Origin of the sequence: Hafnia alvei, from assembly GCF_964063325.1 — a bacterium.
Taxonomy (GTDB): domain Bacteria; phylum Pseudomonadota; class Gammaproteobacteria; order Enterobacterales; family Enterobacteriaceae; genus Hafnia; species Hafnia alvei_B.
The window spans coordinates 2,990,433-3,105,775 of record NZ_OZ061315.1 but is presented as its reverse complement, the minus strand read 5'-3'; the positions used below and the strand labels follow the sequence as shown (position 1 = coordinate 3,105,775).

At 50.1% G+C, this 115,343-nt stretch carries 82 protein-coding genes, 2 pseudogenes, 2 CRISPR repeat arrays and 1 riboswitch (2 of these 87 cut by a window edge); of the genes and pseudogenes, 60 read left to right on the top strand and 24 right to left on the bottom strand.

The window, feature by feature from the left end:
* From nuoH to AB3Y96_RS14670, 17 genes are all read left to right on the top strand, one after another.
* Nucleotides 1–618 carry the 3' portion of an NADH-quinone oxidoreductase subunit NuoH gene (gene nuoH / locus AB3Y96_RS14750; RefSeq protein ID WP_025797899.1) on the top strand. 360 nt of this gene lie to the left of the window's left edge, so only the last 618 of its 978 coding nucleotides appear in the window; its start codon lies off the left edge, out of view; it ends in the stop codon at nt 616–618.
* A 15-nt stretch (nt 619–633) separates the two neighbouring features.
* Nucleotides 634–1,176 (top strand): NADH-quinone oxidoreductase subunit NuoI, encoded by a 543-nt coding sequence (gene nuoI, locus AB3Y96_RS14745; protein ID WP_004092603.1) that lies wholly within the window; start codon nt 634–636, stop codon nt 1,174–1,176.
* Nucleotides 1,177–1,326: 150 nt separating this feature from the next.
* A complete protein-coding gene (gene nuoJ / locus AB3Y96_RS14740) occupies nt 1,327–1,905 on the top strand; it encodes an NADH-quinone oxidoreductase subunit J (protein WP_040046432.1) in 579 nt (192 codons plus the stop codon).
* Nucleotides 1,902–2,204: an NADH-quinone oxidoreductase subunit NuoK gene (gene nuoK / locus AB3Y96_RS14735; RefSeq protein ID WP_004092601.1), complete on the top strand. Its 303-nt coding sequence runs from the start codon at nt 1,902–1,904 to the stop codon at nt 2,202–2,204. Before nuoJ ends, nuoK begins: the two co-directional genes overlap by 4 nt.
* Entirely contained in the window at nt 2,201–4,048 is a 1,848-nt protein-coding gene (nuoL, locus tag AB3Y96_RS14730) for an NADH-quinone oxidoreductase subunit L (protein WP_072309856.1), read from the top strand. Before nuoK ends, nuoL begins: the two co-directional genes overlap by 4 nt.
* A gap of 197 nt (nt 4,049–4,245) precedes the next feature.
* A complete protein-coding gene (gene nuoM, locus AB3Y96_RS14725) occupies nt 4,246–5,769 on the top strand; it encodes an NADH-quinone oxidoreductase subunit M (protein ID WP_025797907.1) in 1,524 nt (507 codons plus the stop codon).
* Nucleotides 5,770–5,775: 6 nt separating this feature from the next.
* Entirely contained in the window at nt 5,776–7,248 is a 1,473-nt protein-coding gene (gene nuoN / locus AB3Y96_RS14720; protein WP_025797909.1) for an NADH-quinone oxidoreductase subunit NuoN, read from the top strand.
* A gap of 510 nt (nt 7,249–7,758) precedes the next feature.
* The gene (locus AB3Y96_RS14715) at nt 7,759–9,078 is read left to right on the top strand and encodes an OprD family outer membrane porin (protein ID WP_367299560.1); all 1,320 of its coding nucleotides are present in this window, start codon (nt 7,759–7,761) and stop codon (nt 9,076–9,078) included.
* A 26-nt stretch (nt 9,079–9,104) separates the two neighbouring features.
* Complete coding sequence (surE, locus tag AB3Y96_RS14710; protein ID WP_367299559.1) at nt 9,105–9,998, top strand: 5'/3'-nucleotidase SurE; 894 nt, start codon at nt 9,105–9,107, stop codon at nt 9,996–9,998.
* 178 nt (nt 9,999–10,176) lie between these two features.
* A complete protein-coding gene (gene licT, locus AB3Y96_RS14705; protein ID WP_367299558.1) occupies nt 10,177–11,025 on the top strand; it encodes a BglG family transcription antiterminator LicT in 849 nt (282 codons plus the stop codon).
* A gap of 159 nt (nt 11,026–11,184) precedes the next feature.
* Nucleotides 11,185–13,059 (top strand): PTS beta-glucoside transporter subunit IIABC, encoded by a 1,875-nt coding sequence (bglF, locus tag AB3Y96_RS14700; RefSeq protein WP_367299557.1) that lies wholly within the window; start codon nt 11,185–11,187, stop codon nt 13,057–13,059.
* A 3-nt stretch (nt 13,060–13,062) separates the two neighbouring features.
* Nucleotides 13,063–14,457, top strand: a complete 1,395-nt coding sequence (locus AB3Y96_RS14695) for a glycoside hydrolase family 1 protein (protein WP_367299556.1) — start codon at nt 13,063–13,065, stop codon at nt 14,455–14,457.
* A 277-nt stretch (nt 14,458–14,734) separates the two neighbouring features.
* On the top strand, nt 14,735–15,628 hold the full coding sequence (gene surE, locus AB3Y96_RS14690) for a 5'/3'-nucleotidase SurE (protein ID WP_367299555.1): 894 nt from the start codon (nt 14,735–14,737) through the stop codon (nt 15,626–15,628).
* Nucleotides 15,629–15,776: 148 nt separating this feature from the next.
* The gene (locus AB3Y96_RS14685) at nt 15,777–16,196 is read left to right on the top strand and encodes a MarR family winged helix-turn-helix transcriptional regulator (RefSeq protein ID WP_072309858.1); all 420 of its coding nucleotides are present in this window, start codon (nt 15,777–15,779) and stop codon (nt 16,194–16,196) included.
* Nucleotides 16,197–16,237: 41 nt separating this feature from the next.
* The gene (locus AB3Y96_RS14680; RefSeq protein ID WP_367299554.1) at nt 16,238–17,587 is read left to right on the top strand and encodes an MATE family efflux transporter; all 1,350 of its coding nucleotides are present in this window, start codon (nt 16,238–16,240) and stop codon (nt 17,585–17,587) included.
* Between the two features lie 157 nt (nt 17,588–17,744).
* On the top strand, nt 17,745–19,352 hold the full coding sequence (locus AB3Y96_RS14675; RefSeq protein ID WP_367299553.1) for an ABC transporter substrate-binding protein: 1,608 nt from the start codon (nt 17,745–17,747) through the stop codon (nt 19,350–19,352).
* A gap of 133 nt (nt 19,353–19,485) precedes the next feature.
* The gene (locus AB3Y96_RS14670; protein WP_367299552.1) at nt 19,486–20,340 is read left to right on the top strand and encodes a hypothetical protein; all 855 of its coding nucleotides are present in this window, start codon (nt 19,486–19,488) and stop codon (nt 20,338–20,340) included.
* Between the two features lie 52 nt (nt 20,341–20,392).
* Here the strand turns inward: AB3Y96_RS14670 and AB3Y96_RS14665 are convergent, their stop codons facing one another.
* From AB3Y96_RS14665 to AB3Y96_RS14655, 3 genes are all read right to left on the bottom strand, one after another.
* Nucleotides 20,393–20,551 (bottom strand): hypothetical protein, encoded by a 159-nt coding sequence (locus AB3Y96_RS14665; RefSeq protein WP_367299551.1) that lies wholly within the window; start codon nt 20,549–20,551, stop codon nt 20,393–20,395.
* Nucleotides 20,552–20,780: 229 nt separating this feature from the next.
* Nucleotides 20,781–23,099 (bottom strand): beta-glucosidase BglX, encoded by a 2,319-nt coding sequence (bglX, locus tag AB3Y96_RS14660; RefSeq protein WP_367299550.1) that lies wholly within the window; start codon nt 23,097–23,099, stop codon nt 20,781–20,783.
* Nucleotides 23,100–23,239: 140 nt separating this feature from the next.
* Nucleotides 23,240–24,310 (bottom strand): LacI family DNA-binding transcriptional regulator, encoded by a 1,071-nt coding sequence (locus AB3Y96_RS14655; protein WP_367299549.1) that lies wholly within the window; start codon nt 24,308–24,310, stop codon nt 23,240–23,242.
* Nucleotides 24,311–24,642: 332 nt separating this feature from the next.
* Here AB3Y96_RS14655 and AB3Y96_RS14650 point away from each other — a divergent pair, with 332 nt between their 5' ends.
* The 8 genes and pseudogenes from AB3Y96_RS14650 (at nt 24,643) to hybE (ending at nt 34,905) form a co-directional block, all read left to right on the top strand.
* Nucleotides 24,643–25,950 carry an MFS transporter gene (locus AB3Y96_RS14650; protein ID WP_072309862.1) on the top strand — a complete coding sequence of 436 codons (1,308 nt, stop codon included), beginning with the start codon at nt 24,643–24,645 and terminating at the stop codon, nt 25,948–25,950.
* 28 nt (nt 25,951–25,978) lie between these two features.
* The gene (locus tag AB3Y96_RS14645; protein WP_367299548.1) at nt 25,979–28,342 is read left to right on the top strand and encodes a TIM-barrel domain-containing protein; all 2,364 of its coding nucleotides are present in this window, start codon (nt 25,979–25,981) and stop codon (nt 28,340–28,342) included.
* Between the two features lie 558 nt (nt 28,343–28,900).
* Nucleotides 28,901–30,055, top strand: coding sequence for a hydrogenase 2 small subunit (gene hybO / locus AB3Y96_RS14640; protein ID WP_040044698.1), 1,155 nt, complete (start codon nt 28,901–28,903; stop codon nt 30,053–30,055).
* Nucleotides 30,056–30,057: 2 nt separating this feature from the next.
* Nucleotides 30,058–31,041, top strand: coding sequence for a hydrogenase 2 operon protein HybA (hybA, locus tag AB3Y96_RS14635; RefSeq protein ID WP_367299547.1), 984 nt, complete (start codon nt 30,058–30,060; stop codon nt 31,039–31,041).
* A pseudogene (gene hybB, locus AB3Y96_RS14630) lies at nt 31,034–32,276 on the top strand (Ni/Fe-hydrogenase cytochrome b subunit). The gene hybA and the pseudogene hybB overlap by 8 nt, the downstream one beginning before the upstream one ends.
* The gene (gene hybC / locus AB3Y96_RS14625; RefSeq protein ID WP_072309866.1) at nt 32,218–33,921 is read left to right on the top strand and encodes a hydrogenase 2 large subunit; all 1,704 of its coding nucleotides are present in this window, start codon (nt 32,218–32,220) and stop codon (nt 33,919–33,921) included. The pseudogene hybB and the gene hybC overlap by 59 nt, the downstream one beginning before the upstream one ends.
* Nucleotides 33,921–34,415, top strand: coding sequence for a HyaD/HybD family hydrogenase maturation endopeptidase (locus AB3Y96_RS14620; protein WP_367299546.1), 495 nt, complete (start codon nt 33,921–33,923; stop codon nt 34,413–34,415). Before hybC ends, AB3Y96_RS14620 begins: the two co-directional genes overlap by 1 nt.
* Nucleotides 34,405–34,905: a hydrogenase-2 assembly chaperone gene (hybE, locus tag AB3Y96_RS14615; protein WP_072309868.1), complete on the top strand. Its 501-nt coding sequence runs from the start codon at nt 34,405–34,407 to the stop codon at nt 34,903–34,905. The genes AB3Y96_RS14620 and hybE overlap by 11 nt, the downstream gene beginning before the upstream one ends.
* 296 nt (nt 34,906–35,201) lie before the next feature.
* Here hybE and AB3Y96_RS14610 read toward each other — a convergent pair whose 3' ends face one another.
* Complete coding sequence (locus AB3Y96_RS14610; protein ID WP_367299545.1) at nt 35,202–36,668, bottom strand: C69 family dipeptidase; 1,467 nt, start codon at nt 36,666–36,668, stop codon at nt 35,202–35,204.
* A gap of 314 nt (nt 36,669–36,982) precedes the next feature.
* Here AB3Y96_RS14610 and AB3Y96_RS14605 point away from each other — a divergent pair, with 314 nt between their 5' ends.
* The 17 genes from AB3Y96_RS14605 to AB3Y96_RS14525 all read left to right on the top strand — a co-directional run bounded on the left by AB3Y96_RS14605 (nt 36,983) and on the right by AB3Y96_RS14525 (nt 56,610).
* Nucleotides 36,983–37,495, top strand: coding sequence for a DUF1097 domain-containing protein (locus AB3Y96_RS14605; RefSeq protein WP_367299544.1), 513 nt, complete (start codon nt 36,983–36,985; stop codon nt 37,493–37,495).
* A gap of 147 nt (nt 37,496–37,642) precedes the next feature.
* Nucleotides 37,643–38,968, top strand: coding sequence for an isochorismate synthase MenF (gene menF, locus AB3Y96_RS14600; protein WP_367299543.1), 1,326 nt, complete (start codon nt 37,643–37,645; stop codon nt 38,966–38,968).
* Between the two features lie 363 nt (nt 38,969–39,331).
* Nucleotides 39,332–39,778 (top strand): PTS sugar transporter subunit IIA, encoded by a 447-nt coding sequence (locus AB3Y96_RS14595; RefSeq protein ID WP_072309872.1) that lies wholly within the window; start codon nt 39,332–39,334, stop codon nt 39,776–39,778.
* 91 nt (nt 39,779–39,869) lie between these two features.
* Nucleotides 39,870–41,300: a PTS mannitol transporter subunit IICB gene (locus AB3Y96_RS14590; protein WP_367299542.1), complete on the top strand. Its 1,431-nt coding sequence runs from the start codon at nt 39,870–39,872 to the stop codon at nt 41,298–41,300.
* Between the two features lie 32 nt (nt 41,301–41,332).
* Nucleotides 41,333–42,598: a zinc-binding dehydrogenase gene (locus AB3Y96_RS14585; protein WP_367299541.1), complete on the top strand. Its 1,266-nt coding sequence runs from the start codon at nt 41,333–41,335 to the stop codon at nt 42,596–42,598.
* Nucleotides 42,599–42,609: 11 nt separating this feature from the next.
* Nucleotides 42,610–43,581, top strand: a complete 972-nt coding sequence (gene glpX / locus AB3Y96_RS14580) for a class II fructose-bisphosphatase (RefSeq protein ID WP_367299540.1) — start codon at nt 42,610–42,612, stop codon at nt 43,579–43,581.
* A 47-nt stretch (nt 43,582–43,628) separates the two neighbouring features.
* Nucleotides 43,629–44,135 (top strand): MltR family transcriptional regulator, encoded by a 507-nt coding sequence (locus AB3Y96_RS14575; protein ID WP_168780201.1) that lies wholly within the window; start codon nt 43,629–43,631, stop codon nt 44,133–44,135.
* A gap of 3 nt (nt 44,136–44,138) precedes the next feature.
* The gene (locus tag AB3Y96_RS14570) at nt 44,139–44,861 is read left to right on the top strand and encodes a nucleoside/nucleotide kinase family protein (protein WP_072309877.1); all 723 of its coding nucleotides are present in this window, start codon (nt 44,139–44,141) and stop codon (nt 44,859–44,861) included.
* A gap of 290 nt (nt 44,862–45,151) precedes the next feature.
* Nucleotides 45,152–46,831: a 2-succinyl-5-enolpyruvyl-6-hydroxy-3-cyclohexene-1-carboxylic-acid synthase gene (gene menD, locus AB3Y96_RS14565; protein ID WP_367299539.1), complete on the top strand. Its 1,680-nt coding sequence runs from the start codon at nt 45,152–45,154 to the stop codon at nt 46,829–46,831.
* Between the two features lie 35 nt (nt 46,832–46,866).
* Nucleotides 46,867–47,619 (top strand): 2-succinyl-6-hydroxy-2,4-cyclohexadiene-1-carboxylate synthase, encoded by a 753-nt coding sequence (menH, locus tag AB3Y96_RS14560; RefSeq protein ID WP_367300327.1) that lies wholly within the window; start codon nt 46,867–46,869, stop codon nt 47,617–47,619.
* Nucleotides 47,620–47,632: 13 nt separating this feature from the next.
* A complete protein-coding gene (gene menB / locus AB3Y96_RS14555) occupies nt 47,633–48,490 on the top strand; it encodes a 1,4-dihydroxy-2-naphthoyl-CoA synthase (RefSeq protein WP_025797973.1) in 858 nt (285 codons plus the stop codon).
* Nucleotides 48,490–49,461, top strand: coding sequence for an o-succinylbenzoate synthase (gene menC / locus AB3Y96_RS14550; RefSeq protein WP_367299538.1), 972 nt, complete (start codon nt 48,490–48,492; stop codon nt 49,459–49,461). The genes menB and menC overlap by 1 nt, the downstream gene beginning before the upstream one ends.
* 1 nt (nt 49,462) lies before the next feature.
* On the top strand, nt 49,463–50,845 hold the full coding sequence (menE, locus tag AB3Y96_RS14545; protein ID WP_367299537.1) for an o-succinylbenzoate--CoA ligase: 1,383 nt from the start codon (nt 49,463–49,465) through the stop codon (nt 50,843–50,845).
* 646 nt (nt 50,846–51,491) lie between these two features.
* Nucleotides 51,492–52,037, top strand: a complete 546-nt coding sequence (locus AB3Y96_RS14540) for a fimbrial protein (RefSeq protein WP_072309881.1) — start codon at nt 51,492–51,494, stop codon at nt 52,035–52,037.
* A gap of 109 nt (nt 52,038–52,146) precedes the next feature.
* Nucleotides 52,147–54,696 (top strand): fimbria/pilus outer membrane usher protein, encoded by a 2,550-nt coding sequence (locus AB3Y96_RS14535; RefSeq protein WP_367299536.1) that lies wholly within the window; start codon nt 52,147–52,149, stop codon nt 54,694–54,696.
* A gap of 12 nt (nt 54,697–54,708) precedes the next feature.
* Complete coding sequence (locus AB3Y96_RS14530; protein WP_367299535.1) at nt 54,709–55,431, top strand: molecular chaperone; 723 nt, start codon at nt 54,709–54,711, stop codon at nt 55,429–55,431.
* A 12-nt stretch (nt 55,432–55,443) separates the two neighbouring features.
* Nucleotides 55,444–56,610 (top strand): fimbrial protein, encoded by a 1,167-nt coding sequence (locus AB3Y96_RS14525; protein ID WP_367299534.1) that lies wholly within the window; start codon nt 55,444–55,446, stop codon nt 56,608–56,610.
* Nucleotides 56,611–56,691: 81 nt separating this feature from the next.
* On the opposite strand, the gene AB3Y96_RS14520 is transcribed toward AB3Y96_RS14525, so the two are convergent.
* Nucleotides 56,692–58,125: a catalase gene (locus tag AB3Y96_RS14520; protein ID WP_367299533.1), complete on the bottom strand. Its 1,434-nt coding sequence runs from the start codon at nt 58,123–58,125 to the stop codon at nt 56,692–56,694.
* 389 nt (nt 58,126–58,514) lie between these two features.
* Between AB3Y96_RS14520 and AB3Y96_RS14515 the strand changes: the two genes are divergently transcribed.
* On the top strand, nt 58,515–59,060 hold the full coding sequence (locus tag AB3Y96_RS14515) for a YfaZ family outer membrane protein (protein WP_367299532.1): 546 nt from the start codon (nt 58,515–58,517) through the stop codon (nt 59,058–59,060).
* 219 nt (nt 59,061–59,279) lie between these two features.
* On the opposite strand, the gene trpS is transcribed toward AB3Y96_RS14515, so the two are convergent.
* Together trpS and tyrP are read right to left on the bottom strand one after the other, a co-directional pair.
* Nucleotides 59,280–60,305 (bottom strand): tryptophan--tRNA ligase, encoded by a 1,026-nt coding sequence (gene trpS / locus AB3Y96_RS14510; RefSeq protein WP_367299531.1) that lies wholly within the window; start codon nt 60,303–60,305, stop codon nt 59,280–59,282.
* A gap of 180 nt (nt 60,306–60,485) precedes the next feature.
* Nucleotides 60,486–61,697, bottom strand: a complete 1,212-nt coding sequence (gene tyrP, locus AB3Y96_RS14505) for a tyrosine transporter TyrP (RefSeq protein ID WP_072309908.1) — start codon at nt 61,695–61,697, stop codon at nt 60,486–60,488.
* Between the two features lie 210 nt (nt 61,698–61,907).
* Here tyrP and AB3Y96_RS14500 point away from each other — a divergent pair, with 210 nt between their 5' ends.
* Nucleotides 61,908–63,101, top strand: a complete 1,194-nt coding sequence (locus AB3Y96_RS14500) for a nicotinamide mononucleotide deamidase-related protein YfaY (RefSeq protein WP_367299530.1) — start codon at nt 61,908–61,910, stop codon at nt 63,099–63,101.
* Nucleotides 63,102–63,181: 80 nt separating this feature from the next.
* On the opposite strand, the gene yvcK is transcribed toward AB3Y96_RS14500, so the two are convergent.
* Nucleotides 63,182–64,090 (bottom strand): uridine diphosphate-N-acetylglucosamine-binding protein YvcK, encoded by a 909-nt coding sequence (yvcK, locus tag AB3Y96_RS14495; protein ID WP_072309888.1) that lies wholly within the window; start codon nt 64,088–64,090, stop codon nt 63,182–63,184.
* 250 nt (nt 64,091–64,340) lie between these two features.
* Nucleotides 64,341–64,494, top strand: a riboswitch (molybdenum cofactor riboswitch).
* Between yvcK and moaA the strand changes: the two genes are divergently transcribed.
* The 13 genes and pseudogenes from moaA to AB3Y96_RS14430 all read left to right on the top strand — a co-directional run bounded on the left by moaA (nt 64,485) and on the right by AB3Y96_RS14430 (nt 78,579).
* Nucleotides 64,485–65,471, top strand: a complete 987-nt coding sequence (moaA, locus tag AB3Y96_RS14490; RefSeq protein WP_367299529.1) for a GTP 3',8-cyclase MoaA — start codon at nt 64,485–64,487, stop codon at nt 65,469–65,471. It overlaps the preceding riboswitch by 10 nt.
* A gap of 36 nt (nt 65,472–65,507) precedes the next feature.
* Nucleotides 65,508–65,990: a cyclic pyranopterin monophosphate synthase MoaC gene (gene moaC / locus AB3Y96_RS14485; protein ID WP_072309890.1), complete on the top strand. Its 483-nt coding sequence runs from the start codon at nt 65,508–65,510 to the stop codon at nt 65,988–65,990.
* Nucleotides 65,987–66,229, top strand: a complete 243-nt coding sequence (gene moaD, locus AB3Y96_RS14480) for a molybdopterin synthase sulfur carrier subunit (protein ID WP_072309891.1) — start codon at nt 65,987–65,989, stop codon at nt 66,227–66,229. Before moaC ends, moaD begins: the two co-directional genes overlap by 4 nt.
* Entirely contained in the window at nt 66,229–66,684 is a 456-nt protein-coding gene (moaE, locus tag AB3Y96_RS14475; RefSeq protein ID WP_139130976.1) for a molybdopterin synthase catalytic subunit MoaE, read from the top strand. The genes moaD and moaE overlap by 1 nt, the downstream gene beginning before the upstream one ends.
* 139 nt (nt 66,685–66,823) lie before the next feature.
* Nucleotides 66,824–67,151: a CRISPR direct-repeat array (repeat unit 28 nt; unit sequence GTTCACTGCCGTACAGGCAGCTTAGAAA).
* 802 nt (nt 67,152–67,953) lie between these two features.
* Nucleotides 67,954–68,937 (top strand): type I-F CRISPR-associated endonuclease Cas1f, encoded by a 984-nt coding sequence (gene cas1f / locus AB3Y96_RS14470; RefSeq protein ID WP_367299528.1) that lies wholly within the window; start codon nt 67,954–67,956, stop codon nt 68,935–68,937.
* A complete protein-coding gene (cas3f, locus tag AB3Y96_RS14465) occupies nt 68,934–72,176 on the top strand; it encodes a type I-F CRISPR-associated helicase Cas3f (protein ID WP_367299527.1) in 3,243 nt (1,080 codons plus the stop codon). Before cas1f ends, cas3f begins: the two co-directional genes overlap by 4 nt.
* A gap of 24 nt (nt 72,177–72,200) precedes the next feature.
* Nucleotides 72,201–73,517: pseudogene (gene csy1, locus AB3Y96_RS14460) on the top strand (type I-F CRISPR-associated protein Csy1).
* Nucleotides 73,510–74,442: a type I-F CRISPR-associated protein Csy2 gene (gene csy2, locus AB3Y96_RS14455; RefSeq protein ID WP_367299526.1), complete on the top strand. Its 933-nt coding sequence runs from the start codon at nt 73,510–73,512 to the stop codon at nt 74,440–74,442. Before csy1 ends, csy2 begins: the two are co-directional and overlap by 8 nt.
* 11 nt (nt 74,443–74,453) lie before the next feature.
* Complete coding sequence (gene csy3, locus AB3Y96_RS14450; protein ID WP_367299525.1) at nt 74,454–75,452, top strand: type I-F CRISPR-associated protein Csy3; 999 nt, start codon at nt 74,454–74,456, stop codon at nt 75,450–75,452.
* A gap of 9 nt (nt 75,453–75,461) precedes the next feature.
* On the top strand, nt 75,462–76,016 hold the full coding sequence (cas6f, locus tag AB3Y96_RS14445; RefSeq protein ID WP_367299524.1) for a type I-F CRISPR-associated endoribonuclease Cas6/Csy4: 555 nt from the start codon (nt 75,462–75,464) through the stop codon (nt 76,014–76,016).
* Between the two features lie 208 nt (nt 76,017–76,224).
* Nucleotides 76,225–76,552: direct repeats of the CRISPR family, unit length 28 nt; unit sequence GTTCACTGCCGTACAGGCAGCTTAGAAA.
* Between the two features lie 90 nt (nt 76,553–76,642).
* Nucleotides 76,643–76,900 (top strand): hypothetical protein, encoded by a 258-nt coding sequence (locus AB3Y96_RS14440; protein WP_367299523.1) that lies wholly within the window; start codon nt 76,643–76,645, stop codon nt 76,898–76,900.
* 128 nt (nt 76,901–77,028) lie between these two features.
* A complete protein-coding gene (locus tag AB3Y96_RS14435; RefSeq protein WP_367299522.1) occupies nt 77,029–77,607 on the top strand; it encodes a flavodoxin family protein in 579 nt (192 codons plus the stop codon).
* A gap of 261 nt (nt 77,608–77,868) precedes the next feature.
* Complete coding sequence (locus tag AB3Y96_RS14430; RefSeq protein ID WP_025798019.1) at nt 77,869–78,579, top strand: Bax inhibitor-1/YccA family protein; 711 nt, start codon at nt 77,869–77,871, stop codon at nt 78,577–78,579.
* A gap of 86 nt (nt 78,580–78,665) precedes the next feature.
* Here AB3Y96_RS14430 and AB3Y96_RS14425 read toward each other — a convergent pair whose 3' ends face one another.
* The 9 genes from AB3Y96_RS14425 to ubiG form a co-directional block, all read right to left on the bottom strand.
* A complete protein-coding gene (locus AB3Y96_RS14425) occupies nt 78,666–79,382 on the bottom strand; it encodes an ABC transporter ATP-binding protein (protein WP_367299521.1) in 717 nt (238 codons plus the stop codon).
* Complete coding sequence (locus AB3Y96_RS14420) at nt 79,369–80,220, bottom strand: ABC transporter ATP-binding protein (RefSeq protein WP_367299520.1); 852 nt, start codon at nt 80,218–80,220, stop codon at nt 79,369–79,371. Before AB3Y96_RS14420 ends, AB3Y96_RS14425 begins: the two co-directional genes overlap by 14 nt.
* The gene (locus AB3Y96_RS14415) at nt 80,213–81,037 is read right to left on the bottom strand and encodes an ABC transporter permease (protein ID WP_072309899.1); all 825 of its coding nucleotides are present in this window, start codon (nt 81,035–81,037) and stop codon (nt 80,213–80,215) included. Before AB3Y96_RS14415 ends, AB3Y96_RS14420 begins: the two co-directional genes overlap by 8 nt.
* Nucleotides 81,037–82,080 (bottom strand): ABC transporter permease, encoded by a 1,044-nt coding sequence (locus AB3Y96_RS14410; RefSeq protein ID WP_367299519.1) that lies wholly within the window; start codon nt 82,078–82,080, stop codon nt 81,037–81,039. The genes AB3Y96_RS14415 and AB3Y96_RS14410 overlap by 1 nt, the downstream gene beginning before the upstream one ends.
* A gap of 36 nt (nt 82,081–82,116) precedes the next feature.
* On the bottom strand, nt 82,117–83,715 hold the full coding sequence (locus tag AB3Y96_RS14405; RefSeq protein WP_367299518.1) for an ABC transporter substrate-binding protein: 1,599 nt from the start codon (nt 83,713–83,715) through the stop codon (nt 82,117–82,119).
* 339 nt (nt 83,716–84,054) lie between these two features.
* On the bottom strand, nt 84,055–84,300 hold the full coding sequence (gene yfaE / locus AB3Y96_RS14400) for a class I ribonucleotide reductase maintenance protein YfaE (RefSeq protein WP_367300326.1): 246 nt from the start codon (nt 84,298–84,300) through the stop codon (nt 84,055–84,057).
* A 100-nt stretch (nt 84,301–84,400) separates the two neighbouring features.
* The gene (nrdB, locus tag AB3Y96_RS14395; RefSeq protein WP_367299517.1) at nt 84,401–85,531 is read right to left on the bottom strand and encodes a class Ia ribonucleoside-diphosphate reductase subunit beta; all 1,131 of its coding nucleotides are present in this window, start codon (nt 85,529–85,531) and stop codon (nt 84,401–84,403) included.
* Between the two features lie 67 nt (nt 85,532–85,598).
* A complete protein-coding gene (gene nrdA, locus AB3Y96_RS14390; protein WP_367299516.1) occupies nt 85,599–87,884 on the bottom strand; it encodes a class 1a ribonucleoside-diphosphate reductase subunit alpha in 2,286 nt (761 codons plus the stop codon).
* Nucleotides 87,885–89,008: 1,124 nt separating this feature from the next.
* Nucleotides 89,009–89,719, bottom strand: a complete 711-nt coding sequence (ubiG, locus tag AB3Y96_RS14385) for a bifunctional 2-polyprenyl-6-hydroxyphenol methylase/3-demethylubiquinol 3-O-methyltransferase UbiG (RefSeq protein WP_072309101.1) — start codon at nt 89,717–89,719, stop codon at nt 89,009–89,011.
* Between the two features lie 288 nt (nt 89,720–90,007).
* Here ubiG and gyrA point away from each other — a divergent pair, with 288 nt between their 5' ends.
* The gene (gene gyrA, locus AB3Y96_RS14380) at nt 90,008–92,668 is read left to right on the top strand and encodes a DNA topoisomerase (ATP-hydrolyzing) subunit A (RefSeq protein WP_168780200.1); all 2,661 of its coding nucleotides are present in this window, start codon (nt 90,008–90,010) and stop codon (nt 92,666–92,668) included.
* 133 nt (nt 92,669–92,801) lie between these two features.
* Nucleotides 92,802–95,666 (top strand): two-component system sensor histidine kinase RcsC, encoded by a 2,865-nt coding sequence (gene rcsC / locus AB3Y96_RS14375; RefSeq protein ID WP_367299515.1) that lies wholly within the window; start codon nt 92,802–92,804, stop codon nt 95,664–95,666.
* Nucleotides 95,667–96,171: 505 nt separating this feature from the next.
* Here the strand turns inward: rcsC and rcsB are convergent.
* From rcsB to cecR, 7 genes are all read right to left on the bottom strand, one after another.
* The gene (gene rcsB, locus AB3Y96_RS14370) at nt 96,172–96,822 is read right to left on the bottom strand and encodes a response regulator transcription factor RcsB (RefSeq protein WP_025798039.1); all 651 of its coding nucleotides are present in this window, start codon (nt 96,820–96,822) and stop codon (nt 96,172–96,174) included.
* The gene (rcsD, locus tag AB3Y96_RS14365; protein WP_367299514.1) at nt 96,815–99,520 is read right to left on the bottom strand and encodes a phosphotransferase RcsD; all 2,706 of its coding nucleotides are present in this window, start codon (nt 99,518–99,520) and stop codon (nt 96,815–96,817) included. Before rcsD ends, rcsB begins: the two co-directional genes overlap by 8 nt.
* A gap of 123 nt (nt 99,521–99,643) precedes the next feature.
* Nucleotides 99,644–100,768 (bottom strand): ABC transporter permease, encoded by a 1,125-nt coding sequence (locus AB3Y96_RS14360; RefSeq protein ID WP_072309105.1) that lies wholly within the window; start codon nt 100,766–100,768, stop codon nt 99,644–99,646.
* Between the two features lie 9 nt (nt 100,769–100,777).
* Nucleotides 100,778–101,923 carry an ABC transporter permease gene (locus AB3Y96_RS14355; RefSeq protein WP_072309106.1) on the bottom strand — a complete coding sequence of 382 codons (1,146 nt, stop codon included), beginning with the start codon at nt 101,921–101,923 and terminating at the stop codon, nt 100,778–100,780.
* Nucleotides 101,920–103,659: an ATP-binding cassette domain-containing protein gene (locus AB3Y96_RS14350; RefSeq protein ID WP_139130948.1), complete on the bottom strand. Its 1,740-nt coding sequence runs from the start codon at nt 103,657–103,659 to the stop codon at nt 101,920–101,922. Before AB3Y96_RS14350 ends, AB3Y96_RS14355 begins: the two co-directional genes overlap by 4 nt.
* Nucleotides 103,660–103,667: 8 nt before the next feature.
* Complete coding sequence (gene hlyD, locus AB3Y96_RS14345) at nt 103,668–104,666, bottom strand: secretion protein HlyD (RefSeq protein ID WP_367299513.1); 999 nt, start codon at nt 104,664–104,666, stop codon at nt 103,668–103,670.
* Nucleotides 104,659–105,390, bottom strand: coding sequence for a transcriptional regulator CecR (gene cecR, locus AB3Y96_RS14340; protein ID WP_072309109.1), 732 nt, complete (start codon nt 105,388–105,390; stop codon nt 104,659–104,661). Before cecR ends, hlyD begins: the two co-directional genes overlap by 8 nt.
* Nucleotides 105,391–105,886: 496 nt before the next feature.
* Between cecR and AB3Y96_RS14335 the strand changes: the two genes are divergently transcribed.
* Nucleotides 105,887–115,343 carry the 5' portion of an Ig-like domain-containing protein gene (locus tag AB3Y96_RS14335; RefSeq protein ID WP_367299512.1) on the top strand. It continues 3,371 nt past the right edge of the window, so the window shows 9,457 of its 12,828 coding nt (coding positions 1–9,457); its start codon is at nt 105,887–105,889; the stop codon falls past the right edge of the window.

Here is a 115,343-nt window from a genome sequence, read left to right as displayed (position 1 = left end):
ATGATGGCAGGTCTTGCGGTTTACGCCGTGCTGTTTGCCGGTTGGTCGAGCAACAACAAATACTCCTTGCTGGGTGCGATGCGTGCTTCTGCGCAGACGCTGAGCTATGAAGTGTTCCTCGGCCTTTCGGTGATGGGCGTGGTTGCGCAGGCTGACTCCTTCAACATGCAGGCTATCGTTGAATCACAGTCTCACCTGTGGAACGTCATCCCGCAGTTCTTTGGATTCCTGACCTTTATTATTGCCGGTGTTGCGGTATGTCACCGTCATCCATTTGACCAACCGGAAGCCGAGCAAGAACTGGCCGACGGTTACCACATTGAATATTCCGGGATGAAATTCGGTCTGTTCTTCGTGGGGGAATATATCGGGATCGTCACCGTATCAGCGCTGATTGTAACGCTGTTCTTCGGAGGCTGGCAGGGACCATTCCTGCCGCCGGTTATCTGGTTTGCAATCAAGACTGCCTTCTTCATGGTGATGTTTATTCTGGTGCGTGCGTCACTGCCGCGTCCTCGCTATGACCAGGTGATGTCATTCGGCTGGAAAATTTGCCTGCCGTTGACGCTGTTGAACCTGTTGGCGACCGCCGCCGTGATTTTGTATAACGCTCAATAAGGGGTGAATGTAACCATGACATTGAAAGAGTTAGTGGTTGGTTTCGGCACCCAAGTGCGCAGCCTGTGGATGATTGGCTTGCATGCGTTTGCTAAGCGCGAAACCCAAATGTATCCGGAAGAGCCGGTATATCTGCCGCCTCGTTACCGTGGTCGTATCGTGTTAACCCGCGATCCCGACGGTGAAGAGCGCTGCGTTGCCTGTAACCTGTGTGCCGTTGCCTGTCCGGTTGGCTGTATTTCTTTGCAGAAAGCAGAAACCAAAGATGGTCGCTGGTATCCAGAGTTTTTCCGCATCAACTTCTCTCGCTGCATCTTCTGTGGTCTGTGTGAAGAAGCGTGTCCAACGACCGCTATTCAGCTAACGCCAGATTTTGAACTGGGTGAGTTTAAGCGTCAGGATTTGGTATACGAAAAAGAAGATCTTCTGATCTCGGGCCCGGGTAAATATCCGGAATATAACTTCTATCGTATGGCCGGTATGGCTATCGACGGCAAAGCGAAAGGCGAAGCCGAAAACGAAGCGAAGCCGATTGATGTTAAAGGTCTGCTGCCGTAGAACCTGTTTACTATCGTCATGAGCGAAACTCAGACGAGGAAAAAACAGGCGAGAAAGCGCAGTTTACCGACGTAAATGAGCATTTTGAGCCTGTTTTTGACAAAGTATCAGTGAGCGTAATAGATATAAATAGGTTCTAAGGAGCCAAGCATGGAATTTGCATTCTACATTGCAGCGCTGGTGGCCGTGGTGGCAACGATCCGAGTGATCTCGCATGCCAATCCGGTTCACGCCTTGCTGTATTTGATCGTGTCGTTACTGGCGATTGCGGCGGTGTTCTTCTCTCTTGGCGCTTACTTTGCGGGTGCTTTGGAGATCATCGTTTATGCCGGTGCGATTATGGTTCTGTTCGTCTTCGTGGTCATGATGCTTAACCTCGGTAATTCGGTGGTGGAGCAAGAGCGCGCATGGTTGAAACCAACGCTGTGGATTGGGCCGAGCATTTTGTCTCTGATCCTGTTGGCGGTGCTGGTGTACGCCATTATGAGCGTGAACGATCAGGGGATCAGCGGCGACATGATTGACGCGAAAGCGGTCGGTATCGCGCTGTTTGGCCCGTATGTTCTGGCCGTTGAGTTGGTGTCTATGCTGTTGCTGGCTGGTCTAGTGGTGGCGTTCCATGTGGGACGCGAGCACAAGCAGGGCGAAGTCTTCAGCAAAGCGCCAGAAGCGGATGCCAATAAAGCCAAGGCTATGGCGGTAAAAAATAAGGCGGAGGAGCGAGCATGATCCCGTTACAACACGGTTTAATTCTGGCGGCCATCCTGTTTGTACTGGGACTGACCGGCCTGTTAATCCGGCGCAATCTGCTGTTTATGCTGATTAGCTTGGAAATCATGATCAACGCGGCTGCTTTGGCATTCGTGGTGGCGGGGAGCTATTGGGGACAAGCAGATGGTCAGGTGATGTACATTCTGGCGATAAGCTTGGCCGCGGCGGAAGCGAGTATTGGCTTGGCGCTGTTGCTGCAATTGCATCGTCGTCGCAACACCCTGAATATCGATACTGTCAGTGAGATGCGCGGATGAACCTACTCTACTTAACAATATTGCTACCGTTAATCGGGTTCTTGCTGTTGGCATTTTCCCGTGGTCGCTGGTCAGAAAATACGTCGGCCATCATCGGTGTCGGTTCTATCGGGCTGGCTGCGCTGGTTACCGCCTATGTGGGTTTTGATTTCTTAAGTCAAAAAGCCGACGGCGTGCAGGTGTTCAACCAACATCTGTGGAACTGGATGGCCGTGGGTGACTTCGGTATTCCTGTCACCTTAACGCTGGACGGTCTATCGCTGACCATGCTGTCTGTGGTCACCGGCGTGGGCTTCTTCATTCATATGTTCGCCTCTTGGTATATGCGCGGTGAAGAGGGCTACTCGCGTTTCTTCGCTTATACCAACCTGTTTATCGCCAGCATGGTGGTATTGGTTCTGGCGGATAACCTGCTGCTGATGTATCTGGGCTGGGAAGGGGTAGGGCTGTGCAGTTATCTGCTGATTGGCTTCTACTACACTAATCCGGCTAACGGTGCGGCGGCAATGAAGGCGTTCATCGTGACTCGCGTGGGTGACGTGTTCTTGGCGATTGGCCTGTTCATTCTTTACAACGAACTGGGCACGCTGAACATCCGTGAACTGATGATTCTAGCTCCGCAAAAACTGGAAGTAGGCTCGGCCGCGATTACGTGGGCGACGCTGATGCTGCTGGGCGGTGCCGTAGGTAAATCAGCACAGCTGCCGTTGCAAACATGGTTAGCGGATGCGATGGCGGGTCCAACGCCGGTTTCTGCTTTGATCCATGCCGCGACCATGGTTACCGCGGGTGTCTACCTGATTGCACGTACGCACGGCCTGTTCCTGATGGCGCCAGAAGTACTGCATTTGGTGGGTATTGTTGGTGCGGTCACGTTGGTGCTGGCTGGTTTCGCCGCGCTGGTACAAACCGACATCAAACGCGTGCTGGCTTACTCAACCATGAGTCAAATCGGCTACATGTTCTTGGCGCTGGGCGTTCAAGCATGGGATGCGGCAATCTTCCATCTGATGACGCATGCGTTCTTTAAAGCGCTGCTGTTCCTCTCTTCTGGTTCGGTGATTTTGGCCTGCCACCACGAGCAGAACATCTTCAAAATGGGTGGGTTGCGTAAATCGCTGCCGCTGGTTTACATCTGCTTCTTGGTCGGTGGGGCTGCGCTATCTGCGTTGCCAATCGTCACCGCGGGCTTCTACAGTAAAGATGAAATCCTGTGGGGTGCGTTGGCTTCCGGCCACGTCAACCTGATGACTGCGGGCTTGGTGGGTGCGTTCCTGACGTCGCTGTATACCTTCCGTATGATTTTCATTGTGTTTCATGGCGAAGCACACACCAAAGCACATGCGGGCAAAGGCATTGCGCATAGCCTGCCGCTGATTGTGTTGCTGGTGCTTTCTACCTTCATCGGTGCGTTGATTACGCCACCGTTGGCGGGTGTGTTACCAGAAAGCCACGGCGGTGAAGCGGGTAAAATGACGTTAGAAATTATCTCCGGCGTCGTGGCTATCGTTGGCATCCTGCTGGCTGCTGTCTTGTACCTTGGGAAACGTCAGTTTGTGAATAGCGTGGCGCAGAGCGCGCCGGGTCGCTTCTTCTCAACGTGGTGGTTCCATGCATGGGGCTTTGACTGGCTGTACAACATGATCTTTGTTAAGCCGTTTAAAGCGATTGCTTACCTGTTACAGCGCGATCCGCTAAACAGCCTGATGAACCTGTTCGCCGTCTTTGCGCGTTGGGGTAATCGTGGTCTTGCGGTGAGTGAAAACGGTCAGTTGCGCTGGTATATGGCATCTATGGGTGTGGGCGCAGTAGTCGTATTGGCTCTGTTGTTATTGGTTAAGTGATATACCCTTCATCTTTCAAGTTGTAGGTGTGTTGGCTGTGTTCGCTCACCCTAGTTACTTACTTTAGTAAGCTCCTAGGGACTCGTTCACTTGCCGCCTTCCTGCCTCTTGAAATCTATAGGGTATAGCTTATGGAGAACTGTTTAGGGTTCTCCATTGCATGAAACCTCATTCAATTTTAAGGGACACAAAGCGCCATGTTATTACCTTGGCTAATTCTTATCCCGTTCATCGGTGGCTTTTTAAGCTGGCAGAGCGAGCGCTTCGGCACCAAAGCTCCACGCTGGATAGCACTGATAGCAATGGGTCTGACGTTAGTGTTGTCTGTGCAACTGTGGTTGCAGGGCGGCTATTCTCTGACACAGGCGACGGGTCTTCCGCAGTGGCAGTCAGAGTTCTCCGTGCCGTGGATCCCACGTTTCGGGATTGAATTCCACCTAGCACTGGATGGTTTATCACTGCTGATGGTGGTGTTGACCGGCTTGCTGGGCGTTCTGGCGATCCTCTGTTCTTGGAACGAGATCCAGAAGTATCAGGGCTTCTTCCACCTGAATCTGTTATGGATTCTGGGGGGCGTAATCGGTGTGTTCTTAGCCATCGACCTGTTCCTGTTCTTCTTCTTCTGGGAAATGATGCTGGTGCCGATGTACTTCTTGATCGCTCTTTGGGGTCATAAAGCATCAGACGGCAAAACCCGTATCAGCGCTGCAACCAAGTTCTTCATCTACACCCAGTCCAGCGGCTTGATTATGCTGATTGCGATTCTGGGTCTGGTGTTTGTTCACTTCAACGCTACCGGCGTGTGGACATTTAACTATGAAGAATTGCTGAACACGCCAATGAGCCACAACGTTCAGTATCTGCTGATGTTGGGCTTCTTTATTGCATTCGCCGTGAAGATGCCGGTGGTTCCATTGCATGGCTGGTTACCTGATGCACACAGTCAGGCACCGACCGCAGGTTCCGTTGACTTAGCCGGGATTTTGCTGAAAACCGCAGCCTATGGTCTGCTGCGTTTCAGCCTGCCGCTGTTCCCTGAAGCATCCCATGAGTTTGCGCCTATCGCGATGTGGTTAGGCGTTATCGGTATCTTCTACGGTGCATGGATGGCGTTTGCTCAGACTGATATTAAGCGTCTGATTGCTTATACCTCCGTTTCCCACATGGGCTTCGTGTTGATCGCGATTTACTCCGGTAGCCAACTGGCCTATCAGGGCGCGGTTATTCAGATGATTGCACACGGTCTGTCTGCTGCCGGTATGTTCATCATCTGCGGTCAGCTTTACGAGCGTCTGCATACGCGTGATATGCGTCAGATGGGCGGTTTGTGGGGCCGGATTAAATACCTGCCTGCGCTGTCGCTGTTCTTTGCCGTTGCCACCTTAGGTATGCCGGGTACCGGTAACTTCGTTGGTGAGTTCATGATCCTGTTCGGCAGCTTCCAAGTGGTGCCGGTTATCACGATTATCTCTACCTTCGGTCTGGTATTTGCCTCTGTTTATTCGTTAATCATGATGCAGCGCGCTTATTACGGTGCACCAAAATCTGACAAGCCGCTGCCGGGCATGAGCACGCGTGAGCTGTCGATTATTCTGCTGCTGGTGGTTCTGCTGGTTGCGCTGGGAGTTTATCCTCAGCCGATTCTGGATACGTCCAGTGCCGCAATGACGAACGTGCAACACTGGTTTAGCTCTGCTTCAACTTTAACAACAAGGCCGTAATTCGCCATGACAATAACTCCTCAACATCTGATCGCACTGTTACCGCTGTTGATCGTCGGATTGACGGTGGTGGTTGTGATGCTGTGCATTGCGTGGCGACGCAACCACTTCGTCAACGCAACGGTGACAGTGATCGGTTTGAACCTGGCGCTGCTTTCGCTCTATTTTGTGGGGCAGCTTCTTTCTGCAACGGATGGCTCGTTAAACGTAACGCCGCTGTTTCGCGTTGATAGTTTCTCCATGCTGTATATCGGCTTGGTGTTGCTGTCGAGTCTTGCGACCAGCACGTTTGCCTATCCATGGCTGCAAGGCTATCCAGATAACCGCGATGAGTTCTATCTGCTGGTTCTGATCGCAACGCTGGGCGGTATCGTACTGGCTTGCGCTAACCATCTGGCTGCGTTGTTCATCGGTATCGAACTGATTTCACTGCCGCTGTTTGGCCTGATTGGCTATGCCTATCGTCAGAAACGTTCGCTGGAAGCCGCTATCAAGTACACCATTCTGTCAGCGGCGGCGTCATCGTTCCTGCTGTTCGGTATGGCGCTGCTGTATGCTGAGTCTGGCGACCTGTCGTTTGCCGGCCTCGGCAAAAGCATGAGCGATAGCATGCTGCATGAACCACTGCTGTTAGCGGGTTTGGGCATGATGCTGGTTGGCTTTGGCTTCAAGCTTTCACTGGTTCCGTTCCAGCTGTGGACGCCAGACGTGTACCAAGGCGCTCCTGCACCGGTTTCAACCTTCTTGGCCACCGCCAGCAAGATTGCCATCTTTGCGGTGCTGATGCGTCTGTTTATGTATGCGCCGGTCACCAACAGCGAAACGGTACGTTTGGTTCTGGGCATCATCGCATTCTGCTCCATCCTGTTTGGTAACCTGATGGCGATCACGCAGAGCAACATCAAGCGTCTGCTGGGTTACTCTTCGGTGTCTCATTTAGGTTATCTGCTGGTGGCACTGATTGCGGTGCAGAGTCAGCAGATTTCTGCTGAAGCCGTTGGCGTGTATCTGGCTGGCTATCTGTTTGCAAGCCTTGCCTCCTTCGGTGTGGTTAGCCTGATGTCTAGCCCATACAGCGGTCCTGACGCAGAATCCCTGTTCTCCTATCGTGGTCTGTTCTGGCATAAGCCAATTCTGTCTGCGGTGATGACGGTGTCTATGCTGTCTCTGGCAGGCATCCCAATGACGCTGGGCTTCATCGGTAAATTCTATATCGTTACCGTGGGTGTTCAGGCTCATCTGTGGTGGTTGACCGGTGCGGTTGTGGTGGGTAGTGCGATTGGTTTGTACTACTACCTGCGCGTTGCCGTGAGTATGTACCTACATGCACCTGAAACGCTGGTGCGTGATACGCCAAATAACTGGGCACTGACTGCCGGTGGCGTTGTGGTGCTGATTTCAGGGATCTTAGTGGTTCTGCTGGGTATCTTCCCTCAGCCGCTGATTTCTCTGGTGCAGATGGCACAGCCGATTCTTTAATTGAATCGATAAGGTCATAGTCATTTAAAGCCCTATTAGTTAACGCTAATAGGGCTTTTTGCATATACGGTATTAAAGAATAGTTTCACTGAATTAGTAGAGTGATAATTTGTTGATTAGTGCTAAATGAGCGGATGATAAATTAGAAAATACATTAAAAGGTTTGTTAGCCGTATCACAAAATAGTCTTATTTACTGCTGAAAGGGTTTAGTTTCGAAAAGTACCGTGGTAACGTGTTTTTCAGCTAGAAAAATGTTTAGGGTTGTTACTGAGTAGCAGGCAAAACCTAAGCTTCTGAATGTATGGCATTAGCCAGCAAACGGAAGCTTAGGTTTTTTTTTGCCTCTATTTTGTTGGTTTTAATAAAGGATATTAAACAGGGCTTATCACATTCTCATTATTTAGCATTAATTCATCAGGTTCTATTTTGAGCTGCTTATTCTGCTCTCGGGGATCTTTTGTCTAAAAATCAGTGCCGAATTTATTCAAGGAAAGGCAGGAAATATAAGATGAGACACAGCAATATAAAAATAACGTTACTTTTAATAACCACTGGGATTTTTACTCATGCCAATGCGATGGATATTTCAAGCGGCGGATTGTTTGAGGATAGCCATTTAGATCTCACGTTGAGAAATATATGGATGTTAAACACCACAGACCAGCGTGCAGATTTCGATGTTGGCGACCAAAACGCTTGGGCGCAGGCGATACATTTAGATTACAGCAGTGGCTGGTATCAAGACACCGTGGGATTTGATGCTTCGTGGTATGGCGTGAGCAAACTGTACGCCAATAAGGATTTCTACGGCCGTGATTTGCTGCGTGATAACAATGGGCATGCTGAAGGTTTTAATAAGGTCGGCCAGCTTTTTGCTAAGGCGAAGTTTGGCGAACAAAAACGTTTTATGAATGTGTATGGCGGCTGGCGAAAATTGAATAAATTCGGGACCATTACCACTAATACCAGCCGTGCAGTCCCCAGTACTTGGGAAGGCCTCAGCACTGAGATTGGCTTTGATCAGGTGCAAATAAAAGCGGCGTTAGTGAATCGTTTTTCAGAGCGTGATGAGCCGGAAAAACGTCATTTTTACACGCTGAAAAGCGATAAGAAAATCGACTATATCGCATCGGGTGATATTAGCTGGAAGCCAGAAAAGGGCAAAGGTTTCACCTATTTGGCCGGTGATAGTAAAGATTATTTGCTGCGACAAGGCATTGAAGGAAGTTGGTTTTGGCCGCTCTCCGAAGACTCCCGCTTTCTGACGCGCGGCGTGGTGTATTACAACCGTGGCCTGAGTGAATGGGAAGGAACTAAAGCCTTTGAACATGATGCCGAGCACTATTTTGGCCTTATTGGTTATCAAAAAGCGGCTGCGGAATTCGGCGTTGGCTGGTCAAAAACAAAGGCACATTTAAAAGATGGACTGGGTTATTTCTATTGGCATATGGGGAAAAACACCCGTGGCACGTTCAATAGCCCAGCCGACGGCGAGGGGAATGACTACGTTAACGATGGCGAGCAGATGCTTTATGTCTATAGCCAGTATCAGGTTTCACCCGAACTGTTGGTGGGGTTATATGGAAACTATGGTTATGGTATTGAGTATAAAGGGGTTTCGTTAAAAGAGTGGGAGTATGGCGGGTTCTTCTCATGGTCCCCACAGCGTATCGCTGGCCTCAATATTTTTGCGGGCTTTGGCCCTGCCTACACATGGAAACTCGATAGCAAAAGTAACCCATCAATAACCGATGATGGTGATAGTTTCCACCGTGCGAAAGGTGTAGGGGCTGCGGTTCGCGTTGAGTACAAATTTGGTTTGTTTTAATGGTTTCACTGATTAGGAATAACACGATGAAAAAACAACTGATTACCGCTGCTTTATTAGCTTCTACCGCGCTGGTAGCACAGGCTGCCGATCGCCCTATGCGCATTTTGATCGTTAACGACGATGGCTGTGAATCCTATGGCACCACGTCGTTACAAACGAAGCTAGCCGCAAAAGGTTATGACGTATGGCTGGTTGCGCCAGCGACCAATCAAAGCGGCATCGGTTCTGCGATTACGTTTAAACCGAACAAGATTTTCGATGTAAAAAAAATAAGCGATAAACAGTACTGCTTCCCTGGAACGCCTGCTGATTCGCTTGATTTTGCTGTGCTGGGGGTTATGCAAGACACGCCGCCCGATCTTGTTATCTCTGGGGTGAACGATGGTCCAAATACTGGCGTTGCTCAGTTGAATTCCGGCACGGTATCTGCCGCAGCGCGCGCCGTTCGCTATGGTTATCCTGCCATAGCCGCCAGTATCGGCTATGTATTGACTGAAAAAGAAATGAAAGCGGGTTGGCCGAGCACCAAGCTTTATTGGCCGCAGGCGGTAGATTATGTGGTTCAAGTTGTCGATGAACTAGGGAAAAGTTGGCAGCCTGGACAGTCTCTATTGCCGAAAGGTTCAGGCTTAAGCATCAACTATCCGCCTTTAGCAAAAGATAAAATAGCCGGTGTGAAATACGTCATTAATGAGCAGCATCCCAAAGCACAACATCACTACCAGCTGTTACCGGATGGTAAAGCACAGCAAATTATGAACAAAGACGTATTAACGCCCTCGCAGGCGGATACCGATACCGGCTGGCTTAACAAGGGCTATATCACCTATACCGTCATTGACGGTGACTGGAATGCGCCGCAGTTAGAGTCTGAATATCAGCAATTGCTAAATAAACCTGAACTGCAACATCCTTAGCTAAAACGTCAGTTTGCGGGCGATCGCTATCACGTTTTAGCCATATGCCCGTTGAGGCAAAGTTTAAAACTGATAGAGTCATCAATGGATTGTTACTGCGTAAGCAGGCAAAACCTGATCAACTGACATTTGTCAGCGGTCAGGTTTTTTTGTTTCTGGAGTCTAAAAAGGTTAGTCCGTGAAAATCGCCAAAATACTGAATAACAATGTGGTGGTCGTGGTTGATGAACATCAGCGTGAGCAGGTGGTGATGGGACGCGGCTTGGCATTTCAGAAACGTTCCGGTGATGCGGTGGACGAGGCTAAAATTGAGAAAGTGTTTGCGCTGCAAAGTGATGAACTCATCACGCGCTTGAGCGAGCTTTTGAGCCATATTCCACTCGAGGTGATGACCACCTGCGATCTGATTATTAACGCGGCAAAAGCGCGGCTCGGTAAACTACAAGATAGCCTGTATATCTCTCTGACCGATCATTGCCATTTTGCGATTGAGCGGCAGCAGAAGGGGTTGGCCATTCGCAACGTTTTACTGTGGGAGACGCGGCGTCTGTATCCGAAAGAATATGCCATCGGACAGGAGGCCATTGAGCTGATTGATCGCCGCTTAGGGGTGCGATTATTGGATGATGAAGCAGGATTTATTGCCCTGCATCTGGTTAATGCCCAGCTCAATAGCGAAATGCCTGAGGTCATGCATATTACGCAGGTGATGCAAGAAATCCTGCATATTGTGAAATACCAACTTTCGCTGGAATACGACGAAGAAACCTTAAGCTATCAGCGCTTTGTCACGCACCTTAAGTTTTTTGCTCAGCGCATGCTAGGAAGAAAGGTGGTGCCTGATGACGATATAACGCTGCACTCGGCGGTAAAGGATAACTACCCGCTGGCATGGCGTTGTGCTGAAAAAATTGGTCGGCATTTAAAGGCACAGTATCAACGCGATCTGAGTAATGAAGAGATTATGTTCTTGTCTATTCATATAGAAAGAGTTCGCAAAGAGTGTCCAAGCGCGACAACGCGTTAAAAATCTCATCGTGCCAGATGTTGGCATGAACTAAAGGATTGTTACTGCTTCGGCGGGCAAAACCTGATCGCTTCTCCTGATTTATTTAGGCGAAGGGTCAGGTTTTTTTATATCAGATTTCTGCAGCTGTAGACGGTGGCAGGCGTAGAGGGAGAGGGAATGAATCATCAAACATTAGCGGCAGATATTGTGGCGGGTGTTGGCGGTAAAGAGAATATCGCCAGCCTAGTGCATTGCGCCACGCGGCTACGCTTTAAATTGAAAGATAGCGGTAAAGCACAGGCTGAAAAACTAAAAGAGCATTCTGGCATCATTATGGTGGTGGAAAGCGGTGGGCAGTTTCAGGTGGTGATCGGTAACCACGTGGGGGATGTGTATCACGCAGTAAGAAAAACCGCGGAGCTCAGTGACGATGCGCCAAGCGCTGACGGTGGTGAAAAGTCGGGGCTACTTGGTCGCTTTATTGATGTTGTATCCGGCATTTTTACCCCCTTTTTAGGCGTGATGGCTGCTTCCGGTATTTTAAAGGGATTATTGGCGCTAGCCGCGGCCTGTGGCTGGCTATCCGTCATGGGAGGAACCTACCAAATCTGGTTTGCTGCCAGTGATGCTCTGTTCTATTTCTTCCCGCTGGTTCTGGGATATACCGCTGGGAAAAAATTTGGTGGCAGTCCGTTTTTAACCATGGCCATTGGTGGCGCATTAACGCATCCGCTGATGATGCAGGGGTTTAATGCTTCACTCGCCGGTAGTTCTGACGCTTATTTCCTCGGCATTCCTATTACCTTTATCAACTACAGTTCGTCGGTTATTCCCATCATTTTTGCTGCGTGGGTCAGCTGCCAATTAGAAAAACGCCTGAATGCCCACATGCCTTCCGCGGTGAAAAACTTTCTCACGCCGTTGTTGTGTTTGGCGATCACGGTTCCATTAACGTTCTTGCTGATTGGCCCCGTAGCAACGTGGCTAAGTCAAATGCTGGCCATGGGGTATCAAGCGATTTATGTGTTCGCACCTTGGCTCGCGGGCGCAGTGATGGGGGGGATTTGGCAGGTCTGCGTGATTTTTGGACTGCACTGGGGACTCATCCCCTTGATGATTAACAACTTTAGCGTGCTTGGGCATGACACCTTGTCACCGTTGTTGCTACCCGCAGTCTTAGGCCAAGTCGGTGCGGCGTTAGGTGTTTTCCTGCGCACTCGGGACGCCAAGCTGAAAGTGATGGCCGGTTCTGCTGCCACTGCGGGGATTTTTGGCATCACTGAGCCTGCGGTATATGGCGTAACGCTTCCGCGTCGACGTCCGTTTATTTTTGGCTGTGTGGCCGGAGCCATTGGCGGCGCGATAGTTGGCTATAGCCAAACGGCCTCCTACTCCTTTGGCTTAGTGAGCGTCTTTACTTTTGCTCAAATTATTCCTCCCGCAGGCGTGGATCTGAGCGTATGGGGCGCCATTACAGGGTCATTACTGGCGTTGATTATCGCCGCGGTGGGCACCGTTTTTTTCGGCCTACCTAAAGAGCAGGCGAAGCCGGAAGTAAAGTCTGGCGCTAAGCGCTGGACTGTCGATGAAAATACCGTGCTGTCGCCGATGACTGGCACGGTACTGGCGCTAGAAAACGTGAGTGATAGTACTTTTGCCAGTGGTTTGCTCGGGCGCGGCGCGGCGATTGTGCCTGAGCTTGGGCGCGTGGTAGCGCCTTTTGCGGGGGAAATAGCGTCCCTATTCCAAACTAAACATGCCATTGGCATCCTCAGCGAGCAGGGGATTGAGCTGCTGATCCACATTGGCATTGATACCGTGAAGCTGGACGGGCTGCATTTTACCGCACATGTAAAAGCAGGTGACAAAGTTCAGGCCGGTGATTTGCTTATCGAGTTCGATCGGCAGGCAATCATTGCCGCCGGTTACGATTTAACGACGCCGATAATTATCAGTAATAGCGACGAATTTCTGGATGTGCAGTGCATGGCGCACACATTAACCCAAGAAGGCGAACCACTGCTGGTGGTGAGCCGTGAACATAAGGAATAACCGATGAAACTTTTTCCGCAGGATTTTCTTTGGGGAGGCGCGGTAGCCGCTAATCAGGTTGAGGGCGCGTATCGTGAGGGAGGCAAAGGCTTATCAACCTCAGACGTTCAGCCACAGGGTATTTTTGGTGATGTGATGGAGCGTCGTGAGGGTGACTTTGGTATCAAAGACGTCGCAATTGATTTTTATCACCAATACCCACAAGACATCGCGCTATTTGCAGAAATGGGATTCAAATGTTTACGAACTTCTATTGCTTGGACGCGTATTTTCCCACATGGCGATGAGGATCAGCCTAATGAAGCGGGTTTAGCCTTTTATGACAGTTTGTTTGACGAAATGGCTAAATACGGTATTCAACCGGTAGTGACACTTTCTCATTATGAAATGCCGTGGGAATTAGTTAAAAAGCATGGCGGCTGGGGAAACAGGAAAACAATTGGCTTTTTTGAGCATTATGCGCGTACCGTATTCCAGCGCTATCAGCACAAGGTTAAATATTGGCTCACGTTTAATGAGATCAATATGTCGCTGCATGCGCCTTTAACCGGCGTTGGGTTACCCGCCGGCAGCAGCAAAGCAGAAATATATCAGGCTATCCATCATCAATTAGTGGCCAGTGCTAAAGCGGTGAAAGCCTGTCATGAGATTATCCCCGATGCCAAGATAGGTAATATGTTACTGGGCGGTTTAATGTATCCACTATCGTGCCAGCCGCAGGACGTATGGGAAACGCTCCAGCAAAACCGGACTTGGTTATTCTTTGGCGACGTACAATGCCGTGGGGAATATCCCGGCTATATGCTGCGTTATTTCCGTGAAAATAATATTACGCTTGAAATCACCCCTGAGGATCGTCTGGCGTTAAAAACGACTATCGATTTTATTTCTTTCAGCTATTACATGACGGGATGTGTCACTGCGGATGAAGAATTAAATCGTAAATCCCGCGGTAATATTTTGGATATGGTGCCGAATCCACATTTACCAAGTTCAGAGTGGGGCTGGCAAATAGATCCGACTGGCCTGCGGATTTTGTTGAATATGCTGTGGGATAGATATCAAAAACCCCTGTTTATTGTTGAGAATGGACTGGGCGCGAAAGATAAAATTTCCGCAGATGGCGCGATTCATGATGATTACCGAATTAGCTATCTTAACGATCATCTGGTTCAGGTCGCGGAAGCTATCGACGATGGCGTTGAGGTGATGGGGTATACCAGTTGGGGCCCGATTGATATTGTCAGCGCGTCGAAGGCCGAAATGTCAAAACGCTACGGATTTATTTACGTCGATCGAGACGATCACGGTGAAGGAACGCTTACCCGCAGGCGCAAAGATAGCTTCTATTGGTATTCTGAGGTGATTGCCAGCAAAGGGGAAAGTCTGAAAAGATAAAGTGCTCGCGATAGCCTAATGTTAACGCACCGAGACGCTTCCATTCACACCTTTGTTGGCATGACCGACAAAGGTGTGTTGTATAAAAATACTATTTTAAAATTTAATATTATTAGTAATGATTTAATAATGAGAAAAAATAATTAAAGATAAATGAAAAAATTAAATATAGTTATTAAACCTCGTTAGAAAAAAACTCGGTGATATACAGAATACCCCCTCAGCTATCTCATTAACGTAAGAGGGGATATTTTCCAATCAATTTAAGGATATCACCATGAAAACCACAGAACTTACCGCATTAGCATTGTCCTCTACGTTATCTGCAGCTCAGGTAGCTGCTCGTCCAATGCGCATTTTGTTGGTCAACGACGATGGCTACCAGTCTGCGGGGATAACCTCGTTGCAAAGCAAACTAGCGGCTAAAGGTTACGATGTGTGGATGACGGCACCTGCTACCGATCAAAGTGGTAAGGGATCGGCGATGACGATCAACCCAAACCAAACTTTTGATGTAAAAAAAGTCGGCGATAAACAATATGGTTTCCCTGGGACACCGTCAGATTCGCTTGATTTTGGGTTGCTGGGTGTACTGAAGGACACCCCTCCCGATCTGGTGATTTCCGGCGTTAACTACGGGCAAAATAACGGTGGGAATTTGCAGAATTCAGGCACGGTTTCCGCAGCGGCGCTTGCAATTCGCTATGGTTACCCAACAATTGCCGCCAGTATTGGTATGCTTATGAGTGAAGATGAAGCCAAAGCAGGATTCCCAAGTACTAAGCTTTATTGGCCTGATGCCGTTGATTACGTTGTTAATATGGTAGACGCGTTGAACGAAAACTGGACGTCGGGTGAAACCGTATTGCCTTATGGCACCGGTGTAAACGTAAACTATCCAGCCTTGCCAAAGAATAAAATTCTGGGAAGAAAATTTGTGCTTAACGACCTGCATGCTAAGCCGATGTTTAGCTATGAAATGCAGCAAGATGGCTCGGCTAAACAGGTTATTAACCTCGATGCGTTAACGCCAACAGCAGGTAAAACGGACGTTAATCTGCTGAATGAAGGCTATATCACGTATACCGTGATTGACTCTAATTGGAATGCGCCACAGTTTGATATGATCTATGCATATGCTTTCGATGCCCCTGAGTTAAAACATCCTTAATGCATGATAAACAGATATTAACGGCCTGAGATTTCAGGCCGTTTTTCGTTGAAGAGCACAAACGACAACAGCCGCTCTTATTGCCGCATGAAATTTAGTATGTTAGCCTAACTAAATTAGTTTCACTCCTTCCGAACTGAGCTCTCGAATGATTAACGATCTAAAAAAACTTCAGTGGCACCTCTGGTTTTGCTGGCGCGAAGTTTCGCGTCAAAGCGGAAGTATGGAGCTAACGAACAGTGAGTTTGACTACCTCTATGTGTTACTTGAGCACTCGCAGGGGATGCGGCTCACGGAACTGGCTGAATGTATGAAAGTCAGCAAAGCCTCTGCCAGCGCGATGGTGAGCAAATTGGAAAAACGCGGCTATATTCAACGTATTTCCTGTCCTGAGGATGGTCGTGCAACGTTGTTACAGGCCACCGAGAAGGGAGCTGCGCTAGAAAAGGAAGAGATGGATATTTATGCACAAACCACTCAGCAAATGGCGGCCTCGTTGACGCCAGAAGAACAACAGCAGTTTGAGCGTTTGCTCCACAAAGCCTGCGGCAGTTTAAAAACCGGCTGAATAGCGATGAGAAATAGATAGAAAGAGATCTGGGAAAAGTTATGTTGCAGCAAAGTATTACCCGTACATTCTGGCACTACAGTATTCCGGCCATTGCCGCACTGCTGATCAGCGGCTTGTATCAAATTGTTGATGGTGCCTTTATCGGTCATGCGATGGGCGCTGAAGGTCTTTCTGCCATTAATATGGCCTGGCCGCTGTCGGGCGTTTTGCTTGCGGTGGGGATGATGATCGGCATGGGCAGCGGCGCGCGCTGTTCATTGGCGCAGGGCGAAGAAAAAATTGATAAGGCGCGGCGCATTTTAATGCAGGTATTCTGGCTGTTGATCGCTATGGGTATCAGCGTGGGGCTGTGCATCGTTTATTTCGCCCCGATGTTTATGCGTTTGCAAGACGCATCCGGCGTTATTGAAAACTATGGTATTGATTACTTAACTATTATTGGTATTTCGGGGCCGATTGTCCTCGGCAGTATCGCTATGCCGCTGTTGGTGCGCAACTTAGGCGCGCCAAGATTAGCGACTATTGCCATGCTGACAGGAGCGCTGCTGAATGTGCTGATGGATTATGTGTTCATCATTCGCTTGGGCTGGGGATTAAAAGGCGCGGCGATAGGAACGATAATCAGTGAAAGCGTGGCGGTGATTATTTGCACCGGATTTGTTTTCAGCCGCTACAACAAATTACGGCCACGGCGCGAGCACATTGCTTTTAACCTGCGCCTTAGTGTGGAATCTCTAACCACCGGTTTTTCCAGCATGCTGATGTACCTTTATCTCAGCGTGGTGGTGATGATGCATAACCTGCTTTTCATGAAGCACGGTGGGCCAATAGAAGTGGCCGCCTATGGGATTGCCAGTTACCTGATTGGTTTCTATTACCTGCTCGCCGAAGGTGTGTGCGGGGGAATGCAGCCGCTGGTGAGTTACTATTACGGCGCACGCCAGCCGGATAAGGTTCGTCAGGTCTTAAAATTAGGTTTGATGACTGCAGTCGGCGGCGGCATTGCGTTAGCGGTCGCGATACTGATTCTCCCATCGCTGTTTACCAGCATCTTTATTTCCGGTGACAGCGCGCTGCACGTGGCAACCATTCACGGCCTGCGTCTGCATCTGTTTGTGATGTACTTAGATGGCTTTATCGTGCTCGCCGCAACGTTCTTCCAAGCATTAGGCCATGCCCGCTACGCAACGTTTATCACGCTGAGCAACATGCTGATCTTGTTTCCATTCCTCGGGTTTTTCCCATGGATATTCGGTCTGGACGGCGTGTGGTTGGCGATGCCTTTATCGAACATCTGCTTATCGATAGTGGTGGTGTTAATGCTTAAACGACAGCTGCGCCGTCTTGGGATCCGTTTGACGCCTAAAAAAGAATCCCTAGCTAACTGAATGAGTAAGTGAAATCCAGCCAAGAAATATGGCTGGATTTTTTTATCCACAGCGTTGAGACACAAGGCCAAAAAAGCATTTTCCGCGAGTTCCCACACAGCAATCAGCAATAGGCGAGCGTAAGGTATACGAACTCATGTGCTGAAAAGGGAATATCATGAAAAAATTGTCGCCATTATGGCTGGTCAGCCTGATAAGCGTGGCACCGTTACATGCTGCTCAAATCCCCGCAGGGACGTCGCTCGATCCCCAACAAATTTTCCGTTACAACAACCATGCTGAACCCGCCACGCTCGACCCACAAAAAATTGAAGAAAATACCGCCGCGCAGATAGCTCTCGACCTGTTTGAAGGGCTGGTGTGGTTGGATGGTGATGGCAAGGTGCAACCCGCGCAGGCCGAAAGCTGGAAAGTGAGCGCAGACGGCAGGCAGATCGACTTTACGTTGCGAAAAAATCTCCGTTGGTCAGATGGTTCGGCATTGACCGCCGATGATTTTGTCTTTGCGTGGCAGCGTGCGGTTGATCCCGCTACTGCGAGCCCATTTGCTAATTATTTTGCCGCTGGGCACGTGGTTAATGCGGCTCAAATTGTGAGTGGGAAAATGAAACCGCAGACGCTGGGCGTTCAAGCGCTGGATGCGCGCACCCTACGCGTACAGCTAGAACAACCGACGCCGTGGTTTATTTCGATGTTAGCGTGGCCCACAACGTTTCCGGTTCCACGTGCGGTGGTGGCGCAATGGGGAGAGCGTTGGACTCAGCCTGAACACATCGTGTCTAACGGCGCCTTTGTATTGGCTAAACGTATAGTGAATGAAAAAATTGTCGCCAAACAAAATCCTCAATATTGGAATCGTTCAGAAACGGTATTAAAGCAGGTTGAGTATTTAGTGGTCGACAACGCGGTTTCTGGTTATAACCGCTATCGTGCCGGTGATTTAGATTTAACCTGGGTACCCGCCGATCAGATTAAAGATATTCAGCAAAAGATGCCGGATGAATTACATATTATTCCGCGTTTAAACACCGAATATTATAATTTTAATATTACGCGACCGCCATTTGATGACGTTCGCGTGCGGCGTGCTTTATATCTCACGGTGGATCGCGATCTGATCGCTCATAAAGTATTAGGACTGCGTGAGCCTGCCAGCACGCTAACCCCGCCTCAGGTCGCTGATTTTAAATCTCCGGTACTTGATGAATTAAATGCACCATTAGCTCAGCGCGTTGTTTTAGCCAAAGGGTTGCTGCATCAGGCGGGCTACGACGAACAGCATCCGTTAAAATTTGAGCTGTTTTACAACAAATATGACCTGCACGAAAAAACTGCGATAGCACTTTCGTCACAATGGAAGAAGTGGCTAGGAGCGCAGGTAACGCTACGCAATATGGAATGGAAGACCTATTTAGACGCGCGTCGGGCAGGGGATTTTATGTTGTCACGGCAGTCTTGGGATGCAACCTACAATGAGCCTTCCACATTTTTAAATACGCTACAGTCAGTGAGTGTGGAAAACGTTGGGCATTGGAAAGATGCTGAATATGACCGGCTATTGAAGCAGGCAGAGAGCGTGTCCGATCCCGTGATGCGCAATGTTTTATATTCACAGGCTGAAGTGCGAATCAATCAACAAGCGCCGATTATTCCAATTTACTATCAGCCGCTGATTAAACTATTGAAGCCTTACGTCGGTGGTTTTCCTGCGCATAACCCACAGGATTATGTATATAGCAAAGAGCTTTATATTACCTCACACTAATGTTATCAGTGCTTAATTAAATATATCACTATCTAAAGAGCAAAATTTTTTGGTAGTGATATATCATTGTCTATTCATGATAATAATTTTCCTGAATGCAATAATGCAAAGCATAGATTCATAAGGATGTGAGATGAGTAGTGATAACAAGGATATGCAAATAAGTATAACAACAGCCGACTCAATGAGAATTAAAAAGAGTGATTTTACACAACAGGTACCCCAATATATCAGTCGAGCAACCAAATGTGGTTGGTGGGCAAGCATGTGTTATTTTGCTATTACAACTATATTTGTGATTATTGGTATAATGTCAAAAGGATTTACCTGGCGTTTTTTACCGCATGAAACCATTGTTGTTTTATTAACCTATGGTGGGTATAAACGTAGCAGGGCGTGCGTTATACTTATATTGATTTATTTTTTATTAAATCAAGCTATCATGCTACAAACACTTCCTTTTTATAATCGCTATTCTATTAATATTTTATTAATAGTCTTGGTTTGTTTATTTTCTTACGGCGTTGCAGGTACGATAGCGTTTCATCAATGGAAAAAAAGGAAAAATACGACAGTTAAACAACTGAAGATTACTACTGCGCTCTGTGTATTATTATCATTTTCATTATATTGCGGTACGTTTATTACATGTGAGTTCTTGGCTAAGAAGGCTGCTCAGAATACACTGATTGAATTTGATAAGTATATTGCAAAAAATAAAAGTGAAAATAGATACCCTGTAAAAATAAACAGTGATGTTACATTAAGAAATGTGTACCGTGATGATAGTACCATTACTTATGAATACGTTATGAATATCAACAAAGAGAGTTTCACCCGAGTCAAACTTTACAGTTATGGCTTATCTGCATTTAAGCGAGTCTGCTCCTTACCTATATTTTCTGCAACTGATATCAAAGCCGAGTATTTATTTATTCTAGATACGGAACAGATTAGCATGGTCTATGATAAAGGGGACTGTCGCTAGGCATACTGATATGCATGCTTATTTATGTAGTCTGGTCACTGAAAATAAGAAATTACTCAGTGACTGTATAAATAACGTCACAGATAAAGTACGTAACGGTAAAAATGCTCAGAATGGCCCATATGTTAGCCTCTCCCAGCATACTGGCTAATAGCGCCAGCGATAGGCTAAAACCAAACATAATAATCCACGTGATAATTTTGTTAGGCATGACATTCCACCTTTGTTTACGATGTACTCATTGAATACCAGTATGAACCGCAGATGAAATAATGCCAGTTTATAAAGGTTAACTTACATCGGGTAATGTCAGTAAATTTCAATAAATATATTTTATTGCGGTATTAATATCAGGCTATATAAAAGAAATTCATTTGCGGAGAGGAGAGTTAAGCCTCCCCCTGAAAGAAGGAGGCTTAAAGAGGAATTAACCAGAATGTTTAAAGTAACTCAAACTCACCTTTATTCACACGCTGTGAATCGAGGCCGATGAACACGTTAAATTTGCCCGGCTCTGACACATATTTCATCGATGCATTCCAAAACTTCAGCTGTTCGGCATCAATTTTGAAGCTGATGGTTTTCTGTTCGCCAGATTTTAGCGTTACTTTTTCAAAGCCTTTTAGCTCTTTAACAGGGCGACTCATCGACGCTGTTTTATCTTGTAGATAGAGCTGAACCACGGTGGCACCGTCACGTTTGCCGGTGTTTTTTACCGTTACGCTGGCGGTTAAGCTGCCGTCACGCTTCATCACCGGGCTCGACATTTTCACATCGGACACGCTGAAAGTGGTGTAGCTCAGACCATAGCCAAACGGATAAAGCGGGCCGTTGGCGGCATCATAATAATGAGAGGTATATTTCTCTGGTTTCTCAGGATTATACGGGCGGCCCGTATTTAAGTGGCTGTAGTAAATCGGGATCTGACCAACCGAGCGTGGGAAGGACATGGGCAGTTTGCCTGATGGGTTGTAGTCACCAAACAGCACGTCAGCGATGGCGTTACCGCCTTCGGTGCCTGAGAACCAACTTTCTAAAATGGCATCGGCCTGCTGATCTTCTTTCTCAAGCGCCAGTGGGCGGCCATTCATCAGCACCAGTACCAAAGGTTTGCCCGTTTGCTTCAGTGCGGCGATCAGATCGCGTTGGCTTGGCGGAATGGTGATATCGCTGCGGCTCGATGCTTCGTGCGCCATACCTTGAGCTTCACCCACGACGGCGACGATAACATCTGATTTTTTAGCCGTAGCTACCGCCTCATCAATCATAGCCTGCGGCGATCGGGTATCAACGCTCACCGCTTTTTCATACAGATTCAGAAAATCAGTGATCCCCGGATCGTTCGATACGTTGGCACCTTTGGCATATAAAACCTGTGCGTTGCTGCCCACCGCATTGCGCAGACCTTGTAAAACGGTTATCGACTGATCAATCACTCCCGCTGCAGACCAACTGCCCATCACATCACGCTTGCTGTCGGCCAGAGGGCCAATCAGTGCAATAGTGCCTGATTTTTTCAACGGTAGGGTATCCAGACGGTTTTTCAGCAGCACCATGCTTTCACGTGCCACGCTGCGTGCTTCTGGACGATGCAAGCGGCTTTCCGCGTTGGTATCGACCGGATCTGAACCGACAGGCCCTAAGTGGCTGTAAGCATCGTTAAATAGACCCATATCATATTTCACGTTCAGAACATGACGCGCGGCGTCGTCGACTTCTTTTTCGCTCACGCGTCCGCTTTTGACCAAGCCGGGTAAGTACTTGCTGTAGTACTCATCGCTCATGCTCATGTCGATGCCGGATTTCACCGCCACGCGCACGGCATCCTCAGGATCGCTAGCAACGCCGTGCTTAATCAGTTCTTTGATCGCGCCGTGATCGCTGATGGTGATGCCTTTAAAATTCCATTCATCGCGCAGCACGTCTTTTAATAGCCAACTGTTGGACGTTGCCGGTGTGCCGTTAATCGAATTGAGTGACACCATAACGCCGCCGCTGCCTGCGTCTAGCGCGGCTTTGTACGGTGGCATGTAGTCTTGGAACAAACGCTGCGGGCTCATGTCCACGCTGTTGTAATCGCGTCCGCCTTCCACTGCGCCATACGCGGCGAAGTGTTTCACGCTGGTCATGACCGAATGACGATCTGCTGGGTTGTTACCCTGCATGGCTTCAACCATTAAACGGCCCATTTCAGAGGTCAGATAGGTGTCTTCACCGAAGCCCTCTGATGTGCGCCCCCAGCGCGGATCGCGGGTGATATCGACCATCGGTGCCCACGTCATGTTTAGCCCATCTTCGCTGGCTTCATAGGCTGAAATACGGCCAACGGTGGTGACTGCATCGCGATCCCAACTCGATGCTAAACCGAGGCTGATAGGGAAAACGGTACGCTGGCCGTGAACTACGTCATAGGCGAAGAACAGAGGGATTTTCAGGCGGCTGAGCTGCATGGCCTGATCCTGCATTTTACGAATATCTTGGCGAGTTACGGTGTTAAAAATAGCCCCGACCTGACCCTGTTTGATCATCTCGCGAATGGCTTCTTTAGGATTGTCTGGCCCCACGCTGATAAGACGCATTTGGCCTATTTTTTCATCCAGCGTCATTTTGCTTAGCAGATCGGTTACGAAAGCATCACGCGCCTGTGTGGATTGCGGTTTCACCATTGGGTGAACGGGTTGGGTTGTCTCTGCGTGAACAGGAGACAGAGTAGTTGCAATCAGTCCTGCGACCAGACTGAGCGAGCAAAGCCATTTCATCGCGGAATTTTCTCTCGTATTGGCTGCTAAGCAGCGGATGGAAGTGAGCACAGTTTGCCACAGGCTTTATTAGCATACCCTTCATATTTAAGGGGATGCCTAAAATAATAGTGAATAAACTCAAGGCAGAACGGGGCGCTTTAACCATAAACCCCGTCTTTTTGCACCAATGCCTGATTTTGGCTGGTTCGGATGCGTCGGACCGAGTCTCGTGCCACCAGCGTTCCGTTCAACAATAAGTTGCCAATCGGTGTGTTTGGCTGCATGAGTCGCCGTTGGAGCATGCGCACCGCTTCCTCGCCTAATTCGTCTCTAGGTACGTGAACCGAAGTGAGCGGGATATCGTGGATAGCAGCCAGATTGAATCCGTCCATGCTCATCACCGAAATATCCTGAGGTACGCGCAATCCTGCTTTTAATAGGGCATTGACGGCGCCGACCGCCATATAGTCTCCTCCGGCGAGGATGGCGGTTGGACGATGTTCGGCAGGACAATGCTCAAGAAACTGAGCAACGGCGAGTTCTGCATCTGCGGCACCAAAACTTGGCGCGGTGAGTAGGGCATCGTCGCTATTAAACGGAAGATTATGTGCTTGATAGGCTTCACGAATACCGGCTAAGCGCAGCTCCATGGTATAGCGGCGCAGGCAAAGCAAATGCAAAACATGTCGATGGCCTTGCTCAAAGAGGTAGTTTGCAGAAAACTCGCCGATGGTTTGATGGTCGGGCGCAATACCGGGCAGACGCATTTTGCGATCGCGACAGTTGATAAGAATACACGGTTTGCCTAAGTCTGCGGCGAGAGAGTGAATATAGGGATCGTCAATGCCAATCAGCATGGCGGCTTCGGTAGCGGGCTCGTTCATTTTTTGCAGGAAGAGGGCGACATCACTGTCATTCTCCTCCAAACAACAATAGCGCAGTCGGACCTCGTGAGGTTCCAACGCTTGAGCAATTCCTTGGATCACCTTGTAGTAAAAGATGTCAGACCGCACGTCAAATGCACGCTGGGGCGCAAACACCACCAGTCCGTTAAGCAGCATTCTCCCCGTCGAGATCTCATCTAAGACCCCCTGCTGGCGCGCCGAGGCTAAAACACGCCGTTTAGCCGCTTCACTGGTATTCGATTTCCCTGATAGAACGCGCGAGACCGTGCTGATAGAAAGCCCCGTTTGGGCGGCGATTTCGCGGATTTTTAGCTTTCCGTTCATTTTGTGATCTCGTTCAAATTCGAAAATGACAAAATTTTCATAAGCCAATAATCGCCACACAACGGGAGTTTTTGACCGAAAACAGTGAATTCCAAGAGTCGCATGAAAATCTTTGCAAAAAAGTGCGTATCCCCACGTTTTTAACTTCTTTACTCTCAATTGGTCGACCAATTACAAGCGTTATCTTGGTCACAAAAATGGATAATTAAATTAAAAATCAAATATATAGTCATAAATAGCGATATTCTTATTGGTAAGACACATTTCAAAAAGCTCTATACCAACGATGTGTTCGGCCGACGGCATATTGCTACTGCGACCAGGGGATCACCATGAGTCTTGATATGAATCAACCGGCTGTGGCTGTAAAGGAAAAACGCAAGATTAAGAATCTACGCTGGTGGATGTTAGCGCTGTTCCTGCTGGGGGTGACGGTCAACTACATCACGCGTAACTCGCTAGGGATTTTGGCACCAGAGCTGAAAACCAGCCTAGGGATGACCACCGAACAGTATTCGTGGATTGTGGGTGCCTTTCAGATTGCCTATACCGTGTTTCAACCGCTGTGCGGCTGGCTTATCGACGTGATCGGCCTGAAGATTGGATTTCTGATTTGCGCGGGGATTTGGGCGTTAATGTGTATGCTCCATGCGGGAGCCGGCAGTTGGATGCAGCTCGCGATTCTGCGCTTCTTTATGGGCGGCGCGGAAGCCGCGGCAACGCCAGCCAATGCCAAAACTATCGGTGAATGGTTCCCGAAAAAAGAGCGCCCAATTGCGGCGGGCTGGGCTGGCGTCGGGTTCTCGATTGGCGCAATGCTGGCGCCGCCGATTATCGTGGTTGCCCATGTTTCATTTGGCTGGCAGGGCGCATTTATGTTCTCTGGCGTTCTGGCCATGCTGTGGGTGGTGCTGTGGTGGCTGTTCTACCACAATCCAGAACAACACCCGAATTTAAGCAAATCTGAGCTGGAATATATCAAGCAGGATAATGAACCTGCGTCGGTTAAGTTACCGTTCCTCAAAGCATTAGCCACGGTATCTAAAAATAAACGCTTCTATGGTATCGCCATTCCAGCCTTTATGGCTGAACCGGCATGGGCCGTGCTGAGTTTTTGGGTTCCGCTCTATTTAGCTAACGAACGTGGCATGGATCTTAAACAGATTGCGATGTTTGCTTGGCTACCGTTCTTGGCAGCAGATTTAGGCAGCGTAGCCAGCGGATACCTCACGCGGATTTACGCCAAAGTCTTTGGCACCTCTCGCGTCAACTCTATCGTAGCCAGCTCGGTAACCGGTGCGTTCCTGATGATCTCACTGGCGCTGGTGGCTATCACCAAAGACCCCTACATCACCATTGCGTTGATTTCCGTTGGCGGCTTTGGTCATCAGGTCATTTCCTGCATGTTGAGCGCCTTGGTGGTTGAATCATTCGATAAAGGCCAAATGGCCACCGTGAACGGGATGCGTGGTTCCTTTGCGTGGATCGCCAGTTTCTTGTTCTCACTGCTGATTGGCGTGACCGCCGACAAAATCGGCTACAACCCGCTCTTTATCGCCATGGGCTTCTTTGACCTGATTGGCGCCGTATTCCTGATTGCTTTTATTGCCGAACGTCGTCAGAAGCCACGTCAGGCCTGATCCTTTAAATTTTTGGAAGAATAACACAATGAAAACGTTGAAAAACTGGATCCTAAATCGCCAAGCAGCCGATCACGTTGAGTTAAAAGTCGATGGTCAGCATTTATTCCGCATCTACATTTTAGAATCAGGGCTGTTCCGCGTGCTGATAAAGCAGCGCGGTGAACTGGCGCTGAACCGTACGTGGAGTATTGCCCCGCAAACGGATGTGCCTTGGGAGGGGCGTGACCGTGAAAGCACCGAGGGTTTCACACTGCCAGCTTTTGAGCTGGTACAGCGTGATAATGAACTGTCTATTTGCACTGACAAAATGCGGGTGACGGTACACCAACCGCTGTGGCTAGAGTGGGAATATTGTAGCGATGCCGGTGAATGGCTGCCGTTGGCGGCAGACCGCCCAACCAGCGCTTATCTTCTCAATGCGCACGGTGACGGCGTGGCCCATTATCAGCGTCGTTTCCCAACCGAAAGCTACTACGGCTTGGGCGAAAAAGCAGGCGATCTTAACCGTACCGGTGGGCGCTATGAAATGCGCAATTTGGATGCGATGGGCTACAACGCAGCGTCAACCGATCCGCTGTATAAGCACATTCCATTTACGATTACGCGTAAAGCAGACGTTAGCTTCGGCCTGTTTTATGACAACCTCACCAGCACCATGCTGGACCTAGGCAATGAGCTGGATAACTACCATTTAGCCTACCGCCGCTATCAGGCGGAAGCCGGTGACTTAGACTATTACATGTTTGTTGGGCCCAAGGTTCTGGACGTCACCAAAGCCTTTGTGCGACTGACCGGTAAAACATTTTTCGGACCAAAGTGGAGCCTTGGCTATAGCGGCTCCACCATGCACTACACCGATGCGCCGGATGCGCAAAATCAGCTGATGAAGTTTATCGAGCTGTGCCGTGAGCACGATATTCCGTGCGACTCATTCCAGCTGTCATCGGGTTATACCTCAATTAACAACAAGCGCTATGTGTTTAACTGGAACTACGACAAAGTGCCTCAGCCAAAGGTGATGTCGCAGGCTTTCCTCGACGCAGGGATCAAACTGGCAGCGAATATCAAACCATGTTTGTTGCAGGATCACCCTAAGTATCAGGAAGTGGCGCAGCAGGGATTATTCATCCGTGATTCAGAAGCGGACTGCGCTGAGCGCTCGGTGTTCTGGGATGACGAAGGTTCCCACCTTGATTTCACTAATCCAGCCACGGTGAAGTGGTGGCAAGACAACGTAACCCAGCAACTGTTAGAAATGGGTATTGGCTCGACGTGGAACGATAATAACGAATATGAAGTCTGGGACGGCGAGGCGCGCTGTCATGGGTTTGGTCAGGAAATCGCGATTAAACAGATCCGACCGGTAATGCCGTTGTTGATGATGCGAGCTTCTTTAGAGGCGCAGCAGCGTTTTGCCCCTAAGCAGCGTCCTTATTTGATCTCACGCTCCGGCTGCGCAGGCATGCAGCGCTATGTCCAAACGTGGAGCGGCGACAACCGAACTAGCTGGCAGACTTTGCGTTACAACACGCGTATGGGCGTGGGGATGAGTCTGTCTGGCTTATATAATGTGGGTCATGATGTCGGTGGATTCTCCGGCGACAAACCAGATGCCGAGCTGCTTGTGCGCTGGGTTCAAAACGGCGTGATGCACCCACGCTTTACTATTCACTCGTGGAACGACGATCACACGGTGAATGAACCATGGATGTATCCGGCGGTGACACCGGCTATTCGTGATGCCATCGTGCTGCGCTATCGTCTACTGCCGTATTTTTATACTTTGCTGTGGCAGGCGAGTGAAAACGATGAGCCGATGCTGCGTCCGACCTTCCTCGATCATGAAAATGATGCGGCGACCTTCGCAGAAACCGACGATTTTATGTTGGGTAAGGATTTGCTGGTGGCGAGCGTGGTGGAGCAAGGGCAGCGCCAGCGTGACATCTATCTGCCTGCCAACGAAAGCGGTTGGTATAATTTCTACACCGGGCAGTGGTTTAGCGGCGGTCAGACAATCGCCGTGGAGGCTCCTCTAGAGCGCTTGCCGCTGATGGTGCGCGCTGGGGCGATGCTACCGTTGTCAGGACGTACCGCATTCGTAGATTCTGCTGCGGATGATTCTCGTGAATTGATGCTGTTCCCACCGATGGGTAAAGGTAGCGATCGCGGCATGTTGTTTGATGACGATGGTGAAACCTATGCTTGGCGAGAAGGGCAGGCCCTGTGGCTGAATTGGGAGATCGCGACTGATAACCAACGTATCGACGTAACGTTTACCCACAAAGGTGATTTCCAGCCGGCGTGGAAGGAAATCGTTATCCGTCTACCACAAAGCGAACAGCGTAAGCTGTATGTGAACGGCGTGCAGTGCACAAGCTTTAGCCTTTAAGTCAGCTTAAACCCTACCCCACCTTAGCTCATACCCCACCCTAACCCTCCCTTTCACAGGGGAGGGAACCGTTCGATGATGTTTGTAAGATCCTCGATCTGCTCCACCCCCCGCGAAGGGGGAGGCTGGGAGGGGGTCTTGCTAACTCGTTGCTAAAGTGAAGCTGGCAGGGTAAATGCTAATTCCGCGCTGCTGCTTAAATAATTATTTAACTAAATAATAGAACCAAATAAATAGAACTAAATGAATTTAATTTATTTAATTCTGACTTAATGGCATTAATACAAACCACTCTCATTTAGCTATTTCTCTAAATTAAGAAAACTCGTACGAAAGTAATCTCGAAACCTATATTTTCAATTCCTGAAAATAATAATATTGTGGAATATTTGTGCTATTTAATTTCCGCTGAATCGGTTTTATTCACATTATTCGTATTGACCTTCCACTAATCCTTCTCAACTTGATAAAGATCAACCACAACCAGTAGGGTTAATCCTTAGCATTTCACTACCTAAGCATTCCGCCAGACGAATGCGCATCTAAGGAATACTACGAATGGCTGAGGATAACTTTCTATCCGCTCACGGTGTGAACCGTCGTGACTTCATGAAGTTGTGTGCGGGTATGGCCGCTACACTAGGGCTAAGTTCCAATGCGGCAGCAGAAATGGCTGCGGCAATCACAAATCCACAGAGACCACCCGTTATCTGGATTGGCGCTCAAGAATGTACCGGCTGTACTGAGTCTCTGTTGCGTGCCACGCACCCAACAATTGAGAACCTGATCCTCAATACTATTTCACTCGAATATCATGAGGTGCTGTCAGCGGCCTTCGGACATCAAGCCGAAGAGAATAAACATAACGCGATGAAGCGTTATAAAGGCAAATATGTTCTGGTTGTTGATGGCTCCATTCCGTTAAAAGACGGTGGCGTTTATTGCATGGTCGCCGGTGAGCCTATTGTCGATCATATTCGTCGCGCCGCGGCCGATGCGGCAGCGGTTATCGCTATTGGTTCCTGCGCTGCATGGGGCGGTGTCCCTGCCACCGGAGGCAACCCAACCGGCGCGGTCAGCCTTGAAGAAGCCATCGGCAAACCGGTCATCAACATCCCTGGTTGCCCGCCAAACCCGCATAACTTCCTGACCACCGTGGTGTATTACATCACCTACGGCAAGCTGCCTGAGCTAGACAGCAAGCATCGTCCGCTGTTTGCCTATGAACGTTTAATTCACGAAAACTGCGAACGTCGTCCTCATTTTGATGCGGGTCGTTTTGCCAAAGAATTTGGCGATTACGGTCATCGTCAAGGTTGGTGTTTGTATCATCTAGGCTGTAAAGGCCCTGAGACTTACGGCAACTGCTCAACGTTAGAATTCTGTGATATTGGCGGCGGTATCTGGCCTGTGGGCATTGGTCATCCGTGCTACGGCTGTAACGAGCAGGGCGTCGGCTTCACGAAAGGAATTTTCCAACTGGCGAACGTTGAAAATCCAACGCCGCGTGTGGACAAACCCGGCGTGGCTAACCGCGAAGGTGGGCATATTTCACCAACGGCGACCGGTCTGATTGGCGGTGCTTTGGGGATCCTGATTGGGGTCAGCTTGATGACGGTACGTGAGCTTGGTCGCCAGCAAAAGCGCCATGAGTCGGAGCGCCAAAACGCTGAGAAAAGCCACGCTGAGCACCATGATTCACGGGGGGAATAACCGTGAACAGAAGAAACTTTATTAAGTTTGCCTCTGCGGGGGCGCTGGCAGCGGGCACGGTAACATCAAGTACCGCGCAGGCGGCGGTGGAAAACAAACCGCCGATCCCCGGTGCGGTCGGCATGCTGTATGACTCAACGCTGTGCGTAGGTTGCCAAGCCTGCGTGGCCGAGTGTCAGAAGCTGAATAAAAACCAGATCAATCCTAACGGGCCACAAACGTGGTCTAACAACGATAAATTAACGCCTTACACCAACAACATCATTCAGGTGTGGCAAGACGGTAGCGGCGTTAATAAAGATCAGGTCGAAAACGGCTACGCCTATATCAAGAAACAGTGCATGCACTGCGTAGACCCTAACTGTGTGTCGGTGTGTCCGGTACAGGCGCTGAAGAAAGATCCCAAAACTGGCATTGTGCATTACGACCCAGACGTCTGTACGGGCTGTCGTTACTGCATGGTGGGATGTCCATTCGACATTCCTAAATATGATTATCACAACCCGTTTGGTGAGATTCATAAGTGCCAGCTCTGCGACCAGAAAGGGCTTGAGCGCATTACTAAAGGCCAACTGCCGGGCTGCGTCGAGGTTTGCCCAACCGGTGCGGTAATCTTTGGTACGCGTGACGATCTGTTGGCTGAGGCCAAAAAGCGTCTAGCGGCAAAACCGGGGGCTGAATATGCCTATCCGCGTCAAACCCTGAACGGTGGTGATAACTATCTGCATCCGCTCGCCAAGTATCAGCCGTATGTCTACGGCGAAAAAGAGGGCGGAGGAACGCAGGTATTAGTGCTGGCGGGGGTGCCGTATGAAAACTTAGGCATGCCAAAACTGGCTGAACTCTCAACCGGCGCACGCTCTGAGCACATTCAGCACACTGTTTACAAAGGCATGATCTTGCCGCTGGTGGTTCTGACGGGGCTATCTGTGTTGATTCGTCGTAACACCAAAAACCACCATGATGGAGATGATGATCATGAGTGAACATAAAGCCAGTCCGTTAGGTGGTCGCCTCGTTAGTTGGCCTGTGATGGTGATGGCACCCTTTGTGGTGCTATGCGGCATTTTTATCCTCAAACGTTTGATCTTCGGGATTGGTTCGGTTGCCGACCTGAACGGAGGTTATCCGTGGGGGCTGTGGATCTCATTCGACCTGCTGATTGGTACAGGTTTTGCCTGTGGCGGTTGGGCGCTAGCGTGGGCGGTGTATGTTTTCAACCGAGGTGAATATCACCCGCTGGTTCGTCCGGCGCTGTTGGCGAGCCTGTTCGGTTATTCGTTAGGGGGATTATCAATCACCATTGACGTGGGCCGTTACTGGAACCTGCCTTATTTCTATCTGCCAGGACACTTCAATACCTCGTCGGTGCTGTTTGAAACCGCGGTCTGTATGACGGTGTATATCGGCGTGATGGCGCTGGAGTTTGCGCCCGTCGTGCTGGAGAAATTTGGTTGGAAAGTGCCGATGAAGTGGCTGAATAAAATCATGTTCTTCATTCTGGCGCTCGGCGCTCTGCTGCCAACCATGCACCAATCTTCAATGGGATCGCTGATGATTGCTGCGGGGAATAAAATCCATCCGCTGTGGCAAAGCTACGAGCTACTGCCGGTGTTCTCGTTGCTCACGGCATTCATTATGGGCTTCTCCATCGTGGTGTTCGAAGGTTCACTGGTACAGGCCGGGTTAGCCGGTAAAGGCCCGAATGAAAAGCCGCTGTTCTACCGGCTGACGCAGGTTATCGATATTTTCCTAATCCTGTTTGTCGCGCTGCGCTTTGCGGAAATTGTACTGCGTGATAAGTCAGAGTACCTCTCACAGTGGAACCGTTACTCCATTTCATTCTGGTGCGAAATTGGACTGATGCTCTTCCCGCTGCTGGTATTCCATTGGGATAGATTCCGCCGTGATTCGCGCATGCTGTTCCTTGGCGCGCTAAGCATGCTGCTGGGCGCCGCGCTGTGGCGTATGAACTACTCTCTGCTGGCGTTCAATCCGGGCAATGGTTATCACTATTTCCCAACGTCAGAAGAAATTCTGATTTCAGTCGGCTTTGTGGCGATTGAAGTCTGTGCCTATTTGTTGCTAATCCGGATTTTACCGGTGTTGCCATCGCTTGAACGCGTACATAAAGATTATCAGGCCCGAGGGAAAGCTAAAGTATGAGCCAACGTATTACTATCGACCCGATCACCCGTATCGAGGGCCACCTGCGCATTGACTGCGAAATTGAAAACGGCAAAGTCACCAAGGCTTGGTCATCCGGCACCATGTGGCGCGGGATGGAAGAGATTGTCAAAGGTAACGACCCGCGCGATGCGTGGATGATCGTCCAGCGCATTTGTGGCGTTTGTACCACTATCCACGCCATTGCGTCGGTGCGTGCGGTGGAAAATGCGATCGGTGCTGAAGTGCCGGTGAATGCGCAGCATATCCGTAACTTGATCGTGGCCGCCCACAGCATCCACGACCATATCGTGCATTTTTACCAGCTATCGGCGCTGGACTGGGTGGATATCACCTCCGCGCTGAACGCCGATCCCAAAAAATGCGAAGCCATGCTGAAAGGTGTTTCAACGTGGTCGCTGAATAGCTCGGAAGAGTTTGCCAAGGTACAGCAGAAAATCCGCGATCTGGTCGCCAGCGGTCAACTGGGTATTTTCGCCAACGGCTATTGGGGCCACAAGGCGATGAAACTATCGCCGGAAGTGAATCTGATTGCGGTTGCCCACTATCTGCAAGCGCTTGAATGTCAGCGCGATGCCAACCGCGTGGTGGCGATTTTGGGCGGAAAATCCCCACATATCCAAAATTTGGCCGTGGGTGGCGTGGCTAACCCGATCAATCTGGATGCGCCAAGCGTGCTGAATCTGGAACGTTTGATGTATGTGAAGATGTTTATTGAACGTCTGGGCGAGTTCATTGAGCAGGTTTACAAAGTGGACGCGGCAATTATTGCGGCAAACTATCCAGAATGGCTGTCGTTGGGCGAAGGCGCGAAGCACTATTTAAGCGTGCCAGAGCTGCCAACCGATGCCAAAGGCGGCAGCTTCCTGCTGCCAGGTGGCTATATTGAAAATGGTGACATGGCTAACTATCGCCCCATCACCAGCCATCAGGACGAATGGTTGATCGACGGTATTGCCGAAAGCTGCAAACACTCTTGGTATAAAGACGATGCGATCTTAAAACCTTGGGAAGGCAAAACCGAACCGAACTACACCGGCTGGCAGGATGAGGGTAAATACTCATGGGTGAAATCCCCAACCTTCTACGGCAAAGTGGTGGAAGTTGGCCCACTGGCCGATCTGCTAGTCAAACTGGCGGCTAAGCATCCTGATACCGTAAAACACTTCAACGAAGTGAACGGTCTGTATAAAACGCTGAATGGCAAAGCATTACAAACCGAGCAGTTGCATTCCACCATGGGACGCATCATTGGCCGTGCGGTTCGCTGTTGCGTACTGAAAGATACCCTGCTGCAACAATGGCAGGCGCTGATCGACAATATCGGCACAGGCGATCACGTAGCCTTTATCAAGCCTGAAATTTTGGCAGATAAAGAGTATCGCGGCGTCGGCTTTGAAGAAGCACCGCGCGGTATGCTTTCGCATTGGATCGTGATTAAAGGCGGCAAGATCGAAAACTATCAGGCGGTGGTGCCTTCCACATGGAACTCTGGCCCGCGTAACACCAACGACGAGCCGGGTCCGTATGAGCAAGCGCTCATCGGCACGCCTATCGAGGATATCGAAAAGCCGTTGGAAGTGGTGCGCACCGTGCACTCTTTTGACCCATGCATGTCTTGCGCGGTGCACGTGGTGGATACGCGCGGTGGTGAAGTCACCAAGGTTAAGGTGTTGTGATGAATACGCTGATCTTAGGTATTGGTAACCTATTGCTCAGCGATGAGGCGGTTGGCGTACGCATCGTTGAGCGCCTAGAACGCGATTACCGTTTTCCTGAAGGCGTTGAGCTGATGGATGGCGGAACCGCGGGCATGGAGCTCATGGAGTACATGGCCAGCCGCGATCATCTGATTGTGGCTGATGCGGTACTCAGCGATAGCGCGCCCGGCAGCGTCATCACGCTATGTGACGATGAAGTTCCGGCGTTTTTTAGCCGGAAAATTTCACCGCACCAGCTAGGGCTGTGCGACGTGCTGTCTGCGTTACATCTCACCGATGAGTTTCCACAGCGTTTAACGCTGGTGGGCGTGGTGCCAGAGTCTCTGGAGCCGCATATTGGTCTGACGCCGGCGATTGAGGCGGCGATCCCTGTAGCCATGGATCGCATTGTTCAACTTCTGCGTAACGATGGATGCCAAATAGAGCATAAAGGAGCGGTGCATGCCTTCTGAACATGATTTGACCGCTATCGGCGCTGATGAATTTTGGGGCTTTGAGCAAAATCCAACCGATCTTTTGATAGAGCAATATCAACAGATTGCGCAGGACGAGATGGCGACGTTGCCGTTCTATCGTGCCGAAATGCCGATCGTAGTTGAGATGCAGCAGTATGAAGGGCAGTGGCTCGGCACGGTATTAACGCCGTGGATGCTGAGCGTGGTGATTTTGCCGGGGCCGGATCAGGTCTGGTCTTTGCGCAAACTCGGTGAGCGGATTGCGCTTTCTCTGCCGCGCGGCGACATGACGTTTATGGTTGGCGAATTGCCTAAAACCGGTCAGCTGCTGTCTTGCTCATTGATGTCGCCGATTGAATCGCATATCAGCGCAGATGAAGGCAAGGCTTTGGTGACGGATACGTTGAAGATGCTGCTGTCGTTGCCGGTGCAGGATAGCAGTGCGAGTGTAAACCTGTCTCGACGTGCATTGTTTGGTAAGTCATAAGTCTAAATCATAAGCTCAACGCTTTTAGTCGGAATTAAAAGCCATAAAGGCGCGATAAAAGTCGTCGTGTTATTACATTGCTGAATCTGAATTTATCGGGTTCAGCATTTTTTTTACCACTACTTATCGCCAGTCGAACGCCGGGGATAAAAATGTTATCCACGTACGCCTTACCCCCAAGAGATGATGGAAATTATTAAAGAGGGCTATTCGTTTAGGCGGTGAATGAAAGCGAAAGCATGGCCGGAAACCATCGATAAGCCTCCGGCCATGACTATTCGTTGCTCACGCGGCTGTTATGCGCCTTCGAAGTGATACTTCATATCGGTATCGTGGGTCATTTGCGTCATGACATGGCGGGTAAGCTGTTCTGTCAGGCTAAGCGCATCCTGCATCACTTTATCTTCAAACGTTTGCAGAACCTTTTGCGCCTGCTGTGGCTGAGACTGATAGAGTTTCAGATACTCTTTTTCCATCGCCGTTTGCTGAACCGCGGTATTTTTCTCAAATTGGGCATAGGCCTTTTCCACTTCAGGCGCATAGGCGTTGTAGTTTTGCATCACGAGCGTTTGCAGCTGGCGATATTTCCAGCTCACCGAATCATCGCTGAATTTGTCGGTGCCTTTGTCATAGCCAGCAAGATAATGTTCCATCCCTTGGTAGTAAGGAACATACACGCTGAGCGACGGCATTCCGATGGCAACATAGGCCACTTCACCAATCGCTTTAGGAAGTTTTGGACGCACCTGAAGCACGTGAGACTCTTGGGTTCGAAATACGGAAATAGGGCGATAAGCCTCTTTGGGATTGTTGTTGGCATACGGATCGTGTGCGGTTCCCTGATAGTGGTTACGCAGCGCGGCTTGAACATCGGCAACGGAAATTTTATGCGCGGGTTTCAAAAATACCGGGAACGCGGTGCCATCGGTGATGGTGGTTTTCAGCTCTGGATTGAACATGTGCTGCACTGTCCAAACACGCGGATAGTTGTAGGTGATATCGTTTTCAACGTCTTGTGAATAGGCCTTATGGAAGTCAAACTCGCCGTCTTTGAGATTGTATAAATCGTGCTGTTCGGCAAAGCTTATCAGCGTTTTCGACCCCAGATAGTTGGCTTTATCTTCAGGGTTATAGCTTCTTAAGCGCCCCTGATTAGCTGAAACAAAGTATTGGTCGCGCGGCAATTTGGCGGCCATCCACTGGTGACCGCTGCCGGTTTCTAAATACCAAACTTCATGTTCGTCGACAAAAGCTACGCCAAACCCTTCGCCTGCGCCTTTTTCTTCAATGATTTTGCCCAGCAGTTCTGCTCCTTCACGAGCGCTATGGATCCTCGGCAGGATCACGTTTTCGATAGCGTCTTCGGTAATGCCGGTTTTCTCAACGTAGGGATCAAACTTAAGCACCTGCTGACCGTTATAGATGGTTTCCGTGGCGGTCATCCCAACGCCCGCCTCGTTAAAACCGACTTCGCCCATAGATAAATCGTTGGTATCAAAATCTGATATTGCGCTATAGCGCAGCGAGGTTTCCGGCAATGGATAGGTAAAGTCGTTGGCGTGGGACTTGAATTCCCCTTTTTGGTGTTCAACCCGAGGATGAATCAGGAAGTGTTTCGGGTTATTGGCGGAATAGTCTTCATTGCGCGCGACGATAAAAGAGCCGTCGCTTGAGGCTTCATTGCCGACCAAAATGGTGGTACATGCCATCGCGGGCGGAACGAGCAGGGCTGGAATGACGGCGGAGAGAATGCGTTTTTTCATTGGAATAGCCTTTCGTCATGCGTGAGAGAAATTTTTTAGGCTTTTAACCTATGCCTCTGATTTTGATATGACAATGAAAGGGCGTGATTATATCGGATGATAGCTGTCTGCTTTTATGGCCATATTGGCCGGTAAAGTGTCCATTATCGTGAGGTTCCACGCCGTAAGGTGGCGAAAAAAACAGCTTTATTTGTGATTAAAATCACAATAAAATGTAATCATACAAACACGTCACTTTGTATTTGTGATGCTAGTCAACGAATATCCTGTTCCCATCGTTAAACTACTTTTTTTGAATACGTGAGATTTCCATCATGAATGTTTTGGTTGCTATTGCCATCACCACCGGCATCCTTTCTGGCATTTGGGGCTGGGTTGCCGTGAGCCTTGGCCTGCTAAGCTGGGCGGGTTTTCTCGGTTGTACTGCCTATTTCGCCTGTCCGCAGGGCGGCTTGAAAGGTTTTGGCATCAGCCTGTGCACGCTGCTCAGCGGTGTATTCTGGGCCGAAGTGATCATTTATGGTGGGGCTCTACGACCAGAGTGGACGATCCTAGGCTACGTACTGACCGGGATCGTGGCTTTTCTGATGTGTATTCAGGCGCAGCAACGCTGGCTAGCGTTCGTACCCGGTACCTTTATCGGCGCGTGCGCAACCTTCGCTGCAAACGGCGATTGGAAGATGGTGGTTCCTTCGCTGTTAGTCGGCTTAGTCTTTGGCTACGCGATGAAAAACAGCGGATTGTGGCTGGCGGCACGTAAGCAACGTCAGGCAGATCGGCAAAAAGTGGAAACACAGACAGAGCCGGCAAGCCCAGAAGTTCATTAATCCGCGCTTTTTTCCCTTCAAATGTTAACAGCTGGCGGGTTTTTCACCATTTACTCGCTGGCTGCGCCGATAACTCTTCTGGTTGCTTTCCTTCTTATTAATCCACCGTATAATTCCACACTTCTTCTTAAGCCGCCCGAGGTTGTCGTGGTTCATCTTTCCGTCCTGGTAGAACGCATCATTCCTTTGTTACGCCAAGCCGCTGCCGAGCAATCGGGGCTGGTACGTATTGCGCTGCCTTGCAGTTTGAAAGATGGAACACAAATGTTGGAGTGGTTGGCGTCGCAGCCGCTGTTTCCACAATTTTACTGGCGACACCGCGATGGCGCAGAAGAAGCCGCGGTGTGTGGTGCGGTGCGCACGTTTACCGACGCCGAGCAGGCGCAGAAATTTGTTCAAGAAAATGGCTGTCCTGAGCTCCGCATTTGGGGGCTAAACGCGTTCGGTCAGGTGGAGTGGGATGGTTACGGCACGATTAACAGCCTGCTGTTTTTGCCGCGCATTGCGCTGATGCGTCATGCCGGTAAGGCTGAGCTGGTGGTGTACCTGTACGGTGAATCATCGCTGGATCAAGATCTGGAACTCGCGCTGCGTGATTTAGCGGCGCTGTGCGCTATTCAGCCATTGCCAACCTTACACACTGACGTTCTCGCCGCGCATCATCAGCCCGATCATGATGCTTGGTGTGATTTACTCAATAATGCGCTGGCTGAAATTGAGCGCAAAGCATTTGAAAAAGTGGTGCTGGCACGTCGTACCACGTTAAAACTTTCGCTACCGCTGCGTGCCGCACAATTTTTAGCGGCAAGCCGCGCCGTGAACCACCGTTGCTATCATTTCATGCTGGCGTTAGCGCCAGAGCGGGCGTTTTTAGGTTCATCGCCGGAAAGATTATATCGTCGCCAAAGCCTATCGCTGGAAACAGAAGCTTTGGCCGGCACCGTTGCCAGCGGCAATAGTGATGCGCAAGCGCAAGAAAATGCGCAGTGGCTGATGTCAGATCGAAAAAACCAGCATGAAAACTTATTGGTGGTGGATGATATTTGTCAGCGTTTGCAGGGCGGGGCGCAAGCTCTCGATGTGATGCCTGCTGAAGTCATCCGTTTGCGTAAGGTCCAGCATTTGCGTCGGCCAATCCATGCCACGCTGATGCAGTCTAACGATGCTGATTGCCTACGCCGTTTGCAGCCGACCGCAGCGGTGGCAGGATTACCGCGTGAACCCGCGCGCCAATTTATCATGCAGGATGAGCCTTTTGACCGTGGCTGGTATGCGGGCTCGGCAGGCTATTTGGCACAGGATCAGGCTGAGTTTGCCGTGGCATTGCGATCGGCGTTAATTGAACATGATTATATTCATCTTTATGCCGGAGCGGGCATCGTGGCGGGTTCAGATCCCGAGCAAGAGTGGTTAGAGATTGAAAACAAAGCAGCGGGTTTGAGAACGCTGCTGGAAAGCGATATTTCGCTGTAATTAAGCAACAAATTATATTGAAGGCTAAAGATTGACGTCAATTTTTGGCCTTTTTTATTTTTATGATGATATCTTTCCCATGTTATTTCTTATGCAATAGTATAAGTGTGAAACTCATCACTAAATTAAACATTGTTACTCGATTTTATAATTGGAACTTGGTTCACAAAAGGTATATTGATTTGTTATTTTATAATCTAACTGTAATTTTCTTACCATAGTATTTGAGAGTGTCATAACAAAATACCGGCAAATTATCTATTTACTGAGAGCTAGATCTAATTTTTCATTCTCTTTTTCCCATTTTATATTTAGCGTAATTTCTTCCCATCAGATATTTGTGATTAATATTGAGGGGGAAGTATGTCTGGTCTTATTTCTTTTTTTCCTGAGAATGCGTTTCACGTTGTTGATTCTGTTGATGATTGGCGTCATGCCATTGATATCGTTACCGCTCCCTTAACGGCAAGCCATAGGATTGAAGCTAGATACTGCACGGCGATTAAAACGGCCACTCAAGAATTAGGTCCCTATTATGTATTAGGCGCCGGCGTGGCAATGCCTCATGCAAGACCAGAAGAGGGCGTTATTGATACGGCACTTTCGATGGTTTTAGTGAGAGGTGGCGTAGATTTTGGCACAGGGACAGAAAAGGTCACTATATTAATTTGTTTGGCCGCTAAAGATGCAGACTCGCATATATATGCTATCCAGGCATTATGCGAAATATTAAGCGATGGTGAGGTTATCAATGAAATAAACAATGCGTGCGATGCATTGGCATTACAGGAAATAATAAAAAGATATTAATTTTTCATCATAATTAAAGTTGAAATATAATTGATGTGTAAAAATATTTTTTAAATCGTAGTATATAAATAACCTAGCTAAGGAATGTCTAATGACTGAAAGATCTCTGCGCGCCAGAGTGCAATACTTTGGTGGGTTTTTAACTGCAATGGTAATCCCCAATATTGGTGCTTTTATTGCCTGGGGATTTATTACTGCGCTATTTATTCCAACAGGATGGGTGCCCAATGTGCATTTTGGTGCAATGGTTGACCCGATGATCACCTATTTATTGCCATTACTTATTGGCTATACCGGTGGGCAATTGATCGGTGGCAAACGTGGTGGCGTTATGGGTGCCATCGGTACCATGGGGGTTATTATTGGCGCGAGTATCCCAATGTTTATTGGCGCAATGGTATTAGGCCCGTTGGGTGGCTGGATTATTCGTGAATTTGATAAACGCATTGAAGGAAGGATCCCCGCTGGATTTGAGATGGTAGTGAATAACTTCTCACTGGGGATCTTGGGGATGATCCTCGCACTGCTGGCGTATGAGATTATTGGCCCAGCGGTAATGTACGCCAACAACGTGGTTAAGTCTGGGATTGAAGCCTTGGTATCAACCGGTTTTTTACCTTTACTGTCGGTAATTAATGAGCCAGCTAAGGTACTCTTCCTTAATAATGCTATCGACCAGGGCGTGTATTATCCGCTTGGTATGCAAGATACCGCGAAAACCGGTAAATCTATTTATTTTATGGTGGCATCTAATCCCGGTCCCGGTTTAGGCATGTTGTTGGCGTTTGCACTATTTGGCAAAGGGATGAGTAAACGTTCTGCGCCTGGCGCTATGATTATTCATTTTCTCGGCGGAATTCATGAACTCTATTTTCCCTATGTCTTAATGAAACCATTGATGATTTTGGCCATGATTGGTGGAGGAATGTGTGGGATTTTTGTTTTTGATTTAATGAATGCGGGTTTGGTTGCGGGGCCTAGTCCGGGGTCAATCTTTGCGTATCTTGCTTTGACTCCACGCGGTGGGTTTATGGCTACCTGTGCCGGGGTATTAGCTGGAACCGTCGCTTCATTTTTAATTGCTTCACTGATCTTAAAACTAGAGCGCAAGGTTGAAGAAGATGAAGACTTCACCGTTTCGCAGCAGGTATTGCAACAAATGAAGCAAGAGGGTAAAGCAGGCGAGCATGTATCAGCGCCAGCTGCCGATAATACTATTCATTTTATTGCATTTGCTTGCGATGCGGGAATGGGCTCAAGTGCCATGGGGGCAACGACCTTCCGTAAGCGAATTGAAAAAGCAGGACTGGATATTATTGTTAAACATTTCTCGATAGAAAATGTTCCGCCAGATGCTGATTTGGTGGTGGTACATAGCAGCCTTGAAGATCGTGCAAAAATGATCGTGAAACAGCCACTGTTGGTGATTAAAAACTATTTAGGTGACGTTAAGCTTGATCGGTTACTGGATGATTTGACTCATTCGAAACGCGATATTTCGCCTTTATTACAACCAGAATAAAAACGACTAAAGCACACCGCTGGAGATTAATTATGGATACCAAGGCTGCCGCTATTTATGGCAAAAATGATGTCAGAATTCGGGAATTTACCCTTCCTAAAATAAGCCCAGACGAACTGTTAGTTAAAGTTATTTCGGATAGCGTTTGTTTATCAACGTATAAAGCCGCATTGTTAGGGAGTGAGCATAAACGCGTACCTAATGATATAGAACAACATCCAGCCATTACGGGGCATGAATGTGCAGGGATTATTGTTGAGGTAGGCGATAATTTAAATGGAAAATATCAAATTGGGGATAAATTTGTTTTGCAACCAGCTATGGGGCTGCCGAGTGGATATTCCGCTGGCTATAGCTACGAATACTTCGGCGGCAATGCAACCTATATGATTATTCCAAAAGTTGCCATCGATCTCGGGTGCGTTCTGCCTTATTCCGGTGATTATTTTGCCGTGGCATCGCTGGCTGAACCGATGTGCTGCATTATTGGTGCATTTCACGCTAATTTTCATACCACACCCTATGTTTATGAGCACCGGATGGGGATCGTCGCCGGTGGAAATTTAGCGCTGCTCGCTTGTGCGGGGCCAATGGGGTTGGGCGCTATCGATTATGCGATCCACGGGCCTGTAAAACCGGGGCGTATCGTCGTGACCGATATTGATGAGGCGCGATTGGCGAGAGCAAAAGCATTGTTACCGCCTTCCTTGGCACTGCAACAGGGAATCGAACTTATTTACCTTAACGTGGCGGATTGTCTTGATCCTCAGGCAAGGCTGATGGATATCAGCTCAGGTCGTGGCTATGACGATGTATTTGTTTTTGCCGCCGTTGAGCCGGTGGTGGAAATGGCGGGTCGTGTGCTGGCTGAAGATGGTTGCTTGAACTTTTTTGCAGGGCCAACCAATTCGGCTTTTACTGTGCCTCTGAATTTTTATGATGTGCATTACAACGGCACTCACGTGGTTGGCACATCGGGTGGCTCTACCGACGATATGGTTGAGGCCTTAGCCCTCTCATCATCAGGAGTGCTGGATCCTTCTTATATGGTCACCCATATCGGTGGTTTAGATGCGGTTCCTAAGACCGTGTTGGAATTGCCGCATATACCGGGTGGTAAGAAACTGATCTATAACCATATTTCATTGCCTTTAACCGCCATTGATGATTTTAACAAGCGGGGAGAAACCGAGCCGCTGTTTGCGGAATTGGCGAAACGTGTACAGCCAACTCATGGCGTATGGAACGCTCAGGCTGAAGCTTATTTGCTCGCATACTTCAACGCTGAAGCGATGTGAGGGAGGTTGTCATGGAACAATTGGCTTACGGTGTTTTACGCGCCACGGAGCAGGCCGCACTGGCTGCATGGCCCTTAATCGGCTGCGGAGATAAAAACCAAATTGATGGCGAAGCGGTATCGGCAATGCGTCAGAGTTTGAATCAGATGCCCATGCGGGGACGCATTGTGATTGGTGAGGGGGAAATCGATCGCGCGCCGATGCTATACATTGGCGAGGCGCTGGGCCTAGGGACGGGGCGGGAGATTGATATCGCGGTAGATCCCATCGAAGGGACACGTATGGTCTCGGTAGGGCAGCATAACGCACTTTCTGTTTTGGCGTTCGCGCCCTATGGTTGCTTATTACATGCGCCGGATATGTATATGCGTAAGCTGGCAGTCTGTCCTGACGCTAAGGGGGTTATCGACCTTAACCACACACTGGAAGAGAATTTACGTGCTGTCGCTGAAAAGTTGGCTAAGCCACTATCGCAATTGCAAGTGGTGATATTGGATAAACCAAGGCACCGTGACGATATCCAACGGCTCAATCGACTAGGCGTGAAGGTTAGCGTATTACCCGATGGCGACGTGGCAGGCAGCATTATGCTATGCCAACCGGATTCTGGGTTGGATGTGATGTACACCGTTGGTGGTGCGCCAGAAGGCGTGCTTTCCGCCTGTGCGGTGAAGGTGATGGGAGGCGATATGCAAGCGATGCTGATTGACAGTGTTGAAGCGAAAGGTGGGAGTGCCAATAATCAAGAGATTGCGCAGCAAGAACGGCAACGTTGTGCACAAATGGGCGTTGAGGTTGACCGCGTTTACACCCTAAATCAAATGGTCCATACTGACGAAATTCTTTTTTCGGCCACCGGCGTCACTAAAGGGGATTTAACCGAAGGCGTGCGAAAAATAGAGGGGAAATTACAAACGCAAACTCTCTTTTTAAACGGTATGGATAAAACGCAGCGCTTAATAAATACACTTTATGAAAGGTAAGTTGTTAGCCACATCGCCAACGGTTATTTGGGGTCGCAATGATATCGATGGATGAAGATAAAATTATTGAGCTGCTTGAGTCGGAGAAAGAGCTTAGTGGATTTATGGCTCAGGCAAATCAGATCCTTTATTCTACATTACGTTATTTTTTACCTTACGTATTTGTCAGCGATCCTGATATCCAAGAGTATGCTGTTAAGCCGTTATTGGCCAAAGCAGGTCCGTTGGACGATATCTATGTTGCATTACGGTTGATCTATGCTTTGGGACAGATGCGCAGAGAAGTTTATGCAGATATATTTAGTTTTATTCAGTTTAATGAATATATTTACTCGCGTGCGAAAACGATGCCTTTCGATCATGAAATGGTTTATGAGTTTATTAATAATCTTCGCACCATCAGTGAGACGGATTTTTCAGTTCGTGCTGTTAATGAAATGCGCTTTGCAGACTTCGCTATATATAGCCGTACGCGTTGCATTTCTCTGATTAAAACTAGCCTGTCATTAGCCGTAATGACCATCGTTAAAGAATTAGATCCTGCGAGAGCCTGAAGCATGAAACTTAATTTAAGCGTTAATGGGTTAACTTATCCGGCCTATTTTTCAGACGATGAAATTGAACATCTCCATTTGCCTTGGCTTCAATACTTAACACAGCAACAAAAATTGTTAGAAAGGCGAATTATCGTTTTTCTGGCGGCTCCGCCGGGAGTGGGGAAATCAACGCTGTGTGGATTATGGCAATGGCTAAGCGAACAGTATCCTGAGCTTTCAGCGCTACAAGGGCTCGCTATGGATGGTTTTCACCATTATAACCGTGATTTGCAGATCGCAGGATTGAGTCACAAAAAAGGGGCTCCCGAAACCTTTGATTTAGCCTTGTTGCAACGCTATTTAGGTCAGCTACAAAACCCTAATGCACTCTGGCCGATTTACGATCGCCAGCTACATGAACCGGTGATGGATATGGTCGAAGTGAAAGCGCCGATTGTGGTAGTTGAGGGGAATTGGCTCCTGCTTAATGAGGAGGGCTGGAGGGATTTGTCTCGTTACGCTGATGTATCGCTGTTTATTTCAGCCTCACCGCAGTTACTTAAATCTCGCTTAGTCGGGCGTAAAGTTGCTGGTGGGCAATCCAGCGAAAATGCGGAAGCATTTTATGCCATGACGGATGGGCCTAACGTACAGCGGGTGCTCAATGAGAGCTTAACGGCCGACATGCGCTGGCAGATGGCAACCGATGGGAGCTATCACACTTCTATTCCCTCTATTGTCTAATCTGTAGCGTCTCATCTCAATCCAAAAGCCAGACGGATCCTCTGGCTTCATATACTCCCCTTAGCTGATTGTGGTCTTGGGCTCGCTGGTGTAACATGTTGCACGCGTAATCCCTTTTGATTTTCTTTCAAAAACATGAAGTTACTCTACGTTATGGTTTTGTAAGACATAGTTTTGTAAGACCTTCAAATTGCGAACAAATTAACGGCTTTACCATTCTCGAGCTCAGATGGGTTTCGGTAGGTGGACTAAGCTGAGAAAACCCTTTTTAACCAGACTGCTGAGCCGCCATGTCGACAAGTGTATTTAACCGCCACTGGGCCGCGTTGTTACTGGAGGCGTTAACCCGCCACGGTGTTCGCCATATCTGTATTGCTCCCGGCTCCCGTTCTACGCCACTGACGCTTGCGGCGGCGGCTAATTCCCAGCTTATTTGTCATACGCATTTTGATGAGCGTGGCTTGGGCCATTTAGCGCTTGGGCTGGCGAAAGCTTCCGGCGAACCGGTTGCCGTTATCGTCACATCGGGCACGGCGGTTGCGAATCTGTACCCTGCTCTGATTGAGGCGGGCCTGACCGGCGAACGTCTGGTTATGCTGACCGCCGATCGTCCGCCAGAGCTTATCGACTGCGGCGCCAATCAGGCCATTCGTCAAAACGGCATTTTTGCATCTCATCCTAAACAAACTCTGAACCTGCCAAGGCCGACGCCTGATATTCCCGCTCGCTGGCTGGCTTCGGCCATTGATAGCGCGATGGCGCAGCTGAGCCATGGTGCATTGCATGTGAACTGTCCTTTTGCTGAACCGCTGTATGGTGATGACGATGGTTCCGCCGATGCGTGGTCGAAAACGCTGGGCGAATGGTGGCAAGATCCTCGTCCGTGGCTGCGTGAGACAGATCTGCATGCGCGCACTGCGGTAAAACAGCCCGACTGGTTTTACTGGCGGCAAAAACGCGGTGTGATCTTAGCGGGCAGAATGAGCGCCGAAGAGGGCGATCAAGTTTCTCAATGGGCTGAACTGCTCGGCTGGCCGCTGATTGGCGATGTTTTATCGCAGAGCGGTCAACCTTTGCCGTGTGCGGATTTATGGCTGGCCAACCCAAAAGCTCAGGCATTATTGGAGCAGGCGCAGGTGGTTATCCAGTTCGGCAGTAGCCTGACGGGCAAGCGTCTGTTGCAGTGGCAGGCAAGCAGCCAACCGCAAGAATATTGGCTGATTGATCCGTTAGAAGGGCGATTGGATCCTGCGAATCACTATGGTCGCCGCGTGATCGCGTCTATCGCGGATTGGTTGGCGCTGCACCCCGCGCAGCCACGTGCTCCGTGGGCACCGGAGCTGGAACTGTTGGCAGATACTGCCCAGCAGTGCGTGACTGAATATCTGGATGAGCATTTTGGCGAGGCGCAGGTGGCGCAGCGCATCCCTGAATTATTGCCTGAGAATGGTCAGCTGTTCGTCGGTAATAGCCTGATTGTTCGACTGATTGATGCGTTTGCCCAACTTCCTGCTGGGTATCCGGTTTATAGCAACCGTGGCGCAAGCGGCATCGATGGGTTGATTTCTACTGCGGCGGGCGTACAGCGCGCCACGGCGAAACCGACGCTGGCGATCGTTGGCGATCTCTCCGCGCTTTACGATCTCAATGCCTTAGCGCTTTTGCGCCACTGTTCTGCGCCGACGGTATTTATCGTGGTAAATAACAATGGCGGACAGATTTTCTCTATGCTGCCAACGCCAGAAGCTGAGCGTGAACGCTTTTATCTGATGCCGCAGGACGTGGAGTTCCAGCATGCCGCCGCGATGTTCAAACTGGCCTATGCCCAGCCACAAAGTTGGGATGATCTGGTTGATGCGGTGCAGCAAGGCTGGCGTCGTACGGGGGCCACGCTCATTGAGCTGCAGGTTTCTCCTAGTGAAGGCGCGGAAACGCTGGGCGATCTGCTTGCTCAGGTAAAAGCGCTGTGATTTTGGCCGCGACATACCTCCTTTGCGGTTCAAACATTGCGGCTCAAACGCAGGCGGGATCTTCTCTGACTTTAGTCTGGTTGCATGGTTTTCTGGGCGAAGGCAGCGAGTGGCGAGATTTTGCCTCTCAGCTGCCCGAGTTTTCACATCTGCTGGTTGATCTCCCCGGCCACGGTCGTTCGGCGCAGCTCTGCGCAGACGGTTTTACCGCCGTCGATGCCGCTTTGCGTGACACCTTGGCGCATTATGATATTTCATCCTATGCGCTTATTGGCTATTCATTGGGCGGGCGGGTGGCGATGTACCACGCAGCCCAGCATCCCAAAGGATTAAAAGCCTTGCTGGTGGAAGGCGGTAATCCGGGGCTGAAAACGCAAGCTGAGCGGGTGGCCAGAATTGAAAACGACGCACGCTGGGCCGAGCGTTTTCGGCAACAGCCGATGTCGGATGTTCTTCAGGCATGGTATCAGCAGCCAGTATTTGCCGAGCTGAGTGAACATGAGCGTCACCGTTTGATTACATTACGCGCGGCGCAGAACGGCGAGCCTTTGGCTACAATGCTTGAGTCAACGTCGTTGGGCAAACAGCCGCGACTTACCGCGCAGCTAAAAACGCTGGCGGTTCCGTTTATCTATTTATGCGGCGAGCGTGACGCTAAGTTTCAGCAGCTTGCCGCCGAATCTGATTTGCCGGTACGTGTTATTACAGACGCCGGACATAACGCACATCGCGCCAATCCTGACGAGTTTGTTGCTCAGGTGCGCGACTTTTTTACCCCACTTCTTTAACAGGAATCTGACTATGCTGTATCCAAGCGAACAAGAGCTGTATGCACCGATTGAGTGGCAGGACTGCTCTGCTGATTTTGAAGATATTCTCTACCATAAATCGGCAGACGGTATCGCTAAAATCACCATCAACCGCCCGCAGGTGCGCAACGCTTTCCGCCCTCAGACGGTTAAAGAGATGATTCAGGCCATGTCTGATGCGCGCTATGACGACCATATCGGCACCATCATTCTAACCGGCGCAGGCGATAAAGCGTTTTGCTCCGGCGGTGACCAAAAGGTTCGCGGCGACTACGGCGGCTATAAAGATGCCAGCGGCACTCATCACCTGAACGTGCTGGATTTCCAGCGTCAGATCCGTACCTGTCCTAAACCCGTTGTGGCGGCGGTAGCGGGTTACTCCATCGGTGGCGGTCACGTGCTGCACATGATGTGCGATTTGACCATTGCAGCAGAAAATGCGGTCTTTGGTCAGACCGGGCCTAAAGTCGGTTCCTTCGACGGTGGCTGGGGTGCTTCTTATATGGCGCGTATCGTCGGCCAGAAAAAAGCACGCGAAATCTGGTTCCTGTGCCGTCAGTACAACGCACAAGAAGCGTTGGATATGGGCTTGGTTAACACCGTGGTGCCTTTAGCCGATCTGGAAAAAGAAACCGTGCGCTGGTGTCGTGAAATGCTGCGCAATAGCCCAATGGCGCTGCGCTGCCTGAAAGCTGCCTTGAACGCAGACTGCGACGGTCAAGCCGGTCTACAAGAGTTGGCAGGTAACGCAACCATGCTGTTCTACATGACCGATGAAGGTCAGGAAGGGCGCAACGCGTTTAACGAAAAACGTGAACCCGATTTCTCTAAATTCAAGCGTAATCCGTAATGCGACAGGTCACACTTTACCGTTACAGCCTGCCTATGGATGCAGGCGTCATTCTGCGCAACCAGCGGCTAAAAACTCGTGACGGGTTGATAGTGTGCCTGCGCGAGGGTGAACAGGAAGGTTGGGGCGAAATCGCCCCTTTGCCTGAGTTTAGTGATGAGACGCTCGAACAGGCACAGGAAGCTGCGCTGGCTGATTTGCAGCAGTGGGCCGCAGGTCAGCAGCTAACTGACAATGCGCTACCTTCAGTGGCGTTTGGTTTGAGCTGCGCGTTGGCTGAGCTTTCAGGCTTGCTGCCAACGGAAGCTAACTATCGCAAAGCGCCTCTGTGCTCCGGCGACCCTGACGAACTGTTTGCGGTGCTGCAAGCTATTCCCGGCGAGAAAGTGGCCAAGGTGAAAGTCGGTTTGTACGAAGCGGTACGCGACGGCATGGTGGTTAACGTGCTGCTCGAAGCGCTGCCCGATCTGAAACTGCGTTTGGATGCCAACCGCAGCTGGACACGGGCTAAAGCCGATGGATTTGCCAAATATGTGAATCCTGAATGGCGCAACCGTATCGCGTTTCTGGAAGAACCGTGCAAAACCCGCGATGAGTCGCGTGATTTTGCGCGCCAAACCGGCATTGCGATTGCGTGGGATGAAAGCGTGCGTGAGCCCGATTTTCGCGTTGAAGCCGAAGAGGGCGTGGCGGCCATTGTGATTAAACCGACCTTAACCGGCAGTTTGCAGCGCTGTCAGCAGCTAATTTCACAGGCGCATCAAGTGGGGCTAGACGCGGTGATTAGCTCCAGCATCGAGTCTAGCCTTGGTCTAACTCAACTGGCGCACGTGGCGGCATGGTTGACGCCGAATACGGTACCCGGTTTGGATACGTTAGATTTGATGCAGGCGCAGCTTATCCGCCCTTGGCCGGAAAACAGCTTGCCGTTGCAGGACGTTTCTTCATTAGATGTGGTATGGCGTTCTTAGCATGACAGCAAAGATTTATCCTGCGTTTACCGACTGGCCTTGGCAGCACTGGGCCAGTCACACCCCCGAACATACGGCGTTGCTTCTAGAAAGCACGCCGGTGAGTTGGCGGGTTTTGAGTCAAAAGATCGGTCAGTTAGCGTCGAGCTTTATGCACCAAGGCGTCACTGCTGATGCCATCGTCGCCGTTCGCGGCAAGAATAGCGCTGAGCTGCTGCTGGCTTATTTAGCCGTTTTGCAATGTGGTGCACGGGTTCTGCCGCTTAATCCGCAGTTGCCCGACGCTCTGCTGAGCGAACTGTTGCCCCAGCTCAATGTTGATTATGGCTATAGCCCAGACGGTGAGTTCCGCTGGCCAAACGGTATTGCGGTGCTGAGCGCGTCGGATGCTGATCCTGTTGAATTACCGTCGTGGCAAGCGCAGCGCTTAGCAACGCTGACGCTAACCTCAGGGTCAACGGGAATGCCGAAAGCCGCCGCACATAGTTTTCAGGCGCATCTGTCTAGCGCGGCGGGTGTCTTGTCATTGATGCCCTTAGAGCAAGACGATAGCTGGCTGCTTTCATTGCCATTATTCCACGTGTCTGGGCAAGGCATCGTGTGGCGCTGGTTGCTTGCCGGCGCGAGCTTGGCGGTGCGCAATATGCATCCGCTGGATGAGGCTCTACGTGGCTGTACTCATGCTTCATTAGTGCCGACTCAGCTGTGGCGCTTGCTGAATCAGCCTGAAACGACGTTGACGCTGAAAGACGTTTTGCTCGGTGGTGCGATGATCCCGGTTGATTTAACCCAGCAGGCGGAAGCTCGTGGTATCCGCTGCTGGTGTGGTTATGGTTTGACCGAGATGGCGTCAACCGTGTGTGCTAAACGCGCCGATGCTTTGCCTGGCGTGGGGTTGCCGCTTACGGGGCGTGAACTGATGCTGGCTGACGGCGAGATCCTACTGCGGGGCGATAACATGGCATCGGGTTACTGGCGCGATGGGCATTTATTCCCCTTAGCCGACGCGGACGGTTGGTTTCATACCCGCGATCGCGGCGAGATGCAAAATGGTGAGTTGAGAATTATTGGCCGACTCGACAACCTGTTTTTCAGCGGTGGCGAGGGCATTCAGCCAGAAGATGTCGAACGTGTTCTGCTGACTCACCCCGATATTCAGCAGGCGTTTGTGCTGCCGGTGGACGATTGTGAGTTTGGTCAGCGGCCAGTTGCGGTTATTGAAACCCGAGAAGCGCTGGATTTGTCCTCGCTGGCTCAGTGGATTCAAGGAAAGCTAGCCCGTTTCCAACAGCCTATTCGTTACTACCTTCTCCCCGAAGCCCTAAAACAGGGGGGGATTAAAATCTCGCGTAAGCAAATAGCAATGTGGCTATCTAACCTATAGCAAAAACTCTGAGTAAATTTTGCTCAGAGTTTGTTATGAATGAGTGTTCTGTGTTGATTTTTTTATAGTATTAATTTATGAGTCCCTTCCTTTTATTCCTGCTAACAAATGAATTAAAATTCCATGTATTTCAAAATCATAATAAATGAATATAATCGATGCATGTTTGGAATGCATTAAGCAATCATTAATGCATTGCTAAATAACGGAGTTTTATCATTATGGATATTTAGGTGAATGTATGCAACGTAATTTTTACTTATGTTACATACGGCTGTATCGGTTTTTTTCTTTATACTTATTCTATGTCGCCATATTTAAATTAATCTGCTCGTTTTAGCGTTATGCAATTGGCCAAAAAATGATTTTTTCTTTGCTGCTTTAATCGTTTAGGTATGCCTTATTGATGCATTTAAAACGCTAGAGGCTAGTTTCTTAACAGAAATGTGTTAATTGGATAGATTGTTAATTTGAATTTTATTTTCAATATTTATTGTGACTAACAAATGAATTAAATTTTTATGTATTCCAAAATTGTAATTCATACATATAATTTATTGGTGGTTAGCACTCATGCATTTTGGCTTTACGCATGTGTGAACTAAAAAATGGATTGTTTTATCTTTATGGATAGCAAGGTGAATTTATGAAATATAAGCTTTTAGTTTTATCAATGTTAGCAGCAAGTTCATTCTCTGCGCTTGCCTCTGATGGCGATATTACCTTCGTGGGAACAGTATCTGCTTCGGCATGTACGTTAAAGGGTTTCAATGGAGATACGGTAACATCTGATGCCGCAATGACACTCCCCACGGTAACACCATCTTCGTTTAATTCTGCATTTGGCTATGCAGGGATGATGGATTTTACGATTGACCTTAAAGACTGTGATAAGACCACGTTAAGCAATGCGGAGGTAACGTTCAGCGGTTCACCCGATGCGGTTGATAATAATATTCTGAAAAATGGAAGCAGCTCAAACCCAGCAACAGGCGTTGGTGTAGCCTTGCTGGAGAATGATGGTACTACGCTGGTTGATATTAACGGTGGCAAACCTTCTAAGCCACAGGCTTTATCAACAGGTAATACAACATTGCGTTTCAAAGTTGCCTACAAGGCTAATACCTCTACTCCGGAAGTCAGTGCGGGTAGTGTAACGGCAAAAACTTTCATTGATATTATGTATAACTAAAAGGTTCTGTCTGCTCGTTTTATCCCGATCATAAATAATTTAAATGAGATGTCGTTATTTGAATTATTTTGGAGCCTTTTGTTAATGAGTTTAAAGCGGAACAATAGTGATGAGGATTCATTTTTTATTCATAATGAGATTTATCATTATTGTCTCTGCTTTTTTTTCATTGCATGCAATTGCCAGCGAAGAAAAAAATTCGATTTCAACGGATAGTGCTGAATTTGACGCTGATTTTTTACGCAAAAATACGCAAGAAATACCGCAGCAGTTTTATCATCCTGATCAAATTGAACCAGGAACGAATACCGTCGATATTGTTTTGAATGGGCACTCCGTGTTTAAAACAAAAGTCGAATTTATTTCCATGTCAAAAAATAAAAGCGCTGAGCCGTGTTTAACATTTGCGCTATTACATCAAATAAGACTCGATCATGAATTGCCTGAACAAGGAAAAAGTGCGAGTGAAACATGTTATGACCTTGTCGCTAAGTGGCCTGATGCAAAAGTAAAATACGACGCTGCTATGCAGCAACTTATTATCACGGCGCCACAGGCTGCAATGAATGTGGCAACCCAAAGTGAAATGATTGACCCTTCTTTGTGGGACAAGGGAGTCAATGCGCTACGTTTAGGTTATTCCAGCTACGTTTATCATACCGAAAATCACAATAGTAACAGCTCTGACAATGACAGCAGCGATACGGCATATCTAAGCCTGAATTCTGGTGTGAATCTGGGTGACTGGCGTTTTTATAGCTTTGATACTTTTAATAAATCTGAATTGGGTTGGGAGCAAAACCACGATCGCGCCTATGCAGAACGCGATATTGCCTCACTGGTTTCTCGCTTCACCGTCGGCGATGTTTATGCCAGCACATCAAGCGATGTGTTAGGTATTTTACCCGTGCGAGGCATGACGCTTGAGACCAATAATCAGATGCTGCCTGCCGATACTTTCAGCTACTCACCGGTTATCCGTGGTGTTGCACGAACCAATGCGCGAGTCGTGATCCGCCAGCGTGGAAATATTATTTATAGCCAAACGGTGGCACCGGGTAGTTTTGCTATTCATGACTTAAATAATGGGCAAATTGGGGCTGATTTAGATGTCACGGTTGAGGAGAGTGATGGGAGCAAGCAGCAATTTACCGTTCCTTATACATCACTGCCGGATATGTTGAGGCCAGGAACATGGCGCTATGGTTTGAGCGCGGGCCGGTATCGAGATGATAGTCTTTCTTATAATCCCCTAGTAGTGCAAGGAAACTTGCAGTACGGCTTTGATAGATTGACGTTAAGCGACCTTATTGTTGCCGGTGAAGGATACCAATCAACCGCGTTGAGTGCTGCTTTCAACCTCGGTTACTTGGGCAGCGTATCGCTAGATTGGGCCTTTGAGCGCCATCAAAAAGCATCAGATGGCGATCCACAATCGTTTAATGATGACACCGCGTATCGAATCGGCGATAGCGGGAGAGCACTGCGGTTGCTGTATGCACGCCGTTTCGACAGCACGGATACGTCATTGCAATTAATGGGCTATCGCTACCAATCTGCTAGTTTTATGGATTTCCCTGAGTACGCCAGTTGGCGCTGGGGAAATGATGACTCGCGCTACCAGCGTAAAAGCGAAATTCAAGCCACGCTTAATCAGGGGCTTGGCGAGTTTGGTAACGGCTATTTTACGCTGCAACGCGATAATTATTATGATTCAAGTGCCGCTGATACGTCATTAACGATGGGATATAGCTTTAACATCGGCTCAGCGAATATTGGCATGAGCTATAACTACCAGATGAATTCCAGTTCAGGTAGTGATGTCGATCCCAACCGTCAGTTCTCATTGAATGTGTCTGTGCCTTGGGATTTGGGTGAAAAAAGAAGCCGTAATGTGTCGTTTAGCACCAGTAGCAGCAATCATTCCGGTGATACCCAGATGGCAACGGTATCAGGGTCTGAGCTGGATAACGCATTAAGCTACGCACTTTCGGCTCAGCATAACAGCGACGGGTATTCGCCTATAGCGTCGATGGCTTACCGTAATAGCGTCGCCAATATGAGTGCGAGCGCAAGCATGGGGCAGGGAAGCCGGCAATATTCTGCCGGGCTTTCTGGCGGGGTAGTTGCCTATAGCGGAGGGGTGGTTTTATCTCAGATGTTGGGGGATACCATCGCCATCGTTGAAACGCCAGGGGCACAAAATATCAGCATAGAAGGACAACCGGGTGTATCGACAAACCGTTGGGGGTTAGCGGTTGTGCCATCAATTTCGCCTTATCGAGATAATGCGCTGTCGCTAGATTCTCGTCATGCTGATGATAACGTTGAGTTACTGGACTCGGGCGACAATGTGGTTCCTACGCATGGTGCCGTTGTGGTTCGTCGTTTCCAGACAAAGGTTGGGCGCAGGGCGATCGTGATGTTATCACTGACTAACGGTAAACCAGCCCCCTTTGGTGCCAGTGTATGGCAAGGGAAGGAGCAGGTTGGCATGGTTGCTGATAATGGATTGCTGTATCTGAATGGGATCTTGGCCGATGGCGATACAACATTGCATGTGACATTGGAGAATGAAAGTCAGTGCCAATTTGTTTTGCCTGCGGCAAAAGATTCTTCTGAACCTTGGTATCAACAAATCAACGCGATTTGTGGCTAATAAGAGAAATATATGAATTTAAGCAAAAAAGTTGTGGTACCTATGCTCATAGGTCTTTTTATCGCTGCCAGCGGCGCTCAGGCCGCAGTACGCCCATCCTTGACGCGCATTGTTGCACTTGAAAGCGACAAAGAAACACCGATTAAACTTATTAATGATGATAAAAGCCATGATTACTTAGTGCAGTCGTGGATTGAAGATCAGCAAGGTAACGATAAAGGTTTGCCGCTAATTTTGACTCCGCCGTTATTCAAAATTAGTGCCGGACGAGAAGGGCGACTGCGGATGGTGATATTGCCAGGAAAAATACCGCAGGATCGTGAGTCAGTATATTGGCTGTGGATCCAAGAAATTCCGCCCGTTAGCAAAAGCAAAGAAAATCAATTACAGCTGGCCGTCCGTACGCGATTGAAAGTGTTTGTACGTCCAACCGATTTGAAAGAGAAATCGGCGGATACGCTAAAAGCGCTGACATGGCAGGTCAGCCATGACGGCGGAAAGGCATGGTTGGTAGCGAAAAACCCGACTGAATATTACGCAAGTTTCTCTGAGCTATCCGTGAGCAACGCAGGTAAGCAGCTGCCTATATCTGGAAAAAATACGATGGTGCCCGCAAAGGGGGAAGCTCGTTATACGTTACCCGCTGGCGTGGCTGGAAGTGGCCAGCTCAATTATTCTTTGATTAATGATTTTGGTGGTGACACACCGATATTGCATCAGACAGTGACGTTCTAACGGAGAACGACGATGAGAAAAAGGTGGCTGGCTCAAGCGGTGTTGATGAGCATTGTTGTATTGCTGGGAGGCGTCATTCCGCGCATGACTTGGGCCGGCGCTTTACGCTGCACAATTAACACCGGTGGAGCCGCTCCCTTCGCGCCCTATACTCGTGAAAATCCCATCGCGGTTGATCAAGATACACCCGATTATACCGTCGTGCTTGCTCTCGATTACGCGCAGTTCTTGCCGAACATGAGGCTAAGCTGTACCACTGATGGCCAAGAGGTAGCGGCTCCTGCGGGATTTGATGGCAATATTTCGTTGAGTCTGAGTGCAATCAATGACACTGCGCTGGACTGGACGGGAGAGGCTCAAACCAATAATAACGGTATTAAGCTTAAACTTTATATTAAAGCGGTATCCTATAACGATGAAACGCTGGCAAATAGCTATCCACCCGCTAAATTGGCCACAAGGAAGTTTCTTGGCGTTGAGTATCCTATTATTAACGGCAAAGACGATACCACGCTGTTTGAATTTGGCGCTCAATATAATGCGGATAAAAGTTTATATAAATTTGATGAGACGCATAATTATGCCATTGAGTCCATGCGTGCCGAATTAGTGAAGCTTGGTTGGATAGACTATAGTGCGCTCCCGGTTATTCCAGCCGGTGCACATCTTACTTTTACCGTCGACGGCATGTCAGGTTTGGCGACGGTTGATGTTCCCTTAGGCTCCGGGGTGTATATGGCTGCGCCATCATGCAGTTTAGATTCGGCGCATCAAACGGTTGAGTTAGGCAATTTTAATAAGCGTAGCTCGGGGGCGTTTCCCCAAGAAGGGGCGCAAACACAGTTTGGCATTGGATTTACCTGTAGCAGCTATACCAATAATGTTGAATTTACCTTTGATGATGCCAATTCAATCTTAAAAGGCAGTGATAAATTAGTGGCGCATAGCGAGGCTAACGGGAAAAAACTCAGCGGGATCGCGGTTTCGCTCTATGACGCGCAAGGGAACCCCGTCGTCATGGGAACTAAGCAACATATTGGCAGCGCTCAGCAAGGAGCAAATACGGCTTATTATCAAGCCGCCATTGTGCAAACAGCTGCAGAGATCTCGGATTCTTCTTCTGCTAACTTTGCGGGTAAAATTACCGCCAAAGCGAACGTGACCATTACTTATTATTGATTACGGTGAATTAGCGGATAAAAAAACAGGAGCCTAAAGGCTCCTGTTTACGTTTATAGCTTCAAGCATGGAGAGGCGCGATTACTGCCCCAATGCCTTCATGATGCCGGCAGCATAGTCAGGGTGGATCTGTGCAAAATGGCACAAAGCTCGTTTCTGAATAGCTTCAGGTACCTGAGATAACTCGCCTGCGATACGGGTGTACATGCGCTGATGTTCTTCTTCACTCAGCAAATTAAACAGTGCACGAGGCTGAGTGTAGTAGTCGGTGTCTTCGCGGTGATTCCAGTGATCCGCAGCACCTTCGATGGTTAGCGGTGGTTCGCTGAAATCAGGCTGCTCTTGGAATAGACCAAAGCTGTTTGGCTCGTAGGTTGCACCGTTGCCGCTGTTACCGTCAACGCGCATTGCCCCATCACGATGGTAGTTGTGGAACGGGCACTGTGGCGCGTTCACCGGGATTTGGTGATGGTTTACGCCCAAACGATAGCGGTGCGCATCGCCGTATGAGAACAAACGCCCCTGCAACATTTTATCCGGGGAGAAGCTGATCCCAGGAACGACGTTGGCCGGATTCATGGCAACCTGTTCGATTTCCGCAAAGTAGTTGTCTGGGTTACGGTTCAGTTCGAAGTAACCGACATCAATCAGTGGGTAATCTTTATGTGGCCATACCTTAGTGAGGTCAAACGGGTTATAAGGCGTTTGCGCCGCTTCTTTCTCTGGCATGATCTGCACCTGCAGATTCCAGCGAGGGAAATCTTTGCGTTCGATAGCATCGTACAGATCGCGCTGTGAGCTTTCACGGTCTTTACCGATCAGCGCTTCAGCTTCGTCATCCATCAGGTTTTCAATGCCTTGCTGGCAACGGAAATGGAATTTAACCCAGAAACGCTCATTGTCGGCATTGATAAAACTGAAGGCGTGACTACCAAAACCGTGCATGTGACGGTAAGACTTCGGCAAACCACGGTCGCTGAAGTCGATGGTAAGCTGGTGGAAGGCTTCTGGCAGCTGTGAGAAGAAATCCCACTTGTAGACCGGATTACGCAGGTTGGTGCGCGGGTCACGTTTTACCACGTGATTCAGGTCAGGGAACTTCAGCGGATCGCGCAGATAGAAGATCGGTGTGTCGTTACCCACCAGATCCCAGTTACCTTCTTCGGTATAAAACTTCATGGCGAAGCCACGAATATCACGTTCTGCATCGGCAGCACCGCGTTCACCGGCGACGGTTGAGAAACGCACCATCATCGGGGTTTGTTTGCCGATTTCAGAGAAAATTTTTGCGCGAGTGTATTTGGTAATATCGTGAGTGACGGTGAATGTGCCATGTGCGCCTGATCCTTTGGCGTGCATACGACGCTCTGGAATGACTTCACGGTCAAAGTGGGCCAGTTTCTCGAGGAACCAGACGTCCTGTAACAGCATGGGGCCGCGTGGTCCTGCTGTAATAACGTTGTTGTTGTCAACAACGGGGGCGCCTGCGGCGGTGGTCAGTCCTTTTTTGCTCATTACTTCTCTCCTTCGTCAAGAGTCAGTGAATTGCTTCAACCGGGTGATACCTTTCGTTTCAGGGCGCTCGAGCTTCTGTGCCTATCACTCAGGTATTGCTCTTCAGCTAAATCCAAAATATGTAGCTGACATAAAAAGATTGCTCTGGGAAAACCGGCTTTCCATAAGTGTTCCGCGAACCAATCTAATCAATATTTGTAGACCTCTTAATGATCTCACGCAAATAGTTAAGGGTTATTAACCAGATTGCTAAAAGTTATCAGACACATAATTGGTTAATTTTTTTACAAAATTTAGAGAAGTTTTCTCTGATTCTCGTTGATGATTGGTTTAAACTCTCGCGCACCGGAATCTGAGAACCGGTCTATTTTTTTAAGGATAATCAATAAATGAAGAAGATCGTTTTGGGCTGCGCATGTGCCGCTCTTTTTTCTGCAACGGCAGCAAATGCTATCAGTATTCATGGTCAAGCGGGTGAGAACTATACGAACGTTGAAGCGGGGTTTGGCACGGATTCATCAGGTTTGTATTCCACGCTGAACTGGGCGCATAACGACGACGATGGCGATGTTGCTGGCCTTGGGCTGGGTGTTAATCTGCCATTGGGGCCTTTTCTCGTTAATGTAGGGGGCAAGGCGCTCTATCTTAACCCACAGAAAGACGGTAGCGACGGGTATGCGATTGCCGTTGGTGGTGGTTTACAGTGGCCATTAACGAAAAGTTTCTCTTTGTATGGTGAGGGATACTACTCGCCAGATTCACTGTCTAGCGGCATTAACGATTACAAAGAAGCGAGCGCAGGTCTGCGTTGGAGCGTGATCCGCCCAGTGACGATTGATGTTGGTTATCGCTATATTGAAATGTCGGGCAAAGACGGCGATCGTAATAACGTCGTGGCTGATGGTGCCTATGTGGGCGCCGGTATTGGGTTCTAAGCAACCGTAATCATTTCTGAAAAGCGCCGAGTATTCGTAATGCCGATCGTTTAAGAACTCGAGATACACGGGGCTAGCACACCGCGGGGCGCTCCGGCAGCTAAAGCTGCTACGACCCCATCGGTGTACTTCCCCTAAAATCAGGCTTAAGTGACCAGCTTACGATTATTCGGCGTTTTTTTTGTTTCTAAACGTAATGGTTTCTAAAAATAATAATTTTCAAAACATCACCGGTAATCCGAGCCCGCGTTTCACTTCGGCGAGTGTTTGTTGAGTGACCTCACGCGCTTTTTCGGTACCTGCCTGCAAGATTTCCATCAACGCCGCTTTATCGGCAATGAACTGAAGACGCCGTTCACGGATAGGCTCCAGCAGCGCCTGTAAACACGCCTCAAGCTCCTGCTTACACTGACGATCGCCCAATCCCCCACGCTGGTAGTGTTCTTTCATTGCGGCAACCAGTGCGGTGTCTGGATGGAACGCATCTAGATAGGTGAACACCACGTTGCCTTCGATTTGTCCTGGATCGCTTACGCGCAGGTGATTGGGGTCGGTATACATGGCATGAACGGCCTGACTGATTTCATCGGCGCTGGCCCCTAAGGTAAGGGTATTGCCCAATGATTTTGACATTTTGGCGTTGCCATCAATGCCCGGTAAACGACTCACCGCGCTTAACATAGCCTGACAAGGCACCAGAGTGGGTTCTGGCAATAGACTATTCATTTTATGCACGATCTCGTTGGTTTGTTCGAGCATCGGCAACTGATCGTCACCCACCGGAACGCGGTCGGCTTTGAACGCGGTAATATCGGCAGCTTGGCTGATGGGGTAAACCAAAAAACCGGTAGGCAGCGTGCGCGAAAACCCTTTCTGAGCAATTTCGGCTTTTACCGTGGGATTACGTTCCACGCGTGCCACGCTGACGATATTCATATACAGCATGGTGAGCTCAGCCAGCGCAGGCAGAGCCGACTGCAAACAGATCGTTGTTTTGGCAGGATCGATACCGACCGCCAGATAGTCGGCCATCACTTCGAAAATATTGTGGGAGATTTTTTGCGGATTGCTGCCGTTGTCGGTTAACCCTTGCAGGTCGGCAATCAGAACAAACTGCGGATACAGATCCTGCAATGCAACGCGTTGACGCAGTGAACCGATATAGTGTCCAAGATGCAACTGTCCGGTAGGACGATCGCCGGTAAGAATAGTGTGTGATGCTGAATGAGTATGACGGTCGGACATGGTAACGCTCCTGAAAAATAGTAGCCGGAGCGCGTTCTAAAAAGTCACAAGCCGCCCTCCGGCGGCTTGTATAAGATATGTTTGAATCAACAGAATCCTGTGCCGCCGCTAGATGCAGCGCCACCAACGGGCAACCTGAGAAGTTCGGATTATGCTATTCATCTTTTTACCCTATCAAATTTAACCAACAGCTGGCAATAGCCCGGATGCAATTGATAGCTGAATAGCGATGACGCAAAGACCGCACAGGAAAACCAACACCAGTGCCGGCTTTCCACCCATGACGCGATATCCCGCCTGAGGATGGTGCTTACGGGTTTGCCACACCAGCATCGACGGGATCAGCAACGCTAATACCGCCAGCGCAACTGCCGCATAGCCCAGCGCCATAACAAAGCCTTGTGGATAAAATAGGGCAAAAGCCAAAGGGGGAAGAAACGTCATTAAGCCCGTTTGCGCACGCCCAGAGGCTTTATTGCTACGCTGGAACAGATCGGCCAAATAATCAAACAGGCCCAGCGCCACGCCGAGGAAAGAGGTCGCCAGCGCTAAATCAGCAAACAGATGAACGGCAAGTTCAACATGAGGCGTTGCGACCACCTCACGAACCGCCTGTAGCAGGCCATTTAAGCCCGACTGCGCGGCGAGAATACCCACGAAAGTCGAAGAGCTAATGGCGCCCAGCGTCGCAAGCTGCCAGAAAATATAGGCGATAAGCGGGATTGCGCTTCCGGTGATAAACACCCAGCGCAGTTTGCGCAGATTGCCGTTCATATAGCTGACAATACTTGGCACGCTACCGTGGAAGCCAAAAGAGGTAAAAATAACCGGGATTGCAGAGAGCGCAAGTCCCTTTTCCAACGGCATAGTGAGAAGGTTGGCCTGATGAATATGCGGCATCATAAGCGTGAGCATAATCACCAGTAATACGATTTTGGCCGTAAACAGCACGCGGTTAAACATATCAACCGAGTGGGTGCCGATACAGACGACACCGCCAGCGATCAGGGTAAACAGCAGAACGCCAACGCTAGGTTTAATCTCAAGGGATAGCCATTGGCTCAAACTGGAGGCTAGAAGCTCGCCCGCGCCGCTGATGTAGGCTGCCGTTAGCGCATACATCAAAAACAGCATGCTAGCGCCGGTTAACCACTGACCTGAACGGCCCAGATAATGTTTGGCCAGCGTGCCCAAACCCGTATCCGCAGATTCGTGTTGATAAACCTCAACCAGCAGCAGGGCGGTGTAGCACATTAACGCCCACAGGCTGACCAGCATGATAAAGGTGGTGCCAAATCCTACGCCGGCAGCCGCAAGCGGCATGGCCAACATTCCCGCTCCGATGGTGGTGCCCGCAACGATGAAAATACTGCCAAGAGTGCGATTCTTCACGCTTTCCTCTGCATTAAGACGATCCATTACTATTTATGACCCGCAGATTAAGGGAAAATATTCTATTCGTCAAACTGGCGTTACATTTGATGTAAATAATTAATTACACCTTGTTGGGGGTTAAATTATGTTAATAAAGCATTGTGTTGTGAAAGCGCAGTTTCTAAAGTGGATACTTTAGGATTGCCATAAAATTTTCAGGAGAGGCGTATGCTACGTCTAGAAATGCTCTGTACGGGGGATGAGGTTCTACACGGCCAAATCATTGATACTAATTCCGCATGGCTGGCAGATTATCTCTTTCAGCAGGGGATCCCGATGCGTGCACGTAGCACCGTGGGTGATGCACTGGAAGATTTAGTGTCCACTCTGCAGTTACGTAGCCAATATGCAGACGTTCTGATCGTGAATGGCGGTTTAGGGCCGACCAGCGATGACCTGAGTGCGCAGGCCGCGGCAGATGCTTTAGGTGAACCCTTGGTCGAGCACCCTGAGTGGATCGCGCAGATGGAGGCCTATTTTGCTTCACGTGGGCGTCCGATGTCTGATAGCAACCGCAAACAGGCGATGATCCCAGCCAGCGCCGAGATGATTGATAATCCGGTCGGCACCGCCTGTGGCTTTGCCATTCAGCTCAACGGCTGCTGGATTTTCTTTACGCCGGGAGTGCCTTCTGAATTTAAAGTGATGGTTGAACAGCAAATTTTACCGCGTTTGCGCCAGCGTTTTACGCTATCTGAACCGCCGCTTTGTTTACGACTCACCACCTTTGGCCGCTCCGAAAGCGGTTTAGCACAGCAATTGGATTCATTACCGTTGCCGCCAAACACCACGCTTGGCTATCGTTCGTCGATGCCTATTATCGAATTAAAGTTGACCGGCCCTTCCTCCCAGCGCGAAGCAATGGTTGAAACGTGGCAGCATGTCAAAGCGGTTGCGGGTGAAAACTGTGTGTTTGAAGGGACGGCAGGCTTGCCGCACGACGTCGCTGTTCTTCTCCGCGAGCGTGGGCTACGTCTGGCGGTTAGCGAACAGTTTACCGCTGGGCTTTTAAGCTGGCAGCTACGTTCTGCCGATGCGCCTTTGGGCAATGGCGAACTGCCAGAACACGTCGGTCACAGCAGCTTGAAAGAGGTTGCGTCGCGGGCGCGCATTTTAGCGACGCACAGCGGCGTTGATTTAACGATTGCGATAGGCGAGTTGCAAGACGATTGCATCAGCGTAGTGCTGCATTCGTCACAAGAAACTTTCGGCCAAACGCTGGTTTATAGCTCACAGCGCCACAGTCAACGCATCCGTCAGGAAATGACCGCGATGCTAGCGCTGGATATGCTGCGCCGATGGTTAACGGGGCAATCGCCCTACGGTAATTATGAGTGGTTAAAGCCCACAGAGACGTTGTGATGCGTGATTAAACAATTGTAGTGATGATAAGCCCTGAAAAAGTATTTGTTCAGGGCTTATGTTTGCAGAATGTGCGCAAATTAGCTTAACTGCTGCAACGCTTTCTCAATGGCCATGCGCAGCAGATCGCGATCGTGGCGATAAGGAATATCGCTGGCTTCCAGCGTTTCCTGCACCACCACCCGATTTTCCATTCCCTGAATGTTGACCTTTGGCCCCACGACCACGCCGTCGATAGCATGTCCGCCGATGGCTTCTTCCATAATGCGCAGCTTATCGGGTAGGGTTAATGCCGCTGCCGCCACGCTAAGCTCTTTGCCTAGATTACCGATGTAAATCATATGTGCGCGGGTACGGCGCAGGGCGCGCGTCAGATCTTCCAGCAGCAGCAAAGGCATGAGACTGGTTAAGAAACTTCCGGGGCCAATCAGGATCAGATCGGCTTTTTCAATGGCGTCGACGGCCTCACGCGTTGCCTTTACCTGTGGTTCAAGCATCAGCTGCGCAGGCATTTCTTTAAGCTGGTCGATGTTCACTTCGCCATAAATAACGTGTCCATCTTGGTCGATGGCGTTGAGATCGACCGGCTGTTCTGACATTGGAATAAGCGAAGCATCAACTTTCAGCAAACTGCGGATCAGGTTAATGGCTTCCAGCGGGCGCACGCTGAGGTGATCTAAGGCTTTTAACATCAGATTTCCAAGGTTATGCCCCGCTAATTCACCGTTACCGTTAAAACGATACTCAAACATGGCAGAAGCCACGCTGGGCTCGGTGATCAACTGATTCAAACAGTTACGCATATCGCCCCACGCGATACCGCCTTCTGAGCGACGAATACGCCCGGTTGAACCGCCGTTATCCGTTGTGGTGACAATGCCTGTTAAACGTGAACCCAGCGGTGACAAGGCTGACATCACGCGGCCAAGGCCGTGTCCGCCTCCTAGGGCGACGACCTTATCGAGATCGGCTAAAGCGCGGTTTCGCATAAAAATCCTACAAAATGAAAATAAACTGTGGGTAAAGTACCGGATCACGCCGAAAAAGGCGAAACCCAGACTTATTTGCGTGATTTATATCAAGTATAGTGGGGCGGTAACTAGTGTATTCTGCACCTAAGTTACTGACATAAAAGCGTTATGTATAAAATTATACAGCGAGATATGTTTGGTAAGCCAGAAAATAAACGCTAGAATTTAATGAATTACTCAGAGATGTGGTGTGAGCGTGCATGCTCTCATGGCGTCTGAACTCCTAGCCCTTTTGCCTAAGTTGATTAATAAACATCTGTTTCCAATCAATAGGGTGTCTGGGCCGTGGCTATAAGCCACCAGGGTACAAGGTAGAAATGCCTGTGCCTCCCGAATTGGAAAGGTGTTAACAATGCTCCAACTGACTGACGCATTTGAGCGTAAGTTTTATTACTTGCGCCTTTCGATCACAGACGTATGCAATTTTCGCTGTACGTACTGTCTGCCAGACGGCTACAAGCCGAACGGCCACGCCAACAAAAGCTTCTTATCTCTTAACGAGATCCGCCGCGTCAGCCGTGCATTTGCCGAATTGGGCACCGAGAAGGTGCGTTTAACCGGCGGTGAACCCTCCTTGCGTCGCGATTTTGTCGACATCATCTCAGCGGTACGTGAAAACCCATCGATTCGAACGCTGGCGGTCACCACCAACGGCTATCGTATGGCGCGTGATATTGCCGATTGGCGCGCTGCGGGTCTAACGGCGGTTAACGTTAGCGTGGATAGCCTCGACGCTCGCCAGTTTCACGCCATCACCGGTGAAGATAAGCTCAAGCAGGTGATGCAGGGGATTGACGCGGCATTTGATGCCGGTTTTGAAAAGGTGAAGGTAAACACCGTGCTGATGCGCGACGTTAACGACCGCAGCCTGAACGGTTTTCTTAACTGGATCAAAACCCGCCCAATTCAAATGCGCTTTATTGAGCTGATGGAAACTGGAGACGGCGGCAGTTTATTCCGCAAGCATCATGTCTCAGGCGAAGTCATCCGCGATCAATTGCTGGCCCTTGGCTGGCAGCGTCAAGAACGCTCTCGCAGCGATGGTCCTGCACAGGTTTTCAGTCATCCTGATTATCTGGGTGAAGTTGGGCTGATCATGCCTTATGAAAAAGACTTCTGCGCCAGCTGTAACCGCCTGCGAGTCTCTGCCATCGGCAATTTGCACCTGTGCCTGTTCGGTGAATCCGGCATTCCGTTGCGCGATTTACTGGCGGGTGATGAACATCTTGATGAGCTGAAAATGCGTATCCAAGGCGGTTTGCGGCATAAAAAGCAAACGCATTTCTTGCATGATGGCAACATCGGGCATACGCAGAATCTTTCCTTCATCGGCGGCTAACGTTGCCTTAACTCGTTATTAATCTAAAAGAAAACTATGAGCCAACTTACCCATATTAATGCGGCCGGTGAAGCCCACATGGTCGATGTTTCTGCCAAAGCAGAAACCGTGCGTGAAGCCCGCGCTGAAGCTTATGTTGAAATGAAACCAGAAACGCTGGCGATGATTGTTGAAGGCAAACACCATAAGGGTGATGTTTTTGCTACCGCGCGTATCGCAGGCATCCAAGCGGCAAAACGCACGTGGGAGCTAATCCCGCTTTGCCATCCGCTGTTGCTGACCAAAGTTGAGGTTCAGCTTTCTGCTGAAGTCGATACCAACCGTGTGCGTATTGAGTCTTGCTGCCGCTTAACCGGCAAAACCGGCGTGGAGATGGAAGCATTAACCGCGGCTTCGGTGGCTGCGCTGACCATTTATGACATGTGCAAAGCGGTACAAAAAGATATGGTTATCGGCCCGGTTCGCCTGCTGGCGAAAAGCGGCGGGAAGTCCGGTGATTTTAAGGCGGATGCATCATGATTAAAGTTCTATTTTTTGCTCAGGTACGTGAGCTGATTGAAACCGATGCGCTTCAGTGTGAACTCTATCCGACGGTTGAGGCGCTGCGCGCGGCACTGGCCGAGCGTGGCGACAAATGGGCACTGGCGTTAGAGACGGGTAAGTTGCTGGCTGCTGTAAACCAAACGCTGGTGGAGTTCTCGCATCCTCTGCAAGTGGGTGATGAAGTCGCCTTCTTCCCACCGGTTACTGGGGGTTAATGATGGAAAACACCCGTATTCGCGTAGGTCTTGAGAATTTTAGCGTTGGTGACGAATACCAATGGCTATCGCAGTGCGAAGACGATGGCGCGGTGGTGACATTCACCGGCAAAGTACGCAACCACAATCTTGGCGATAACGTCAGCGCGTTAACGTTAGAGCACTATCCTGGGATGACGGAAAAAGCGTTAAATGAAATTGTGGCTGAAGCCCGTTCGCGTTGGCCTCTACAGCGCATTTCGCTGATCCATCGGATTGGCGCAATGTATCCCGGCGATGAAATTGTTTTCGTTGGGGTGACCAGCGCACATCGCAGCATGGCCTTCGATGCCGCCGAGTTCATTATGGATTACCTCAAAACCCGCGCACCGTTCTGGAAGCGAGAAGCAACAGAGCAGGGCGATCGCTGGGTTGATGCCCGCGACAGCGACCACCAAGCGGCAAAACGCTGGTAAACTCTTCCAACCCTTTTTTCTGACTCCGTGCTAACTCATTGATTTTTCATTCCTCCAACGAGCAGCCAGAAAAAAGGGTTAAATTCCCCAAAATGAGCTACCGATCTGATTAATCGAACCTTTCTGCGAATATCCTACAGTTCACTGCCGTACAGGCAGCTTAGAAAAAAAGCATTATCTACAATCTGATTAGCTGCTGGTTCACTGCCGTACAGGCAGCTTAGAAATCTGGCGTAGGTTGGCAGTGATTCTTCATGCAGTTCACTGCCGTACAGGCAGCTTAGAAATCGAACGTCGCAGATGATAAGTCAATGACATCGTTCACTGCCGTACAGGCAGCTTAGAAAAAGCATGGATAGCCAGCGGCTTTATAACTTCTGTTCACTGCCGTACAGGCAGCTTAGAAAGAGCGGATCAGAAGCGTGGCTACCCAATTTTTGTTCACTGCCGTACAGGCAGCTTAGAAATCTGCATCCAGCGGCAGCGCTATCACTCACTCGGAAAACCGATTTTCATTGGCTCTCCGCTGTCATCGGTGATTAGGACGCGATTGCGAACGCAAAAACTTTTCCAACCAAACTTATATGCACACGGTTGTTATCACACCTTATCTTTACGTTCGGTGAGTCGCTAACAAGCACGGGAGGTTTGTTTGGTTTGATCATCAGTGGGGATATTTTTCATTAGATAGTCGCTATAAAAATTGGGAATTGTTGCATCACTACTATCATCTAAAATAATACTTACATATATGCCAGAAATAATTTCATATGATGAAGTTAAATTATAGTCATTTAAATGAATGATTTTTGCTTGTGAAATAGAAAAAATATAGCTGCTAAAATAATTAAAAAGAGCAATGTATTAATAGTCTTGCTCTTTTGCATATCTAATACCTGTTTCTTTCATCGCTTAATCATCGCCGTATGGGCTGTCTCCCAAGCATTGCGTTCCATTTTCCGCAGTTAACGGCTTGTGTTTTGCTGTGCACAGCTAGCCCCTCGTTTTAGCCATGGTGGCTTGAATGAGATATTCTCTGCTGAATATTTATCGTTTGTTGTATTCTAAAATTGAATATATTTTCATTGTGCGGATGGCGCGTATTTCAATCTGACTTTTAAGTTTTATTTTCTATGTATCAACTTGAAATCTTTAAGCCCAATATTTTACAAATTTCAGAATTACTGCATCGTTAAGTGTGATTTAAGTTAAATTTCCCTTATGTATTGAATGGTATTTTTACCCTATCTCAAGCGATGGAATAACGATGTGAACAACAATGATTTCTCTCCATCTGACCTTAAAACAATTCTGCATTCTAAACGCTCAAATATCTATTACCTCCAGTATTGCCGTGTATTAGTGAACGGCGGTCGGGTTGAATATGTGACGGATGAAGGGCGTGAATCACTGTATTGGAATATCCCCATCGCGAATACCACCGTCGTTATGTTGGGTACCGGAACCTCGGTGACTCAGGCCGCAATGCGAGAGTTTGCCCGCGCTGGGGTATTAGTCGGCTTTTGTGGCGGTGGAGGAACGCCCTTGTTTGCCGCCAACGAGGTTGAGGTGGATGTCTCGTGGTTAGCTCCGCAAAGCGAATATCGTCCCACTGAGTATCTGCAAAATTGGGTGAGTTTTTGGTTTGATGATGACAAACGTTTAGCCGCCGCCGTGCGCTTTCAGCGCGTGCGGGCCGAGCAAATTCGCCGTCATTGGCTAGGCTCGCCGATGCAGCGTGAGGAAGGCTTTAGGTTAGACGAGTCACGCCTGCAGGGTTTGCTACAACGTTACGAACAGAATTTGGAAAAGTGCGTAAATCATACCGATTTGATGGTGCAAGAGGCCGTTATGACGAAGGCTTTGTATAAACTCGCCTCAGATTCAACCCAATACGGTGAGTTTACCCGCGCCAAGCGCGGCGGCGGTACCGATATGGCGAATCGCTTTCTCGATCATGGTAACTATTTGGCTTACGGTCTGGCTGCGGTGGCGGCTTGGGTCACCGGTTTGCCGCATGGCCTCGCGGTGCTGCATGGTAAAACGCGGCGCGGTGGATTGGTTTTTGATATTGCCGATTTGATCAAAGACGCACTGGTTTTGCCACAGGCCTTTATTGCTGCGATGGCGGGAGATGACGAGCAAGAGTTTCGCCAGCGTTGTTTAACCGGTTTTCAGCGTGCAGACGTCTTGGATACGATGATTGAAACGCTGCAAGATACCGCCCAGCAACTCGCCCAGAGCAAACCATGAATATTTTGCTTATATCCCAATGCAGCAAAAACGCGCTGGTTGCTTCCCGCCGGATCCTCGATCAGTTTGCCGAGCGCAAAGGCGACTGCGCATGGCAAACGGCGATAACGCTGGACGGGCTGAATACGCTACGCCGCCTATTGCGCAAAACGGCAAGAAGAAATACGGCGGTCGCCTGCCACTGGATTAAAAGCGGCGGCCAGACGGAGCTGCTCTGGATTGTGGGAAATTTACGGCGTTTTAACGTGCAAGGGGCGGTGCCCACAAATCGAACTTCGCGTGATGTTCTCAAAAGCCAAGATGAAAATCAGTGGCACAGCGCCGAAGCGATTAGCCTTCTGGCGGGCATTGCGGGCTTGTTTCATGATTTTGGCAAAGCTAATGCGTTGTTTCAGCTCGGGCTTAAGGGAAAATCTGAGCGTGGTTTCCAGCCTTTACGCCATGAGTGGATTTCCGTGCGGCTGTTTCAGGCTTTTGTTGGTACGCAAACCGATAAACAGTGGTTGGGCAAACTGGGTTGGCTAGCGCCACAAGACGAAAAAGAGTGGCTGGCAAACCTACAAAAAGACAGTAAAGAGAAGAGCGATAGCCCTCTCGTCAATCTGCCACCGCTGGCGCGAGTGATCGCTTGGCTGATTATTTCTCATCACCGTTTGCCGCAGTATTTAGGGAAAAATGAGCCAGAACTATCCAGCAGTAGGACATGGCTGGAAAATCAACTTAACGTGTACTGGAACGCGCTCAACCACGAAAAGAGCGATTGGCGCGATAGCGATTTCGATAAAGTTTGGACGTTTCCCAACGGCACGCCGCTGCGCAGTCAAACTTGGCGTAACAAAGCCAATCAACTGGCGAAGCGGGCTGTTCATGCCGTGTCTCTGCCAGATTTTGGCTCGCTTGATCAAACATTTACCGTGCATCTTGCCCGTTTGGCCTTGATGCTGGCGGATCATCATTACTCCTCTCAGAAACCAATACCTGACTGGCAGGATGAAACCTACCACGCATGGGCAAATACCAAAGAGGGTAAGCTAAAACAAAAACTGGACGAGCATGTTGTTGGCGTTAGCCACCATGCTTTCCTGTTGGGACGATCTTTTGCCGCGCTGCGCGGTCAGTTACCCGCCATTTCACGGCATAAAGGTTTTCGGGAAAGGGCAAAGGACGGGCGTTACCAGTGGCAAAATAAGGCGTGGGACAAGGCTGAGAGCCTGCGTGAACGTTCGCAAAAGCAGGGCTTTTTCGGTATCAATATGGCCTCTACAGGCTGCGGTAAAACGCTCGCCAACGCACGTATTATGTATGCGCTGGCGCGTGAAGAAGAGGGGTGTCGTTTCACCGTTGCATTGGGGCTGCGCACGCTGACATTACAAACCGGCGAAGCATTACGCGTAAGGCTTGGGTTGGGCGAGGACGATTTAGCGGTGCTGGTCGGTTCTCGTGCGGTGCGAGAGCTGCACAACGAGCCTGATGACGATAATAACAGCGCATCTGAAGAAGCGCTTTTTGAGTCACATCAATATGTGCATTACGACGGCATGCCTAATACAGGGCCACTGCGTCAATGGCTGGACGAGGACACAAAGCTGCGTCAGCTGGTAGACGCACCGGTGCTGGTCGCCACTATCGACCATCTGATGCCAGCCACCGAAGGCGTGCGTGGCGGCAAACAAATTGCCCCGATGCTGCGATTACTGACCAGCGATTTGGTGCTTGATGAGCCGGATGATTTTGAGATTGAAGATCAGCATGCGCTTTGTCGCTTGGTGAACTGGGCGGGAATGCTGGGGGGGCGTGTATTGCTCTCTTCCGCAACATTGCCCCCTGCACTTGTTCAGGCTTTATTCTCGGCCTATTGCACGGGGCGCCAAGCATATCAGCAAGCCTGTGGTGAACCAGGATTGCCGCTCAATGTCTGCTGTGCGTGGTTTGATGAAGATGACTCTTGCACAGGCGAGCTCGGTCGTCCTGGCGATTTTTATGAAGCACATTGTGATTTTGCAGGGCAGCGTGCCAAACGGCTACCGGCCAAACCCGTGCTGCGCAGGGCAGAGATTGTTACGGTGTTACCGTCGTCATCTAAGCCCGAGGCGGTCATTGACGCGGTAGCGCAGACTTTCCACGATAAAATGTTGGCGCTGCATGCGAAACATCATGAAGAGCAGGCGGACAAAACCGTATCGCTGGGGCTGGTGCGTATGGCGAATATCAATCCGTTGGTCGCCACCGCCAAAGCGTTGATGGCGATGCCTTCGCCTGATGGCTTTTGCGTTCACTATTGTGTTTATCACAGCCAACATCCGTTGGTGATGCGTTCATATATGGAAAAACAGCTCGATGCGGCGTTTTCCCGTTCGGGGGAAAATAACTCGCTCTGGGATAAGCCGGAGATCCGTCGGGCGGTAGAACAAAGCGCAGCCAAACATCATTTATTCGTTGTGCTAGCCACTTCCGTGGTCGAAGTTGGCCGCGACTGGGACGCCGACTGGGGCATTATTGAGCCAAGCTCGATGCGTTCACTGATTCAGTTTGCCGGGCGTATTCAGCGCCATCGGCAGAGGCCCCCACAAATTTCAAACCTGCTCATCCTCAATAAAAACGTGCGCGCACTCCGCCAGAAAACCCCGGCGATGTGTCAGCCCGGTTTTGAAACAAAACGTTTTTTACTCGCCAGTCACGATCTCAAAGAGAACCTGCAACCAGAACAGTACCTGCACATTAATGCGGTACCGCGGATTTTGGATATGTCATCAAAACCCGTCGAGGGTCAGTGTTACACCAGTCTGGTCGAGCTTGAGCACGGGCGTTCACAGTTGGAGTTAATGGGCAGCGAGGCGAAACATCCCGCAGCCGTGCACTGGTGGCGGCTGCCGGTTAACTGGAGTGGAGAGTTACAACGCCGTACGCCGTTTCGCCGTTCACAGCCGGAAAGGCAATATTTTTTGCGCATGGAAGACGAGTTTGATGAACCGAAGTTTTTCTTCCGCGACGAAGATAGTGCAGCAGGTTGGAAAGCCGCTGGGGAGTTTTGCTATCAGCCGCAAGAAATGGCGGAAGGGGTATTGGCGTGGATGGCAATGGATTATGAACAGGTATTACAGAGCGTAGCCGATGCTCGAGAGATGGCGCTTGCTAACGTCTGCGAGCGGTACGGCGAAATCAACCTGCGCGTGAGTAAAGAACAGGAGGCCGAAGCGTGGTTATGGCACCCCGTGCTGGGTGTGTTTAGGCCTCTTTAATTCGTATCAGGGACAGGAGTGTGTATGTCATATCAAGGGTTGACCGTTTTTATTGAAGAGTACATTGCCGGACGACGGCAAACAAAACTCGATGCATTTGATAAGGAAATGATCAAACGGCAGGCTGTGGGGGAAGACGAAAGCACCTTGCTACAAGAGCGGCATGAACTGGCGTCGCGCTATGAAACTCGCAGCTGGTTAACGGATGCCGTCAACCGTATTGGGCAAATCAGCTCGGCTACTCATGTTGCCAAGTTCGCTCATGGTGATTCAAAAAGCAGCAGTGTTTTCAGCGAAACTACTGAAAATGAAGGCTATCTCTCTACCGCAACTATCTTGAATCCCTGTATTGATTTTACAGGAAATGCGGCGGTTTTTGATGTCGCAAATCTGCTTAAAACTGAAGTAGAAGGGGACTCGCTGCTAGCTTGTTTGCAACGCGGTGATAGCTCCGTACTGGCAGAGCTGGCGGAGGACGATGAGCAACTTGCGTTTTGGATGACGGGGTTTACTAGCGTCCTTATAGCCAAGCCACCTGCGTCTCATAAACTGGCAAAGCAGATCTATATTCCTGTTGAAGGGGGATACCATTTGCTTGGACCGCTGTTTTCCTCACCTCTTGCTCAGGCTTTAAATCAGCGCATGGTAGCGTTGCGCTTTAGCGAGGAAAGTAAAGCCATTTGGAAAGCTCGCCGTGATAAAAAATGGCATGCTGATCCGCTGGTGATTTTTCCTCAGACGGCGGTGATGAACTTTGGTGGCACCAAGCCACAAAACATATCAGCACTCAATAGCAGCCGAGGTTGGCGTGTGTGGCTTCTATCCTCAGCCTCACCGCAGTGGAAAACTCAGGATAAACCGCCAGTGGCATTGAATAGCTTCTTCGGCCAAGGTCCATATGAACGGGCAACCAGCACGTTGCGTCGTCGTTTGATCCAACTATTGCTGGGCGCGGGAGAAAATAATAATCAAGCTATTCGCCAGCAGCGCGACCGCTACATAGATGAACTTATCGACCTGTTATTCAACATCGCGGCTGATCTACAGCGTAGGGAATTTGAGGGCTGGACCGCGGATGAAAAGTGCTAACTCAAACCTCACCAACAGCTTTGGCTCGATCCGTGGCGGGCAAAAAACGACGAGGCATTTTTTAACGAGCGCGAGAAAGGCGATTGGCAAGATGCGGTAGCCAATGATTTTGCGCTGTGGTTAAACAGCCATCTTCGTCGTGCTGAACTCAAGGTCGGGGAGACCGAGCGTCGAGAATGGCAGACCCAGCCACTTTTCAAGCGTCGTCTGCACGAAATGGAGCAGGCTATCAGGAGATGCCGCGATGAGTAATATCATTATTTTACCGTGGATTACGGTAGAAAACGCCAACGCAGTTGCCGGACTCACCTGGGGGTTTCCTGCGATTACTCATTTTCTGGGTTACACGCATGCATTATCTCGAAAACTGCAAATCAGCCACGGCCTCACCCTAGAAGGTTGCGGTGTCATCTGTCATCGCCACCAAATTCACGCTTATTCATCTGGGCGCGATTATCAGTTTGCTCTCACTCGTAATCCGTTGACCAAAGAAGCCAAAACCGCCTCGTTTAACGAAGAGGGCCGTATGCATATGACGGTTTCTCTGGTGATTGAGTGTCACGGTGAAATTGCTAACGGTGATGTCGGTATGCAAGCGCTGGCTAAGTATCTGCAAGATCTTTGCCAAACGCAAAAACTGGCAGGGGGCACCATTACCCAATTGCGCAATGTTCAGGTGTGTAGCGCCGGCAACTTAAGCGCCAATCTCTACGGCCTGATGCCGGGTTTTGCGTTGTATGACCGTTCGCTCTGGCTTGACGAGCATTTCCAAGCGCTAAAACAGCAAAATCCTGATGTGGAAATGATGGACGCATGGCTTGATTTTGCTGCGTTGAAAATGGCGGCGAAAGCAGATCAAGATCAAGAAGATAGCGCGACATGGGAGTATGTGAAAAAACCTCGTCTGGGCTATCTCGTCCCGCTAATGACCGGCTGGCAGCGAATTTCCCCGCTTTATGAACCCGGCACCGTGGTCAACGCTCGCGACAGCGATACACCGTTTTGTTTTGCCGAACCCGTTTATGGCATAGGGGAGTGGCGAGGCGTACATCGTATTCAAGAACCTGATGAGCTGTTCTGGCGCTATCACATTACTGACACTGGATATTACTGCCGTGGGCAAGCCTTGCCTGACGACGTTACACAAGATGATTCACATTACTCAGACGAATTTTAAGGGATGAAAAAATGGCTAAAACTTCAGTTATCAAAACCGCTTCAGTACTCGCTTTTGAACGCAAACTGGCTAATTCAGACGCGGTAATGTATTCGGGTAATTGGCAGGGGAATGTCTGGCAGCCCATCCAGATTCAAGAAAAAGCGGTGCGCGGTACCATCTCCAACCGATTGAAGAGCGCGCTTGCCAGCGATCCAGCAAAGCTCGACGTCGAAATCCAAAAAGCCAACCTACAGCGCGTTGACGTTGCCGCTTTGCCAATGGATGCCGATACGTTGAAAGTGACGTTTACCCTGCGCGTGCTGGGTCATTTGTCTACGCCGTCGGTGTGTAACGATCAGGAATATCAGCTTGCTTTGCAGGACGTGATTGAGGGCTATATCGCCGAGCACGGTTTTGCTGAACTGGCTGCACGCTACGCTGAGAATCTGGCGAATGGTCGTTTTCTATGGCGCAACCGTATTGGCGCGGAGGCGATTGAAGTGCATGTCTCTTTTGGAGAACAGCATTGGAAATTCGATGCGCAGAATTATAGCCTGCGCGAGTTTGGCCAACCGAAAGGCGATTTGAAGGCGTTGGCACAGGTGATTGAAACCGGGCTGCGCGGAGAAAGTTTTGCGCTGCTGACCGTGAATGCTTTTGTGCATTTAGGGGCTGGGCAGGAAATTTTCCCATCGCAAGAGTTGGTTCTCGACAGCAATAGCAAAAAAAGCAAGGTGTTGTACCAAGTCAGCAACGTGGCCGCGATGCATTCGCAAAAAATCGGTAACGCGCTACGTACTATCGATACTTGGCATCCGATGGTTGAATCTTTAGGGGCAATTGCCGTGGAACCTTATGGCTCGGTAACCAGCCGTGGCGTTGCCTGTCGCCAACCAAAAGAAAAAATGGATTTTTACACGCTGCTGGATAAATGGGTGACCAAAGGCGAAAAGCCGGCGGTGGAGCAACAACATTACGTGATGGCGGTTCTAATTCGCGGCGGTGTATTTGGTGAAAAAGGTGAATAAGGGGCTGATATGAATTTTTATCAGGATATCCGCGTGTTGGAAGACCCTGAGTTTAGCGAACCGATGCTGATGGCGGCGCTGTTTGCCAAACTGCATCGCGCCCTCGGCGCTTATGGCCAAGGTGATGTTGGCGTCAGCTTTCCGCGAGCGACGAAAACTCTCGGTGACACCATTAGGCTGCACGGCTCACAGCAGGCATTATCTGCGATAGAAGCCACCCAGTGGCTAAAGGGACTGCGAGACTATAGCCAGTGCGCTGAAATTTTAGCGGTGCCAGAAAAAGTGGCCTATCGCACGGTGAGCCGCGTGCAGGTAAAAAGCAGCGCGGAACGGCTGCGACGTAGATCGGTAAAAAAAGGTTGGCTAACCGAAGAGCAGGCGCGATTGCAGATTTTGGATGCTAATGAGCAGAAAACATCGTTGCCTTTTATCGTGCTAAAAAGTTTGTCCACCGGACAAATGTTTCATCTGTTTATTTGTCAGGGCGAACTGCAAACGCAGCCAACGACGGGCAAATTTAGTAGCTATGGCTTAAGCGCAACGGCAATGGTGCCGTGGTTTTAGCTAATCATCCGCGTTGATATCCCTGTGCTTATAAATGGCAGGGATATGTTTTATTTCATTGCCGATCAAATCTTGCGAACCCTTTTTTTGTACGTGTATCTAATTTATTGATTTTTAGTGTCCATAACTAACGTGCAGAAAAAAGGGTTAATCTCATTAAAATGAATTAATGATCTGATTAGTCAGCTTTTTTAGCTAATTCTCAACAGTTCACTGCCGTACAGGCAGCTTAGAAAGTAGTTTCAGCGCCAGAAGCAACGCCCGTAATGTTCACTGCCGTACAGGCAGCTTAGAAAAGCAAGAAGACGCAACACGTGAGCGAAAATTTGTTCACTGCCGTACAGGCAGCTTAGAAAAATGGCGCAAGAGCTAAAGCAAAAGGCGTGCAGTTCACTGCCGTACAGGCAGCTTAGAAAAATAGCCGCCCGTCACTTTGCTTATCGCATCAGTTCACTGCCGTACAGGCAGCTTAGAAAAGGCGATAGTGCGCGTGGGTCCAAACACATAAGTTCACTGCCGTACAGGCAGCCACAAATTAGCTTCTGCTTTATTTTCACTATACTTATTTCAGCGCTGCACCGGTGTTGCAGTATTTGAGGTAACTTTCGTAGAGGTAAGGGGCTAATTTGATTTGGTTTGAGCAAGGTCTTTATTTGCGGGTTGAGGAGTTGGAGAACGGGCCACGACCTTTGCCGCTACGTAGCGGGTTTAGTTGTGAAATAGCCTATCGGGCGTTAGGCGTGTTTAATCCCTCAGAATCATCGGATGCTTACTACATATTATCTAACGATCGGGATGAAATATGGTTTATCTGTAATCGACACCTACGGACGGTTGCGCTTTTACCTGATACCACTGATTTTAGGCGTCCGATTGTCTATTGAGTCTGGGCGTGAGTGTTCCTGCTGCTGTATTTGAATGAAAAAACCATCTCCCTAGACGCCATCCTATTCCCGACGTATAAATATTCTCAGGCGTATAACGAATTAACCAACGTGTGAGGAGTTATTTTATGACAGCATTAGCCGTGGTTTTTCATAGTGGATACGGGCATACCGCCAAAGCCGCAGAGGCGGTAGCTGCGGGTGCGCAGCAGGTAGAGGGGGTAACCGTTGACGTTTTAGCTATCGACAGCGAAGGCAATTTGCCGGAAGGAGGATGGCATCTGTTAGCGCAGGCCGACGCGATTATTTTTGGTAGCCCAACCTACATGGGCGGGCCGTCTTGGCAGTTTAAGAAATTTGCAGATTCCTCTTCGAAGCCTTGGTTTAGCCAAGAGTGGAAAGATAAAGTTTTTGCTGGGTTCACTAACTCAGCCAGCATGAACGGCGACAAACTCGGCACGCTCGATTATATGTTCCATCTCTCACAGCAGCATGGCGGGGTGTGGGTCGGGATGGGCATGTTGCCATCCAATACCAAAGCGGCAAACCGCAATGATGTGAACTATATTGCCGGTTTTTCAGGGCTAATGACGGTATCGCCTTCCGATGCCTCGCCGGATGAAGCGCCGCTGCCGGGCGATTTGGAAACCGCGCGCAAGTTCGGTGAGCGAGTGGCGAATGTAACCAAACGCTGGTCAGGCGTTTAACGTATATACCCGTCATACTTCAAGCTGCTTATCGTTGGCTGCATTCAAGCAACTCGAATGATTTTGGGTATAAATTGCCGCCGTGCTTAACTGCACGGTGGGTTAAAAACGCCACATAAGTAAATATTGCTTAAATCTGAAATATATCGGCACACTCAGCCCGCAGCAAAAAGACGGTTCTGTGGTAGGCTTATTAAGAGAACTGTCTGGTTGTTTTACCAATACAGATAATATTGTCATTTTTAGCTAAAGGTGATCTTCATGGATCGATATCCTCGTGATAATGGCTCGATCGTAGAGCGCGCAAATTCGGGCCTACAGGCATATATGGCGCAAGTGTATGGCTGGATGACATGTGGGTTGTTGCTCACGTCCATCGTGGCGTGGTACGCCGCGCATACGCCAGCCGTGCTGAATTTTATTTTCTCCAGCAAAATTACCTTTTTCGGTTTAATCATTGTGCAGTTGGGGTTGGTGTTTGTGCTGTCAGGTATGGTGCAGAAACTGAGCGCCGCCGCCGCAACCTCGCTGTTTATGCTCTATTCGGCACTCACCGGATTAACGCTGGCGAGTATTTTTATCGTCTATACCTATTCGTCTATCGCGAGCACTTTCGTGGTTACAGCCGGTATGTTCGGGGCAATGAGCCTCTACGGTTACACCACCAAGCGTGATTTGAGCGGCATTGGCTCGATGATGTTTATGGGGCTGATCGGTATCATTCTGGCGTCGCTGGTGAATATCTGGCTGAAAAGCCCAGCGCTGACGTGGGTGATTACCTATGCGGGCGTGATTATCTTTGTGGGTTTGACCGCGTATGATACTCAGAAGCTGAAAGCTATGGGCGAACAGCTGAATCCTGAAGATAAAGATAACTTCCGTAAATACTCGATTTTGGGCGCGTTAACCCTGTATCTGGACTTCATTAACCTGTTCTTGATGCTGCTGCGTATTTTCGGCAACCGTCGCTAATCGCTGATTTACGCTACTGATTCAATCGGTTATTAAAGCCCCCTGAGCCTTTATCTGCTCAGGGGGCTTTTTCATATCAATCGACCTCAGTCGAAACGATGTTCACCGCGCGCTAACGCCGCGCGATCAAACTCCCGCATAATTCTTCCATCCTCCATCAGCGCCGCGCGCTGTGACATATGTGCAATCACGTCGACGTCGTGGCTGACGAGCAGATAGGTCATGGAATGCAGCCGCTTTAGCTCGTTAAGCAGATTAAGAATTTCAGCCTGAACCGACATATCGAGCGCAGAGGTGGGCTCATCGAGCAGTAAGATTTTAGGCCGCAGCAGCAGGGCGCGGGCGATAGCGACGCGTTGGCGTTGCCCTCCCGAAATTTGGTGAGGAAAGCGCTGCGCTGCATCGGCGGGAAGTCCGACTTGCTGCAGTGCTTCTGCCACCCGTTGCTCTACGTTAGCTTCGCGATGAATTTGCAGCGGCTCTGCTAAAGAACGATACAAACGATGCTGAGGATGCAGCGAGGCATAGGGATCTTGAAACACCATCTGCACATTGCGGCGAATTTCACCGCTGAGCCCTTTCTGCGGGCGTAGGGGAGAGCCTAATAAATCAATCTGCCCCTGCCACTCACGCTGTAAACCGGCGATGACGCGCAGGATAGTCGATTTCCCACAGCCTGATGCGCCGATTAGGCTAAAGGTTTCCCCCTCATTGACCTGAAAATGCGCCGACTGCACCACGTGTTTGCGCTGTCGTCCGTCAGAAAAACTGACGTGCAAATCTTGAATGTTAATCAGCGGCACGAGGTTCTCCTCCAAAAGCGCGTGAGCGATCCAGAACCGGTAGCAGGGAACCGTAGGTTTGGGCATTCGGTCGACAGGTCCAGAGCGTTCGGGTGTAAGGATGCGTAGCCTGCGGAAGCTCCGCTGCCCGCAATTCATCAACGCACTGCCCTTGATACATCACCATCACGCGGTCGCAGTGTTCGGCCACCAACGGCAGATCGTGGCTAATCAGCAATAACCCCATCTGGCGCTGTTCGCACTGTTCCACCAAAAGAGAAAGTATTTGATGGCGCAGCCGAGCATCCAGCGCAGAGGTGGGTTCATCAGCGATCAGCACCTTTGGATTGTTGATCAGCGCAATGGCAATCATGGCGCGCTGCCCCAGCCCGCCAGAAAGCTCGCCCGGATAGCGTTTTAGGCTATGCGCTGGCAGCCCGACCGATTCGGCGGTGTGCATTATCAACTCATCACGTTGACGGCGCGATAGACGCTGGTGCAGCGTAAGCGCCTCTTCAATTTGGCGATAAATGGTATGCACCGGATTGAGCGCGTAGCGAGGATCTTGCAGCACCATAGCGATGCTATTGCCGCGCAGCGCAGACCATTGTTTGGGCTTTAGTTCCAGTAAATTCTGCTGCTCGAAACGTAGCGTCGTAGCGCTAATTTTGCCCGGCTGACGAATTAGCCCCATCAGCGCGCGAGCGGTCATTGATTTGCCGGAGCCGGATTCTCCCACTAAGGCTAAACGCTCATGGCCTAAGGAAAAATTTAGCTGATTGACGACGCACGCCTGACCAAAGTGAACCGATAAATCTACCGCTTCAATCAGCGAATGGTTTTGCGAAATGTCAGTCATGATCGGACTCCAAAATATCACGCAGGCCATCGCCCAGCAGATTGAACGCTAAACTGCTGAGCAGAATCGCAGCGCCGGGAATGGCGGCAATCCACCACTGATCGAAGATCACCTGCATGCCGTCGGCGATCATCGCGCCCCATTCAGCCATCGGTGGGCGAGCGCCTAAGCCCAAGAAGCCCAAGCCCGCAGCCGCCAGAATAATACCGGCTAAATCCAGCGCTAAACGCACGATGGCGGAAGGCAAGCAGAGTGGCAAAATATGTCCCCACATCAGCCTGAAACCACGAATGCCCAGCATTTCTGCGGCGCTGAGATAATCGCTGTTTCTGAGCTTTTGAATTTCAGTTCGAGCCTGACGGGCATAGGCGGGCCACGTGGTGAGCGCCAGCGCCAGTGCGCCATTGATAAGCCCAGGCCCCAGCATGGCGACAAAGGCAAAGGCTAAAATTAAGCGCGGCATCGACATAACAACATCGGTAAATCGCATCAGCACGCGTTCTGTCCAACCGCCGTAATAGCCGGATAAAATCCCGATCAGCAGGCCGAGCGGAAGCGTGATCGCGGTTACCAACAGCACCATGCCTAACATCGGGCGGGTGCCATACAGCAGCCGGGCCAACATATCTCGCCCATAGGCGTCAGTGCCGAGCCAATGCCCCGGTTCGGGCGGCAGCAGCCGCGCCGCTGCGTTTTGCCAATTGGGATCTTGCCCGGCTAACCACGGCGCAAAAATGGCGCAGAGCATCAGCAGCAGGATAATCACCAATCCACAGCAGGCCGCCGGTGAACGGAGAATTTTTCTTAATAGATTCATTAGTGCACCCTCGGATCGGTGAGACGTACCAACAGATCCGTCAGGTTATTAATCAACACGAAACACACGCCAATGACTAGCGTACCGCCCATCACCGCCGTGGTGTCACCGGCAAACAGCGCGGTAGTGAGGTAACGCCCAATGCCCGGCCATGAGAATACGGTTTCGGTGAGAACCGCACCTTCCAGCATGCCGGTATAGACCAGCGCAATCACGGTGAATAACGTTCCGCGAATATTGGGCAACACGTGGCGTATCAGAATGGTGGTTTCGCTCGCCCCTTTGGCGCGTGCAAGCGTGACGTACTCTTTATTCATTTCACCCAGACACGCCGAGCGTGTGAGTCGCGTGATGCTGGCCATCGAAAAATAGGCCAACAGCAAAACCGGGAGCGTCAGGTGATTAATGGCGTTGAGAAACGCGCCGCTGTCACCGGAGAGCAGAGTGTCGATGAGCACAAAACCAGTTTTGGCCTCAACGCTGTATTGATAAATATCGTCCAGTCTTCCCGGCCCAGCGCTCCACTGCAAACGCGCATAGAACAGCAGCAGCATCAGCAGGCCAAGCCAGAAGATAGGCACCGAATTGCCGAGCAGGGTAAGAGTGCGGATGGTTAAATCCCACGCCGTTCCGACATAACGCGCGCACAGCACGCCCAGCAAAACGCCGAGTGTGGCGCCGATAATGAGCGCTAACGTGGCTAACTCCAGCGTGGCAGGAAATACCGTGAGTAAATCCTGTAGCACCGGCTGGCCGGTTGCGCTGGCGGTGCCCAGATCGCCGTGCCCAAGCTGGATCAGATAGTGCCAGAACTGCACCGGCAGTGGCTGATCCAGCCCGAGCTGGTGACGAACCTGATTGTAGGTGGAGACGCTGGCATGATCGCCAACGATTTGTAATACGCGATCGACGGGAGAGAGCGCGGAAAGCAAAAACGTAATCAGCAGCAGCCCGAAAAGCGTTAATGCGAGCGTAAGCAGACCCTGCAACAGGGTCTGTAAATGACGCCGGAAATTATTTTCCGGCGTGAAGTCAGCAGCCATAGTTTCTCCGCTTAAGGTAGATAAAAAGCGAAAGAATTACTTGGTTACGCGATCGTAGTAAACCATATCGGCGTTCAGCCCCTGCTGATAGCCTTTCACGTTGTCGCGCAGCACAACCTGAGTTTTGGCCTGATCGATAAACACATACGGTGAGCTACGCTGTAGCTCTTGCTGCATTTTAGTATACCTATCCAAACGTTTGGCGCTATCGGCCTCGGCAACGGCGGCGAGCGTTTGTTGGCTCAGCTCAGGGATTTTCCAGCCGTTTAGCCATGCGACGGTGCTGCCTTTGTTATCGTTGTAGGCAAAGGCGCTGGCGTTGGAATGCGCATCGAAATAGTCCGGCAGCCACATGCGGATCGCGGCCTGATGCTCGCGCGCACGCACGCGTGCATAAACCTGACTTCCTGCCGCAGGCAGCAGATCCACTTTCACGCCGCCTTGCGCGAAGCTGGCCTGAATAGATTGAGCCACGGTGATAAACGGCGCTTTGTTTTCAACATCCAGCGTGAAGGCGGCATTTTTGATCCCGGCTTTCTCGAGAATGGCTTTGGCCTTGGCAGGATCGAAGTTAAACGGATTGTTCTCCAGCGCGCCGTTAAAACCGACCGGCAGGAAACTCTGATGCACAAAGTATTGGCCTTTGAGTAAGTCCTGCGTGATGCCTTTGTAATCGACCAGATAGCGAGCCGCTTCCCACAGCGCAGGATTTGCCAGTAATGAATTCGCGGTATTGCCGGTGTTAAATGCTAAATAATTTTGCTCGGCAGAAGGAATGCTCATCACGTTAATACCGGCCTGATTTTGCAACGCGGAGGTTTGGTCAGCGCCAAGCCCACGGGCAATATCGGCATCACCTTGCTGGATCAGCAAACGGCGAGACGCCGGATCGGGCACGTTTTTAATAATGATATTGGCGATTTTAGGTGCGTCGTTTGACAGCGGGTTGGCATCCAAAACGATGGCCTGATGCGGCTGATAAACGCGCATTTTGAACGGCCCACTTCCGGCTGAGTGCATTTTGAGCCACTCATTACCAAAATCATCTTTTTTGATATTTGGCGTAACGGTTTTTTCATCGACGATGGAGGCAATCGGCGTTGAGAGAATGTTAAGTGCCACATCGGGGCTGACGTTGGCGGTCCACGTGAGCTGCAGCGTATGGTCGTCAATTTTCTTCAGATGGCTAGCGACGTTATCCGCTTCCCAGCCTAATACGTTCAAAATGAACGCCGGTGATTTATTGAGGGTTACCGCACGGGTATAAGAAAAGATAACGTCTTCAGGGCGCACAGGGTTACCGGAAGAGAATTTGGCATCAGGGCGCAGTTTAACGGTGAGTGTTTTATTGGCTGCGTCGCCTTGCCAGCTCTCGGCTAACACAGCATCAATTTTGGCTGGGTTATCGCGATTGGCTTGGATCAGGCGCTGATAGAGACTAGGCACCGTTTGAATACTGGAAAGCTCGTTGCTTTCGGCTGGATCGAGGCTGGCAATATCATCCAGCGTTTGCACCACGACCAGTGTTTTCGGTGGCGTCGCCGCCCATGCGTTGGCGCTTAACGTTCCGGCGGAAAGGGAGGCCAAAATCAGCATAGGTAGCAGTTTGGCTTTCGTTGTTATTGTATTTGGCATTGTTGAACAGCTCCGTGATAAGACTCGATTCGAATTACTTGGGGAATATAAATGGCTGACACCACACTAAAAAAGCGCAGCTAAGCATGCAAAGTCCGATAAGGAGTTTGCTAGAACCAAATAATCTATGAACAGTCGCTGATTATTTATAAATCGGCTGCCAGCACACGTCTGAGCCAAACCGAGTCCTTATCACATAAAAAGCGAGCTACATCATACAATTGATTGTGCGGTGTTTGAAATAAACATGTAAAAATGTGGGAGCAAGGACAGGTTTTTGTGGGCGTTATCAGTGTGATAGGGGAAGGGATTGTAGATAAAAAATCGCGGTGGAAGCGATTAAAGCTCCACCTCGATGTCTCCGTCTGGATGGCAACAACAAGGCAAAATTTCACCCTCGTTGATGAAAGCCAGCGGCTGTTGGCGATAAATCACGCGCCCCTTGGTCATTTTGCAACGACAGGATCCGCAATAGCCTGAACGGCACTGGTATTCCACCTGCACATTATGATGCTCAAGGGCTTCAAGCAGCGAGGTTTTGCCGTGCGTGAACGCAAGCTTAGTGCCAGAAAGGGCGAGTGTGATGCTGGACGTAAACGGCTCAACGCTGGCATTTTCAGCCTCGATGCTAGCGGCATCGTCGGCCGCCAGCGTCGAGTCTTGGTAAGGTGAAAAGCTCAAGGGATTACAGCTCGAAGTCGCTCAGGTCATCAGCGTTGACTTCAGAGTCAATCTGACCAACCAGATAAGAACTCACTTCCACTTCCTGCGGTGCCACTTGAACGTTATCAGACACCAGCCAAGCATTGATCCAAGGAATTGGGTTAGAGCGCGTTTGGAACGGCAGCCCCAAGCCAACGGCCTGCATGCGGATATTGGTGATGTATTCAACGTATTGGCACAGGATATCTTTGTTCAAGCCAATCATAGAGCCATCGCGGAACAGATACTCTGCCCACTCTTTTTCCTGCTGCGCAGCGAGAACAAACAGGTCATAGCATTGCTGCTCGCACTCAACGGCAATTTCGGCCATTTCAGGATCGTCCTGACCTGAACGCATCAGATTCAGAATATGCTGGGTGCCGGTTAGGTGTAAGGCTTCATCGCGGGCAATCAGTTTGATGATTTTAGCGTTACCTTCCATCAGTTCGCGTTCGGCAAAGGCGAAAGAGCAGGCGAAGCTGACGTAGAAGCGAATGGCTTCCAGCGCGTTGACGCTCATCAAACACAGATAAAGCTGCTTCTTGAGGTCGCGCAGGTTGACGTTGACGGTTTTACCGTTGACGGTATGAGCGCCTTCGCCCAGCAGATGCCAGTAACCGGTCATCTCAATTAAATCATCGTAGTAGCCGGAAATGTCTTTCGCACGCTTGAGGATTTCTTCGTTGGTGACGATATCATCAAACACCACCGCCGGATCGTTAACGATATTACGAATAATATGCGTGTAAGAGCGTGAGTGAATGGTTTCGGAGAACGACCAAGTTTCGACCCAGGTTTCAAGCTCTGGGATAGAGATCAGCGGCAACAGCGCGACGTTCGGGCTGCGTCCCTGAATCGAATCCAGCAGGGTTTGATATTTCAGGTTGCTGATAAAAATGTGTTTTTCATGGTCTGGCAGCGCTTGATAGTCGATACGGTCGCGAGACACGTCAACTTCTTCGGGGCGCCAGAAGAAAGAGAGCTGTTTTTCGATCAGCTTTTCAAAAATTTCATGCTTTTGCTGGTCGTAACGCGCCACGTTAACCGGCTGACCGAAGAACATGGGTTCGAGTAACTGATCGTTTTTGTTTTGCGAGAATGTGGTATATGCCATAAAACTATAATCCTACCGTTTAGGATAAAACCGCCGATGGATATCGGCGGTTTCGTGCTGGTCTTGGTTAAATCTTGCAAGCACCGCTTTCGCAACCGTCGTCTTCTGCAACGGCCTGCAAATCGTCTTGCACATCTTCTGCGCCATCACGGGTGTTTTGATAATACAGGGTCTTAGCCCCAAATTTGTACGCCGTCAGCAAGTCTTTTAACAGCTGCTTCATCGGAACCTTCCCTGATGGGAAGCGAGACGGATCGTAGTTGGTATTGGCGGAAATCGACTGATCGATAAATTTCTGCATCACGCCGACGAGCTGCAAATAGCCATCGTTGTTGGGCATTTCCCACAGCAGCTCATAAGCATTTTTCAGGCGCTCATACTCTGGCACCACTTGACGCAGGATACCGTCTTTCGACGCTTTGATGCTGATGTGGCCACGCGGTGGCTCAATGCCGTTGGTCGCGTTAGAAATCTGCGAAGAGGTTTCAGACGGCATCAGCGCAGACAGCGTGGAGTTACGCAGGCCGTGCTGTTTGATCTCGCGACGCAGCGTTTCCCAGTCATAGTGCAGCGGCTCGTTGCAAATCGTATCCAAATCTTTCTTATAGGTGTCGATTGGCAGCACGCCCTGTGCGTAGGTGGTTTCATTGAACCACGGGCACGCGCCTTGCTCTTTCGCCAGCTCGTTAGACGCTTTCAGCAGGTAGTACTGAATAGCTTCGAAGGTTTTATGGGTCAAATTGTTCGCGCTGCCGTCGGAGTAACGCACGCCGTTTTTCGCCAGATAATAGGCATAGTTAATCACGCCGATACCCAGAGTACGACGTCCCATCGCCCCGCGTTTAGCCGCCAGAATTGGGTAGTCCTGATAGTCTAACAGCGCATCAAGGGCACGAACGGCTAACACCGCCAGCTCTTCTAAATCGTCCAACGATTCAATAACGCCGAGGTTAAACGCCGACAGCGTACACAGCGCAATTTCGCCGTTCTCGTCGTTGACGTCGCTCAACGGTTTGGTTGGCAGGGCGATTTCCAGACACAGGTTGGACTGACGAACCGGTGCTATAGCCGGATCAAACGGGCTATGGGTGTTGCAATGGTCAACGTGCTGGATATAGATACGACCCGTTGAGGCGCGCTCTTGCATCATCAGCGAGAACAGTTCCACCGCTTTAACTTTTTGCTTACGGATGCTGTCGTCGGCTTCGTACTGCATATACAGGCGTTCGAACTCGTCCTGATCGGCAAAGAAAGCATCGTACAGGCCAGGAACGTCTGACGGGCTAAACAGCGTAATGTCGCCGCCTTTGATCAAGCGCTGGTACATCAGGCGGTTCAACTGCACGCCGTAATCCATATGGCGAACGCGGTTACCTTCAACACCACGGTTGTTTTTCAGCACCAGCAGGCTTTCAACTTCCAAATGCCACAAAGGATAGAACAACGTTGCAGCGCCACCGCGCACGCCGCCCTGAGAGCAGGATTTGACCGCGGTCTGGAAGTGCTTATAGAACGGAATACAGCCGGTATGGAAAGCTTCACCGCCGCGAATTGGGCTACCTAACGCACGAATACGACCGGCGTTAATGCCGATGCCGGCACGCTGGGAGACATATTTCACGATAGCGCTGGACGTGGCGTTGATCGAGTCCAAGCTGTCGCCGCATTCGATCAGCACACAAGAGCTGAACTGGCGGGTAGGGGTGCGCACGCCTGCCATGATTGGCGTAGGCAGAGAAATTTTGAACGTTGATACCGCGTCATAGAAGCGTTTTACATAGCTCAGACGGGTTTCACGCGGGTAGTTAGAGAACAGACAGGCTGCGACCAAGATGTACAAGAACTGGGCGCTTTCGTAGATTTCGCCGGAAACGCGGTTCTGAACCAGATACTTCCCTTCCAGCTGCTTAACCGCGGCGTAAGAGAAATTCATGTCGCGCCAGTGGTCAATGAATTCGTCCATCTGGGCAAACTCTTCTGCGGTGTAATCTTCCAGCAGGTGTTTGTCATATTTGCCCATTTCGACCAGTTTAACTACGTGGTCGTACAATTTAGGCGGTTCAAACTGACCATAGGCTTTTTTACGCAGGTGGAAAATAGCCAAGCGCGCAGCCAGATATTGATAGTCTGGAGCGTCACGGGAGATCAGGTCTGCGGCGGCCTTGATGATGGTTTCGTGAATATCCGCGGTGCGGATCCCATCATAAAACTGGATGTGAGAACGTAATTCCACCTGAGAAACGGAGACATTACTCAAGCCTTCAGCAGCCCAGTCGAGTACGCGGTGGATTTTATCAAGATTGATACGTTCTTTGCTTCCGTCACGCTTAGTGACCAGCAGACTTTGATTCATAGGGCTATTTACCTGTCCGTGTGCTTTCTCATGTTCAAGTCGTCATCGTGTTTATTAAAAACCATGCGCGTTAAATCAATGCAAAATCATTGTTGCATTAATTTGACGTGTAGTGTCGATTTCGTGCTGTGAACACAAGATGTGGTGTATTAATCAAGGAGTGATAACAAGATAGTGTTCTTAGCTCAGTTTTGCAAGTGAACAAAACAGGGCTAAATTGTGGATAACTTGGGGGTGAATTGTTAAGTCTGGCGCTAACGTACCGTCATTACTGGCGGCAGCGGTCGAGAGGTGAGGGGGATAAGATTCCACTTAAAAATAAAATAAATTGATCGATTGCTGGTTTCTTATTCGGAGTGAAAAAGTCAAATATTGATCGTGGATTTGTGAGGTGAATGTTTGTTCGTTTTTCGATTATAGGCTTGTGTAATATTTTAGAACGGGGAAGGGATTGTATGGTCAGTCGTAGTATATGTTACTACGGCGACGGTTTCGTCCGCCAATCAGCAAATTTGTTTCCATGAAACCGCTGACGTAGGCGTCCGATGAGAGTCCCGTTGCGCGGGGACTCTCAACTCGCGCGCTTTTTTACCGTGTCGTTTGGCCGACCGGTCTCAGAGCGCACGTCCTGTGCGCCCTCGACCTGCCACCAGCATCCCTGCTGGCGGCTCTAAAATGCATTCTTTCAACATGAAAAAACAAAAGACAATTTTGTTTTTTGTCTTTTAACTGTTTAAGTCTTGGTAGGGAGAGCCGCCGATACAGGGATGTATCGGCGGAGTTTGGGGCGCCCTGGATGGGCGATACCAAACCGGAGCGGAGATGGCGTCTCGGATAAAAGCGCGCGAGTGCAGAGACCACGCGCTGGTGGTCTCTGCCCGTACGCCTTCACCTGTGTATCAATGAAGCTCGATATGAACAGGCGGACGGAATATTACACAAAGGTGTCATAAACAGCTGGCGGGCGGAATATTACACAAAGGTGTCATAAACAGCTGGCGGGCGGAATATTACACAAAGGTGTCATAAACAGCTGGCGGGCGGAATATTACACAAAGGTGTCATAAACAGCTGGCGGGCGGAATATTACACAAAGGTGTCATAAACAACAGGCGCACGAAACCTCACCCCAAATCCCTAACCGTATGCACCATATAATTCACATCCACGTTCGGTGCCAGCTTGAACTTATCCGTCAACAGGTTGTAGTGCAGCCCGGTCATATTGCGTTCGCGCAGCGGGGTTTCGTCGATCCAACCGATTAACTCAGCAGGGCGGATGAATTTTTTCACGTCGTGAGTTCCCTTTGGCACCATCTTTAATACGTATTCAGCGCCAATAACCGCCATCAGCCAGGCTTTGTTATTGCGGTTAATGGTCGAGAAGAAAACGTGTCCGCCGGGTTTTACCAGCTTGGCGCATGCCAGAACCACGGAGCGCGGATCGGGAACATGCTCCAGCATTTCCATGCAGGTCACAATGTCGTACAGCCCAGCATGAACGTCGGCGTGCTGTTCAACGGTTTCTTGAACGTAGGTGACTTTGATACCGGTTTCCAGTGAATGTAAACGGGCGACCTGTAAGGGCTCCGCGCCCATATCTAATCCAGTGACATCCGCACCTTCGCGCGCCATGCTTTCAGCCAGAATGCCGCCGCCGCAGCCAACATCGAGGATTTTCTTACCAAATACACCGTCGGCGCGCTGCTGAATATAGTTCAGGCGCAGAGGGTTAATACGGTGCAGTGGTTTAAATTCGCCTTCGAGATCCCACCAGCGTGACGCCACGGCTTCGAATTTAGCGATTTCCTGATGGTCTACGTTTTGTTCAGACACCGAACACTCCTTCTAAGATATTTCTGGCAGCGTGAATCATTCACCGGAAAATAATTTTTTGAGAAAAGTACTGCTGTGGATTATACAGATTCTTGGCGAAATGAGGTTAATTCCGCCGTGCATTGAAAAGCGCACAGGGTTTCGCACTAAATCCGGCTTTATGATATAATTCGCGGTCTTTGTCATCGTGTATGCGCTTTGATCTATTCGATGAATATACCCAAGGGTGTCTGTTAGGGTAGCGGCAGCAGATGAATCATCAGAAGTCAGTAGAGGGATAGCAGCTCCATGAGCGACCTTGCCAGAGAGATTACGCCGGTCAACATCGAAGAAGAGTTGAAAAACTCGTATCTGGATTACGCCATGTCCGTTATCGTCGGGCGTGCGCTGCCGGATGTTCGTGATGGACTGAAGCCAGTTCACCGTCGCGTTCTGTTCGCGATGAATGTATTGGGCAATGACTGGAATAAAGCATATAAAAAATCGGCCCGTATCGTCGGGGACGTTATCGGTAAATACCATCCACATGGTGATAGCGCGGTATACGATACTATCGTTCGTATGGCTCAGCCGTTCTCGCTGCGTTACATGTTGGTTGATGGACAGGGTAACTTCGGTTCTGTTGATGGCGACTCCGCCGCAGCAATGCGTTATACCGAAATCCGCATGTCCAAAATTGCTCACGAACTGTTAGCGGATCTGGAAAAAGAGACCGTTGATTTCGTGCCTAACTATGACGGCACCGAGCAAATTCCAGCGGTGCTGCCAACCAAAGTTCCAAACCTGCTGGTGAACGGTTCTTCCGGTATCGCCGTAGGTATGGCAACCAATATTCCTCCACACAACCTGAATGAAGTGATCAATGGCTGCTTGGCCTATATTGATGACGAAAACATTACGGTTGAAGGCCTGATGCAGCATATCCCTGGCCCGGATTTCCCAACAGCCGCGATCATCAACGGTCGCCGTGGTATTGAGGAAGCGTATCGTACCGGGCGCGGCAAGGTGTATATCCGTGCCAAAGCCGAAGTTGAAGCGGACGAAAAAACCGGCCGTGAAACCATCATCGTGCATGAAATTCCTTATCAGGTGAACAAAGCTCGCCTGATTGAGAAAATTGCCGAGCTGGTGAAAGAAAAACGTCTGGAAGGCATCAGCGCCCTGCGCGATGAGTCTGATAAAGACGGTATGCGTATTGTTATTGAAATCAAACGTGACGCCGTGGGCGAAGTGGTTCTGAACCACCTGTACTCACTGACGCAAATGCAGGTGACGTTTGGTATCAACATGGTGGCGTTGCATCAGGGACAGCCTAAACTGCTGACGCTGAAAGATTGCCTACAGGCATTCGTGCGTCACCGCCGCGAAGTTGTGACTCGTCGTACCATCTTTGAACTGCGTAAAGCGCGCGATCGTGCGCACATCTTGGAAGGTTTGGCGATTGCGCTGTCGAATATCGACCCAATCATCGAGCTTATCCGTCATGCGCCAAACCCTGCAGAAGCGAAAGCGCTGCTGGTTGCACGTGGCTGGGCGCTGGGTACCGTTGCAGCCATGCTGGAACGTGCCGGTGATAACGCTGCGCGCCCTGAATGGTTAGAGCCAGAGTTCGGTATTCGTGAAGGTCATTATTATCTGACTGAACAGCAGGCTCAGGCGATCTTGGATCTGCGTTTGCAGAAACTGACCGGCCTTGAGCATGAGAAGCTGCTCGACGAATACAAAGATCTGCTAGAACAGATCGCTGCGCTGATCTTCATTCTGGAAAGCCCAGATCGCTTGATGGAAGTGATTCGCGAAGAATTGATTGCGGTTCGTGATCAGTTTGGCGATGCGCGTCGTACCGAAATTACTGAAAACACTGCTGATATCAACATCGAAGATTTGATCTCGCAGGAAGACGTCGTTGTGACCTTGTCGCATCAGGGCTATGTGAAATATCAGCCTCTGACCGACTACGAAGCACAGCGTCGCGGTGGTAAAGGTAAGTCCGCAGCACGTATTAAAGAAGAAGACTTCATTGACCGCCTGCTGGTGGCCAACACGCACGATACCATTCTGTGCTTCTCAAGCCGTGGTCGTTTGTATTGGATGAAGGTCTATCAGTTGCCTGAAGCGAGCCGTGGTGCGCGTGGTCGTCCGATCATCAACCTGCTGCCGCTGGAAGCCAACGAACGTATCACCGCTATTCTTCCGGTGCGCGAATACGAAGAAGGTCGTCACGTCTTTATGGCAACCGCGAGCGGTACCGTGAAGAAGACTGCGCTGACCGATTTCAGCCGTCCTCGCAGCGCGGGCATTATTGCCGTGAATCTGAACGAAGGCGATGAGCTGATTGGCGTTGATCTGACCGATGGCAGCAACGAAGTGATGCTGTTCTCTGCGGCCGGTAAAGTGGTGCGTTTCCCAGAAAGCCAAGTGCGTTCTATGGGCCGTACCGCAACGGGCGTACGCGGTATCAACCTCAACGGTGAAGACCGCGTTGTATCACTGATCATTCCTCGTGGCGAAGGCGATATCCTGACCGTGACCGAAAATGGTTACGGTAAGCGTACCGGCGTAGCAGAGTACCCAACCAAGTCCCGTGCGACTCAGGGGGTTATCTCTATCAAGGTCAGCGAGCGTAATGGTAACGTGGTTGGCGCTGTTCAGGTCGACGAATGCGATCAGATTATGATGATCACCGATGCTGGCACGTTAGTACGTACCCGCGTTTCTGAGGTGAGCGTTGTTGGTCGTAACACCCAAGGTGTTACGCTGATCCGCACCGCAGAAGACGAGCATGTGGTTGGCTTGCAGCGTGTTGCTGAACCCGAAGAGGACGATGAAGTCCTTGATGGTGAAGAGGCCGCAGCGGTTGACGGCGATATCGCTGATGTCGCAGACGATGCTGAAAGCGTTGATGATGCGTCAGAGTCTGATGATGAAGAGGGCGACGAAAACGCCTAATTGCTAGCGTTTCGTTGACTCGATAAAAAGCCAGTGCAGATGTTTGTACTGGCTTTTTTTATCTCTAGTGACTAGTGTGATACATGCATGTAGGCCTTTCGTTTAACAGTCCGTTTTCTGCTATGGTAATCCTTTGAAATATCTAGCCTCTTTCCGAACAACGCTGCGAATTTCACGTTATCTATTCCGATCGTTGGCGCTGATGCTGTGGATCTTGGGCGCTTTGCTGACCACGTTTTATATTCTCAATGAATTTCATGAGAAAGAGTCGGACATCCGCCAAGACTTCAACCTGAATTTTGATCAGGCGCAGGGGATGATCAAGCACTCCTCAAGCATTATGCGCGATATTCGCTATATCGCAGAAAATCGACTGAGCTGGTCTGTGACTGGGCTAGATATGATCAACGGCGTATTTAGTGGAAAGAATACGCTGCCGCCGCTGACGCCCATTTTCCCTGAGTCTGATTGCCAGTTACTTAGCGATAATTACCAGAACTCGTTAGAGTCGCTTAGTAATTTCATCAACTATTGGAAAGAGAATTTCGTTGCGGCGTATGACTTAAACCGAATCTTCTTTATCGGCGGCGACAGTTTGTGCTTGGCTGATTTTGGTATTCGCAATACGCCACTCGACCAAAGCAATGTGTTCCGCAATTTACATCAGCGTATTTTGATGTTCCAAAACAGCAATAATAAAGAGAAAGAACATACGCTGTTCTGGGTGATCCCCGGAACCCAAAATGACGTGGGCGCGCTTTATGTTATTACGCCGGTTTACATCGCCAACAAACTGGAAGCGCTGCTAGGCACCGAGCAAAATATTCGCTTGGAGGATTTCACCAATCCTTCAACGCTGCCGGTAGGCGTCACATTGTTGAATGAAAATAATGACGTATTAATGACCTATACCGAAAATGGCGGGGAACAGCCGGCTCTTTCAGGTATTCCAAACGATGATAACTATTTTGGCTATAACAGCGGCTATGACACCCTGTTGCTGAAAAAGAAACTGAGCCCGTCAGGGTTAAGCATTGTCTATTCATTGCCAACCAGCGTATTGCTCGAGCGGTTTAATCTACTGCTGATTAATGCGGTGATCCTAAACTTAATCAGTGCACTTATTCTCATTGTGCTGACGTGGTTATTTGAGCGCAAAATGTTTTCTCCGGCAGAAAATAATGCGTTTCGTCTGGAAGAACATGAGCAATTTAACCGTAAAATTGTCGCATCTGCGCCAGTTGGCATCTGTATTCTGCGGATTAAAGACGGTAGCAATATTCTGAGCAATGAATTGGCGCATAATTATATTAGCCTGTTCACCTCTGAAGACCGCCATCGGATCACGCGTATTATCTGTGAACAGCCGAGTAGCGTGGTCGACGTTATTACCAGTCAGAACCAAAATCTGCAAATTAGCTTTGTTCACTCCCGCTATCGCAATGAGGATGTGGCGATTTGCGTCATGATTGACGTAAGCGCGCGCGTTAAAATTGAAGAGTCATTACAAGAGTTAGCGAATGCCGCCGAACAGGCCAGCCAGTCGAAATCAATGTTCTTGGCAACGGTAAGCCATGAGCTGAGAACGCCGCTGTATGGCATCATTGGCAATCTCGACCTGCTACAAACTAAGTCGCTGCCGGAGGAGACTCAGCGCCTGCTCGCGGCAATGAGCAACTCTTCTGGTCTGCTGCTTAAAATCATCAGCGATATTCTCGATTTCTCCAAGATAGAATCCGAACAGCTCAAAATAGAGCCGGGGATCTTTGAGCCGCGTAAGGTGATCCCGCATATTATCGGCAACTATTTGCCGCTGGTGGTGCGCAAGCGTTTAGCGATGTACTGCTTTATTGAGCCTGAAGTACCGGATTCCGTGGCTGGCGATATCATGCGTATTCAGCAGGTACTGTCGAATTTATTAAGCAACGCGATCAAATTTACCGATACGGGCTGCATTATTCTTCAGGTGCGGGTACAGGATTTCTATCTCGAATTCCGCGTACGTGATACCGGTCTAGGCATTCCGTTCCGCGATGTGATGAAGCTGTTCGATCCATTCTTCCAAGTAGGAACCGGTGTGCAGCGCCATTTCCAAGGAACAGGTCTGGGTCTGGCCATTTGTGAAAAATTGGTCAGCCTGATGGATGGCGATATTGCCGTGGAATCGGAGCCGGGAATGGGCAGCATATTTACCGTACGTATTCCGATGTATCAGGCCGTGGAATCAGCGCCTGAAATTACAGCATTAGCCCAAAAAGCCGTTTGGCTTGAGATCCACAACGCGCGTCTGGAAGGTTATCTACTGAAACTCCTGACGATGGCGGGTGCAGATGTTCGCCTGTGCAGCGCCAGCGAACGCTGCGACGAGCAGGGGATTTTGATTTCAGATCATGATATTACCCTGAACACGCCGGTTAAGACGCATATACGCCTATCCGCAGAATATATAGGCCACGCTAAGCGTAACGAAGATGGCTCATGGGTGCTCAGCACGGCGGCTCCGCTGGAGTTGCTGAGTATTCTACGTCGCATCTTTGTGCCAGAAGACACGGCATTACTCCCCGATCTTTCTGAAGATAATGTCCCTATTGAAGTCAAAGATTACAGCGATGTGCATATCCTGATCGTCGACGATCATCCGATCAACCGTCGTTTACTGGCCGATCAGCTGATTTCATTGGGATACCAGTCGGTCTCAACGGCGAGCGATGGTTTGGATGCATTAGGCGCACTGGCGAAACAGCCGGCCGATATCGTGCTTACCGACGTTAACATGCCAAACATGGACGGTTACCAGCTCACTGCGCGTCTGCGCCAGCAAGGCCGCACCGCGCCAATTATCGGCGTAACGGCGAATGCGCTGGCGGAAGAGCGGGAACGCTGTATTCAGGTCGGGATGGATAGCTGTTTGTCGAAGCCGGTGACGCTAGAAGAGTTACAAAAATCACTGCATCATTTTGCTGAGGTGGTGAGGAAGGGAAGGCTAAAAAGTGATTAATGGCGAGGTATAAGGTTTCTGTCAGCCTAGGTTTATAGGTGTCGCTGTAATATTTCGTACGCCTAAAGTACCGAAATCTGCATATGCATCGCGCATGCGTCCGAGTCGGGGGGCCTGTCGCTGCCCCCCGACACCCCAGCGTGGCACCGTCCTTCAGCCTGCTTCGCAGGTGCCCGAATGTCGTCATTCCGGCTTTAACGGAACGAACGGCAATCGCCATCCTGGCTCCTCCGTTCTTTCGCCGACGTCCCTGTCGGCGAATCCTAGCCTACATTCCTCTATTCGGCTGAAGAACAACGTGCCGGAGTTTGGGGCGCCCTGGATGGGCGATACCAAACCGTAGCGGAGATTGCATCTCGGATAAAAGAGCGCGGGTTAAGGGTGGACGCTCTGATCCACCCTCATCGGTCGCCTTCACTCAGTTTATAGGCAAATGCCGTTGCTGATTGGCGAACGAAACCTTACACCGTCATGGCATAATGCCATATTGAGACTCGGTCTAAACTTAGTCTTTATCCACCGACATAATATTGACGGAAGAAAGATAGTTCAGCAGCGCAATATCATTATCGACGCCCAGTTTCAGCATGGCTGATTTCTTCTGGCTACTGATAGTTTTAATGCTGCGGTTTAGCTTTTTGGCGATTTCTGTTACCAAGAAACCTTCGGCAAATAAGCGCAATACTTCGCTTTCTTTGGGTGACAAGCGTTTGTCGCCATAGCCACTCGCGCTAATTTTTTCCAGCAGTTTGGACACGCTTTCTGGGGTGAATTTCTTGCCTTTCTGCAATGCAGCCAGAGCTTTTGGTAAATCAGCTGGCGCGCCTTGCTTAAGAACAATCCCTTCAATATCCAATTCCAGAACCGCACTTAAAATTGCAGGGTTATTGTTCATGGTGAGAACAATAATGGACAGGTGCGGATAGTGGCGCTTGATATATTTAATCAAGGTAATGCCATCGCCGTATTTGTCGCCCGGCATGGAAAGATCGGTGATCAGTACATTCGCATCCAGCTTAGATAAGCTATTGATTAATGCCGTTGAGTCTTCAAATTCCCCGACAACGTTAACCCATTCGATTTGTTCAAGTGACTTCCGAATACCGAATAGGACAATTGGATGGTCATCAGCAATAATTACATTTAGGTTATTCATGTTGTTGGCTACCTAGTAGAAGCAGTCGGCTGACAAAAGTATCAATCTGACTGATCAAAATCTTTATATTTGTTACATCGCTTTCTTTAATGGCGAGTTCTAACTGTTCACATAGAGTTTTGCCGGTGGGAATATTAAGCATGGCAAAAACACCTTTAAGTCGGTGCGCAGTCAGAGAAAGCGGGGATAAATCACTCTGTTCAGCTTCAGTATACAGTTTCTGTACATCTTCCGGTACTGTTTCCACAAACAGAGAAAAGTAATCCTTTGATTTAAAAGGAGAGCTATCAGATGAAGGATCTGCATTTTCAGCATATTCCGCATCGATTGGCGATTCTGTGACCGCAATCTGTTGCTCAATCAACAGCAAAATGGCGTCAATGAGCGGCTCGGTGAGGTTAAAGTTAGCCTTAATGCGATGCGGCGCGTACTCTTCAAAGCCGTCAATATCGGAGACTAACAGCAGGGTGTAATCTTCCGCACTTTCAGGCGCATCGGTGAGCGTAATATCATATTCTTCGTTGGCATCGCGGCCGTCGGCAATGATGGATGCGGCCCCAAAAGCAGCCAGTTTATGCGTGATCAGGCTACGAATTTCATCGGAGGTGATTTGCAGATAGGCGGTGATCCCATCGAGCAGCTTTTCCGACTCTTCTTCTGGATGCTCAACGGGATGCATGATGCAGCTAAAGCTGTAACGCGTTCCGATATCGTCTTTGCTTTGGATATCCAATCTGCCGCTCATGCGTTTACACAGCTGGGCGCAAAGATAGTAGGTCATTCCTGACCCTCTAGCGAAGCGATCGCTTTGCGGCTCACCGAGGTTTGGATAGCGTAATCCATTGATCTCTTTATTGGATACGCCGGTGCCGGTATCGCTGAGCTCAAAGCAAATATGGTCAGGAGACTCCGGTTTCTGCGTCACCTTCAGGGTGATTTTTCCATACACCGTGGTAATGATGGAATAGTGCAGCAGCATGGAAAGCACTTGTTCCAGCGAACGAATATCACCGATAAACTCTTTATCTGGATCAATATCCGTGTGGTTGATTAGCGTTAGCCCCTTGCGACGCAGCTCGGGTAAACTACGCTTTAGCAACTCATCGATGCGTTTGTTGAGGTTGAATGTTTCGGTCATCGGACGCCAGTCCCGATTCTCAATTTCGGTCAGCAGCGTAATTTCATCAATCAGAGCCTGCGCATGGCGTGTTTCGCCCCACAGTAAATCCAACAGGCGTGGATCATTTTTATTATTTTGAATATCAGCAACTAATTGCTGAATATTACTCATCGGCGCATTAAGCTCGCGGCTTAAATTAGTGGTCATGATTTTACGGGCGGTCAGATTTTTCTCATATTCGCTCTGCGCCTGTTTTAGTTTTTTGCTGACCATCATTTCTTTATCCAGATCGCGCATTAAGAACAGGGCAGATTTAATATTCTGCTGGCTGCGCACCATCTGGATTTCATACATTTCATTGTTGACCGTTGCCTGAATTCTGCCCTGATGTTCTTGAGCCATGCTGGCAATTTTGCTCAGGCTAAGGTGAGGCAACAGGTGATCGGCAATTTTGTTGCTGGCAACCACGGTATCGGTGTCAAAACGATAAATCAGCAGGCCAATCGGCAGATGGGTAATAATTTCCTGATTCATTTCCTGCTGGGCGCTAAGCTGGGCAGCCATGCGTTTTCCCGGACGAATATATTGGTGGCGCACGAAATAAAAGCCGGTGAATGACAGCACCAACACCAATAAATTAATCAGCACTAGCCAGAAATTATTCCTCAGCATATCCACGGTGAGCGTTGTCATCGGAATATTGAAATCGATCTTCAGCGGTGTGTTATACAGCGGGGCGCTGATCGTTAACCACGGCCATCTTAGCGTCGAGAAAGCCTCTGGCAGTTCTTCACGCGACATTAATTCTGACGGTGATTCAGGATTTTCCGTGATCAGGAATCGTTGAACCGGCAAATCACGCGGTAAAATATCGCCAATAGGTAGATCGAAAGCGACGACGGTAGCTAAATGCCCGGGGTTATTAAAGGTGGTGCGCAACGTGAAATAGTAGGAGTTTAGGAAACGGAATTTACGCAATCCCGAGAAACCTTCGCGTTCGTCTAAGGAGTTAGACTGTTGCAGCATTTCGGTTTTCCGAGACTCGACCACGTTACCCAAATATCCCTCTTTATAACGTGCAGACAGATCTTTCATCGGCATCGTCGAGACCAAGATCAGGCTGTTATCCTGCCCGTTCAGGTAATACATGGAATAGGTGTCAGTTTCCGCGCCCCACAAAATATCGAGATAGTTTGACATGCGCAGCGCTAAATCGCTGGTGCTAGCGTCATGCTGACCAAAAATCAAGGCGTCGGTTTTATGGCGGCTCTTTTCCAATAGATAAATATCAGGGCGTAACCGAATCTCATTGACCGGAGAGGGCAGTTGCACAGAATTAGAAGCCGAAAGGTTGTCATACACCTGATAGGTCACAAAACGGTAGGTCTCGATACGCTTTTGCAACTGATCGGCAACCGTCGCCAACATGGTTTGCTTGCTGTTGATATAGGCATTCACATAGTTATAGCCATACAGCAAATTAGCCAGCACCAGCAGGAAAATAAACAGCATATAGCTGCGCGTGATCCCAGAGAGAGAGGCATCGGCACTATTGGATGATTCCTTCGGACTTAACATGATGCTGATCTAACCCTATCTAAGATGATGACATTGCGTCTGCGGCAAAGACTATGCCGCAGTATAGCAAGAGTCCTTATCCCCTTCATACTTGAAGCTGCTTATGCGTTGTCTAAGTGTTCGCTATGCAATCTTACGTCTAAACATTGCGTAGGCGGCGCTGCCGGTGGTTAAGGTAATCACCAGAAGTGGCCACAGGCTATGCCAGATAATATCGAAGCTCACGTCCTTCAAATAAAGCTCTTTGGTGATATCGGTGAAGTGCCGAACTGGATTTATCCATGTGAGATTTTGCAGCCAAACCGGCATATTTTCTACCGGCGATACATAACCGGACAGCAAAATCGCGGGCATCATAAACACAAACACGCCAATGAATGCCTGCTGTTGCGTTGAGCACAGCGAAGAGATCAGCAGACCAAACCCCACTAACGAAAGCCCGTAGACCAGCATAGTGAAGTAAAACAGCAAAAGAGATCCGGCAAACGGAATTTGGTAGGCAAAAATCCCGATCAGCAACACCACTGAGGCCTGAAACGTGGCGACAATCAGGGCGGGAATCGCCTTCCCAACGAATATTTGCCAAGTATTCAGCGGTGAAACCAACAGCTGCTCCAGCGTTCCCTGCTCGCGCTCGCGTGCCACCGACAGCGACGTCACGATTAACACGCCGATGGTGGTGATCATGGCAATCAGCGACGGCACCACAAACCATTTGTAATCAAGATTTGGGTTGTACCAGTTGCGTATGACGAGCTCGGAGTTTCTCTGGGCCAGATCGTGAGTGGATACAGGCTGTCCGCTGACAAGTTCTTGTTGATAATCACGGACGATCTGCTGCACATAGTTTGCCGCGATTTGTGCACTGTTGGAGCTACGGCCATCCAAGATTATCTGTAACGGTGCCTGATGGCCTGACAAAATATCGCGCGAAAAATTGGCGGGGAAGCGGATCAGCAGCAGCGCTTTACGGTTATCAATGGTTGGAGCGATCTCCTGTGGGCTGTGCAGGAGCAGCACGTTGCTAAAGGCTTCGGCTTTGGCAAAACGCTGGGTGAGTTCTACCGACGACTGGCCGGTATCCTCGCTATAGATCGCGATGCTGGCGTTGGTGACATCCAACGTTGCGGCAAAAGGAAACAGCACCACCTGCAAAATGACCGGCATGATCAAAATGGCGCGTGTTTGTGGATCGCGCAGCAGCGATTGAAGTTCTTTAATGATTAATGTCCACAGCCTATAGAACATGAAAAATCCTCAATCCAGTCGGCGCTTGGTTTTCCACGCGGTAAGTCCGATAAAGACTACGGCAGAAATAATTAAAAACAGCAGGTTAACCATCAGCACGCTGCCGATATTACCGGCCAAAAATAGGGTTTGTAAGGTGCTGACAAAGTAGCGGGCGGGGATCACATAGGTCACGGCCTGAACAATGGCGGGCATACTGTCAATTTCAAAAATGAAGCCAGAAAGCATAACGGCAGGCAGAAACCCCGCGTTGAGTGCCACCATTGCGGCATTGAACTGATTACGAGTAATCGTTGAAATAAGCAGCCCCATCCCGAGTGTGCTGGCAAGAAACAGCGTGGTCATCACGAATAAAATCAGCAGCGATCCTCGGTAAGGAACCCCCATCACAAAGACGGCAACCGCCATGCACAGCGTCATGGCCAGCAGGCCCAGTACATAATAAGGCAGCAGTTTTGACAGCAGTAATTCGGTACGTGTTACCTGCGTAGACAGCAGTGCTTCCATGGTGCCGCGTTCCCACTCGCGGGCAATGACCAGCGATGTCAGGATGGCGCCGATAACCGTCATAATAATGGTTATCGCTCCAGGAATAATAAAGTGCTGGCTGATAGCGGCAGGGTTAAACCAATAGCGTAGCTGAACGTCGATAAGCGGCTTGAATTCTCCACCGTTATCAACGGCGCGCTGCTGCAACCATATCTGCCAAATGCCTTCCGCGTAGCCTTGCACAAAGTTTGCCGTATTTGGCTCACTGCCGTCGGTAATCACCTGAATAGGGGATTTTCCCTGCGGACGCGCCAGTTGTTCAGAGAAATCAACGGGGATGACGATTAGCCCACGAATTTTACCCGCCTGCATTTGCTTAATCAGCGCCTGTCGATTGTCGCTGACCGTGGCTGCGATAAAAGGTGAGCCAAGAAATGTATTGGTCAGATCGCGGGCGTCTTCTGACTGCTGCTCCATCAAAATACCCACGTGCAGTTTGCTGGAGTCGAGGTTGATGCCATAGCCAAAAATAAACAGCAATAGCAATGGGATCACCACCGCAATCAGCGCGCTGCTGGGATCGCGCAGGATCTGAGCCGTTTCTTTGCGGCACAGCGCGCGCAATCGCCGCCATGAAAAGTGAATACTGTTGACGCTTTCACTCATGCCGTCTGCTCCTTGTCGTAGCCCTGAACCAGTTCAATGAAAGCCTGTTCCATGGTTGGATTGGGATTGTCATCGCTGGCGACGCTGTGTTTGAGCTGATCGGGAGAACCGGCAGCAATGATTTTGCCGCGATAGACTAACCCGATGCGATCGCAGTATTCCGCTTCATCCATAAAGTGCGTCGTCACCATCACAGTCACGCCTTTATCAACCATACCGTTGATGTGCAGCCAAAACTCTCGGCGGGTGAGAGGATCGACGCCCGAGGTGGGCTCATCCAAAAACAGAATGTCGGGCTCATGCATCAGCGAACAGGCCAGCGCCAGCCGCTGCTTAAAACCGAGTGGCAGAGAGTCCGGGGTCTGATTCAAAATGGGAGTGAAGTTAAACGCGTTGACCATGCCAGCAATTTTTTCCTTTTGCTGTTTCCCCTTCAGCCCGTAAACGCCGGAGAAAAACTTCAGGTTCTGCGCCACCGTAAGGTTGCCATACAGCGAGAATTTTTGCGCCATATAGCCCAGATGCTGGCGCGCCCGGCCTGAATCTGTTTTCAGATCCATACCCAACACCAGCGCTTTACCGCTGGTGGGTTTGAGAAGGGCGCACATCATTTTAAAGGTGGTGGATTTACCCGCGCCGTTTGGCCCCAGTAAACCAAAAATTTCGCCGCGTTTAACTTGAAAATCAACGTGATCGGTGGCGGCGAAATCACCAAATTTTTTGGTGAGCTGCTGGGCTTCAATCACGGTTTCGCTGGGATCAACTTTCACCTGCGGCATTATTTTTGCCAGTTCAGATTCATGATCCGGCCCGCCGCCTAACAGATCGATAAAGGCATCTTCAAAGCGCGGTTCAGCTTCCAGCAGTTCGGCGTCAGGCTGGTCTAAGTCATTTAATAATGCGTGGTGATCGACGTTATCCTTCAGGATAAGACGCAGATATTTGCCTTGGATCACGCCGTCGCTGACCGAGGGCAAGCAGATGGCGCGCTGAAGTAATTTTCGATGTGAGATATTTTTAGCCCGCAGCAAAATGGTGCGCCCGGCCATACGTTGGGTAAGCTGCTGCGGCGCGCCGCTGTAGAGCAGCTGGCCTTCGTTCATCAGCAGAACCTCACGGCACTGTTCGGCCTCATCGAGATAGGAAGTGCTCCAGAGGATCAGCATCCCTTCATCGGCCAGCTCGTGCACCATGCGCCAAAGCTCTCGACGAGAAATAGGGTCGACGCCGACGCCCGGCTCATCAAGCAATAAAACCTTAGGCTCGCCGACCAGCGTACAGGCTAATCCTAGCTTTTGCTTCATGCCGCCTGACAGCTTACCCGCCAAGCGCTCGGTAAAACGGGTTAAATCAGTAAATTTAAGCAGGCGCTCGAAGGTTTTTCGCCGCTCCTCACCGATGACGCCGCGTAAATCTGCATACAGAGTCAGGTTTTCGATAACGGTGAGGTCTTCATACAGGCCAAATTTCTGCGGCATATAGCCCAAAATGGCGTGTAATTCGCTGTCCTGCGTGAGCGGGTCTAAACCCACGACGCTCACTGTGCCGGCGCTGGGTTTTAGCAGACCGGCCAGCATGCGGATCAGCGTGGTTTTACCTGCGCCGTCGGGGCCAACCAGCCCCATTACTGCGCCGCTGGCAATGCGCGTGGAAAGACTCGCGACCGCCGGTTGATCCATGCCCGCAAAACGTTTTTCTACGCCGTCGAGCACGATTTCATGTTGCGCACTCATCATCACATCCCTTAGCGTTTTGTTCCGTTATCGTTAAAACGTAAGGTCACTGGCATGCCCTGACGCAAGCTGTCATCGGCGTCGGTGACAATGACGCGCAGACGATAGACCAGCGCGGTACGTAATTCCGGCGTTTCGACGCTTTTCGGTGTGAATTCTGCGGTTGGCGAAACAAAGCCGATTTTGCCGTGGTAAGGCTTATCTGGGCGGCCATCGGTGTAGATTTCAATCTCGGTTCCCGGCATCGCACGGTTCAGATTTTCTTCGCTCACATAGGCGCGGATCCATACTGGACGGGTGAGTGAAACGCTAAATACGGTGCTGCCAGAGGCCAGCATGGTGCCGGGTTCAACGGCGCGAGTGAGAACGGTGCCGGTGGAAGGTGCAAAGAGTTGGGTGTCTTTTAGGTTCAGTTCGGCCTGATCGGCTGCCGCCTGTGCCTGGGCTAAAGCGGCCTGCGCCTGTTCGATTTCCTGTGGGCGATTGCCGGTTTCGTACTGCGAGAGTTTATCTTTGGCGGCCTGCAAATTGGCTAAGGCCTGATTACGTGCGGTTTTAGCATCTTCTAAATCATTGGCAGACGTGGCTTTACTGGCCCATAGGCCTTGCTGACGCTTTAAGTAGCTGTCGGCATAGCTGAACGCCGCCTGTTGTTGCGCCACGGCAGCGCGTGCTTGGGCAATTTCTTCTGAACGATATCCTGCTAGCAACAAATCCAGCTGAGCCTGAGCGGCGGCCACATTGGCCTTGGCTTCATTAAGCGAGTTAATGAACGGGGCGTCATCGAGCTTTCCTAATAGCGCGCCAGGGGCGACGGCGTCGCCTTCATCTACGGCCAGTGAAGCTAAGCGACCACTTACCCGAAAACCAAGGTTAACGGTACGAATATCAACGTTGCCGTACAGCGTTAACCCCCGTTCTTCTTGGCTGCGGTAGTAATAAATGCTGCCAATCGCCAACGCGATAATCACTAAAACAGCAACGATTCCAACGAGTTTTTTGTTATTCATCACTCATCCCATCCGTAGTCGATTGCGCCGTTGACGAATAAGTCATACGCAATCCGTTCAGAAGTAAATCAATATGTTGTTGTAAAACTTGGTTAATCAGGTCGGCCTGTTCGGGGCCGATTGACTCCCATCCAGCCTGAATGCGGATCGTTTCACGTGCCATACGAAAAGCCAGCACTTCGCCTAACAGGGCGTGGGTATGCAGCGTTGTCACTGCGCTATCCGCAGGGAGTCCACTGTAACCCGCGACCAACTGTGTCATGAGACGATGCAGTGGCGCGATGCACTGTTGGTGAATCAGCGGATAGGCGGCCGTGGGCGCCAGCTGTTCACGTGACATAATTTGGCTGAGGTGCAGCGTTTCTGGCTGTGTCATCAGGTGGCAGAAGATAGCAAGCCCTCGATGAATGAAAGCTAAATACGCATCAGGTTTGGGGTCTTTCTGCAAAAGAAATAATGAACACTCTTGCTGTAGGGGGGCAAAAGCCTGACGGATAAAGTCGCTGATCCAACGAGCGACGGCGAGATAAAGCCCCTCTTTGGACTGAAAATAGTAGGTAATCGCGGCAATGTTTTGCCCCGCTTTTAAAGCGATATCGCGCGTCGTTGCGCCTTCCAAGCCCCGTTCACCAAACAAGGCAACGGCGGAGTCTATCAGTGCTTGCTTTGCCTGTTCGCCGCGAGAAGTCATCGGCGAATCTGATGGCTTTGTCGATGGTTTCATTTCAAGCTATAAAGTTAATCATATGATTGATTAACTTTAGGCGTTAAAGATATGGCTGTAAAGACCGATAACAAATAATTAGAAATTATGATTAGTGCGGCTAATGATGGATTTTATGAATGAATAAAATTACTAATCATTAACATTAAACATTTTATTTTTCGTCATGAAAATTTACTTTTAACGTCATGTATTTACTGGTAATAATTTTTTTCATAAAAAATCCGCTCAATGGGATATCGCTGGATTGTGTCTAAAGTGTGAGATGCAGTTAAATTTATGTAAATATCCAATTGCCTTAATATCAATCGTTGTTTATATATTTCTAAGTAAGAATTTATAATTTAGAAAGTATCTACACGTTTCGATTCTCTGTTTTTAAGTTTTTTAACCAGGTCAATGATTTCACAGCACGGCTTATCAGCTGGGCTGCGGCTAAGTTTGCGCTGCGTTCAGGCGCGCTTTATACACAGCAAAGTGATTGAAAGGAGTGGTTATGGCACAGTCAAATTTATCTTCTGGCGTATCTGCTGGTTCAGGAAGCGTTGATATTGTTACTCGTTCCAATGGGAAACAAATTGCTCAGTATGCTCAAGGAAATCGAGTAGTGACGTTGACAGAGTCTAGCGTGGTGAAAATCCACGGTGACTCTTCCTTAGTGGCCAGCTATGAGCGGCAGGGCAATGATTTGATTGTCCACATGAAAGATGGATCGACCGTGCGCTATCAACGCTTTTTCTTTCTCGATGAGCACGGTGAGCACAGCGAACTCGTTTTCGACGATGGCAAAACGACACACCATGCCATTTTCCCATTTGCAGACATGGCAGGTTCTTCTACCGCGCAAACAGTGATCCCGACTTATGAGACGCTGGGTGACGGGATCACGACGTTAGTTGGGCATGATGGTATCTCTGCTGGCGTGATTGGCGGAGTTCTCGGGGCATTAGCTATCGGCGGCGGTATTGCACTGGCCGCAGGTGGGGGAGGCGGAGGGCATGGAGACAGCAGCTCAGGAAATGGAAATGGTGGAAATGGCAATGGAAATGGCAATGGCAATGGCAATGGCAACGGCGGCAATGGTAATGGCAATGGAGGAACAACCAATCCAACCTTAAAAGTGAACGCCTTTGCGGGCGATAACGTGCTTAACCACAACGAAAGCTTAGCCAATCAAGTGCTAAGCGGCAGCACCACGGCCTCGAATGCGGGGCGCACGGTGACGATCACCCTTGGCGGGAAAACTTACATTGGCATTGTGGGCAAAGATGGGAGTTGGAGTATCAATATTCCAACCGCCGATTTGCAGGCTCTGCCGCAGGGTAGCCTGAATATTAGCGCCACCTTGACCAACAGTGCAGGCCACAGCACCACGACCAAGCTGGTGGTTAACGTCAAAACGGCGCTGCCTGATCTCACCCTCAATGCGTTTGCGGGCGATAATATCCTGAACCAGCAGGAGAGCACGGTCACTCAGAGCCTGAGTGGGAAAACCAGCGCGTCTAACGCCGGCCAAAAAGTCACGCTCACCCTAAACGGGAAAACCTATTCCGCCGTGGTTGGGGCAGACGGCACGTGGAGTATTGGTGTCAGCAGCGGTGATCTACAGCACCTGTCGCAGGGCAAGAATACGTTATCGGTCTCCATCACCGATAAATACGGCAACACCAACACCAAGACCGAGCAGTTCAATGTCGACACCACATTGACGGGAAATCCAACCCTAAAAGTGAACGCTTTTGCGGGCGATAACATTCTTAACCACAACGAAAGCTTAGCCAGCCAAGTGTTAAGCGGCAGCACCACGGCCTCGAATGCGGGGCGCACGGTGACGATCACCCTTGGTGGTAAAACCTACACTGGGATCGTGGGCAAAGATGGGAATTGGAGTATCAATATTCCAACCGCCGATTTGCAGGCGTTGCCACAGGGCAGCCTGAATATCAGCGCCAGCTTGACCAACAGCGCAGGCCACAGCACCACCACACAGCTGGTGGTCAACGTCAAAACGGCACTGCCGGATTTAACGCTCAATGCCTTTGCGGGCGACAATGTTCTGAGCAAGTTAGAGAGTACGCTAACTCAGAGCCTGAGCGGGAAAACCAGCGCAGATAATGCCGGCCAAAAAGTTACGCTCACGTTAAACGGGAAAAGCTACACGGCGGTGGTCGGGGCTGATGGTACGTGGAGCATTGGCGTCACCAGCGGGGATCTACAGCATCTGCCGCAGGGTCAGAACAATCTATTGGTTTCTATTACCGATAAATATGGCAACACCAGCACCAAGACTGAACAGTTTGATGTAAAAACCACTACGCCAGCGATCAGCGTTGCACAATTCGCCGGTGATGACACCTTGAGCGGCGCGGAGGCAAAAACTGCCCAAGTACTCAGCGGAAGCACGCTCAACGTTGAAGCCGGGCGCGTGGTCACCATCAAACTCGACAATGGCAAAACCTATCTCGCCACCGTGCAATCTGATGGCTCTTGGAAAGTCACTATTCCTTCTAGCGATTTAAGTTCGCTGTCGGTGGGCAACCATAGTTTTAGCGTTAGCGTTACCGATTTGGCGAATCAAACGGCGAATAGTAGCCATAGCTTTAAAGCCTCGGGTGACAACTCATCCATCGCTATTTCCATTGTTTCTAGCGACGATTACTTAAGCGCCAGCGAGGCACAGCAGCCGCTGGCAATCAACGGTACTACCGTGGGTGTCAGCGCTGGAGCCCATGTCACAGTGCTTCTCAACGGTAAAACCTATGGTGCCACGGTCGGTATCGCTGGAAATTGGACCGTCAGTGTACCGCCAGCCGATCTCGCGCTGCTGGCTGATGGTGCCACCAAGATCACGGCGTCGGTGACGGATTCACTGGGCAAGGTGGTTTCTAGCCAACATACGCTCAACGTGTTGACGCATGAGTTACCTGCGCCAACCATTGATACGCCGTTCACCGACGGTATTTTGAATTTGCAGGAGTCGGGCAAGGTTCAGACTCTGAACGGAACTTCAGGCATCCACGGGGCGCAAACGGTGACGATCACCCTTGGGGGGAAAGTCTATAACGCCGTCGTTGATGCGCAAGGTAATTGGCAAGTATCGGTTCCGGTCAGCGATTTGCACGGTTTCCCGCAGGGCTCGCTGTCGTATCAAGTATCTGCCACCGATGTGGCAGGCAACAATGGCAAGATAAACGGCAGCTTTAGCGTTGATACCATTGCGCCGCAATTGTCGATTGGCGTATTCGCGGGTGATGATGTGCTCAATGCCAGCGAACAAAAAACAGTACAGGCCGTGTCAGGAACAGCCTCTGTTTCTGAACAAGGCAAACTGGTCGATGTGCTGATCAACGGTAAGCATTACAGCGCCACCGTAGGGGCTGATGGCCGCTGGAGCGTTAACGTTCCGGCCAACGATCTCGCGCCGCTGACCAATGGTAATCACACGATTACCGCTACGCTGACCGACAGCGCGGGCAATAGCACCAGCAGCAGCCATAGTTTCGCGGTGAAAAATCTTCTGCCAACGGTAACCGTTTCCACCTTTGCCGGTGACGGCACGCTGGATAACAGCGAGGCCCAAACCGCTCAGGTGCTCAAAGGCACCACCACCAATGCCGAAACCGGCAGCACGATTACGGTAACGCTCAACGGGCAAACCTACACCACGCATGTGCTCTCCAACGGCTCGTGGAGCCTGACGATCCCATCCGCCGATCTGGAAAAATTACCTGAAGGTCTTGCCAATGGTAATGTCAGCGTTACCGACTTGGCGGGACAAACCGTTAACGGCAAATTCAGTTTCAACGTTGATACTGATACTTCGCACGGCAGTATTGCGATTTCGATTATTGCCGGCGATGACTATCTCAACGTTGCCGAAAGCAATGGCTCACTCAATATTACCGGCACCACGACTAACGTGAGTGCTGGCAGCTCCGTTAGCGTCTTGCTAAATGGCAAAACCTATCAGGCGACCGTCGGTGCGGATGGACGTTGGCAGGCTTCGGTCAGCAGCGTTGACCTAAAAGCGCTGCAAGACGGCGTCGCCACCGTAACCGCCACCGTGAAAGACAAAGAAGGTAATTCGGTCAGTGCAACGCACGATCTCAATGTGCTCACGCATACCTTGCCAAACCCAACGATCAATGTGCCGTTTGGTGATGGCGTGCTTAACGCCAGCGAAGCACAGAGCGCACAAACGATTACGGGTAAAACGGGGATCACGGGCGCAGGACAAACCATCACTCTGAATTTAAATGGCCATGACTATACCGGCACCGTTGATGCGAATGGTAACTGGAAAGTGGTGGTTCCTCAGGCCGATTTGCAGGCGCTGCAAAATGGTAATCAGGTCATCAAGGTGACCGCTGGCGATATTGCCGGTAACCAGATTGGAGGCTCGCTCACCGCATCGGTCGATACCGTTGCGCCGGTGATTACCATTAACAATTTTGCTGGCGATAATCGCCTGAACATTCAGGAAGCCACGCAGGCACAAACGCTGTCTGGCACCGCGGTTGGGGCCGAAGCGGGCCAAAAAGTGACCATTGTTCTGAATGGCAAAACCTATACCGCTACGGTAGACGCAAGTGGTAACTGGACAACCTCGATTCCTTCCACTGATTTAAAAGCGCTGAGCAATGGTGATACCACCATCAGCGTGAGCGTGACAGATAAAGCCGGTAACGGAGCGAGCCTACAAGAAACTATTTTGGTTGACTCCGATCCAAAATTTGCGCCGCTGCTCAGCGTTAACGTGTTTGCAGGCAATGACGTGCTGGATGGCACTGAACGACAGAATCTGCAAACGGTCACCGGTAAAGCCATGTACGTGGAAGCGGGTCAGGTGGTGACGGTGACCATTGGCGGTAGCAGCTATACCGGCACGGTCAAGGCTGATGGGAGTTGGTCGGTCAATATTCCGGCGGGTGCATTAAGCGGTTTAAACAACGGTAGCTATACGCTCGATGTTAAAGTCAGCGATGTGAGCGGCAACAGTGCGCAGGCCAGCCATGATTTCACGGTTAATACCACCGCTAGCGCCTTAACCGTATCGCCGCTCACCGGCGACAACCTGGTTAACTCAGCCGAAGTGGCTTCAGGGCTGGTGGTTAACGGAACCTCCGTTAATATTCCGGTTGGTGGGAAAATAGAAGTTACCCTCAACGGGGTCACCTATAACACCACCATTCAGGCCGGTGGCGTGTGGAGCGTAACCGTGCCTGCCGCTGCCGCCAAGGCGATCCCTGATGGTACCGCCACGCTGACGGTCTCTGGATTAGATAACGCCGGGAACCCTGTCACCTCCAGTCAGAACTTTGAAATTATTACCCATACTGCTCCGCATCCAACCCTAAATGCGCCGTTTGGCGATGGTTATTTGAATGCCGCAGAGGCTGGCAGTAACCAACAGCTGAGTGGAACAACGGGCGTAGCGGGCGCAGGCCAGCAGGTAACGGTTAACTTTGGCGGTAAAAACTATACCGCCACGGTTGACGCTCAGGGCAACTGGACGGTGAATATTCCAAGCGGTGATTTCACCAATCTGAAAGATGGCCCACAGACGATTACCGTGACGGCAACCGACGCGGTGGGTAACAGCAATAACATCAGCGGCAGCGCCCAGATCGATAAAACATTGCCGGTGCTGACTATTGATCCGATCACCGGCGACAACGTAATTAACGCCGCAGAATCGCACAGCCCGATTGTGATTTCAGGCACCGCGCCGGTTGGCGACAGCGGCCAGACCGTGGTTGTCAAAGTGGTAGTCAACGGCGCGACCTACACCGCCAATGTTAATCCAGACGGTACTTGGAGCCTCACGCTCCCTGCCGGGGCGCTTAACGGCGTGAGCGATGGCAATATCTTGTTCAACGCCTCACTCACCGATGCCGCAGGCAATACCGGCAGCATCAACCAAGTGGTTAAATTGGATGCCTCGGCGGCGAACCAGCCCACCATTCACATTGGCACTGTTTCTGGCGATGACTATATCAACGCCACCGAGATTAACGCTCCGCTGACGATTTCGGGTACGTCAACCAACGTTGAAGCGAACCAAATCGTCACGATTACGCTCAACGGAAAAACCTACACTACCACGGTGAATGCGGACGGTAGCTGGAGCTATAACGTCCCTATCGCTGATGTTAAACAGCTGCCTGACGGCATTGATGGCATCAACGTATCGGTGAGCGATACCAGCGGTAACCCCGCAACGGATTCTCACAATGTGACCGTTATTGCGCAACCTGCTGATTTGCCGACGATTCACGTGAATACCGTAGCCGGTGATAACGTGATTAACGCCAAAGAAGCGCAAAGCGACCTGCAAATTACCGGTACCACAACGCATGTCACTAATGGACAAACGGTCACCGTTACCTTGGGTGGCAAAACCTATACCGGCAGCGTAGACGCCAACGGGCTGTGGAGCGTCACGGTTCCTGCTGCTGACGTACAAAAACTGGATCAGGGATCGCAAAACATCGTTGCCAATGTGAACGACGTGGCGAAAAACCCAGCCAGCGATACCCACGCTGTACAGGTAGACACCCAGGCACCATTACTGAGCATCGATCTGTTCGTCACGGATAACGTGCTGAACTACGCTGAAGCGTTGGTTTCGCAGATATTAAGTGGCAAAACCGACGCGGGCCAAACGGTCAGCGTCACTATTAACAATAAAACGGTGCAGGTAACCGCTGACGGTAACGGCATCTGGAAACTGACGGTTTCAGCCGGCGATCTCCAGGCGCTACCGGATGGCACCAATACCATCACGGTGACGGCAACCGATAGCGCAGGCAACACCACCAGCAAAGATCTGTCTTTGAACGTTGGCACACATCTACTGCCGACCCTCACGCTAGATACGCCGTTTGTTGATGGCATTCTGAGCATTGCGGAATCGGCGGCGGGCGGCGTGCTAACCGGCACCTCGACGCACTTGCTGCAAGGTACGCAGATCACTATCACTATCGGCAGTGGTGTTAACAGCGTGCAGATTATCGGCAGCGTGGGACTCAACGGTATCTGGTCGATTCCGGTCTCTGGTCACCTGCTCGATACCTTGCTGGATGGTAAAGCGGCGATCAACGTCACGGCCACCGATATCTACGGCAACGTTGGCAGCGCGACGGGGCAGTTGGATGTCTTAACGCACCTTGAACCGACGGCGACGCTGACGCTGCCGCTGTTTGGTGACAATGTGCTGAACAATGCTGAAGCGCTGCTGGGGCAAACGCTGACCGGTAATTCAGGTCTGCTGGGTGCCGGGCAAACGGTGTACATCACGTTGGATGGCAACAAATACGTGGGCGCCGTGGACGCGAACGGTAATTGGACGGTGCAGCTGCCGTCTAACGTGCTCGGTGCGCTGAGCGATACCTCTCATACCCTGAGCGTGACGCTAACGGATCGCGCAGGAAATACTGAAACCAGCAGCTCCGCAAACTTTACCGCTAAAGTGACGCTGCCGATCCCAACCTTAGATACGCCGTTCGGCGACGGCATTTTGAACTTTGTGGATTCACAAACGGCGACCTCCCTGCATGGTTTGTCAGGATTAACCACCAACGTGGGCGTGAGCGTTATCGTGAACATCAACGGTACGCCGGTAAACGCTATTGTGAATCCTAACGGCAGTTGGACGCTGCCGCTAGACGTTGGCACCCTACAGGGGCTGCCAGATGGTACTTGGTCACTGTCGGTGACCGTGAAAGACGCGGCGGGTAACGTGGTGACCTCACCGACGCAAACCGCCGAGGTTCTGACTCACGTGGTGCCGCTGCCAACCATTAACCTGCCGTTTGGTGATGGCCTGCTGAGTATTGCCGAAGCGGGTACGTCGCAAACTCTGACGGGGAGCACGGGTATTACCGGCGCCGGGCAGATTGTTAAAGTCACCGTGGGTGGGCAAATTCTGGATGCTCTGGTGACGGATGATGGCAAGTGGACGCTGTCGGTGCCATCAAACGTGTTAGTTACCGTAGGCAATGGTTCTAAGCTGATTCACGTTGAGGTGACCGATCATGCAGGCAACGTTGGCTCGATAGATGGCAGCTACATCGCCAGCTTAACGCCTCCTAACCCAACTATTGGCACGTTGTTTAACGATGGTCTTCTGAATATCGGTGAGGCTAATGACACGCTGACTCTGAAGGGAACAACGGGTTCTAGTGGCCTAAACCAACAGGTTAAGTTGAGCATTGATATCGGCGGCACCATCTATACCGGCGTGGTCGATGCTAGCGGTAACTGGACGATTACGTTGCCGCCGAAAGCCCTATTGGGTATCGGCAACGGTGACCACCAAATTACGCTGACCGCGCAAGACGCAGCGGGTAACTCAACCACCATCACGCCAGCGCCGACGTTTACCGCTTATCTGACGCCGCCAAGCGTAACGTTGGATACGCCGTTTGGCGACGGTGCACTGAGCATCAGCGAGAGCGGAATTACGCAAACGCTGCATGGCTCGTTAACGTTGAATAATTCAACGGTTGCCGGTTCGGTTGTCACCGTCACCATCAACAACCACGACTTTACCGCCACGATAAATCCGGGCGGTACGTCATGGACCCTAGATTTACAGCCGGGGGATATGACGGCGATAAATCTGGGCAGCGGCCTGCAAGATATTAAGGTGACCGTAACCGACGTAGGGTTAAACACTAACTCCTCGACCGGGCAGGCGCTGATTGCGCTGACGCCGCCGACGATTACGGTGAATACTAACTTTATTACCGACGGCGTGATCGACTATGCCGACCTGCATGCTTCGCAGACTATTTCCGGCGGTTCAACCGGGCTATCAGTAGGGCAGTCCATCACGGTCAACATTGGTGGAAAACCATTTACGACTACGGTAAACGGCGACGGCTCATGGAGCTATACGCTGAAAATTACTGATTTGGTGGATATCCCGAACGGTTCTCTGGTCGTTACGGCCACCGATGCGGCGGGTAACCCAGCGGAATCACTGCCAACCATCTACGTCGTCAACCCTCTGGCAGCGGTGCCGGTGCTGACGATTGACCCAATTAGCGTGGACAATCTGCTAGGAAGCAGCGACCTCGCCTCAGGCACGGTGACTGTCAGCGGTCACTCTTCGGGTCTAAGCCCTCTGAGTACGCTTCAGGTGACAATCAGTGGCACACCTCCTTTCAGCATCCCGGTAGTTATCGGTGTCGATGGGTCGTGGCAGATAACGGCTCCCGGCTCTGTGTTCTCTGAGGGAGACCACACCATTACGGCGAACGTAACATTGGGGTTACCGCTACTGACGGCAAATCTGGATGTCACGGTCGATCTCACCGCGCCAACGCTGACTATTGATGCTTTTGCGGGCAATAATATTCTGAACGCCTCTGAGGCGGCGGTGCCGCAAACGCTCAGCGGTACGGCGAGCGTGACGGAAATTGGCCAGAACGTACAGATAACGCTCAACAACAAAACCTACAGCGCCGCCGTTGTTACCGATGGTGCAGGCGGTGCCAAATGGTCAGTGATTATTCCAGTTACTGATATGGCCGCGCTTGGGCAGAGCAGCCCAATAATTGTCGCGACGCTGGCGGATAAAGCAGGCAACAGCGTTGAGGTTGACCGTCCAATTCTGGTTGATACCACGATCCCGTTAGTCAGCATTAACCCGCTCAGCATTGGCGGCGTAATTAACAGTTTGCTCAACACTGTCAATATCGGCGCGGGGATCTTGCTGAATGGTTCGGCGGAGCCGAACAGCAGCGTCACGATTAAAGTGGGCACGCTGGCTGGCGTGACCGTACTGACCGACAACGACGGTAAATGGTCGTTAAACGTTGCTAAGGTAGATCTGCAAGGCCTCACCGATGGGCCGCAGGTGATTACCGTTACCAGCACCGACAGCGCGGGCAACGTGAGCGTTCCAGTCAACGTGGGCTTGAACGTGGCGTTAAATCCGGGCCTTG

Bases quoted from the DNA above. Each gene is read 5' to 3' on its own strand.
- nuoI (WP_004092603.1), top strand. From the start codon at position 634: ATGACATTGAAAGAGTTAGTGGTTGGTTTCGGCACCCAAGTGCGCAGC.
- nuoJ (WP_040046432.1), top strand. From the start codon at position 1,327: ATGGAATTTGCATTCTACATTGCAGCGCTGGTGGCCGTGGTGGCAACG.
- nuoK (WP_004092601.1), top strand. From the start codon at position 1,902: ATGATCCCGTTACAACACGGTTTAATTCTGGCGGCCATCCTGTTTGTA.
- nuoL (WP_072309856.1), top strand. From the start codon at position 2,201: ATGAACCTACTCTACTTAACAATATTGCTACCGTTAATCGGGTTCTTG.
- nuoM (WP_025797907.1), top strand. From the start codon at position 4,246: ATGTTATTACCTTGGCTAATTCTTATCCCGTTCATCGGTGGCTTTTTA.
- nuoN (WP_025797909.1), top strand. From the start codon at position 5,776: ATGACAATAACTCCTCAACATCTGATCGCACTGTTACCGCTGTTGATC.
- AB3Y96_RS14715 (WP_367299560.1), top strand. From the start codon at position 7,759: ATGAGACACAGCAATATAAAAATAACGTTACTTTTAATAACCACTGGG.
- surE (WP_367299559.1), top strand. From the start codon at position 9,105: ATGAAAAAACAACTGATTACCGCTGCTTTATTAGCTTCTACCGCGCTG.
- bglF (WP_367299557.1), top strand. From the start codon at position 11,185: ATGAATCATCAAACATTAGCGGCAGATATTGTGGCGGGTGTTGGCGGT.
- AB3Y96_RS14695 (WP_367299556.1), top strand. From the start codon at position 13,063: ATGAAACTTTTTCCGCAGGATTTTCTTTGGGGAGGCGCGGTAGCCGCT.
- surE (WP_367299555.1), top strand. From the start codon at position 14,735: ATGAAAACCACAGAACTTACCGCATTAGCATTGTCCTCTACGTTATCT.
- AB3Y96_RS14685 (WP_072309858.1), top strand. From the start codon at position 15,777: ATGATTAACGATCTAAAAAAACTTCAGTGGCACCTCTGGTTTTGCTGG.
- AB3Y96_RS14680 (WP_367299554.1), top strand. From the start codon at position 16,238: ATGTTGCAGCAAAGTATTACCCGTACATTCTGGCACTACAGTATTCCG.
- AB3Y96_RS14675 (WP_367299553.1), top strand. From the start codon at position 17,745: ATGAAAAAATTGTCGCCATTATGGCTGGTCAGCCTGATAAGCGTGGCA.
- AB3Y96_RS14670 (WP_367299552.1), top strand. From the start codon at position 19,486: ATGAGTAGTGATAACAAGGATATGCAAATAAGTATAACAACAGCCGAC.
- AB3Y96_RS14665 (WP_367299551.1), bottom strand. From the start codon at position 20,551: ATGCCTAACAAAATTATCACGTGGATTATTATGTTTGGTTTTAGCCTA.
- bglX (WP_367299550.1), bottom strand. From the start codon at position 23,099: ATGAAATGGCTTTGCTCGCTCAGTCTGGTCGCAGGACTGATTGCAACT.
- AB3Y96_RS14655 (WP_367299549.1), bottom strand. From the start codon at position 24,310: ATGAACGGAAAGCTAAAAATCCGCGAAATCGCCGCCCAAACGGGGCTT.
- AB3Y96_RS14650 (WP_072309862.1), top strand. From the start codon at position 24,643: ATGAGTCTTGATATGAATCAACCGGCTGTGGCTGTAAAGGAAAAACGC.
- AB3Y96_RS14645 (WP_367299548.1), top strand. From the start codon at position 25,979: ATGAAAACGTTGAAAAACTGGATCCTAAATCGCCAAGCAGCCGATCAC.
- hybO (WP_040044698.1), top strand. From the start codon at position 28,901: ATGGCTGAGGATAACTTTCTATCCGCTCACGGTGTGAACCGTCGTGAC.
- hybC (WP_072309866.1), top strand. From the start codon at position 32,218: ATGAGCCAACGTATTACTATCGACCCGATCACCCGTATCGAGGGCCAC.
- AB3Y96_RS14620 (WP_367299546.1), top strand. From the start codon at position 33,921: ATGAATACGCTGATCTTAGGTATTGGTAACCTATTGCTCAGCGATGAG.
- hybE (WP_072309868.1), top strand. From the start codon at position 34,405: ATGCCTTCTGAACATGATTTGACCGCTATCGGCGCTGATGAATTTTGG.
- AB3Y96_RS14610 (WP_367299545.1), bottom strand. From the start codon at position 36,668: ATGAAAAAACGCATTCTCTCCGCCGTCATTCCAGCCCTGCTCGTTCCG.
- AB3Y96_RS14605 (WP_367299544.1), top strand. From the start codon at position 36,983: ATGAATGTTTTGGTTGCTATTGCCATCACCACCGGCATCCTTTCTGGC.
- AB3Y96_RS14595 (WP_072309872.1), top strand. From the start codon at position 39,332: ATGTCTGGTCTTATTTCTTTTTTTCCTGAGAATGCGTTTCACGTTGTT.
- AB3Y96_RS14590 (WP_367299542.1), top strand. From the start codon at position 39,870: ATGACTGAAAGATCTCTGCGCGCCAGAGTGCAATACTTTGGTGGGTTT.
- AB3Y96_RS14585 (WP_367299541.1), top strand. From the start codon at position 41,333: ATGGATACCAAGGCTGCCGCTATTTATGGCAAAAATGATGTCAGAATT.
- glpX (WP_367299540.1), top strand. From the start codon at position 42,610: ATGGAACAATTGGCTTACGGTGTTTTACGCGCCACGGAGCAGGCCGCA.
- AB3Y96_RS14575 (WP_168780201.1), top strand. From the start codon at position 43,629: ATGGATGAAGATAAAATTATTGAGCTGCTTGAGTCGGAGAAAGAGCTT.
- AB3Y96_RS14570 (WP_072309877.1), top strand. From the start codon at position 44,139: ATGAAACTTAATTTAAGCGTTAATGGGTTAACTTATCCGGCCTATTTT.
- menD (WP_367299539.1), top strand. From the start codon at position 45,152: ATGTCGACAAGTGTATTTAACCGCCACTGGGCCGCGTTGTTACTGGAG.
- menB (WP_025797973.1), top strand. From the start codon at position 47,633: ATGCTGTATCCAAGCGAACAAGAGCTGTATGCACCGATTGAGTGGCAG.
- menC (WP_367299538.1), top strand. From the start codon at position 48,490: ATGCGACAGGTCACACTTTACCGTTACAGCCTGCCTATGGATGCAGGC.
- menE (WP_367299537.1), top strand. From the start codon at position 49,463: ATGACAGCAAAGATTTATCCTGCGTTTACCGACTGGCCTTGGCAGCAC.
- AB3Y96_RS14540 (WP_072309881.1), top strand. From the start codon at position 51,492: ATGAAATATAAGCTTTTAGTTTTATCAATGTTAGCAGCAAGTTCATTC.
- AB3Y96_RS14535 (WP_367299536.1), top strand. From the start codon at position 52,147: ATGAGGATTCATTTTTTATTCATAATGAGATTTATCATTATTGTCTCT.
- AB3Y96_RS14530 (WP_367299535.1), top strand. From the start codon at position 54,709: ATGAATTTAAGCAAAAAAGTTGTGGTACCTATGCTCATAGGTCTTTTT.
- AB3Y96_RS14525 (WP_367299534.1), top strand. From the start codon at position 55,444: ATGAGAAAAAGGTGGCTGGCTCAAGCGGTGTTGATGAGCATTGTTGTA.
- AB3Y96_RS14520 (WP_367299533.1), bottom strand. From the start codon at position 58,125: ATGAGCAAAAAAGGACTGACCACCGCCGCAGGCGCCCCCGTTGTTGAC.
- AB3Y96_RS14515 (WP_367299532.1), top strand. From the start codon at position 58,515: ATGAAGAAGATCGTTTTGGGCTGCGCATGTGCCGCTCTTTTTTCTGCA.
- trpS (WP_367299531.1), bottom strand. From the start codon at position 60,305: ATGTCCGACCGTCATACTCATTCAGCATCACACACTATTCTTACCGGC.
- AB3Y96_RS14500 (WP_367299530.1), top strand. From the start codon at position 61,908: ATGCTACGTCTAGAAATGCTCTGTACGGGGGATGAGGTTCTACACGGC.
- yvcK (WP_072309888.1), bottom strand. From the start codon at position 64,090: ATGCGAAACCGCGCTTTAGCCGATCTCGATAAGGTCGTCGCCCTAGGA.
- moaA (WP_367299529.1), top strand. From the start codon at position 64,485: ATGCTCCAACTGACTGACGCATTTGAGCGTAAGTTTTATTACTTGCGC.
- moaC (WP_072309890.1), top strand. From the start codon at position 65,508: ATGAGCCAACTTACCCATATTAATGCGGCCGGTGAAGCCCACATGGTC.
- moaD (WP_072309891.1), top strand. From the start codon at position 65,987: ATGATTAAAGTTCTATTTTTTGCTCAGGTACGTGAGCTGATTGAAACC.
- moaE (WP_139130976.1), top strand. From the start codon at position 66,229: ATGATGGAAAACACCCGTATTCGCGTAGGTCTTGAGAATTTTAGCGTT.
- cas3f (WP_367299527.1), top strand. From the start codon at position 68,934: ATGAATATTTTGCTTATATCCCAATGCAGCAAAAACGCGCTGGTTGCT.
- csy2 (WP_367299526.1), top strand. From the start codon at position 73,510: ATGAGTAATATCATTATTTTACCGTGGATTACGGTAGAAAACGCCAAC.
- csy3 (WP_367299525.1), top strand. From the start codon at position 74,454: ATGGCTAAAACTTCAGTTATCAAAACCGCTTCAGTACTCGCTTTTGAA.
- cas6f (WP_367299524.1), top strand. From the start codon at position 75,462: ATGAATTTTTATCAGGATATCCGCGTGTTGGAAGACCCTGAGTTTAGC.
- AB3Y96_RS14435 (WP_367299522.1), top strand. From the start codon at position 77,029: ATGACAGCATTAGCCGTGGTTTTTCATAGTGGATACGGGCATACCGCC.
- AB3Y96_RS14430 (WP_025798019.1), top strand. From the start codon at position 77,869: ATGGATCGATATCCTCGTGATAATGGCTCGATCGTAGAGCGCGCAAAT.
- AB3Y96_RS14420 (WP_367299520.1), bottom strand. From the start codon at position 80,220: ATGACTGACATTTCGCAAAACCATTCGCTGATTGAAGCGGTAGATTTA.
- AB3Y96_RS14415 (WP_072309899.1), bottom strand. From the start codon at position 81,037: ATGAATCTATTAAGAAAAATTCTCCGTTCACCGGCGGCCTGCTGTGGA.
- AB3Y96_RS14410 (WP_367299519.1), bottom strand. From the start codon at position 82,080: ATGGCTGCTGACTTCACGCCGGAAAATAATTTCCGGCGTCATTTACAG.
- AB3Y96_RS14405 (WP_367299518.1), bottom strand. From the start codon at position 83,715: ATGCCAAATACAATAACAACGAAAGCCAAACTGCTACCTATGCTGATT.
- nrdB (WP_367299517.1), bottom strand. From the start codon at position 85,531: ATGGCATATACCACATTCTCGCAAAACAAAAACGATCAGTTACTCGAA.
- nrdA (WP_367299516.1), bottom strand. From the start codon at position 87,884: ATGAATCAAAGTCTGCTGGTCACTAAGCGTGACGGAAGCAAAGAACGT.
- gyrA (WP_168780200.1), top strand. From the start codon at position 90,008: ATGAGCGACCTTGCCAGAGAGATTACGCCGGTCAACATCGAAGAAGAG.
- rcsB (WP_025798039.1), bottom strand. From the start codon at position 96,822: ATGAATAACCTAAATGTAATTATTGCTGATGACCATCCAATTGTCCTA.
- rcsD (WP_367299514.1), bottom strand. From the start codon at position 99,520: ATGTTAAGTCCGAAGGAATCATCCAATAGTGCCGATGCCTCTCTCTCT.
- AB3Y96_RS14360 (WP_072309105.1), bottom strand. From the start codon at position 100,768: ATGTTCTATAGGCTGTGGACATTAATCATTAAAGAACTTCAATCGCTG.
- AB3Y96_RS14355 (WP_072309106.1), bottom strand. From the start codon at position 101,923: ATGAGTGAAAGCGTCAACAGTATTCACTTTTCATGGCGGCGATTGCGC.
- AB3Y96_RS14350 (WP_139130948.1), bottom strand. From the start codon at position 103,659: ATGATGAGTGCGCAACATGAAATCGTGCTCGACGGCGTAGAAAAACGT.
- hlyD (WP_367299513.1), bottom strand. From the start codon at position 104,666: ATGAATAACAAAAAACTCGTTGGAATCGTTGCTGTTTTAGTGATTATC.
- cecR (WP_072309109.1), bottom strand. From the start codon at position 105,390: ATGAAACCATCGACAAAGCCATCAGATTCGCCGATGACTTCTCGCGGC.